The organism is Herbiconiux liangxiaofengii, assembly GCF_041927335.1.
GTDB classification, from domain to species: domain Bacteria; phylum Actinomycetota; class Actinomycetes; order Actinomycetales; family Microbacteriaceae; genus Herbiconiux; species Herbiconiux liangxiaofengii.
This window is the reverse complement of record NZ_JBHFHD010000011.1, coordinates 113,319-226,381: the sequence shown is the minus strand read 5'-3', so window position 1 is coordinate 226,381 and position 113,063 is coordinate 113,319. Positions and strand designations below refer to the sequence as shown.

Here is a 113,063-nt window from a genome sequence, read left to right as displayed (position 1 = left end):
CGCACGAACTGGCTGGCCCCGGCGAAGCCGGCCGGGGTGGGCAGATCGGCGTTCACCGACCAGCCGCCGCCGAACCAGCGGAACTGCTCGTGCGCCTTCTCGATGGCCGCCTGCTTGTCGCGACCCCAGCAGATCGGGATCTGCCCGATCGAGCGCGACGGCTTGCCGGCCGCCTCGGTCCAGCCCTGCACGAGCGAGGCATCCGGGTCGGTCGCCACCAGGTGGTCGCCGAGCGGGGCGAACCGGGCGATCGACTTCTCCCCCGAGACGGCCAGGGCGAGCGGCACGCCGCCTTCCGGCACATCCCAGATGCGGGCCGAGTCGACCCGGAAGTAGTCTCCCTCCCACGTGGTCAGTTCACCGGTGTGCAGTTCCCGGATGATGTGGATCGCCTCCTCGAGCATGTCCTGCCTCACCGACACCGCCGGCCATCCCTCGCCCACCACGTGCTCGTTCAGGTTCTCGCCCGAACCGAGCCCGAGGATGAAGCGGTCGTCGGAGAGCAGCTGCAGCGTCGCCGCCTTCTGTGCCACCACGGCGGGGTGGTACCGGATGGTGGGGCAGGTGACGTAGGTGGCCAGTTCCACCCGGGAGGTGGCCTGGGCCACGGCGCCCAGCACCGTCCAGGCGTACGGGGCGTGTCCCTGCTCGGTGAGCCAGGGCGAGTAGTGATCGCTGGAGACCTCGAAGTCGAAGCCCACCTCTTCGGCGGCGACCGCATATCGCACGAGGTCTTTCGGGCCGCTCTGCTCGGTCATCAGCGTGTAGCCGAAGCGCACCATGTCGTGTCTCCTGTTCAGCGGGGTCGGCGGGGTCGACGAATTGCTTCCACGCTGCCACCACCCGGCAGAACCCGCACCGGCCCCGTGGGGCCGATCACACGAGCGTGGGCTGCCAGCCGACGGATGCGCGGGTACGCAGCACGGCCGGCCCGAGCCGCAGCACGCCGCCCGTCAGCGGCTCGGCGCGCACCCCGCCGCGGCCGCGCAGCGCCTTGTGCGCGCCCTCGGCCAGCACCACGTTCATCCAGCCGCAGGGGCTCGCGGCCCGGTGGCCGAGGAACTGCACCGGCCCGTCGCCGGAGTCGAGGGTGAACTCCTGGCCCGTGAGCGCGTCGACGTCGACGCCCCGCAGCAGGATGTTGCGCCGGGGAGCCGCGAGCGGGAACGGTTCGGCCTCGCCGAGCACCTCCTGCACGTGGTCGAGCGACTCGGCCGCCATCACCGTCACGGCCGAGGTGCGGTGGGCGACCCGGCCGAAGAAGCGGTCGCCCACCACACCGAGTCCGGCCCGCAGCTCGATCCACTCCCGCGATTCGGGCTCGGCCGGCGCCGGCACCGGGCCGTCGCTCGGGCGCCCCTCGTAGCGATGCATCGGTGAGGCGAGCAGATGCACGATCTGCACCTCGTAGGCGGGCTCGTTCTCCATCGCGCCAGGTTACCGGCGACCGGCCTGCTCCCCGCGCCCGGAGCCTCAGTGCTGGCTGTCCGACTCCGCGTGCCGGATCGCCCGATCGACGCCCGCGGCGTCGAGTCCGGCGCCCAGGTCGGCCGAGAGATACTCCTCCGAATGCGGCAGCAGGATGCTCACCCCGAAGTACGTCTCCAGCGACAGTTCCCCCGTGGCTCCCTCGAGCCCCAGCACGTGGCCGCCCACCCGCCCCTCGTCGTCGACGAAGTGCAGGTGCGGCCCCGCCACCCCGATGCCCTGGAAGAACGGCGGCGTGACGAACCCCACGATCGTGCCCCGCGCATCCGTCGCCGTGGTCTCGCGCTGGGTGTGCACGGCCTCGGCCAGCGGCCGGTAGGGCTTGGTCTGCCGCACGGCCTCCCGCAGGGTGATGCTGTCGAAGCGGCCCCGGAACCGCACGGCGTGGAACAGGTTCTCACTCGCCACCCTGGCCCGCACCTCCGCCACCAGCTCGGCGAGTCCGGCCACCGCCTCGAGCGGCTCCGACAGCTCGGGCGCGAACGGCACCACCTGTGCGAAGGCCAGCGTCTCGTCGGGCTCCAGGACCGTCACCGAGCCGTCACCGTGGAACAGGCGGCACACACCGTCCAGCAGCACCAGCTCGCCGTCCATGTGATCGCCGCAGCCGAGGCCGAAGTCGCCGGCGTGCACCACCTCCGACACCGGGAACTCCCCGTCGAAGAGACCGGCGACCAGCGCATCGACCACGGAGAACTGCTGGACCTTCTTGGGGGCATGAGATCGGCGCACGAGGTGCATTCTCCGGCACGAGCGGGCCGTTGTGCGAGCTTCTGAGCCGAACTCGCCGCGTACTCGCCCGCATCCCAGCCGGACGCGCCAGAGTAGAACCATGCCCACACGTCTCGAGCGCAACATCGACCGTCTGCTGAGTGTCCACCGGCCGGTCGTGCTCGCCCACCTCCGCAGCATCCGTCGTCAGCACCCCCAGGCCTCGCCCGAGCAGCTGCTCGCCATCCTCGAGCGCCGCTACGTGGGCGCCGTCACGAGCGGAGGCGCCGCCGTGGGTGCGAGCGCCATGTTCCCCTTCGTCGGCACCGCCGTGTCACTCGGACTGAGCGCCGTGGAGACCGCGGGCTTCCTCGAGACCACGGCCCTCTTCGCCCAGTCGGTCACCGAGGTGCACGGCATCGCCACCGACGACCCCGATCGCGCTCGTGCCCTCGTGATGACCATGATGATGGGCAAGGCCGGCACCGACCTGCTGCGCCAGATCGCCGGCCAGGCCACCGGCGGGGTGGGCCGAAACGCCTACTGGGGCCAGGTGGTGACCTCCGGCCTCCCGCAGTTCGTCGTGGGGCCGGTGGCCGACCAGCTGAAGAAGACGTTCCTGAAGCGCTTCGCCATCGGGCAGGGCACCAACGCGGTGGGCCGGGCCATTCCGTTCGGGGTCGGGGCGGCCATCGGCGGCGTGGGCAACCTCATGCTCGGCCGCACCGTCATCCAGTCGGCCCGCACCGCCTTCGGGGCTCCGCCGGCGACGTTCCCGGAATCGCTGGCCATCGTGATGAAGGCGCCGAAGGAACCCAAAGCCGTCGAGCCCCGCCGATCCACGCGAGACGACCCGGATGCGCCCGGCACCCGGAAGAGCGCGAAAACGGGCGGGCGCCGTCTGCTGCCCGGCCGTCGGCAGGCGCGCATCGAGGCTCCGGGCCCGCGCGGCGGCGCCTCCGCGGACGACACCGGAATTCCCGACATCCGCATCTGAATCCCTGTGTCTGGCCTGGCAGTGGTAGCGTTGGAGGCGATTCAGGGTATATAAGCCGAAATCGTCGGGTGTAGAAGCCTGGTGTACAAGCCCGGCGAAGACGTATCGGGCCGCGAGGGAACACAAGGGAAGGGGGCTGAACATGAAGTACCGCATCACCGCTGTCGTGCTCGCCACCATCGCCTTCCTCGGCATCGGTTCCGCAGCTGCCCTCGGCCAGGTCGAACACGAGAGCGACGCCCCGCCGGTGCTCGCCCAGACGGGTTACGACTTCACGCCGATGCTCGTCACGGCCGCCGTGTTCCTGCTCATCGCGGGCGTCACCGTGGTGGTGGCGAAGTACTTCGTCGTGCGCTCGAGCCACTGAGTTTCCGCGGGCGCTGAGCTACCACGGCCACTGAGCCACCACGGCCACTGAGCTACCACGGCCAGTGAGCTACCGGCCACCGCCGGCCTTCTAGTCGTCCTCGGCCGGCCCCGTGTGCAGCGCCACCTGCTCGTCGCGCGCGTGCAGCGCCGCGTTCCGGTTCCACTCCCCCAACAGGTGCTCGACGGCCGCGTGGAACCTCGTCGTGGCCGCACCCGGCCGGGTGTCGCCGAAGTAGTGCTGCACCCACCGCCCCAGCCGCAGCCTGGCCGCGGAGTCGTGCGACACCTCCTCGATGCGGGTCAGAACCCGCGGCGCCTCGTCGGCCGTGAGCCACTCGCAGTCGGAGAGGTAGCCGCCCGTGTCGATCTGCGCCTCGGCCGACACCGGGCGGGTGATCAGCAACGGTTTACCCGTGGCGAGCCGGTCGTACACCATCGCCGACACGTCGACCACCGCCACGTCGGCCGCCGCGAGCTGCCAGCCGAGCTCGGCGCCGGTGTCGTGCACGTGCTGCGCCGAGGGGTCGGCACGGTTCGCCGCCGCGATCGCCTGGATGATGCTGCGGTTGGCCGCCGCGTAGGCCGGGTCGAGCACACCGCTGCGCGGATGCGGCCGGTAGATCAGCCGGTGCGCCGGTGAGGCCAGCACGTCGCGCACGAGGCTCACGCCGTGCGTGGCGATCGAGCCGTAGGCGGCCGCAGCCCGGTCACCCTCCCAGGTGGGGGCGTAGAGCACCACGGTGCGCCCGTCGGACTCGAACGGGGTGCGGCCCGAGTAGTGGTCGGCCTGGGGGCGCCCGATCGGGATGGCGCGCTTGTCGAAATCGAAGTCCCACAGCACGCGTTGCAGTCGGGCGATCGCTGCATCACCGGCCACGAGGCTGTAGTCGTAGGCCTTGAACTGGTTCGTGACCATGTACATCTTGTCGCTCTCACCGTGATTGATGAACACGTGCCACCGGCGGCCGTAGCGCATCATCTGGAAGTTGCGAGCGTTCTGGTTCACGTAGAGCACGATCTTGAGATCGTGCTCGCCCAAGAAGTCTTCGAGGTCGCTCACCTTGCGCACGTAGGCGACCGGAACCGGCGACTCCTCCAGCAGCGCGCTCGTTCCGGCCGGATTGCGGCTCAGGATGACCACGGGATGCGTCGCGCTCAGCTCGGCGAGCGGTGCGTACCACTGCCTGATCTGGTACAGGTTCACGGCCGAGTCGGCGAAGTACACGCCGATCTCGAAGCGGCGGGTGGGCAGCGGCGGCCGGGCGGCCAACTGAACGGCGAGCCGGCGCCGCACGGAGCGCGCCCGCACGAGATCTCGCACAGCCGCGAATCCGAGTCTTGCGTCGTTCAGCACTCCCACTCGTCAAGGCTAACGAGGCCCTCCGGCGCCCCCCGCCGGATCGCCCTCGCCTGAGCCGTTCTTTCTCGAATCGTGACCTTGCCCGCCGGGCCCGGGGTCAGACGAGGGGCGGACGCCCGGCCCGGGTCATCCGCCACACGGTGCGCCACGAGAGCGGGCGACGCTCGCCCGCATCCGTTCGCCAGCCCTCCACCCACCCGGCGAACCAGGCACGCAGGGCTGCCGGCCGGCGAGCCCAGCGCAGCAGCTGGATGCCCGTCCAGCTGCCCACGTACAGCGGCACGAGCACGGCGGGCAGGTTGCGCTTCGCCAGCCACACGCGGTTGCGCGCGTTGAGGCGGTAGTAGTACGCGTGCCGGGTGGGCTCGATGGCCGGGTGGTGCGCGACGAGCTGCCCGTCGTACCAGGTGCGCAGCCCCTGATCCCACACCCGCCAGGCCAGCTCGATGCCCTCGTGGGCGTAGAAGAACGGCGCCGCCCAGCCGCCGGTGCGGTCGAAGACCGGCCGCGGCAGCAGGGTCGCGCCCTCCCACACCGAGAACACCGGCCCCGACTGCTCGGGCGAGCCCTTGCGGATGCGGGGCACCCAGCGCCGCGGGTTCTCGCGCCCGTCGGGGTCGACCACGCGCGGCTGCAGCAGCCCGATCGAGGGGTCACTCCGGATGCGCGCGATCGCCTCGGCCAGGAACCGCGGCGACGGCAGGCTCGCGTCGTCGTCGAGGAAGAAGATCCACTCCCCGCCCACGACCGCGGCCCCCGCGTTGCGACCGGCGGGGATGCCGACGTTCTCGGGCAGAGCCAGCGTGCGCACCGCATCCGGGAGCTGCACCGGCCGCCAGCCGTTGCCCACGCAGACGATGTCGAGCGCCACTCCCTGCTGAGCCAGCAGCGACTCGGCGGCCCGGCGCAGCTCGGCCGGGCGGGTGCCCTGCGTGAGCAGCACCACACCGACGGCCGGCGTCGTGGCGGCCGGCATCGTGGCGCCCGTTGGTGCCCCGGCGGAACTCAGGACCGCACCCGCTTCGACGCCATGATGGCCACGAAGTGCCCCACCAGGGCGAGCAGCGACAGCGGCACCAGGGCCACCAGCAGGATGCGGTCGGCCAGCACGCCACCGATGAACAGGCCCACGACGGCGAACGCGAACACCAGCATGGTGAGCTCGACCGAATGGTAGAGGCGGTGGAACGGCACGAATCGCGCCGCCCGCCGGAGCCGGGCCACGAGCGCCTGCGAGGGCTCGGACTCGCCCTTCTTGTCGGCCAGCTTGTCGAGCCCGGCGTTGGCACGCGCCACGTGCACCATGTCGTTCAGCGCCTTGTTCAACACGATCACGAGAGCGAGCAGGAGGCCGAGCGTGGTCCAGAGAAAGTCCTCCGGCGCGTCGAACGGGAGGCCCGCCGCCCGCAGGCCCAGGGCGATGGGGATGAGCGACTCGGTCGTGTAGTGCCCCACCTTGTCGAGGAAGACCCCGGCCGGCGACGAGGTGCGGCGCCATCGGGCCACCTCCCCGTCGCAGCAGTCGATCAGCATCTGCAGCTGGCCGAGCACGAGGGCGAGGGCGGCTCCGCCGATGCCCGGGATGAGCAGCGCCGCGGCCGTGGCCCAGCCGGTGAGGATCATCAGGCCGGTGACGCCGTTCGCCGAGATCGACGTCTTCAGCAGCATCCAGGTGAGGTACGGCGAGAGGCGGCGCAGGTACAGCGATGCGGTCCAGTGCTCGGCGTTACGGCGGCCGCGCACCTCGGGGGGCTGCGCGACGGCCTTGAGCTCGGCGATCGACGACGGCCGGCCGGAGGGGGCGTGGGGCACGGTCACCTTCCCGTGTGCGCGGTGATGTTCGAGGTGAGCTTGAGGAATCCGAGGATGAAGCCGAGCCCCCAGCTGAAATGGATGCTCGGCAAGACTACGAGAAACCACGCACCGGTGCGAACGCCGCCGGCCCGTGCCGCACCGATCGCGGCGACGGCCACGAACAGCAGGTAGACCACCGGAACGGCGAAGCCCAGCAGGAGACCCGTGCCCGCCACGCGCCCGGCACCGGGCGGATCGGTGGCGAGGGTGATCAGCCCCGCGACCCCGGCGACGAAACCGAGCACCGCCAGTGTCACCATCACGGGCGGCACGAAGTACTTCAGCGCGTTGGCGGTGAAGAAGCGCCTGGCGAGCTCTCCGCGCCAGAGACCGGTGGAGAAGAACTGGCGGGCGAGCCGCTCGAGGGAGGGCCGCGGCCGGTAGGTGACCACCAGCTTCGGGGTGAACCACACCGTGCCGCCCGCTTCGCGCAGGCGTCGGTTGAGCTCCCAGTCCTGCCCGCGGCGGATGTCTTCGTTGAACAGGCCCACGCGGGTGAGCCAGGTGCGCTGGAAGACGCCGAGGTACACGGTCTCGGCCGGCCCCTCCTCGCCGCCCAGGTGGTGGGCGCCGCCGCCCAGGCCTGCCTTGGAGCCGTAGGCGTGGGCGACCGCCCGCTCGAACGCGGTGGTGCCCTCGGCCTTCATGATGCCGCCCACGTTCGCGGCGTCGGTGCGGAGCAGTGCCTCGACCGCCACCGAGGTGTAGTCCCGCGGCAGCAGCGAGTGGGCGTCGACCCGCACGACCACCGGGTGCACCGACTCCGCGATGGCCACGTTCAGGCCACTCGGCGTCGAACCCGTGGGGTTGTCGATCACGCGGATGCGGGGGTCGACCACCGAGAGCCGTTCCACCAGCTCGGTGGTGCCGTCGATGGAGGGGCCGAGCGCCACGATCACGTCGAACGGGCCGGTGTAGTCCTGATCGAGCAGACTCGCGATGGCGGCCTCGACGTGCGTGACCTCGTTGAGCACCGGCATCACGTACGACACCCCCGGCAGGGCGGCCGGCGACGCGGGGAGCGCCGGCTCGACGTTCTCATGGGGGTCGGTCATCGGCATCCGCCCGAGCCTACCAGCCGCGCCTCCCCGGACCCCAGACGCCGGCCACCCCCGCGACTCGTCCCGAACTGGGGCGACACGCCGTGTCGCGCTCCGATTCGGGGCGAGTCGCGGGGGTGCGCGAGGCTCGTGGGCCGGTGCTAGCCGGCGAGCTGGCCGAGCGTCACGTCGGCGGTCTGTGACTTGCCGTCGCGCACGTAGGTGAGCGTGGCCTCGCCGCCGGCGGGCAGGGTGCGCACCAGGGCGGTCAGGTCGATCGAGTCGGTGACCGGCTGGTCGTTCAGCGCCGTGACGATGTCACCGGCCTTGAGGCCCGCCTTCTCGGCCGCACCACCCGAGGTGACGGAGTCGATGTAGGCGCCGCCCTGCGTGCTGTTGGGCTGAGCGGCCGCGTCGGCCACCGTGGCGCCCAGCAGCCCGTGCGTGGCCGAGCCGTTCTTGATGATCTCGTCGGTCACGCGCTTGACGAGGTTGGCCGGAATCGAGAAGCCCACTCCGATGTTGCCCGACTGGGTGCTGCTGTCTCCGCTGCTGCCGGCGCTCGCGATCGCCACGTTGATGCCGATCAGCTGTCCCTCGGAGTTGAGCAGGGCACCGCCCGAGTTGCCCGGGTTGATGGCCGCGTCGGTCTGGATGACCGAGAGCGAGATGGACGACTGCTGGGTGGACTGCTGCTGTTGCTGCTGCTGGCCGTCCTGGCCGGGCAGGTCGAAGTTCCAGAAGTCGTACGGGCCCTGCGAGCCCTCGTCGGGGCTCGGGTTGGTCTCGGTGTCCTTCGGTGCAGCCGAGGAGGCGACCGTGATGCTGCGGTTCAGCGCGCTCACGATGCCGTCGGTGACGGTGCCGTTCAGGCCGAGCGGCGAGCCGATGGCCACCGTCTGGTCGCCCACGTTGAGCTTCGACGAGTCGGCGAACTCGATCGGGGTGAGTCCCTTGGCATCGGTGAGCTTGATCACGGCGAGGTCGGCCACGGGGTCGGTGCCCACGACGGTGGCGTCGTAGATGCGGCCGTCGTTGGTCTGCGCCTTGATCTCGGCGTTGCCGGTGGCTCCGTCGAGCGTCACCACATGGGTGTTGGTGACGATGTAGCCGTCGGCAGTCAGCACGACGCCCGATCCGGTGCCGGCGGCGTTGTCGCCCGAGGCCGAGATGGTGACCACCGAGGGCGAGGCCTTGGCCGCGACCGCGGTCACGAGGTTGGCGTCGTCGGGGTTGTTCACCGTGATGCTGGTGGGGCTCGAGGCCGAGTTCGACGAACCGCCGCCGCTCTGGTTCACCACGAGCGCGGTGACGCCGGCTCCGGATGCGCCGCCGATGAGTGCACCGATCGCGAGCGCGGCGATCAGCGCCACCCCGCCGCGGCGCTTCTTCGGGGCCTTGGCGGCGGTGTTCTGGTCGGTGTAAGCGCCGGAGGCGGCGTACATCGCCGAGTTGAACGAGGGGTCGGGGGTCGCGCCGTAGGCGGAGGGGCCGCTCGGCGGAGTGCCGAAGGAGCCGTTGCCGTAGTGGGCGGTGTTCACGGGCTGTCCCTGCGGAGCCGGGTACGCCGCGGTCGTCTGGTTCGGCTGCGATGCCGGGTACTGCTGCGCGGGCTGCTGCTCCGCCGCGGTCGTCTGGTTCGGCTGCGGTTCCGGGTACTGCTGCGTGGGCTGCTGCTGTGCCGAGGGGGCGGGGTACGGTGTGGTCGGCTGCGTGCCGGCCGCGTTCGTGGGGTAGCTGGGCTGCGACGGCACCACGGGCGGAATCACCGCGGTGGTGTCGGTGCGGTCGACGGGCGCCGACTCCGGGACCGGGCGCTGCAGCTGGCCGTCGTGCTCGTGGCCGTTGCTGTCGGCCGGAATGCCCTCGGGGTTCTCGGTGCTCTCTGACATGTGGTGCTCCTTCCAAGCACGTGCAAGCATCCTCACCCAAACTGGGCGTTCTCTATGACCAGGCTGTGTACAGACTGCCGTGTGCTTATGACGACCCTTGGAGCGCGACGCGCCCTCACTCGAGCCTCCCCCTCGCGGCAGGCCGCGGCACCCCGGCGCGCTAGGTTTTAAGGATGGACATCACCGGCTCCTGGCAGCGCACCGCCCGAGGTGCCGGGCTGCTGGCCCCCGACGGGCGCATCGCCTCCACCATCTTCGCCGAGATGAGTTCGCTGGCGCAGGCCACCGGAGCCATCAACCTCGGCCAGGGCTTCCCCGACGAAGACGGGCCGGCCGAGGTGCTCGAGGCCGCGCGCCGCGCCATCGCCGACGGTGTGAACCAGTACCCGCCGGGCCGCGGCCTGCCGGTGCTGCGCGAGGCCATCGCGGCCCACCAGGAGCGCTTCTACGGTCTGCCGGTCGACCCCGAGCGGGAAGTACTGGTCACCGCGGGAGCCACCGAGGCACTCGCGGCGACCATCCTGGCCCTGGTCGACGACGGTGACGAGGTGGTGACGTTCGAGCCGTTCTACGACGCCTACGGCGGGCTGATCTCGCTCGCCCGCGGTCGGCACGTCACCGTGCCGCTGCGTGGACACGACTTCCTGCCCGACCACGACGAGCTGAGGGCGGCCGTCACCGACCGCACCCGGGTCATCCTGATCAACAACCCGCACAATCCCACGGGAACCGTTCTGCCGCGGGAGACCCTCGAGCTGATCGTCGAGCTCGCCCACCGGCACGACGCCGTGATCGTCACCGACGAGGTGTACGAGCACCTCGTCTTCGACACGCCACACATCCCGGTGGCCACCCTGCCGGGCGCGCGCGAGCGCACCGTCACCATCTCCTCGGCCGGCAAGACCTTCAGCGTCACCGGCTGGAAGGTGGGCTGGCTGGTGTCGACGCCCGAGCTGGTCACCGCAGTTCTGGCCGTGAAGCAGTTCCTCACCTACGTCAACGGTGCACCGTTCCAGCCCGCCGTGGCCCTCGGCCTCGGGCTCGGCGACGACTTCTACACCGGGGTCGCCGCCACGCTGAAGGCCAAGCGCGACCTGCTCTCCGGCGGGCTCGTCGCCGCGGGCTTCGACGTGTCGTCGCCGCGCGGAACGTACTTCGTGGTGGCCGACGCGGCACCGCTCGGCTTCGACGACGCGCGCACCCTCTGCCGCGAGCTGCCGGCCCTCGCCGGGGTGGTGGGCGTGCCGATCAGCGCCTTCTGCCACCCGGAGCTCGCGGGCGAGTACGCCTCGCTCGTGCGGTTCGCGTTCTGCAAGAAGACAGAGGTGCTCGAACGCGCCTCGGCCCAGCTCGCGCGACTGGGGCACCGGAGCTGATGGAACGCCCGGGCTCCTAGCCCTCCAGCGGCGCCGTCGTGAAGCGGCGCAGCGCGAGAGCGGGGTTCACCCGGCGCACCTCGTCGATGCGCTGCGGCTCCACCCAGGCCACCGCGACGTCTTCGCGCTCGCCGAGCGACGCGATCGTGACGCCCATCGGGTCGACCACGAGGCTCGCGCCCACCCCGACGGGCGGCGTCTGGTCGGCCGCGGCGACGTAGATCGTGTTCTCCAGGGCCCTCGCCACCACGAGGCTCCGCCAGTGGTGCTCCTTGAGCGGCCCGCGCACCCACTCCGCCGGCACCAGCACGAGGTCGGCTCCCGCGTCGACGAGCCGCCGCGTCACCTCGGGGAAGCGGATGTCGTAGCAGGTCTGCAGGCCCACCGTCACGCCCTCGATCGAGAAGGTCTGCGGCGGCTCGATCGTGCCCGCCTGCACCCAGTCGCTCTCGCGCGAGCCGAACGCGTCGTACAGGTGGAGCTTGCGGTAGGTGGCCACGAGCCCGTCGACCGGGTCGACGGCCACGAGCTCGTTGGCGAAGCGGCCCGGATGCGCGGAGGTGGCCACGAGGCCGGCCACGAGGTGCACGTCGAGTTCGCCGGCGATGCGGGCCAGGGCCGTCACGAACGCACCGTCCAGGGGCTCGGCGGCCGCGAGCATCCGTTCACCGAGCGGGTCGTGGAAGAACGAGGAGTACTCGGGGAAGACCACGAGCGAGGCGCCGCGGTCGACCGCACGACGTGCCAGGCGCTCGATGGCGGCCAGGTTGGCGGCCTTGTCGTCACCCGGCGCGAACTGCGCCACGGCGACGCCGAAGCCCAGGGCCTCGCTCGAGCCGGAGAGCGGGTTCGCGCCGGAGGTGAGGTTCGGGTCTGTCGTCAGGTCGGACATGCGGCGAGCCTACCGTCCGGGGCGACAGGGTCAGTCGCGCCGGAGGGTGAGGGTGCGGTAGCCGGGGATGAGGGCGCCGCGCTGGGCACGCCGCGACGTGATCGCCAGGGGCGCCTGGTCGGCGGCGTCGAGCACGGCGCCGATCGTGCGCTGGATCTGGGCCATCGCGAGCGGCGCTCCGAGGCAGAAGTGGGCTCCGGCTCCGAACCAGAGCTGCTTCAGCGACGTGGCCGGGTTGCCCACCGGATCGAACCTCCCGGCGGCGCGGTCGGCGAGGAACGTGGCGAGCACGAGCCGGTCGCCGGGATGCACCGACACCTCCCCCACGGTCGCCTCGGCCTCGACGCTGCGCAGCATCACCGGAGACGGCGTGGTGACGCGCAGCCCTTCGCCGATGGCCGCATCCAGCAGCGTGCGATCGCGGGCGAGCACGCCGAGCCAGCCGGTGTCGGCCAGGATGGCCACCAGTCGGGGCAGGTACGACACGAGGGTCTCGGTGCCGGTGAGCACGAAGGCGCCGACCGCACCCATGGCCTCGTCCTCCGACAGGCCGAGGCCCCGCATGCGGCCGGGGAGGGTCTCGTGGCTACCGGCTCCGTCGCCAGGCGTGCCCGGAGCCGCCTCGCGATACGCGCGCCGGGCGTGCCGGGTGAGCTCGTCGAGCACCTCCTTCGCCTGCCCGATCTGCGCCGGCGTGAATCGCGGCCTGGCGAGCGTGACGAACCCCGTCACCGCCGACACCCGGGCGAAGAGCTCGGCCCCGAGCACCTGCTCGTCGAGCCCCACGAGCCGGCTGATCACCCGGCCGGCGAACTCCCGCACCACCGCCACCAGGTCGACGGACTCCCCCGCCACGAGCCGCCTCGTGAGATCGTCGGCTCCGGCCCCGATGGTCTGTTCGGTGAGCGCGCCCACGAACCCGGGCGCGAACAGCGGGGCGAGCCGGCGGCGGAGCGCGAGGTGGTCGGCACCCTCCATGTTCAGCAGCACGGACGGCCCGAGCACGGGCGTCCAGAGCTCGGCCGACGAACCGGGGCCGGTCTTGGTGAAGCTGGTGGTGTCCAGGAGCACCCCGCGCAGCAGCGCCGCATCCGTCACGATCACGCCCACCCGCGGCACTCTCAGCACCGGGCGTCGGATGCGCGCCAGCAGCGGGTAGGCGAGCGGATGCGCGGTGCGCTGCACCCGCTCCTCCCAGGCCCGTTCGGCGCCGGGAACGACCCCGATCGGGTCGGGCGCGGCGGTCAGGCCGGTCATGCCGGCTCCCGCACGATGCGGCGCAGCTTCACCGACGGATCGGTCGGGAGCCAGTCGTCGTGCACCACGGCGGAGCGGGCACCGGCCGCGGTGAAGACGGCCTCGAGGGCCCGGTCGACGTGTTCGGCCGCATCCGGAGCAGCATCGGCGAGCGCCACGTGCACGTCGAGGCCGCGCTGCCGGATGCGCCAGTCGGCGAAACGGGCCGATTCGAGGGCCATCGCGCGGCGGAGCACGTCGGGGAACACCTCGACGGTGCGCCGGCCGTCGATCGACGGCAGTGCGAGCACGGAGTCGGCGCGTCCGTCGACGCCCGCCAGCACGGTGGTGACTCGGCCGCAGGCGCAGCGCTCCGGCGCGGCCGGGTCGATGCGCAGCACGTCGTCGAGCCGGTAGCGCGCGATGATCTGCGTGCGGCGTTCGAAGTCGGTGACCACGGGCACGAAGCGGGTGCGCTCGGCGTCGAGCCATTCGCGGTCGAACCAGACCGTCTCCTCGTTCAGGTGCAGCGCGCCGGCGTCGCAGGGCAGCGCGAGCAGCCCCTCGGTGGCCTGGTACACCTGCCGCGGCAGCACTCCCCACACCTCGGTCACGAGGGCGGCGGTGTCGGGTTCGAGCACCTCGGCCACCGAGACCACGAGACCCGGGCGGGGCAGGGCCGCGGTGCGTGCCCGTTCGGCGAGGGCGCGCAGAACGGATGCCGGAGCCACCAGCACGTCGACTCGCTCCCCGGCTTCGGCCATCCGCGCGAGGGCCTCCACCTGCGCGTCGAGGTTCTCGGTGAGGTCGAAGAACCGGAACCGCACGCGCGAGCTGGCCACCGACTCGTAGAGGTTGCCGCCCGCCCGCAGGAAGAACGCGATGGTGAGCGGAGCCGCCCAGGGCCGCAGCAGCCGGCCAACGGCCTCGGCGTCGAGCACGCGGGCGAGCACGGTGCCGGCCCAGAGCATCCGTTCGCGCGGACTGACGAGGAAGGCCCCGCGGCGGCCCGAGGTGCCGCTGGACAATCCCACGGTGAGGTCGCCCGCGACCGTGGGGGCGAAGTCGCGCGACCGCTCCGCCTCGAGTCCGGCGGAGAGCGCGTCGGCGAAGAGCACTCCCCGGGTGTTCAAGCCGTCGAAGTGGTGCAGCATCGTGGTCTTGTCGGTGACCGGGAAGTCCTTCGCCCGGCGCTCGGCGTAGAACGGAGCGCGCCGCGCGAGCCGGAGGTACGCGCGCAGCCGCCGCCGCTGCCAGGCCTCGAGCCGTTTGCGGCTGCTGAACCGGTACCCCCAGCGCGCCCGCACGAACCGCGCCAGGAGCACGGCGGTCAACGCCGCCCGACCCGGCCGGCGCCCCGCCTCCCGCGTTCCACCCATCCCGCCAGACTACGCACTCGCAGGCTCTCTGCCCGGCGGCGGCCCTACCAGCGCGCTCAGTGGAAGTCGCGGAGGAACCGCTCGAACTCGCTCCGGCCGGCAGCGCCCGGCCCCGACACATCCGAGATGCGCAGCACGGTCAACCCGCTGTATGGCGCCGGAGTGCCGGTGAAGGCATCCCGGATGTGCGACCACCCTACGGTCGACGGGCTGCCCGCCGACGCGAGATTGCCGGCGAGCGCGTTCTCGCCCTTCAGCGTCACGCCCGCCCGGTGGGCGGCACCGGCCACCCATGACACCAGGGACGCCGCGTCGGAGTAGGCGTGGTCGGAGCCGTCCCATTCCCGCCCGTCGGGCATCTCGAGGGCCGTGAAGTGCAGCACGATGGGGTGCGTCGGGGTCGAGGTGCCGTCGCCGACCGTCTCGAGGTCGTGGACGAGGTTCATCAGGGGGTCGTAGCCGTTGCCCGTCGCCGCCGAGTTGTAGGCCTGATCGGTGTGCACCAGGCCCGCCGCGATCTCGGGCACCCGGCGCATCGGGCTCGACGCCATGGTCTGCCAGTGCACCCCGGGCACCTTGAAGCCGAGCGGAACAGCGGCGAAGGCGCCGTCGAACGCGTCGATCGCCTGCACCATCACGTCATGGCCGTGCTCGAGCAGGCTCTCGCTGTACCAGCGCGTGAAGTCTTTTCCGTACCGCAGCGACGCGTACGACCCCGAGGTGATGAAGCGATCGTGGTCGGTGGGCGGGCTGATGGCGGCGTAGGTGAGCCCGGGGATGCCCCAGGCCGCGGCCACGCCGGCCACCGACCCGTACCGCGCCACCGACCAGTCGGCGAAGTCGCGCACGGCCGAATCGGTGTAGCTCTGGAACGTGCCGCGGTTCGGGTAGGCGGCCGGGCTGCCCGCCGCCGCATCGTCGTGATGGGCGTACGACGGGTAGCGCAGTTCGCCGGCCGGCCCGGTGCCGATCGTGATCTCCTGGATGCGACCGCGGTAGTCGGTGGCCCCCGCGCTGTAGTGGTCTTCGAAGGCGTTCATGAAATCGCGCATGTCGGCCAGAGCCCGGTCGACCCCGACACCCCAGGGCGCGACGGCCTCCCGGTTCACGTTGCCGTACTCGCTGCGGAAGTAGTCGTCGACCGGCCCGCCCAGGCATCCGGCGATGCCGCACACCTCGTACGGCTCCCACACCCACGGCGGCACCGGGATGGTGGTGCAGGCGTCTCCGACGTTGCCGCCGCACTGGTGGAACGACATCATCGGCACCAGGTCGAGACCCGCCCGGGTGACCGCCCCGAACAGCTTGTCGTAGTACGCCCAGTCGAACGTGCCCCGCGCGGGCTCGGTCTTGCCCCACCACACGTCGACGGCCACGGCATCGACGCCCTGGGCGTCGGCCACCGCGAGCGAGGCGGTGAAGGCCCGCCAGTCGGGCCCATCGCTCGCCCAGTCCTCGATCCAGAGCGGCGCCATCACGTTGACGGTGGCGGCCGCGCCTCGAACGGGCGACGGAGCGGGAGCGGAATCGGCGAGCGCCGGAGGTGCCGGTGCCGTGGTGACGCCCACCGCCGTGAACGAGCCGGCGAGAAGGGCGGCGGCCGTGAGAGCCAGACCGAGACGGGAGATAAGACGAGGTGCCATTCCCCCACGGTAGGTTCGCCGGGCCGCCGCCCTTCGTGAGTACTTTCTCCCTACCCTCTAGCGGTTCGCCGCCCGACGCCGCAGAGCCGTCAGCACGATGCCCGCGCCCAGCACGAGCACCGCGAGCGGCACGGCCGCAAGAGCGCCCTCGGTGTCGGCACCGGTGGCCGCGAGCGCACCGCGCCCGTCGCCGGCCGGCGGTGCGGTCACCGGGAGGCCGGGACCCGACGGGCTGGGAACCGGCGCCGGGACAGGGGTGGGCGCCGGAGTGGGCGCCGCCACTCCGTTGATGGCGAACGTGTCGTTCGCCAGCGATCCGGTCACCGACGCGATCGCGCCCAGCATGATTCCGAGCGACTCCGTGCTGATGTTCTCGAGCCGGTCGCCGGCGCTGTGGTAGTTCGGGTCGAGGTCGACACCCTCGGTGCCGCCGAACTTCTGCACCTGCGCGGCCGTCTTGATCGCATCCGCCCCGGTGAACAGCCCCGACGCGGGCACGCCGTTGTCGATGAACGCCTGGTAGTCGCTGCGGCCGTCGAACTCCGTGCCCTCGTACACCTGGCCGACACTGTCGAAGTAGGCGTTGAACGCCGCCTCGGTTGCGATCGACCCCTCAGGGATCGACACCGACGGGTCGGCGGGGATGTCGGACTGATCGGCGTCGTAGACCCCGATGATGTAGTTCGGCGATGCCACCATGTCGAAGTTGAGGTAGGTCGCGATCTTCGCCAGCTCGGCCTCTTCGAGGCTGTAGACGTACTCGGTCGAACCCACCAGCCCCACCTCCTCGGCGCCCCACCACGCGAAACGCACCGCGTTGTTCAGCTCACCCGACTGCGCCAGCTGCACGGCGGTCTCCAGGATGGCCGCCGAGCCGCTGCCGTTGTCGTTGATCCCAGGCCCTGCCGGCACCGAGTCCAGGTGTGCCCCGAGCATCACCACGTTGTCGGTGCGCCCCGTGGGGGTCTGGGCGATGATGTTGAAGGTGTCGACGACGGTGGTGGTCTGCTCGATCGTGAGATCGACCGTCACGGGCCCGTCGGCGAGTGCCTCCAGCGCGGCCTGCCCCTCGGCCTGGGTGAGCCCCACTCCGGGGATCAGCCCGTCGGTCGGTGCGCCGTAGGTGCCGCTCAGGGCACCCTCCTCGCTGTTGTAGACCAGGATGGCGACCGCGCCGGCCGCGCCGGCCGCGATGGCCTTGTCGGAGAAGGCGCAGGTGCCGCGGCTGACCAGGGCGACCGAACCCTCGACGTCGACCCCGTTCCAGGCATCGGCGTCGCAGCCGAGCGGAGTCGCGGGGGCGACCAGCTCGGCGTCGACGATGCCGCCGACGCCCGTGCTGGGCGTGAACTCCATCGGAATCCGCTCCGGCGTGGCCGGCTGCAGCTCGCCCTCGGCGTCGTTGGTGCTGGTGATGCCGAGGAGGCTAATCGAGAAGGCGTCGATGGTCTGGCTCGTGGCCTGGAAGTCCTGCCGTACGGGGTCGTACCCCGCCTCGCGCAGCACCGACTCCACGTACTGGCCGCTCAGCTCGTAGCCCTCGGTGCCGATCGCGCGGCTGCCGCCGTTGGAGTCGGAGATGGACTGCAGCGCCTGCAGATGCCCGACCACGGCGTCGACGGTCACCCGGTCCTCGAGTTCGGCGGGATCGACCGCGTAGACCGCCGTCGAACCGAACCCGGCCACTCCCGCGATCATCACCCCCGTCCCGATCCCGATGGCTGCGAGTCTGCGTCGACGTCTCATCACGTGGTTCCCCCTGCGTTGGCTGAATCGTTTCGGGAAGGCTACCCCCGTGCAGGGGACATCGAGCAAGGGGTAACCTGATCGAAACATCGACGCCGGAATCCGCTACGGAGCCCCCTCCCGGCGCGGGAAAGCCGACGAACGGCGCAGGAAGCCGACCAACGGCCCAGGAAGTAGCAATCGATGGACGACGATCCCACCCGCATCGGCAATCAGCCCTCGCTCACCACCGCCACGGGCACCATGTGGCTCGTGGTCGGCGGCGTCATGGCCGCCATCTCGGTGGTGCTGCTGCTCGCGCTGCAGCAGGTGGACTCGTCCGGCATCGCACTGCTCGGTGTCGTGATCATCGTGATCGCCTACCTCGTCATGGTCGAGACGAGACTGCTGGTGCGCACGCTCCGGCTGAGGTTGATCGTGCTGGCCGTGTTCTTCGGCGTCATCGCGGCCACGGCCCTCGTGTTCGTCATCCTGATCGGCATCTCCGCCGCCAGCTGAGCACGAACGCGCCGATCCCCCGGCGCACTCGCCCATCCTGGGCGGATTGTGTAACAATCGACCATGCCTGCCTACCTGGCCGTCCTCCTGGCCGCCGTCTGCTTCGGCACCACGGGCACCGCCCAGGCCTTCGCCCCCGCCGGAGCCGAGCCGGTGTCGATCGGTGCCGCACGCATCCTGGTGGGTGGTGCGCTGCTGGCTCTGCTGGCGGCCGTGCTGCGCCAGAGAGCCGGGCGTGACGGGCGGCGTTCTCTCGCGGCATCCGGAGCCCTGGCGCACCGCATGCCGTCGTGGGCTCTCGTGTTCGTCGGCGCCCTCGGCGTGGTGGCCTACCAGCCCGCCTTCTTCGCGGGCACCGGCAGCAACGGTGTCGCCATCGGCACGGTGGTCGCGCTGGGCTCGGCACCGGTCATCACCGGGCTCCTCTCCTGGCCGCTGACGCGCCGGGCACCCACCCGGCGCTGGCTGCTCGCGACGGCGGTGGCTCTTTTCGGGGTCGTGCTCATCAGCGGGGTGCTCGTGCCGCAGACCAGCGGTGCGGATGGCGCGCAGCCCGCGGGGCTGGCTGCGTCGCTCGGCGCCGGCGCGTCGTACGCGGTGTACACGCTCGCCAGCAAGGCACTGCTGGATCGGGGATTCTCGACCCAGGGCACCATGGGCTCGGTGTTCGGGCTGGCGGCCGTGCTCAGCCTGCCGCTCGTCGTCGTGCCGGTGCTGAGCGGAGAGGCCGCCTGGCTGGCCACACCGGCGGGACTCGCGCTCGCCCTCTACCTCGGCGTGGTCACCACCGCGGTGGCCTACGTGCTCTTCGGCTGGGGGCTCGGCCGCCTGCCGGCCGCCACGGTCTCCACCCTCACGCTCGCCGAGCCGCTCACCGCCGCCCTGCTCGGCACCCTGGTGCTCGGCGAGGTGCTCCCGCCAGCCGCGCTCGTGGGTCTCGTGGTGCTCGCCGCGGGCCTCGCCCTGCTCACGCTGCCGGGCCGCAGCCAACGGTCGACCCAGGCGTACTCATAGAGGCGATGCCGCTCTGGCTTCGATCCCAGGGACGCGCGGGATGATCAGTCCGACGTGAGCGCGTGCTCCAGCGCCACCCAGGGCAGCATGGCGCACTTGATGCGGGTGACGTAGCGGGAGACCCCGCCGAGCACCACGGCGTCGCCGAGCAGTTCCTCGTCGCCCTCGATCGCACCCTTGGACTGCATCAGTTCGCGGAACGCGGCGATCACCCGGGTGAGCTCGTCGGCCGGCACGTCGTGCACGAGGTCGTTCAGCAGCGAGGCCGAGGCGGTCGAGATCGAGCAGCCCTGCCCCTCCCAGCTGATCGACTCGATGTCGCCACCGGCCGTGCGGTGCACGTTCAGCGTCACCTCGTCGCCGCAGGTGGGGTTGATCTGGTGCGAGGTGCCGGTGGCGCCCTCGCGCAGGCCGTAGCCGTGCTTCTCCTTGGAGTGGTCGAGGATGACCTGCTGGTACATGCTCTCCAGTTCGCGCGACACCATCACGCCACCCGGAAGAATCGGCGCGAGTCGGCGACGGCCTCCACGGCCGCGTCGATCTCGTCGGAGGTCGTGTAGAGATACGCACTGGCACGGGTCGTGGCCGTCACGCCGAACCGGCGGTGCACCGGCTGGGCGCAGTGGTGACCCACGCGCACCGCGATGCCACGGTCGTCGAGGAACTGACCCACGTCGTGCGCGTGAATGCCCTCTACGTCGAAGCTCGCGAGCCCCACCCGGTCGGCACCGGCGTCGGGACCGAGCACGCGCACACCCGGGATGGCGCGAAGGCCTTCCGCGAGGCGCTTGCCGAGCCGCTCCTCGTGAGCGGCGATGCGGTCGAGCCCGAGGGCGTCGAGGTACTCGACGGCGCTCGCGAGGGCGATGACCTGCGAGACGCGCTGGGTGCCGGCCTCGAAGCGCATGGGAGCCGGGAGGTACTGCGACTCCGTGAGCCCGACCGTCGTGATCATCGATCCCCCGGTGAGAAAGGGCGGCAGAGCGTTCAGCAGTTCGGAGCGGCCGTAGAGCACCCCGATACCGGTGGGCGCGAGCATCTTGTGACCCGAGAACACGGCGAAATCGACCCCGAGGGCCGAGACGTCGAGCGGCAGGTGCGGCGCCGACTGGCAGGCGTCGAGCACCGTCAGGGCGCCGTGCTCTGCCGCGAGGGCGACGAGCTCGCGCACCGGGTTGATGCCACCCAGAACGTTCGACACGTGGCTGAACGCCACCAGCTTGGTGCGCGGACCGATCAGCGCGGCCGCCTCGTCGAGGTTCAGCGCTCCGTCGTCGTCGAGGCCGATCACGCGCAGGGTGGCACCGGTGCGGAACGCCAGCTCCTGCCACGGCACGAGGTTGGCGTGATGCTCCATCTCGGTGGCCACGATCTCGTCGCCGGGAACGAGCCGGAACCGCGCCGACTCCGCTCCCCCGCGCCCGAGCGAGGCGTTCGAGATGCCGTAGGCGATGAGGTTGAGGCCCTCGGTGGCGTTCGACGTCCAGACGATCTCGTCGTCGCCGGCGTTCACGAAGCGCGCCACCCGTGCCCGCGCATCCTCGAAGAGCTCGGTGGCCTCACCCGCGAGCGTGTGGGCACCGCGGTGCACGGCGGCGTTGCTCTGCTGGTAGTACTCGGTCTCGGCGTCGATGACCACCTGCGGCTTCTGCGAGGTGGCCCCCGAGTCGAGGTAGGCCAGCGGATGCCCGTTCACCGTTCTCGACAGAATCGGGAAGTCGCCGCGGATGGCCTGCACCTCCGCCTCGCTGAACGCGGTGCCGGCGCCGGTCGGGGCCGACACATCGACCGTCGTGCTCACATCGATCGTCACGGGATCCTCCGATGCTGGTGGTGCGGAAAACAGAAGAGGCCCGGTCTGCCGACCAGGCCTCTTCGTCGTGTTGCGGAACAGGGAATCTGCCTGCGACCTCGGGATACGAGCCCGGACATGCCCTGTCCCTCAGAGATTCCAGCATACCTCGGCGTCGCAGAAGGCCGCCCTGCCCTGCCTGATCAGAAGGGTGGGGTGTCGGGGAGGGGTCGGCTGGGTCTCGGGATGCGCGTGGGTGGGTGTTTGGGTGGCGTGGTGGTGTGTCGGGCGCCCGAGGGCGACGTCCAGTGCAGCGCGCGGCCCTCCCCGCCGGTGACCTGCCAGTCGGTTTGGTGTTTCAGCGTGTGATGCCTTCGACACAGTGCGGCGAGGTTGTCCAAACTGGTGTGACCGCCATGGGCCCAATCGGTGGTGTGGTCCAGGTCGCAGCGGGCGGCGTCTCGGGTGCAGCCCGGGAACCGGCAGGTCTGGTCATCCATGATCACCGCGGTGCGGAGGTCGGCCGGGACTTTGTAGCGTTCTCGGCCGACCGTGAATCGGGTGCCGGTGGCCGGGTCGGTCAGGATCCGCAGAACCGACGGCGCCCCCGCGACCAGGCGGCGGGCGGTGTCGGTATCGATCGGCCCATAACCCGCCAGTACCCCCGCCTCAACGTCGTGACCCAGCAGCGTCATCACGGGAACGGTGACGGCGATGTTCGCTGTGACGCCTTTCGCGCGGGTGGCGGTGTCGCCGTCCCGGTCTAGGAGGAGGTCGGTGAGGCTGTCGGCGCGGAGTTGCGCGTGAGTGCGAGCTTCGTCGGGTCCGCGAAGCGACCGGGCCAGCTGATCGAGTGTGTCGTCGATCGCCAAAGCTGAAACCGCCGGCAAGTGACACACCAGCGTGGCCATGCCGTCGAGTTCCTTCTCCACCCACACGCCCCGCTCGTCTCGGGCTTCGCGGTGGCGGGCATCGATCGAGTCGGGGTGCATCCGCTCCCGAACGTTCCGGGCATGCGTGGACAACTGGGTCGGCGTCTGGGACTCCGCGTTCACCAGGGCAATCGTTTCGAACTCGGCGCGAGCCTCTTCGGGGAGGGTGCGGGCCTGCCGCACCACCGCCTGCGCATGCCGATACGTGATCTCACCCCGCTCGAGGGCCTCCAGGGTCAGCGGGAGGAAGTCGCACAGCATCTCCGCGTCATCGATCCGCTGCGCCGCCGTCCGTTCCGGAATGCGCAACGTGGTTGCGATCTCCGCGACCAACGACCGACGCGCATGCTGCAACGACCCACCCGGCAGCCCGGCGACCCAGTTCGCTTTCCGCGCCGCCGCCGCCAATCGAACCACCGCCCGCGCATCCAACATCGCCTGCTCGCGTTGGATGATCGCGACCTCGTCCGCATCCGCCCCGATGCCGCGCAGCATCGACTCCCGAGTCCCACCAGCGGTGGGATCGGACGGAACGGGGGTGAAAGCAACAGACTGGTTCATGAGCGTGCCTCAATTGTATCGCGGCGGCACCCGAGAATCAATCAAAATACCAGATCAAACCACGATTCTCCGTCGTTCCCGCGCTACCACAACCGGCCGACATCCGCCCGACCCAGCCACGGTCATCGAGGGCAAGCGCGAAGCGCGCGGCAGCACCCACATCCGGAACACCAGGCTCCCGAGACCCGACCGGGACTGCCGCGCGCTCCGCGCTTGCCCGAAATGGATGTGGTTGCGTTCTCGAAGTCACCGCTGACGGATGCGAACGGGAGCGATCGACAGGAGAGAGGTGGGGAACTGAGCGAGGCAGAGCCTCAGCTCGTTAGGCGGAAGGGTTTCTAGACTGACGACGACGGATGGTGGTGCCTATCACCACGCCGGTCAGCCCCACCACGACCGGGATGACGATTCCGAAGACGATCACCACGGTCAGCGTGAGCACGAAGGTCGGCATGAACGCGCCACCGAGCAGGTAGAGCGCGAGCAGCGGGAGAAACACCAGCAGAGTCAGCCAGACGATTTCGGGTTGCCGCGAGACCGCGAGGATGCCCCCTGCCAGCCACGCGGCCGAGCCCCACAGCACGATACCGAGGGTCAGCCGCCACGACTCGTAGGCCTGGAACGGAAGCAACCGCGGTCCGGGCGCCGCCAGGTCAGGATTACCGGACACCAGCAGCACGGAGAACAGCAAGCCGACTACGGCGAGGATGAACGCCATCACACCAAAGACACGCACAGTACCCCCCAGGTAACTTCACCGTGAACTTCGCATCATACGCAGAAGGCCCCGGATCATACGATCCGGGGCCTTCTTCTTGTTGCGGGGACAGGATTTGAACCTGCGACCTCTGGGTTATGAGCCCAGCGAGCTACCGAACTGCTCCACCCCGCGGCACAAGAAGAAACTCTATCACGGGTTGGAAGCGAGTCAAATCGGCGGCGCTATTCGGAGGCGGCGATGGCGCGGGCCACCGCATCCTTCAGGCGCTGGTCGGCCTCACCGTAGGCGGTCCAGTCGGCGGCCTTGAGCGCCGCGTCGCGGTCGTTCAGGGCCTGCTGAGCGTCGGCCAGGGCCTGCTCGAGCGGGGTGCCGGTGGTTCCCGTGCCGGTGGTGGGCGCGGGAGTCGGGGTGGGCGTGCTGGTGCCCGTACCTGTTCCGTCGCCGTCGCTGGGGATCTCGGAGGTGCCGCCCCCACCCGTGTCCGTCGAGGGCACCACACCCGTATCGCCGGCCGTCGCACCGGAGTCTCCGCCGAACAGTGAGTCGAGCGCGCCGTCGAGCGTGTTCTCGAAGGCGATCTTGTTGCCGAACGACACCAGCACCTTCTGCAGCAACGGGAAGCTGGTCTCACCGCGCGACTGCACGTACACCGGCTGCACATAGAGCAGACCGCCACCCACCGGGAGCGTCAGCAGGTTTCCGCTGATCACCTGGCTCTCGCCCTGCCGCAGCAGGTTCAACGCCGACGAGACCGCCGGATCGGAGGAGAAGCTGTTCTGCACCTGGCCCGGGCCGGGGATCGTGTCGTCCTTCGGCAGCGTCAGGAGCCTCAGCTTGCCGTAGTCGGCAGACTTCTCCCCTTGGGTGTCACCGGCGTTCGCATCCACCGCGAGATAGCCCGTGAGCACGTTTCGCGACGACTCGGCCGACTGCTGGGTGGCCGGGATGAACGTCGAGTAGAGCGAGTACGACGGATCGTCCTGCGTCGGCATCTGAAGCGTCAGGTAGTACGGAGGCTGCAGAGTGGGGTTCGTGGATGCGGAGGTCGGGTCGTTCGGCGTCGTCCAGGCGTCTTCCTGCGAGTAGAACGAGCCCGCATCCGTCACGTGGTACTGGCCGAGGATTGACCGCTGCACCTTGAACAGGTCGGCCGGATAGCGCACGTGGCTCATCAGGTCGCCGCTCATCTCGCTGATGGGCTTGACCGTGGCCGGGTAGATCTTCTCCCAGGTCTGCAGCAGCGGATCCTGGTCGTCCCAGGCGTACAGGGTGACCTTGCCGTCGTAGGCGTCGACCGTGGCCTTCACCGAGTTGCGGATGTAGTTGATGTCGTCGACCGGGTAGGCCGGCGTCGGCGTGTAGGTGTCGGCGATCGACTGGCTCAGCGACTGCACCCGCGAGTACGGGTAGTTCGACGAGGTGGTGTAGCCGTCGACCACCCAGACCACCTTGCCGTCGACCACCGAGGGGTACGGGTCGGAGTCGATGGTGAGGTACGGCGCCACCTTCGACACACGCTCGGCCGGGTCGCGGTCGTAGAGGATCTGCGAGTCGTCGTTCACCGCATCCGAGAGGAAGATCTGCTCCGACTGGAACTTCAGCGCGTAGACCAGGCGCTTGAACACGTTGTCGAGCTTCGGCCCGCCGTCGCCCTCGAACGTGGTGTAGGTCTGCGAGGCCCCGTCTTCACCCGACGGGTAGTCGAGCTCGATCTTGTCCGACCCTTCCGGGCCACCCACGATCGAGTACGGCGGCGAGTTCTCACCGAAGTAGATGCGGGGCTCGAAGTCGCCCAGGTCTCCCACCGAGGGGATGCCCGACTCGATGAACACGGGCTGGCCGTCGGCCGAGCGCTGGTTGCCCGAGGCCGCCACCACGCCGTAGCCGTGCGTGTAGACGACGGTCTGGTTGTACCAGGTGGCAGACGAACCGAGCGCGTTGATGTCGATGTCGCGCACGGTGACCACCGCATCCTGAACCTGGCCGTCGATGTTGTAGCGGTCGACGTCGAGGTGGTCGGGGAACTGGTAGTACTGCCGGAACTGCTGGAGCTGCTGGAACGACTTGGTCACGAGGGCCGGGTCGAGGATGCGGATGTTCGCCGTGGTCGCCGCATCGTTGCGGAGTGCGCCCGGCTCGGCCGTGGTGGTGGCGTCGTACGGCGTCTCCTCGACGTCGGCCACGTCGTAGGCGTCGCGCGTCATGTCGATGTTGCGCTGGATGTACTCCTGCTCGAGCGTGCGCTCGCTCGGATCGACCTGGAAACGCTGCACCACCCAGGGCGCCAGCGAGCCCAGGATGAGTGCGCTGACGATCAGCAGGGCGGTACCGATCACCGGCAGCCGCCAGCGGCCGATCACAGCCGTGACGATGAAGAGCACGGCCACCAGGGCGGCGATGCCCGCGAGGATCTGCAGGCCCGGGATGGTGGCGTTCACGTCGGCGTACGAGGCCCCCGTGATGAGGCCAGAACTGTTCGAGAGGGTGGCGTACTGGTCGAGCCAGATGCTCACCGCCTGCAGCAGCAGGTACAGGGTGGCGGTGACGGCCATCTGGATGCGCGCGATCTTCGAGATGCGCACTTCCCGCTGCGAGAACCGGATGGCCCCGTACAGGTAGCTGGTGGCGATGGCGGCGAGGCCCGCCACGATCACGACGGCCGAGGCGAAGCCCACGGCTCCCCGCCAGAACGGCAGGTCGTAGATGTAGAACGAGATGTCGAGGCCGAACTGCGGGTCGGTCTGGCCGAACGCGGTGCGGTTGAGGTACTGCAGGGTGAGCTGCCAGCGTGAAGCGGTGGCGACACCCGCGAAGAGACCGAGAACCGCGGGAACACCGAAGGTGGCGAGCCGACGCAGGGGCTCGATGACCTGCTGGTAGCGGTCGAGCTGCGAGTTGAGCTTCGCGTAGACCGGCCGCCAGCGGAAGGCGATCTCGATCGAGGCCCAGACGGGCACGGCCATGGCCACGAACCCGATCACGAACATCACGGCACCGGCGAGCCACTGCGTGGTGAGCACGCTCAGGAAGCCCAGCTGGTCGTACCAGAGGATCTCGGTGTACAGGGTGGAGAAGACGAAGAAGAGTATGGCCAGCACGACCACGATCGCGATGGCGATCGCGAGAGTCACTCTCGAACGTCGTGCGGGCTTCTCTGCTGTTTGGGAAGTCACGTATGCCTCTGGCTCGCTGTGCGGTGTCTATCGATTCTAGACAATCGAATCGTAGACAGGGCTGGCTGGAGATCAGCCGGAGGTCGGACGGCGGGCGAGGCCTTTCAGCTGCAGGTCGGCAGTGAGGAGGTGTCTCCTCCAGCGGAGATGACCTTCAGCGCCGCCAGCGAGTCGTCCAGGGTCGAGACCGAGAACACCTGGATGCCGTCGGGGACGTGACCGACCACCTCGTCGCAGTTCGAGGCCGGAGCGAGGAAGTACGTGGCCCCGGCGTCGCGCGCTCCCACCATTTTCTGGCGGATGCCGCCGATCGGCCCCACTTCGCCGGCCGCGTCGATCGTGCCGGTGCCGGCCACGTTCTGGCCGCCGTTGAGTTCGCCCGGCGTGAGCTTGTCGATGATGCCGAGCGCGAACATCATGCCGGCGCTCGGGCCGCCCACGTCGTCGAGCTTGATCTCGACGTCGAAGGGGAAGTCGAACTGGTAGCCGGCCGAGATGCCCAGGGCCGGGGCACCGGTCTGCTCCGAGATGGTGGGGGTGACCTGCACCTCGCTCTCGGTGCCGTCGGAGTGCCGCACGGTGAGGGTGACGGGCACATCCGCCCCGCTCTCGGCGAGCGCCGCCCGCAGGGTGTCGACGTCGGGTACGGGGGTCTTGTCGACCGCGAGGATGACGTCGCCCGCCACCAGGAGACCGGCGGCCGGACCGTCGGGGTCGAGCGCCGCCACGGAGACGGCGGAGGTGTAGGCGATGCCGAGGTTCGTGAGGGCTGCGGCGACGGCCTCCTGCTGGCTGTCGACCATGAGCGCGGCGTTCTGCTCGTCGCGCTGCTCGGTGGTGACGGTTGGCGGGTAGACCTGGTCGATCGGGATGACGGCCTTCGAGGAGTCGAACCACGCGCTCACGATCTCGGCCCACGACGGGCGCTGCTCGCGGGTGCCCCGCACCGAGACGGTGAGCATGTCGAGCGTGCCGGCCGTGGGGTACGTGTCGGCGCCCTCGATCGAGATGAGGGGCTCGTCGCCGCCATCCTGTTGCTGCTGCGTGCCGAGGGTGTCGAAGACCGGGCCCGGCTCCTCGATCACGTAGGGCGCGGGCAGGAAGCTCATGACGAGACCGAGCACCAGGGCGATGAGGAGCAGGGTCCATCCGGTGCGGGCTCGGCGGGTGGGTTGCGCGCGTGCGTCATCGGGTTCGAACAGGGTCACGGCATCCTCTCGCTGTTCGCCACGGGCGCACGTGACAGCGGTCAAGCTTATGGGAAAACCCAGCCTCGGCGGTGGGCCACCGGTTAGCGTAGGAGCACTATCTGACAGCCCGCATGGAGGACACCGTGAGCGACGAGAACCGCGACCAGCCGGAGGACGAGTTCCGCGACATGCTTCGTCAGTTCCTCTCGGGAAACTCCGACATCGACCCCTCGAAGCTCGCCGGCGCGGCCGGTCTGCCGTCCGATCCCGCGGCGGTGTCGCAGCTCATGGCGCAGCTGCAGAATGCCATGCAGGCCTCGGCCGACGGCGTCGACTGGGGTGTCGCCACGAAGCAGGCGGAGGAGATCGCGAGCGCCGGCAGCCTCGCCGTCACCGACCAGTCGCGGGCGCAGCTCGAGCAGGCCCTGCACATCGCGTCGCTCTGGCTCGACGAGGTCACCGGGCTCTCCGACTCCGCCGTCGCTCCCCACCTCTACACGCGCTCGGAGTGGGCGACGGCGACCGTTCCGGTGTGGACGGAGCTGGCTCTCCCGGTGGCCGAGTCGATCTCGGATGCGCTGACCGACGTGCTGCAGAACCAGGCGCCCGAGGAGATGGCCGGCATGCTCGCCGGTGCCAGCCAGCTCATGCGCAACCTCGGCGGCACACTGTTCGCCATGCAGCTCGGCCAGATCGTGGGGCAGCTGTCGAAGGAGGTCGTCTCCGGCGGCGACGTCGGCATCCCGCTGTTGGAGGAAGGTCAGGCGGCCCTGCTGCCGCAGAACATCGCGGAGTTCGGCGACGGTCTCGACATCCCGGTCGACGAGGTGCAGCTGTACCTCGCCATCCGTGAGCTCGCGCACGCCCGGTTGTTCCGCCATGCCCGCTGGCTGCGCCTGCACGTCATCTCGTCGATCACCGAGTTCGCCAAGGGCATCTCCATCGACACCAGCCGGCTCGAGGAGCTGGCCGGGAGCTTCGATCCGTCCAACCCCGAGGAGCTCAAGCAGGCCATGGCGAGCGGTGCCCTCATCCCGCCGAAGACCGAGCAGCAGCAGCACGCCCTCGCCCGGCTGGAGACCACGCTCGCGCTGATCGAGGGCTGGGTCGACACCGTCACCGCGCAGGCCTCGGTGCGGCTGCCGCGCTGGAACTCCATCGCCGAGACGGTGCGCCGACGCCGCGCCACCGGGGGTCCGGCCGAGTCGGCCTTCGGTGCGTTGATCGGCCTGGAGCTTCGCCCCCGGCGCCTCCGCGACGCGGCCGCCCTCTGGCAGCAGGTGACGGATGCGGTGGGCCAGGAGCAGCGAGACGCCCTGTGGTCGCACCCCGACCTGGTGCCCACGGGCGACGACCTCGACGACCCGGCTGCGCTGATCGCGCGGCTCACCTCGCCGGCACCCGAACCCGACGAGATGGATCAGGCCCTGGAGGATCTGCTGCGCGAGGAGCACGATCGGGACGAGCAGGGGCGGGACGCCGGCGACCAGCCGCCGGTGGTCTGAGCTACTCCAGGTCTGAGCTGCTCCAGGTCTGAGCTGCTCCAGGTCTGAGCTGCTCCAGGTCTGAGCTGCGGCGTCCTCTCCGGCGCGCCGGTGGGGAGAAGTCGGATCGCCGCCGGCCGTTGTGGATAAGCCGATCCAGGCGTGGGCGACGCACCAGGATGTCGGCATGGCACTCCAGCTCTCCCCCGGTCATCCCCTCGTCTGGCGCACACCCCATGAGGTGCAACTCGGCGTCGAGCAGCCCGTCCTGAGACTCGGGGCGGTCGACGCCGACCGGGAGTTCCTGCTCCAGGTGCTCCGCAAGGGTGTCTCCCTGCCGGTACTGGTCACGCTCGCGGCCGGCCGCGGCATCAGCGCGGTCGACGTGGAGCGCCTGGTGCACGAGGTTCAGCCGGCGCTCGGCCCGGGCTCGGCGGGTGGCGCCGGCGGTGCGGGTGGTGCCGGCTGTGTGGGTGGGTCGAGTGGGCCGTCCGGGCTGGTCGGTGCCGTCGTCGGCGTCGAGGGGCGGGGAGCTGCCGTTCCGCAGCTGCTGCAGGTGGTGCAGCGGGCCGGAGCCCGCGTGCAGCAGCGTCTCGAGCGCTGCGACGTCGGAGTGCTCGTGTCGCACTTCGCCACCGCGCCGCGGCGGGCGGCCCCGTGGCTCCGTGCCGACATCCCGCACCTGCTCGTGGAGTTCGGCGACCGGTCGATCCGCATCGGTCCGGTGGTGGTTCCGGGCGAGACGGCGTGCGCCGAGTGCCTCGAACTCCGGCGCAAAGACGAAGACGCCTGCTGGCCGGCACTGGCCTCGCAGCTCGCCGTTCGCATCGCGCCCACGGCCGACGCGCTCGGCGTTCCGCTGGCAGCGGCGTTGGCAGCCGGGGCACTCGGCGAGCACCTCGCGGCGAAGGCCAGGGGTGAGCCGAGCCGTTGGCAGTCGGCGGCGCTCCGGGTGCGGCCGGGCGGCCTCGCGGCACCGGCCGCCTTCGCGATCGAACCGGTCAGTCCGCATCCTCGGTGCGGATGCCGCTCTCTGCCAGAAAACGAGACGGAGCGCGATCCGCCCCACGACGGATGCCCGTGACCGCCCACGACAGCGCGAGCCGCTCCCGGGCGCGGGTGATGCCCACGTAGAGCAGGCGGCGCTCCTCGTCGATGCCGTCGAGGCCGGTGGCGTAGCTGATCGGCAGGAGACCCTCCGACACCCCGACGATGAACACGGCCGGCCACTCCAAGCCCTTGGCGGAGTGCAGGGTGGCGAGGGTGACGGCGCGCACGGTGGGTTCGTGCTGCGAGGCCTGGCGCTCCATCAGCTCGTCGGTGAACTGCCGGAAGGTGGTGCCGGGGGGCATGCTCTCCGCCAGCCCCATCAGGGCGTTCAGCGCCTCCCAGCGATCGCGCACGGCGCCGACGCCCTCGGGCGCGTCCTGGCTCCAACCCCGGGTGCGCAGCACGTCGCTCACCGACTTGAACAGCGGCTCGTCGACGATCGACACCGATGCGGCGCGCAGCTCCATCACGGCCCGCTTGACATCGGGCTGGTCGAAGAACCGGGCGGCCCCGCGCAGCTGGTAGGCGACCCCGGCGACGGCGAGGGCCTGTTCGAGGGCCGCCGACTGCGCGTTGAGGCGGTAGAGCACCGCGATGTCCTGCGGAGGGGTACCGGCGTCGATCAGGGCGGCGATGCGGCCGGCCACGCCGGCGGCCTCGTCGAGATCGTGCCGGTAGGCGGTGACGGTGGGCTCGACGGCCGGGGTGGGCTGGGAAGCGGGCGTGGGCTGGGGGGCGGGCTCGGCGCTCTCGTCGGCGACGGCGGCGTGCAGGGTGAGCGCACCAGGACGGCCGCGCATCAGCCGGTTCGCCGCGGCGACGATCGGCGGGGTCGAGCGGTAGTTCTGCTCGAGCGTCACCACGGTTCCGTTCACGTGCCGGCGGGGGAAGCCGAGCAGGAACTCGGCACTCGCCCCGGCGAAGGAGTAGATGGTCTGGCTCGCGTCGCCCACCACGCACAGGTCACGGCGATCGCCGAGCCACAGTTGCAGCAGGTGCTGCTGCAACGGCGAGACGTCCTGGTATTCGTCGACCACGAAGAACCGGTACTGCTCGCGCACCTGGATGGCCACCGAGGGCTCGGTCTCGATCATGCCGGCCGTCACCAGCAGAACGTCCTCGAAGTCGAGCTGGCGACGCTCATCCTTCAGCTGCTCGTAGCGGTCGTGCAGCTCGAGCATCTGCTCCACCGAGATGGTCGAGGGCATCGTGCGCACGGTGCGGGCCTTGAGCTCGTACTCGGCGAGCCCGAGGTTCGCCACCTTGCGCCACTCGATCTCGGCGGCCACGTCGCGCAGGGTGGCGGTGTCGACGCGCAGGCGCAGCAGTTCGGCGGCCTGGGCGATGGCGCGGGCCTTGTTCTCGATGATGCGCGGCGCTTCGCCGCCGATCACCTGCGGCCAGAAGTAGTTCAACTGCGCCAGCGCCGCGGAGTGGAAGGTGCGGGCCGAGACCCCGCCGGCGCCCAGCGGCCGCAGCCGCGAGCGCAGTTCGGCCGCCGCCCTCGACGTGAACGTGAGCGCCATCACCCGGTTGGGCGAGTAGACGCCGGTGGCCACGCCGTATGCGATGCGGTGGGTGATGGCGCGGGTCTTGCCCGTCCCGGCACCCGCGAGGATGCAGACCGGACCGAGCAGCGACCGCGCCGCCACCCGCTGCTGCGGATCGAGGGCCTCGAGCAGCTCGTCGGCGGAGGTGCCCGTCATCCGTTCGCCGCGAGCGGCTCGAGAGGCCCGCCGTACCAGCGCTCGATGATGGCGCGCGCGATCGACGACGCACCGGGCAGCAGGATGCCGCTGGCCGGATCGACGATCTGCTCACGGGTGAACCAGCGCAGGTCGAGGATCTCGTCGCCGTCGGGCCGGAACTCCCCCTCATGCCCCTCGGCCACCCGCGCCATGAACCCCACCATCAACGAGGCGGGAAAGGGCCACGGCTGGGAGCCCACGTATTCCGGGTCGGCGATGGTGACGCCCGACTCCTCACCCACCTCGCGGATGGCGGCCGCCTCGAGCGACTCACCCGGTTCCACGAAGCCCGCGAGCAGCGAGTAGCGGTTGTTCTCCCAGAGCGCGTTGGAACCGAGCAGCAGGCGGTCGTCGGCGTCGACGATTCCCACGATCACGGCCGCGTCGGTGCGCGGGAAGAGCTCGACGCCCTCCACCGTGCACCGCCGCACCCATCCGGCGCTCTCGACCGCGGTGGCGGCGCCGCAGCGCGGGCAGTGGCTGTTCACGGCATGCCAGTTCGCCATGGCCAGCGCCTCGGTGAAGACTCCGGCCGCGGCGTCGTCGAGCTCGGTGGCGACCAGCCGCAGGTTCACCCAGGCCGCGCCCGGATGCCGGGTCAGGAGGGCGTCGGCCTCGGCATCCGTCACCGTCTGGGCGAAGACGGCGGGGCCGTTCGGCTGGTCGTCGGCGTCGAGCAGCACCCCGAGGTACAGGCGCACCGGGGTGGGCTCCGCGGTGCCGGCCCCCGCACGAACGGGCAGCTCAACGGTCTCGGCGCCCGGCAGCTCGGCCGGGCTCAGCAGGGCCAGCTCGGTGCGCTCCCCGGCCGGCTTCTCGCCGAAGCCGTCCCAGCGCCGGGTGTCGGAGGCGGTCGACGCGAGCGCGAGGCCGCGGTGCAGCACGAGAACCCGCGCATCCGTCGACTCCCACCGCTGCCGGAGCAGGTCTGGGCTACGCCGGGTGTCGTGGTCCCGGTCGATGCGGTGCCGCGAGAGGGGCAGCGAAGACGGGAAAGCGCGAGACATGGTTGACCAATCGTGCGTGGCGAAAGCCGGTGCGGGAGGCTGCCCGTCCTACCCTGGAGGGCATGGCGAGATCCCACTTCACTTTAGCCGCGCTCGCGACCTCGGCCGTCGCCGGAGCCGACGTCGTCGCCGCCCGTCCGCTCAGCACCGGTGGCGCCGGCCGGTTCGACTCCGCGATCGTCACGCTGCGCTCGGGAGACGAGTACGTGGTGCGGGTCCCGCGAGATGACGACGCCGGCTCCGAGCAGTCGCGCGACCTCGTGGCGCTGAACGCCCTCACCCCAGGTGTGCGCTCGCGACTGCTCTTCCACGTTCCCGCCTTCCTCGGCCAGACGCCCGTCGACGACACCCGGGCCGTGGTCTACGACTACATCCCCGGCCGTCCGGGCTCGCTCGCCGATGTCGGCGGCGAGGAGAGCGCCTCCGACTCGATCGGGCGCGCCATCGCGGGCATCCATTCGCTGCCCACATCGGTGGTGTCGGATGCGGGCCTGCCGTCGAACTCGGCCGGGCAGATCGCCGCCACCTCCCGCAAGCTCACCGACCGCGCCGCCGCCTCCGGCCGGGTGCCGAAGGAGCTGCTGACCCGCTGGTCGCTGGCGCTGGAGGACAGCGCACTCTGGCAGTTCCAGCCCAGGGTGGTGAACGGTGCCCTGGCGCCCGAGTCGTTCCTGATCGCGGCCGACCAGGTCACCGGCATCCTGGGCTGGCACAACCTGCGGGTCGGCGACCCGGCGCTCGACCTGTTCTGGCTCAACTCGGCCGCCCACGCCGAGAGTGCCGACCGGGTCTACGCCGCCTACCTCAAGGCCGTCACGAAGCCGGCCGACCACCAGCTGCGCAAGCGCGCCCGGCTCTATGCCGAGCTCGAGATCGCCCGCTGGCTGCTGCACGGGGTCGACAGCCGCGACGAGGCCATCATCGCCGACGCGGAGTCGATGCTCGGCGGGCTGCGCGCCACGGTGCAGAACGACCTGCTCAACCCGCTCTCGACCGACACCGGTCAGATCATGGGGCTCGAAGACGTCGAGGCGCTGCTGGACCGCACCCCGGTCTCAGGTGCCGCGGCCGGCGCCGCCGCGCGCCCGCGTCCGGGGTCGGGCCTCGGGCCGATCAGCACCGATCACGCCAACCGCATCGCGGAGGACTGACCCGCTGCACCGGGCCGGTCGCGGTGCCGTCGCTCACAGCGCCGCGTCGCGCAGCAGCTCCTCGAGCTCCCGCTCGGAGTAGAGGCGTTCGGGCCGGATGACCTCGTCGTCGGCCACGAAGTAGAACGACGCGTCGACCAGATCGACGTCGATGCCCTTCCAGCGGGCATACGCGAGCCGGTACAGCGCCAGCTGCAGCTGCTTCAGCTGCAGGTCGGCGGCGTCCACCGGTGCGCGACCGGTCTTCCAGTCCACCACCTCGAAACGCCCGCCCTCGGCGAAGATCGCGTCGATCTTGCACACGATGATGCGGCCGTCGAGCACCAGATGGATCTCGACCTCCACCTCCTCCGGCCGTCGCGCCGCGAACGGGGATCGCTGGAAGGTCTCGATCAGCTGCTCGAAGCGCTCGTCCTCGGTCGACGGCGTCGCTTCGGCGTCGACGGACAGCTCGCCCGGCGCTCCGGACGGCCACGTCTCGAAGCCTGCCATCCCGTCACCGTCGATCTCGTCGTCGAGGTACAGGTCGATGTCGCCCTCGCCCAGCGCGAGGGCCGGCGCATCCACCAGCGCCTCGGCTCCGTCGCGCCGGAACATCTCCTCCACCCAGCTGTGGAACCGGGTGCCCAGCCTGGTCTGCCGGTAGGGCCGCTCGGGCATCGGCCGCTGCAACGCCCGAACCACCGCCTGCGGGTCTGAGACGTAGTCCTTGAAGCGCGAGGCCGGGATGCGCACGGGCACGTCGAGCATCCGTTCCCCGCGCAACCGGTCGCGCTCGGCCATCAGCAGCTCGATGTCGTGATCCCAGGGGGTGCTCTGCCCCGGGTCGGCGGCGAGCACCGCGGCAGCCGCCTGCTCGACGCGACTGCGCCGGCCGCCCAGCGGATCGCGCGGCCAGACCACCCAGTTCTCCGATTCACCGAGCGGGTTCTCGTCGTGCTCCGGCGCCTCGGGCAGCACCCCGGGTTCGATCAGCCCGGCGGCCTCGAGCTCGCGCAGGTACCGGCCGGGCCCGCGCGGGCGCTTGACCCCGGTGGTCCAGAACGACCCGGTGAGCAGCAGCATCTCCCGTGCCCGGGTGACGGCCACGTAGATCAAGCGGCGCTGTTCGGCCGCGTACTGATCCGCGTTCGCCCCGAGGAAGGCGTCGAGCGCGGGCTTGAACTCCTTCTGCACGTCGATGCCCTGCCACGCCAGTCGAGGCAGCTCGGCGCTGTCTCCCCGGAAGTCGAAGGGCAGCTCGCCGAAACTCAGCCAGCCCCGATTCGACCGGGGATCGCCCGGCAGCTCGCCCTCGACCATGCGCGGAATGGCCACCACGTCCCACTCGAGGCCCTTGGCGCCGTGGATGGTGAGGATCTGCACCGTGCCCGGTTCGGGCTCCTCGGTGCGCGGCTCGAGCCGGTCGCGCTTCTCGGCCTCCTCGAGCCAGGAGAGGAAATCGCCGAGCCCCGCCGTGGGGTCGAGCGTGAGGAACGACGTGAGCTGCTCCGAGAACGCGTCCAGGCTCGCTCGCCCGGCGGCGGCATGGGGGCTGGCGAGCACCTCGATGTCCAGCAGCAGTTCCTGCTGCACGAGATCGACGAAGTCGACGAGACCGAGCCCGGCCCGCGTGCGCAGGTGCGCGAGCTGCACCGCGACCTGGCGCAGCCGTTCGAGGCCCACCGGGCTGAACGCCTCCAGGGCGCGGTGCTCGGGAGCGGCCGTCGCGATGAAGTCGAGGGCGTCGACGATCGACCTATCCTCGTCGTCGACCACCGAGCCGCGCAGGCGCCCCGAGACCTCAGACTCGAGCTTCTGGAACCGGTGGTCGCGTTCGGCGATCCACGACGCCAGGGCGCGCAGCGCCGAGAGGTCTTTGGTGCCGATGCGCCAGCGCGCACCGGCCAGCACGCGCAGCAGGTCGGAGCCGGCCGTGGGGTAATAGAGCACCCGCAGGGTCGACACCAGATCGGCCACCGCGGGCTGACCGAGCAGCCCGCCGATGCCGAGCACGTGATACCGGATGCCGCGGGCCTCGAGAGCGGCCGTGAACGGCTCGATCTTCTTCACCGAGCGGCACAGCAGCGCCGCCGAGGGCCGGGACCCGTCGGCGCGCGCCTCGAGCCGGCGGCCGAGCCACGCCGCCACCTGAGCGGCCTCCTCGTGCACGGTCTCGGCGAACGACACGTCGAGCACGCCCGTGGTGACGCCGGGCCGCGGCCCCAACTGCTCCACCGGGATGCCCGAGGTGGCTGAGAGCGGCTGCACCAGGGTGTTCGCCGCGTCGAGCACGAGACGGGGGTTGCGCCAGCTGGTCGAGAGGGCGAACGGGGTCGCGGACGAAGGGACCGCCGTATCCACCCCGTCGGCCTCCGCCGTGCCGCCGGCGTTCCGGGTGCCGCCGGCCTTCCGGGAGTCGCCGAAGTCGGCCCGGAACCGCGCCAGGTTCGCCGCGCTGGCGCCCCGCCAGCCGTAGATCGACTGATGCGGATCGCCCACCGCCATCACCGCGTGCTCCCGGAACAGCCGCGAGAGCAGTCGCGTCTGCACAACACTCGTGTCTTGATACTCGTCCAGCAGAACCACCCGGAAGCGGTCGCGGTACTCGGCCACCACCCGAGGGGTGCTCTCGACGATGGCGAGGGCGAGGGCGATCTGGTCGGAGAACTCCACGTACCCGCGGCGCACCTTCTCGGCGGAGTACTCGTCGGCCAGATCGAGCAGCAGCGGCAGCGCCGACACCGGCGTGATGGCGTTCTGCAGGTAGCCGAGCACCGCGCCCGCACCCGACGAGGTGCCCTTGGGCAGCGACGCCAGCGCCTGGAACCGTTCGGCGTAGCGCGCCACCGGCCCCGAGTCGGTCACGTTCTCGGAGAGTGCGCGGCTGAGGCCCAGCACCGCCGAGGTCACCACGTCGACCGAGCGGTCGACCTCGCGCAGGCGCTCGTCGTCGGACCCCACCACCACTGAGCGCGCGAGCTGCCACGAGGAGGCCTCGCTCAGCACCGCCGCCTCGCCCTCTCGGCCGATCACGACGGCGTTCTCGCGGAAGATGCTGTTCGCGAAGGCGTTGTAGGTGGCGATCTCGGGCGAGTCGAACGGGTCGAACTCCAGTTCCGTCACCCGCGCGGCCACCAGCTGCGCAAGCCGGCTCCGGATGCGCTCCGCCAGTTCACCCGCCGCCTTGCGCGTGAAGGTGAGGCCGAGCACCTCCGGCACCCGCACCAGGTCGTTGGCGACGAGCCAGACCACCCGGTTCGCCATGGTCTCGGTCTTGCCGCTGCCGGCGCCGGCCACCACGATCCGCGGGTCCAGCGGCGCCTCGATCACGGCGCGCTGCTGCTCGGTGGGGCGCGGCAGGCCCAGGCGGTCGGCGATCTCGACGGCCGGGATGAGACCGTCGCGGCCGCGCACCGGCTCGACACGGACATCCGGAGCCGAGGTGGGGGTGGGCGCGACGAACGACTCGGGGCGCTCGAGATCGGCCAGCTCGAACAGGGCGTCGCTCATTCGCTCACCGCCTTGATGAGCTGGATGCGGTACTCGTACCGGTTCTGGGTGTCGCGCTCCTCGGGTGCGGCGACCCCGGGGAAGACGGAGGCCGACATGCCCTCGGCCACGCTCTCGATGCGGCGGGCGATCTCTCTGAGGCCCTCGTCGTCGAGCGGGTCCTGCACGCGCAGGGTGAACCGCAGCGCACGGTCGCCCTTGGCGACGTAGAGCAGAGCGGCACCGCGGTGCACCGGCGGCGTGCTCCCGGCGCCGGCGGTGTCACCGACCTGCGCGGCGGCATCCGGAGCCGGTGCAGCCAGACCGTCGACCGACTGCCGCAAGAGCGCCAACTGGTAGGCGGCCATCTGCGCGTGCGTCGGCATCTCGCCGGCGCTCACCGGGTACTTGCCCGTCTTGAGATCGATCACCCGCAGCGCGCCGTCGGCATCCCGTTCGACCCGGTCGATCGAGCCGTTCACCTGCGCCCGCCCCTCCCGGAACGAGAACGCGGCCTCGGCGCCGACCAGCTCGTGGCCGTCGAGCCGGTCGAAGTGCTGCAGGTAGGCCGCGAGGCCGTCGAGCTTGGTGTGCAGCGCGCGCTTCTCCCGCTCCTCGATCCAGGGCGCCTCGAAGCGGAGCTCCTTCCAGCGCTCCTCCGACACGTGCTGGAGCGCCTCGATGGTGGGTTCGGCGTCGGGATCGGTCGACACCGCTTCCATCGCCGCGTGCACGATGGTGCCGATGCCGGCGGCCAGGCTCTTCGAGCCGCCGGCCACCTGATCGACGTACCAGACCAGCGGCGACGCCTCGAAGGCCTCGATGCGGGAGGGCGACACCCGCACCACGGCCTCGGGGTCGGCCGGATCGACGACCGGCTCGTCGGTGGAGGGCGGCAGCAGGCCGTACCAGTCGGCAGGATGGGCACCGGCAGCACCCTCGCGGGCCAGCCGGGCGAGTGCTGCCGCCGCGCGCTGGTCGCCGTCCTCCGCGACGCGGCGCCGCAGGTAGCCCGTGAGTCCGCGCAGGGTGAGCGGATGCCGCGCCTGGGCCAGCGGCTCGGCGTCGGGCGCGAAGCCGAAGAAGGCCGAGGGCTGCTCGTCGTCGTTGGCCACGCAGCTGAGCACGGTGAGCTCGGTCGACCGCGACACCGCGAGCGCGAACATGCGCAGCTCGTCGGCGAGCACGTCGGAGCGGCTCTGCGCCCCGAGCTGGTCGGCGGTGCTCTGGTCGGCGGTGCTCTGGCCGGCAGTGCTCTGGCCGGCAGTCACGGACGCACGGTCTTCGGGGCCGGCCTGCGTCGCGGTGAGCTCTCCCGCTTCGGCGAGCGCACTCAACCGTTGGGCGTGCAGGAGCGATCCGCGCAGCCGCAGGTTCGGCCACACCGACTCCTGCAGGCCCGCCACGACCACCACGTCGACCTCCACACCCACCGCGCCCGTGGGCGTGGTGACGAGCACCGCGTCGCTGCGCGACCGCGGCGACAGTGTGTCCTCCGGCACCTCGGCGGTGAGGAACTCGTCGAGGAAGAGCTCGGCCGGCCGCTCGGGCTCACGCTCCACCGAACGCCGGGCGGCGGTGAACAGGGCGACCGCCCCGTCGAGGTTGCGATCGGCCTCGTCGGCCACGATGCCGCTGCCCGAGGCCAGGTCTCCCCAGCGTTTGGCGAGGCCCGTGCGCTGCCAGAGTTCCCAGAGCAGTTCCTCGATGCTGGCGCCGCGCGCCCAGCTCGCGCGAACGGCCTGGAGGGTGGTGCCGAGGGCGGCCACCCGGCGAGCCGGTGCGGAGTCGATGGTGGCCAGCACGCCCGGTACCCGCACGGCCTCCTCGAGCAGTTCGTCGGAGTGCCGGGTGCCGCCCGCCGCGAGCTCCTCGTGGCGGAGGGCCAGCCGCAGCCGGCGCAGCCCCACCGCGTCGACGCCGCAGAGCGGCCCGAGGATGGCCGAGGTCACGGCGGCCGGCGTGAGCTCGAGCCGGCCGATGGCGAGCGCCACCCCCTCGGCGAGGTGCCGCGCGGCATAGTCGTCGCGGAGTGCCTGCACCGCCGACAGCGTGCGGGTGGGCACCTCGGCGAGGCCGAGACCGCGGGCCATGGCCGGCACGAGTGATCCGGATCGCACGATCACCGCCATGCGCGACCACTCGATGCCGTGCAGCAGATAGCGCTCCCGCAACTCGCGGGCGATCGTGGAGATCTCCCCCGCGCGGGTGTCGGCCTCGATACGCAGCACCCGCGGTTCGCCCCCGGCTCCGCTGTGCCGGCCCCCCTCGGGATGAGCCGCCTCGACCGTCGCGCGCTGGCGACCGGCCGCCGCCGTGCCGATGCGCTCCGTGACCCGGCGCGTCAGCGCCCGCAGCGCCCCCGCCTGCCGGTGCGACGTGCGGAGCACCACGGGCTCGAGCACCGGAACGCCCAGCGCGCGACCCAGCTGACCGAGCGCCCGCACGTCTGAGCCGCGGAAGCCGGTGGTGGCGGCATCCGGATCGCCGAACGCGACCACGGCGGCCCCTTGCCGCGCGAACTCCCGCACGAGGTTCACCGCGCCGATGGGCAGGTCGTGGAAGTCGTCGACCGCCACCAGCCGGAGCCCCGCCGGCAGCCCGCCGTCGCGCACCACGCGCCTCGCCTCGGCCAGCAGTTCGGCGGAGTCGAGGTGCGCCACGTCGAACGCCTCGAGCGTGCTCTGGTACTGGGCCATGAAGGAGGCCGCCGCGCCCCATTCGGGCAGCCCGTACCGCGTGCCGAGTCGGGCGAGCGCCCGGGGTGCCACGCCGTTCTCGGTGCACCGCATCATCAGTTCGCGGAGCTCGGTGCGGAACTCCTTCAGCCGCCGCACCTCGGGCGGCAGCGTCTCCGGCCACGAGAACGCCGCGCGGCCCTCCTGCTCGTCGTCGACGCCGCCCTGCAGCAGTTCGGCGATGATCCTGTCCTGCTCGGCACCGGTGAGCAGCGCCATCGGTCGCCCTGCCATGGGAGAGCCACCGGATGCGGGGGCCGAACCGGATGCGGACGCCGCCGACCGCACGAGTTCGAAGGCGGCCGAGCTCGGTGTGCGCGCCAGCGGCCCGCTGCTCGGCACACCCAGTCGCAGGGCCACCCGGTCTCGGAGCCGGGTGGCGCTCTGCCGGGTAGGGGCGAGCACGAGCACGCTCTCGGGCGCGAAGCCGAGCCGCCGCACCCGATCGGCCACCAGCTCGACGAGCGCCGTGGTCTTGCCGCTGCCCGGAGCGCCGATGACAGCGAACGACGCGTCATCCGGGCGCTCGAGCACCTCGCGCTGGGAGTCGTCGACGACGACCGGACCGAGCGGTTCGGCGGTGGTGGGGAGCGGGGTGTTCGTCACGGCCACCACGGTACCGGCCGGGCCCGACATCCCGCCCCGCCCGGTTGTTCGCTCTCGGCAGCTGCCGGGTGAGGGCTGAGGGTCGGGTGGTGCGCAGGTGGTGCCGTAACCTGAGCAGGTGGCCGGTCAAGCGGCCCCGTGACGTGAAAGGCACATCCTGATGGACATCCGAATCGGCATCGCCAACTCGCCCCGTGAGCTCAACTTCGAGTCGAGCCAGACTCCCGCCGAGATCGAGTCGGTCATCTCCGAGGCGCTCTCCGGCAACGGCACCCATGTCTCGCTGAAGGACGACAAGGGCAAGCTGTACCTGGTTCCCGTCGCCGCGCTCACCTACGTCGAGATCGGCAGCGAAGAGTCGCGCCGCGTCGGCTTCGTCGCCTGATCCCGAAGCCGGGCCCGCGCTCATGGAACTTCTCTTCATCACCGTCGGCGGAGTCATCCTCGGCCTGATCGCCCACTACGCGCTGCCGAACCGCGAGCGGCACGGCGTTGTGCTGGTGCCGGCGATCGGCGCCGCCACCGCAGCCATCGTCTGGGTGGCCCTCACCTGGCTGGGCCTGGAATGGGACGGCGGGTGGATCTGGGTGATCAGCCTCGTCGTGACGACTCTCACCGTCGTGGCCGTCGACATCCTGATCGGCCGTTCGCGCAAGACGCACGACGAAGAGCGGCTGAAGTCGCTGCTGTCGGGGCGCGCCGCGGTGAACTGAGCCGAGCCGGCGCCGGTCTCCGCCAGGAAGCGGGTCTCGCCCGGCCGGCGTGGCCTCGGGCCTAGGCCGTGAGGCCGAGCCGGTCCATCCGGCGGGTGTGCGAGGCGATCATCTCGGTGAACACCGGTTCGATGCGCTGCTCGTCCGACTCCGGGTTGCCGGTGAGATGGATGGCGGAGCGCGCCACGAGGAGCGTGTCGCCCACCACCCGGCGGCCCCACATGGCGAGCCTCGGGCCGAGCACCGGGTCGAGGGCGATCGCGTCGGCCAGCAGGTCGGCGATGGCCCGGCGCCCGGTCTCGGCGTCGAGGATGGCCACGCACCGGGGCGCGATGTCGCCCGGCAGGCCCGCGGCCAGCAGTCTGAAGAAGTCGTCCAGGATGCCGGCGGTGAGGTACACGCTCGCCAGCTGCTCGAACCAGTCGCCGCCGTGCACGAGGGTGCGGTACCGGTCGATGCCCGCGGTGAAGGGCTCGATCACCTCCGACGGCACGTCCACCCGGCGCCGGATCTCGGCCACGAGCCGCTCGTGCTTGTCGAGCGCCTGGCTCGCGGCCGGGGCCAGCACCTGCTTGGCTGCGACCGTGGGAGCCGCGGCGATCGCATCCGACACCTCTTCGAACACCGCCAGCTGCACGTACGCGGCCTGACCGAGGTAGGGCAGCACTTCGGGCGTGAGCTCGGCGAGATTGACCTTCGGGTAGCTCGCCTGATCGTCCCGGGGTTTCAGCCGCGGGATGTCGATGCGCACCTTCGGGCGGCGGAGAAAACCGAACACGACGCCAATCCTAACGGGGCCGCCGCGCCCCCTCTGACTCGCCGCCGGCCGGCCTCCCGCCCGGCCGACACGCCGGTCGACTAAACTCGACCCGGGCCCTGACGAAAATCGGGGCAATCCGCCGCCGCCCGGCGCCATCGCCGGTCATCGCTCGCACGAGCCGAGCACCGTTCCTCACTACGGCGGCACCGCTTCCACGACAGGTATCCACACGTGACTTCGAACATCGAAACGTTCTCCGATCTCAAGATCGACCAGGACATGGTCGACGCCCTCGCGGCGAAGGGCATCCTCGCCCCCTTCCCCATCCAGGAGCAGACCATCCCCCTCGCCCTCGACGGGCAGGACATCATCGGCCAGGCCAAGACCGGCACCGGCAAGACCTTCGGCTTCGGCCTCCCCCTCATCCAGCGTCTCGGTCTCGACCCCGAGCCCGGCGTGAAGGCCCTCGTGGTCGTGCCCACGCGCGAGCTGTGCGTGCAGGTCACCGAAGACCTCGAGATCGCCGCGGGCAACCGCCCCACCAAGATCGTGTCGATCTACGGCGGCAAGGCCTACGAGGGCCAGATCGAGCAGATCAAGGCCGGCGCGCAGATCGTGGTGGGCACCCCGGGGCGCCTGCTCGACCTCGCCGGGCAGCGCCTGCTGAACCTCGGCGCCGTGCAGGAGATGGTGCTCGACGAGGCCGACAAGATGCTCGACCTCGGCTTCCTCGCCGACATCGAGAAGCTCTTCGCCCAGACCCCGGCGAACCGCCACACCATGCTGTTCTCGGCCACCATGCCCGGCCCGATCGTGGCGCTCGCGCGCCGATTCATGAACCGGCCCATCCACATCCGCGCCACCGACCCCGACGAGGGGCTCACGCAGGCCAACATCAAGCACCTCGTGTACCGCGCTCACAACATGGACAAGGACGAGGTGATCGCGCGCATCCTGCAGGCCGAGGGCCGTGGCAAGACCGTCGTGTTCACCCGCACCAAGCGCGCCGCCGCCAAGCTCGTCGAAGAGCTGAACGACCGCGGTTTCAACGCCGCCGCCGTGCACGGCGACCTCAACCAGGAGCAGCGCGAGCGGGCGATGGCCGCGTTCAAGGCCGGCAAGAAAGACATCCTGATCGCCACGGATGTCGCGGCCCGCGGCATCGACGTCGACGACGTCACGCACGTGATCAACCACACCATCCCGGAGGACGACAAGACGTACCTGCACCGCGCCGGCCGCACCGGCCGCGCGGGCAAGACCGGCATCGCCGTGACGTTCGTGGACTGGGACGACCTGCACAAGTGGGCCCTGATCAACCGAGCATTGGAGTTCGGGCAGCCGGAGCCGACCGAGACGTACTCGTCGTCGCCGCACCTGTTCAGCGACCTGAACATCCCCGAGGGCACCCGAGGTCGCCTGAAGAGCGCCGGGCCGAAGATCGAGGCGCCCCGGGTGGATCGCAGCGGTGAGCGCGGGGCTTCGCGCTCGGGCGGGCGCGGCGAGAGCCGTGGCGGCGAGCGTTCGGGGCGCGGCCCTGCGCGATCGGCGTCGGGCCCGGCAGGTTCGGCCCAGGGAGGTTCGGGCCAGGGCGGCTCGGAGCAGGGCGCTTCGGGCCAGGCGCCGACGCGTCGGTCGGCCTCGAGCGAGGCGCCGGCGGGCGACTCGGGTTCGCGCTCCGGGTCGGGCTCCGGCTCGGGCACCGGCTCGGGCTCGCGTTCGCGCGGCCGCTCGCGCTCGGGAGGCTACGACTCCCCCGCCCGCGACACCGACACCTCCCGCCGACTGGCGCCGGGTTCGCTCGCGCCGGCGGCATCCGGATCGGCCCCGGCGGGCTCGGCTCCCGCGGCCGCGGCCTCGTCCGAGCCCGCTCAGGTCTCGCACGCCTCGCACGCCTCGGCCACCGAGTCGACCTCGGCCGGTTCGGGCAGCGAGCACCACGACGGCAACAGCGCCCCGCGCCGCCGCAGCCGCTCGCGCCGCCGCAGCCCCCGCCCCGCCGGCGAGTAACCGCCGCCCTAGCCCACCAGCCCCAAGGCACCCCCGCGACTCGTCCCGAACCAGCCCCTCACCCGGCGTGTCGCCCCGATGCGGGACGAGTCGCGGGGGTGCGACGGGCATCCGGTGGTCTGGGTCGGCGGGCAATGACCGGGTGAGGGGGCCTACGCGTAGACGGGCGACGTGCCCGTGGCCCGCGCGATCAGCGCGTCGAGCACCTCGGGCGCCGTGGTGTTCTCGCCCAGCCGGTTCGGTTTGCCCGAACCGTGGTAGTCGCTCGAGCCGGTGAGCGCGAGCCCGTAGCGCGCCGCGAGTCGCAGCAGGCGCTCCCGGCCCTCCGGGGTGTTCTCGCGGTGGTCGATCTCGAGGCCGAAGAGACCGGCGTCGACGAGGTCGCCCATCCGGTCGTCCAACGCCACGTCGGCTCGGCTGAGCGTGGCCGGATGCGCGATCACCGGCACTCCCCCGGCCGCCACCACGAGCTGCACCGCACGCAGGGGATCGGGCGCGTAATGCGGCTGGTAGTACCCGGCCCGCCAGTGCAGGATGCCTGCGAACGCCTCGCTCCGCGTTCCGGCCAGCCCCCGCGCCACGAGCGCGTCGGCGATGTGCGGGCGGCCGACCGTGGCGCCCGGCGTGGTCTGCGCGAGCACGTCGTCCCAGCCCACGTCGTAGTCCTCGCCGATGCGGGCCACCATCTGCTCGGCCCGGTGCAGGCGGGCTTCCCGGATGCGCGCCGTCTCCGCCACGACGCCCGCATCGAGCGGGTCGAACAGGTAGGCGAGCATGTGCACGCTCGACCACTCCACCCTGGTGCTCAGTTCCATGCCCGGGATGAGGGTGACACCGTTCTCCACGGCCGCCACCGAAGCCTCGGCCCACCCCGCGGTGGAGTCGTGGTCGGTGAGGGCCACCGTGCCGAGCCCCGCGGCCGCAGCGGCGCGCACGAGGATGGCGGGCGACTCCGTGCCGTCGGAGACCCGGCTGTGGGTGTGCAGGTCGATCGGCGCGCGGAAGAGCCGATCAGAAGACATCCCACAATGCTAACCACTCGTGAATCCCTCCACAGACATGCCGGACACCGGGACGGCCCGCCCCCGCGGGTGGAGAATGGAGGCATGGCAGACACCACCGCACCCACCACGGCCGACTCCTCGGTCACCGAGGCCCCCACGCCGCGTGCCACCAGCAACCGGTCGACGACTCCGTCCTCCGACGCCTTCCGCGACTACATCGGCAGCAACTGGGCCGAACGAGACGAGGTGCTGCCGCCCGCCCGCGAGCAGGCACCGTTCGCGGCCGAGCGCCGCCGTCACCTCTCCGAGGCCTACCCGGGCAAGCGGCTCGTGGTCGCGTCCGGTGCCGCCAAGCAGCGCTCCAACGACACCGACTACCCCTACCGCGCGCACTCCACGTTCTCCTACCTCACCGGCTGGGGCTCCGACGCCGAGCCGGGGTCCTTCCTCGTCTTCGAGCCCGTCGACGGCGGCGCCGGGCACGAGGTCACCCTCTACTTCCGCGAGCGCGCGGGCCGCGACTCCGACGAGTTCTACGCCAACTCCGAGATCGGCGAGTTCTGGATCGGTCCGCGCCCCTCGCTCGCCCAGGTGGCGAGCGACCTGGGTGTGGCCACCCGGGGCATCGCCGGGTTCGAGTCGGTCGTCTTCGACGGCGACACGCTGTCGGTGCGCGAGTCGGCACCCGAGCTCCCGGCCGGGGCGGGCGAGGAGGCTGACGCCGACTTCATGCGCTTCCTCTCCGAGATGCGACTCGTCAAAGACGAGTACGAGATCGAGCAGATGCGGCTCGCCGTGGCCGCCACCGCGCGCGGCTTCGACGACGTGATCGCCGATTTCCCGCGCAGCTCACAGCACGAACGCGGCGAGCGACTGGTCGAGGGCGTCTTCAACACCCGCGCCCGGCTCGACGGCAACACCGTGGGCTATGACACCATCGCCGCCTCGGGTCCGCATGCCTGCATCCTGCACTGGACCAGGAACGACGGGCCCGTGGTGCCCGGCGACCTCATCCTGCTCGACGCCGGGGTCGAGCTCGACAGCTACTACACGGCCGACATCACGCGCACCATCCCGGTCGACGGGCGTTATACCGAGGTGCAGCGGCGGGTCTACGAGGCGGTGCGCGAGGCGGCGGATGCGGCCTTCGCCATCGTGCGGCCCGGCATCCGGTTCCGTGAGATCCACCAGACGGCGATGGCGGTCATCGCGAAGCGCACCGCGGAATGGGGTCTCCTGCCGGTGACGGCCGAAGAGGCCCTCGAGGCCGACAACCAGCACCACCGCCGCTACATGGTCCACGGCACGAGCCACCATCTCGGCATCGACGTGCACGACTGCGCGAAGGCCCGCCGGGAGATGTACCTCGACGGCGTGCTCGAACCCGGCATGGTGTTCACCATCGAGCCGGGGCTCTACTTCCAGCCCGACGACCTGTCGGTGCCCGCCGAGTACCGCGGCATCGGTGTGCGCATCGAGGACGACATCCTGGTCACGGCCGACGGCGCCGAGAACCTCTCCGTCGGCATCCCCCGCACGGCCGACGAGGTCGAGGCCTGGTTCGCCCGGCAGAACCCCGTCGCCGAGTAGCCGGGCCAGGCCACGTGCTCAGGGCTGGGGCGGCGTGCCGGTGGGCGCGTCGCCCTGACCGGCCGGCGAAACGTCGCGACCCTCGAGCACGTTGCGCGCGCGGTTCGCGAGCTCAGGACTGGTCAGCACCGAATACGACGTCGCCACCACCTGCATCACCGAGGTGAAGTCCCGGCGGCGGCGGTTCAGGCTGTACACGGCGATGTTGAAGAACATGCCGAACCCCGCGCCGATCAGCGCGGCGGCGCCGATGAACAGCACGGTCGACGCGGTGGGTGAGAGCAGGGTGAGCAGCAGCCCGAAGAACAGTCCGATCCAGAGGCCGGAGAGGGCTCCCGCCCCGGCCGCGCGGCCGTAGCTGAGGGTTCCCGTCACCCGTTCGACGCTCGTGAGGTCGTTGCCGATGATCGACACCTCCTTCACCGGGAACTCGGCGTGCCCGAGCCGGTCGACGGCCTTCTGAGCGTCGTCGTAGCTCTCGAAGGTGGCCACGGTCTCTCCGCGGGGAATCGAGGGGAAGCGGGGCATCCCGCGGCGGGAGACAGGCGTTCGGTCGGTCACGCCGCCATTCTCCCACGCGCTCCTCCGCGCCCGCCGTGCGCCCCGGGGGCGCACGCATCCGAGGGGTCTAAGTTAGTAGTCGTGAGTGCCACCAGAGTCTTCGTCGCCCGATTGGCGGGGTGCACCGTCTTCGACCCCGCCGGCGACCGGCTCGGCAAGGTGCGCGACGTCCTCGTGGTGTACCGCAAGAGCGACCCGCCCCGCGTCGTGGGCCTGATCGTCGAGATCCCCGGCCGTCGCCACGTGTTCGTGTCGATCGGCCGCGTCACGAGTATCTCGAGCGGCCAGATCATCACCACGGGCCTGATCAACGTACGCCGGTTCGAGCAGCGCGGCGGTGAGGTGCGCGTGATCGCCGAGATGCTCGGCCGCACCGTGGTCTTCACCGACGGCTCGGGTCAGGCCACCATCGAAGACGTCTCCATCCAGGAGCACGGGCCGGGTGAGTGGGCGATCGCGCAGCTGTTCGTGCGCCGCCCGAAGTCGAGCCCCTCCCCCTTCGCCAAGGGCGCCACGGTGTTCGCCGCGTGGCGAGACGTGCGCGAGAAGACCGCGCTCGGCCAGGCCCAGTCGGCCGAGCAGCTCATCGCCACCTACAGCGAGCTCAAGCCCGCCGACCTCGCGAGCACCCTGCTCGACCTGCCGCAGGCGCGCATGCTCGAGGTCGCCGAGGAGCTGCCGGACGACCGGCTCGCCGACGTGCTCGAGGAGATGCCCGAGAGCGAGCAGGTCGAGATCCTCGCCCAGCTCGACGACGACCGGGCCGCCGACGTGCTCGACCAGATGCAGCCCGACGACGCGGCCGACCTCATCGCGCAGCTCTCCGAGGAGCGCGGCGAGCACCTCCTCGAGCTCATGCAGCCCGAAGAGGCCGACGACGTGCGCATGCTCCTCGCGTACGCCCCCGACACCGCGGGTGGCCTGATGACCACCGAGCCCATCATCGTGAGCGCCGACGCCACGGTGGCCGAGGGTCTCGCCCTGATCCGCCGGCACGAGCTCGCGCCGGCACTCGGCGCGGCCATCTGCGTCACCCTGCCTCCGTACGAGCCTCCCACCGGGCGATTCCTCGGCGTCGTGCACTTCCAGCGCATGCTGCGCTACCCGCCGCACGAGCGCCTCGGCACGATCCTCGACCAGGGGCTCGAGCCGGTCACGGCCGACACGAGCGCCGCCGTGGTCTCCCGCATCCTGGCCAGCTACAACCTGGTCTCGGTGCCGGTCGTCGACGACAACCACCGCCTGGTCGGGGTGGTGACCATTGACGATGTCCTCGACTACCTCTTGCCCGACGACTGGCGAAGTAACGACAGCGATGACGACACCCCTCGGGTGACGGATCGCACGTTCTCGCGAGCGCAGGCCGGACCGCCGCGCTCGACCACCCGCGGAAGGAGGAACAGTCATGGCCGGTCGTAACACCAAGCCCACGAACCCCCTCGACGCGCCCAAGGGCCGTCGAAGCAGTGTGATCCCCCGTCGGCCCGTGGCCTCCCGCGACCGCTTCGGGCGGGCCACCGAGGCCATCGCCCGCGCCATGGGCACGCCCTTCTTCCTCATCGGGCTGACCCTGTTCTGCGTGGTCTGGATGCTCTTCAACACCCTGGGGCCCGAGAGCCTCCGCTTCGACTCCGCCGCCATCGGCTTCACGGCGCTCACCCTCATCCTGTCGCTGCAGGCGTCGTACGCGGCCCCGCTCATCCTGCTCGCGCAGAACCGTCAGGACGACCGCGACCGGGTGCAGTTCGAGCAGGACCGGCAGCGCTCCGAGCGCAACCTCGCCGACACCGAGTACCTCGCCCGCGAGGTGGTGGCGCTGCGACTCGCCATGCAGGACATGGCGAGCAAGGAGTTCATCCGCGCCGAGCTCCGGTCGTTGCTCGATGAGCTCGACAAACCGGAGCGCGACGACCGGGACCGGGAACGGGAGCGCGGCCGCGACCGTGCCGGCGACCGGACGCACGACCGCCGCACGACCACGGCGACCGCGACCGGCTCCACCCCGGTCATCCGCCCGTGACCGTCGATACCGGGCCCGAGAGCGTCGCGACGGGCGCTCTCGAAACCTCGGTGCGGCGCGCCCTCGACCGGGTGATCGACCCTGAGATCCGCAAGCCCATCACCGAGCTGGGCATGGTGGGCGACATCCTCACCGGGCCGGGCGGCGCCGTCGAGGTGTCGCTCAAGCTCACCATCGTGGGCTGCCCGGCGGCCACTACCATCGAGCGTGACGTCCGCGAGGCCACCTCGAATGTTCCCGGTGTCGCCGCCGTCGACGTGGCCGTGTCGGTGATGACCCCCGCCGAGCGGAGCGCGCTCACCGAACGCCTGCGGGGCCCGGGCCGCCGCGCAATGCCCTTCGGCCCGGGATCCCTCACCCGCGTCTACGCCGTCACCAGCGGCAAGGGCGGCGTGGGCAAATCGACGCTCACCGCCAATCTCGCCGTGGCCCTGGCCGCGCGGGGGCTCGCCGTGGGTCTCGTCGACGCCGACGTGTACGGGTTCTCGATCCCCGGCATCCTGGGCCTGGTCGATGCGAACGGCGTGGCGGCGCGGCCCACCCGGGTCGACGACATGATCCTGCCGCCGGTGGCGCACGGCGTGAAGGTCATCTCCATCGGCATGTTCATCGATCCGGAGCAGGCCTCGGCCACGGGCGGCGCGGTCGCCTGGCGCGGACCCATGCTGCATCGCACGATCACCCAGTTCCTCACCGACGTGTACTTCGGCGACCTCGACGTGCTGCTGCTCGACCTCCCGCCCGGCACCGGCGACGTGGCCATCTCGATCGGCCAGCTGCTGCCCAACGCCGAGGTGATCGTGCTCACCACCCCGCAGGCGGCGGCCGCCGACGTGGCCGAGCGCTCGGGCCTCGTCGCCATGCAGACCGGCCAGCACGTCTACGGCGTGATCGAGAACATGGCCGGCTACGTCGCCCCCGACGGCACGCTCGTCGACATCTTCGGCTCGGGCGGCGGGGCCGAGGTGGCCCGGCGGCTCTCGGCGCGCCAGAGCGCTGCCGTCTCCGGCACGTCGGCTCCGGATGAGCGCGACTCCGCGCCCGGCGAGGTTCCCCTGCTGGCCTCGGTTCCCCTCAGCGTGGCACTCCGCACCGGCGGCGACTCCGGTGCACCGGTGGTGCTGGCCCAGCCCGACGACCCGGCCGCCGTCGCCATCGCGGCGGTCGCCGACCGCATCGCCCGGCGGGGCCGCGGGCTGGCCGGCCGCAAGCTCGGGCTCGCACCGGCATGAACCTCGGGCGGGCTGCAGGCATCGGGGCGGCGGCCCTGTTGGCGCTGCTCGTGGTCTCCGGATGCACGGGCCGGCCGACGGCCGCCCCGTCGGCGACTCCCGTGGCCACCCCGGCGCCCGGCGCCACCCCCGCCGGCGACCTCCAGCTCACCAGAGTGGTCGACGGACTCGGGCTGGCCGTCGTGCAGAACCGCCCCGACTACGGCGACCGCCGTCTGCAGCTGTCGATCACGAACGAGGGCACGGAGACCATCACGGTCGCGTCGGCCGTGTTCTCGTCGGCCCAGTTCGCCGCTGAGGCCAGATCGTCGACGGGAACCGACGTGCCGCCCGGCCTCACCCGCTTCCTGCCGGTCGACCTGCCCGATGCCGTCTGCCCTGTTCCGTCGGCCGAACCCCGGCTCTCGGTCACGCTCACGGCCGCTGACGGCTCTGAGCGCGAAGTCGCCGGGCAGCCGGCCGACCCCTTCGGCGTGCTCCCCCGCATCGCCCTCGAGGACTGCCTCGAGGTCTCGGTGGCGTCGGTGGCCGCCATCCGCCTCGCCGACGACCTCTCGGTCACGGGCACCGGGCCTGACGCCGTGGCCCACGTGAGCCTCGTCGTCGAACCCCGCGCGGCAGCGACCGGCGGCGACCTCTCGCTCGACCTCGCCGAGGTGCGCTCGACCATCCTGCTGCAGCCCGCCGAGGGCGACGTCTGGCCCGTCGGGAGGACGGTGCAGCCGGGCGACGAACCCTTCACCGTCGACCTCGCCGCGGTACCGGCCCGCTGCGACCCGCACGCCGTCGCGGAGGACAAGCGGGGTACGTTCTTCCCGCTCACCCTCGAGCTCTCCGACCCCGCCGAACCCGATTCCACGACGCAGTCCGCACCGGCCACCCTCGACGTCCCTTCGAGCGAGTCGCTCAAACGCGCCCTCTACGCCTACCTCGCCGCCACCTGCGGCTTCACCCTCCCGTAGCCACGCGGGGTGAGGTCAGGTGGCTTCGGTGTCGAAGGCTGCGGCGGGCCTGATGACGGATGCGCCGCCCGGCGCGGTCCCGGGCCCACCGGCGTCGGCGGCCTCCCGCGCGGCCGGTTCTGCGCCGGCGGCGTCCGCCAGGGGCTCGGTGACGGCCACCGGGCCGCCGGCCGACTTCGCCTTGTGCTGCAGGTAGGCGGGTTCCGGCCGCGTGCGGGCCGCAGGTCGCACGGTGGCCGCAGCCGCCGCGGTGCCGGCGGCATCCGGCGACCCGTCGTCGAGCAGGGCCTCGCGGATGATGCGACGGGGGTCGTACTGGCGCGGGTCGAGCTTCTTCCAGTCGACGTCGTCGAAGTCGGGGCCCATCTCGTCGCGCATGCGGTCTTTGGCTCCGTTGGCCATGTCGCGTGCGGTGCGCACGAGCTGGGCGAGCTTGGCCGCGTACCCCGGCAGTCGCTCGGGGCCGAGCAGGAACACGGCGATGATGCCGATCAGCAGCAGCTTCTCGAACGTCAACCCGAACATTCCCGAATCATACCGCCGCGGGTTCCGCGTTGGCTGTGCCGGCGGCCTCCTCACCCGGTCGCCGCGTGGCACCCCGGCCCGCGCCCGCCCGTTGCCTAAGCTGTGAGCGGAGGCCATCAGTGACAAAAGAAGCCAGTTGGAAGCTCGCCGACGACATCGTCGTGGAGAGCCCGCAGATCGTCGCCGCGCGCACGCACGCGGCCGAGGTGGGCGTGGAGTCGATCGCCCCCGCGATCGGCAGCCAGCTGGCGGTCATCGCCGCGGCGACCCGGGCGCGCTCGATCGTCGAGATCGGTACCGGCCTCGGCGTCTCGGCACTCTGGATGCTGAAGGGCGCCCCCGAGGCCACCATCACCTCCATCGACACCGAGCTCGAACATCAGCAGGTCGCGCGCGCCGCCCTGCTGGACGCGAAGGTGCCGGCCAACCGCATCCGCCTGATCACGGGCACCGCGAAAGACGTTCTGCCGCGACTGAACGAGAGCTCGTACGACCTCGTGCTGGTCGACGCCGACCCCTCCTCGGTGATCGAGTACGTCGAACACGGACTGCGCCTCGTGCGCCAGGGCGGCACCGTGCTGGTGCCCCACGCCCTCTGGAAGGACAAGGTGGCCGACCCGGCCCAGCGCGGCGAGACGGTGGGCGACTTCCGCTCGCTCATCTCCGAGCTGTCGGGCTCGGAGGCCGTGCTGGTGGCACTCTCGCCCGCCGGCGACGGGCTGCTGCAGGTCACCAAGATCGTCGAGTAGCCCACGCGCCCGCGGGCGAAAAGCAGACGACCCCGGCGCCGGCTCCGAAGAGCCGTGCGCCGAGGTCGTCAGAAGCGAGAGCCTGCCGGCTAGGCGGGCTTGACCACCCCTGCCAGCGCATCGTGCAGCTCCTTCGCCTCCGCGTCGTTGACGGAGACGACGAGGCGACCCCCGCCTTCCAGCGGCACTCGCACGATGATGAGGCGTCCCTCTTTCACTGCCTCCATAGGCCCGTCTCCGGTCCTCGGTTTCATGGCGGCCATTCGGCTCCCCTTTCGTGGTGTCTGCTCCTATTATCCCCGATGAAGGACACGCGTCGAAATCGTGCCCCCGGATCGAGGGTCACGGCGGCGTCCAGTCACGCCCGTCGACCCCCCAGGCGATCGCCATCCAGCCCACCTGTCCGGCGACCGCGACGATCACCAGCAGCACGCGGTAGACCATCGACTTCGGCACCGCCAGAGCACCGAGCGCCGGGAACATCGGCATCAGCAGGCGGAAGATGCTCGACTGCGGGAAGAACACGGCCAGCAGGTACAGCGCGTAGCTCGCCAGCCACAGGCGCAGATCGACCCCGAGGCGCTTCACCGGCCCGAGGAACAGGAACGCGGCGAAGCCGAGGATCAGGAGCACTACGGCGATCGGACCCCACGGAGCCCCCAGCCACCACACGCCGCTCTCGAACCAGGCCGTGAACGGCACGAGTTCGCCGTAGCCGATGTACGAGGCCCGCCAGGCGAGCTCGGTGTCGGTGTAGGCCGAGGGTGACCCGGTGGCGATCCAGGCGATCACCACCCAGGCCAGGCCCATCAGCCCGCTGAACACGGCGAGCGCCGAAGCGATGATGCGCTGCCGCACGGGGAACGGGTCGCGACCGCGGATGATGAAGCGATGCACCACGTGCAGCACGAGGAACAACGAGAACGCGAGCCCCGATGGCCTGGTGAGCGCCATCACGGCCACGACGGGGAACACCCAGGCGTAGCGGCGCGTCACCACCAGGTACAGCGCGGTCACCAGCAGCAGCAGGCTCATGGACTCGGCGTACGCGAACTGCAGCAGCGGCGAGAGGGGCGCCACGCAGAACAGCACCACGCTGAATAGCGCCGATCCGGAGTCTTTCAGCACATGGTTCATCAGCCGGTAGAACACCAGGGTCGTGGCGGCGGCGCAGAGCACCGAGATCGTCACGGCCACGAGCTCCCAGGTGGCGCCGGTGGCGAAGCGCAGGGCCGACACGAGCAACGGATACGCGGGCATGAACGCCCAGGCGCTCTCGCCGATGTGGCCGTCTGCGGTCTGCGGCAGCACCGAGGGGTAGCCGTAGAAGGAGATGATCTTGTACCAGTTGCCGTCCCAGATGGCGGCGTAGCTCAGGTAGGGCGGGTTGGCGCCCGTCCACGGGTTCGTGCCCTGAGCGCGCGCGAACAGCAGCACGATGATCGTCGTGACGATGCGCGACAGCACGAAGACGCCGAGAACCCTCGCCCACCACGGGGCGCGTCGCACGAGCATCCGTTCAGCTGCCGTCGGTGAGCCAGGCGCGGAGCCCCGCCTCGCACGCCTCGATCTGCGACACGCGCACGCGCTCGTCGTCGGCGTGCGCCTTCAGCGGGTCGCCGGGGCCGTAGTTCACGGCGGGCACCCCCATGGCCGAGAACCGCGCCACGTCGGTCCAGCCGTACTTGGGCTTGGCCTCGCCGCCCACCGCCGCGAGGAAACGCTGGGCGAGCGGGGCGTCGAGGCCCGGCCGCGCGCCCACGGCGAGGTCGACGATCCTCACGTCATAGTCGCCGAAGAGCTCCCGGATGTGCGCGACCGCCTCGTCGCCGGAGCGGCTCGGGGCGAACCGGTAGTTCACGTGCACCATCACCTCGTCGGGGATGACGTTGCCGGCCACCCCGCCAGAGATGCCCACGGCGTTCAGGCCCTCGCGGTACACGAGGCCGTCGACCTCCACCTGGGGCGCCTCGTAGCCGTCGAGGATCGCGAGGATGTCGGCGGCCTTGTGGATGGCGTTGTCGCCCACCCAGCTGCGCGCCGAGTGCGCCCGCAGCCCGTACGCGCGGATCTCGGCCCGCAGGTTGCCGTTGCAGCCGCCTTCGATCTGCGAGTTGCTCGGCTCGCCGAGGATGGCGAAGTCGCCGGCGAACAGGTCGGGCCGGTTCGCGGCGAGGCGGGTGAGGCCGTTGAGCTCGTTGGAGACCTCTTCGTGGTCGTACCACATCCAGGTGATGTCGACCACCGGGTCGGTGAGCTCGGCGGCGAGCTTGAGCTGCACGGCGACTCCGGCCTTCATGTCGACGGTGCCACGGCCCCAGAGGTACTCCTCGCCGTCGATGGTCTCGTACCGGGTGGGCAGGTTGGCGTTCAGCGGCACCGTGTCGATGTGGCCGGCGATCACCACGCGCTGCGCGCGACCGAGGTGCGTGCGGGCGACGACGGTGTCGCCGTCGCGAATGATCTCGAGGTGCGACGCGCCGGCCAGTGAGGCCACGATCGCGTCGGCGAGCAGCGTCTCATCGCCCGAGACCGACTCCACGTCGCAGATCTGCTGGGTGAGTACGGTCGATGATTCCGAGAGGTCGAGAACCGGATGCGCGGGGTCGAAGCGAGGCATTGTCCAAGTTTAGGCTTCCCGGCCGAATACGCTTGGGACATGCCTGAGTATGCCTCCACCACCGCCGTCTCCCCCACCCACGCCTGGGGCCACGGACTCGCCACCGTCGCGGGCGACGGCACCGTGCTCGACACCTGGTACCCGGCGCCGCAGCTCGGGCAGCCCGCGTCGGTCACTCCGCCGGCCGAACTGGCTGCGCACGCGGTTCCGGATGCTCGCCGCAACGTCACGGCCGAGCTGGTCGACGAGGCCATCGAACTCGACGCCCCGCCCCGCTCCACCTCCGACGCATACCTCCGCCTGCACCTGCTCTCGCACCTGCTGGTGGCGCCGAACACCATCAACCTCGACGGCATCTTCGGCCACCTGCCCATCGTGGTGTGGACGAACGCGGGCCCCGTGCATCCCGACGACTTCGACCGGCTGCGGCCCGCGCTGCAGCGCGCCGGCATCCAGGCCTATGGCATCGACAAGTTCCCGCGCCTGCTCGACTACGTCACGCCCCCGAAGGTGCGCATCGCCGACGCCTCGCGGGTGCGGCTGGGCGCCCACCTCGCGCCCGGCACCACCGTGATGCACGAGGGCTTCGTGAACTTCAACGCCGGCACGGTCGGCACCTCGATGGTGGAGGGCCGCATCTCGCAGGGCGTGGTTGTGGGCGACGGCTCCGACATCGGCGGCGGCGCGTCGATCATGGGCACTCTCTCGGGCGGCGGCACCCAGCGCGTGGCGATCGGGCGCCGCGCCCTGCTCGGCGCGAACGCGGGCATCGGCATCTCGATCGGCGACGACACCGTGGTGGAGGCGGGGCTCTACGTCACCGCGGGCACCAAGGTGGTGCTGATCGAGGACGACGACGAGAACCGCATCGTGAAGGCCGTGGCCCTCAGCGGCGTGCCGAATCTGCTCTTCCGGCGCAACTCCCTCACGGGCGCAGTGGAGGCGGTCTCCCGCGCCGGCGCGGGCATCACCCTCAACCCCACCCTCCACGCCTGACCCCCCTCACACCCTCTCCTCTCCGCCGAGCCGTCGCAAACCGCCTATTGCGGCGGTGTTCCGGGCGGTTTGCGACGGATGGTCGACGTTTGGGCGCCAGCCGCGGGTCAGGAGGGCCCGCTCGGCGCGTGCGACGGTCGCCCGGGAACCGGTGCGCGGGGTCTCCTTGGTCTCACGGATCACGATCCACCCGGCACCGATGAGCGCCTCGCCTCGCTCCACGTCGCGGTAGTACTGTCGCGAGCTCGTGCGATGCTGCTCTCCGTCGTACTCCACGAGCACGGCGAACTCCGGATACACGAGGTCGCCGAAGGCGACAAACTCGCCGTCGGGGCCGAGAATCGGCACGTTCAGCGCAGGTTCGGGCAGGCCGTGACGGATGAGGGCGAGCCGCAACCGGGTCTCCTGCCGGGACTCGGCGCCATCCCGAACCGCACCGAGCGCCTGCCGGGCCGGCCTCGCACCCCGCTGACGGGACACCTCCAGGCGTGCCGCCAGGGCATCGAGGGTGGTGAACGGGCGCGGGCTGCCACGCCCCTGCTGCCGCGGGGTCAGAACCAGGTGATCGCCGGCGGCTACGAGGTCGTCGAAGGAGAGCATCGTGGCGAGCTGGAGCCAGCACGTAACGGGGTCGACCACGCGGAGCCCGTCACGATCGACGGCGCTCATCCCCGCGCCCTGGAACTCGTGGCCCACGACGCCTCTCCCTCGTGGGCGCTGGCCGCCACCCACGGCCGAGACGTGCAGCCGGGTATCGGCCTCCACGGAGCTCGGGAGGGGAACACCCCACAGGGAGGCCGCCGTGGTGTGGCTGAACACCTCGCTTGGGCGCATCCGCGTTGCATAGGCTCGACAGCGCGCGACGACGTCGTGCCCACCGCCCGCGGGCTGGCGGACGCCGTGGAAGGGCCGCTCGAGGTCTGGCCCGCGCATCCGCTTCTCGCTGACGCTCAGGTCGGCTCCGTGCGACACCCGGAAGGCGTCGTGACGAAGCGGCTGAGGAAGCAGTGTGTGTCTGGCCATACGGCCACGCTCCTCCACCTCCATGCCCCTCAGTGGCGCTCCCCCCACATCTGTGGATGCCACCCACCCACGTGTGGGAACCGAACCGTCGCAGATCGCCCTCCCGCGGCCCTGAGAGGGCGATTTGCGACGGTTCGGCGGCCGTGGCGAGGGTGGTGGTGGTGAGGGAGGGAGGGGTGGGAGGAATGGGTGGGGGGGGAAGTGTGGGGAGGGAGGGTGGTGGGGGGCTGGGCGTGGGTTACAGCGACCAGGCGCGGACGTGGTGGAGGACGGTGCGGGCGGGAGCCGCGGGCGCCACCTCGAAGAGGTCGAGCATCAGCTGCAGGGGGTAGTCGAGGCGCTGCGGGATGCGACGGACGAGCCTGCCCTCGCAGCCGATGAGCACGCCGTCGGCATCCCAGCGAACCGCCCAGGTGTGGGGGCGGTCGGCCCGCACGGCGACGTCGGCCTCGGCCATGTCGGTGGTGAGCCGCGGGTCGTGGTGGGCCTTGACCCCCGCACGCACGCGCACCGAGTCGGCACGCCCAGAAGAGGCGGCACCGATCGCCGAGCCGTCGATCTCGGCCACGCAGATCTCGCCGCTGTCGTCGGGCGAGTCGAGCTCCACGCCCACCAGCCACACCGCCGTCATGGTGCCCGGCGTGGTGGACGCCGACACCATGACCTCGACGTACCCGGATGACGGTGCCCACAGCACCCCCGGCTCGGCAGCGGGCGTGCGCACCACGAGCCCGTCGGGCCGGTGCCGATGTGTGCCCCGGGTCGAGCCGATCGGCCCCGAGAACACCGCCGTCTGCAGGTTCGACACGCGCAGCGGCGCATCCTCGGGCCGCCAGTCGGGCTGGTCGGCCTCGATGTGCAGCGACAGCCCACCGCCGGGCAGAAACGAGGTGCTGGCCCGTGAGCGGTCGGGCGTCGTCCACTGCGGCAGGTAGTGGTCGACCCACACCGAGGAGTCGAGCCGCGGCCCCACGAAGGCGTCGTCGACGTCGGGCGCCCACGGGGGCGGAACGGGCATCCGCTCAGCGTCACTCATCACGGCACGACCAGACCGCAGAACGCCCGGCGACTCAGCGCTGCGGCAGGTCGCGCGCCGCCGCACCCAGGTAAAGCTGCTGCGGGCGGCCGATCTTGGTCTGCGGGTCGGTGGCCATCTCGCGCCAGTGCGCGATCCAGCCGGGCAGCCGGCCGATGGCGAATAGCACCGTGAACATGCGCGTCGGGAAGCCCATGGCCTTGTAGATGACGCCCGTGTAGAAGTCGACGTTGGGGTAGAGGCGGCGCGAGATGAAGTACTCGTCGGAGAGGGCCACCTGTTCGAGCTCCTTCGCGATGTCCAGCAGCGGGTCCTGCACGCCCAGGGCGAGCAGCACCTCGTCGGCCGACTCCTTCACGAGCTTGGCGCGCGGGTCGTAGTTCTTGTAGACGCGGTGGCCGAAGCCCATCAGACGGATGCCGGCCTCCTTGTTCTTCACCCGCTCGACGAACTTCGCCACGCCCTCCCCCGAGTCGCGGATCTGCGCGAGCATGGTGAGCACCGCCTCGTTGGCACCGCCGTGCAGGGGGCCGAACAGCGCGTTGATGCCGGCCGAGATCGACGCGAACATGTTCGCCTCGGTCGAGCCCACGAGTCGCACCGTCGACGTCGACGCGTTCTGCTCGTGGTCTTCGTGCAGGATCAGCAGGCGCTCCAGCGCCTTCGACAGCACCGGGTTCACCTCGTACGGCTCCGCCATGGTGCCGAAGTTCAGGCGCAGGAAGTTGTCGACGAACGAGAGCGAGTTGTCGGGGTAGAGGAACGCCTGGCCGAGGCTCTTCTTGTGCGCGTACGCCGCCATCACGGGCAGCTTCGCCAGCAGACGGATGGTCGAGATCTCGACGTCCTCCGGCTTGTGCGGGTTCAGCGAGTCCTGGTAGTAGGTCGACAGCGCAGACACTCCCGACGACAGCACCGACATGGGATGCGCGTTGTGCGGCAGGGCGTCGAAGAAGCGCTTGAGGTCTTCGTGCAGCAGGGTGTGACGGCGGATGCGCTCGTCGAACGACGACAGCTCCGAGGCCGACGGCAGCTCACCGTAGATGAGCAGCCACGCCACCTCGAGGTAGGTCAGCTGCGTCGCGACCTGCTCGATGGGGTAGCCGCGATAGCGCAGGATGCCCTGATCGCCGTCGATGTAGGTGATGGCCGACTTGGTGGCCGCGGTGTTCACGAAGCCGTAGTCGACCGTGGTGAGGCCGGTCTGCTTGGTGAAGGTCGAGATGTCCACCGAGGATGCGCCGTCGACGCTCTTCAGGATCGGGAACTCGGCCGTGCCGCCGGGATAGGTCAGCGTGGCCTTCTGATCGACGTCCGTCACGGAGCCTCCTTGAGTGGTCCAGCCCCAGTGATCTCTGCGGCATGTTTCTGTGGCGGGACGCAGGCTGCATCTGTAGACCGTGACCGCGTTGACCCGTATACAGCCTAATGTCCGCCGGAGGCCGGTGTCGCACCGCCGCCGCCGAGAGGGGCAGAGGCCCGCAGTCGCGCGGCGGCCGCGGCGATGCGCTCGTCGCTCGCGGTGAGCGAGAACCGAACGTGCTCGGGGTAGTGCTCGCCGTAGAACGGCCCGGGCCCCGCCAGGATGCCGAGCTCCGCGAGCCCCGCGATGGTCTCCCAGGCGTCCCGCCCCGCGGTTGCCCAGAGATACAGGCCGGCGGTGCTCTCGTCGATGCGGAGGCCGGCGGCCTCCACGGCCGGCTTCAGCACCGCACGCCGGGCCCGGTAGAGCTCCTTCTGCGCGCGCACGTGGTCGTCGTCTCCGAGAGCCACCTGCATCGCGGCCTGCACCGGTGCGGGCGGGATCATGCCCGAGTGCTTCCGCACAGTGACGAGCCGGGCGATCAGCGCCGGGTCGCCGGCGGCGAAGGCGGCGCGGTAGCCCGCGAGGTTCGACTGCTTGCTCAGCGAATAGGCGGCGAGCACGCCCGTGACGTCTCCCCCGGTGACCCGCGGGTCGAGGATCGAGGGCACGGGCTCCGACTCCCACCGCCCCTCCCAGCCGAGTTCGGCGTAGCACTCGTCGCCCGCGATCACGGCGCCGAGCTCCCTGGCCCGCGCGACGGCCGCGGTGAGGGCGGCCACGTCGAGCACCCGGCCATCCGGGTTGCCGGGGCTGTTCAACCACACCAGCTTCGTCTTGGTGGGCCAGGATGCGGGGTCGTCGGCCGCGACGGCCGTCGCCCCGGCGATGCGCGCCCCCATCTCGTAGGTGGGGTACGCGGCGAGCGGATGCACCACCACGTCGCCCTCGCCCAGCCCGAGCATGAACGGCAGCCACGCCACGAACTCCTTGGAGCCGATGGTGGGCAGCACCATGTCCTCCGTGAGCCCTGGCACGCCGCGCCGACGCGCGAACCAGTCGACGATCGCCTGCCGCAGCGTCGGGGTGCCGGCCGTCTGCGGGTAGGCATGCGCATCCGTCGCCGCTTTCAGGGCCTCGGCCACCAGCGGCGGCGTAGGGTCGACGGGAGAGCCGATCGACAGGTCGACGATGCCGTCAGGATGCGACCGCGCGGTTCGCGCGAACGGGACCATGAGGTCCCACGGGTAGTCGGGCAGTGCACCGAGCGCCATGCGACGAACCGGTCAGTGGGCCTGCGGAGGAAGCGCGGCCACCACGGGGTGGTCGTACTTGATCACGCCCACCTTGGCGGCGCCGCCGGGCGAGCCGATCTCCTCGAAGAACTCGACGTTCGCCTTGTAGTAGTCGGCCCACTCTTCGGGCAGATCGTCTTCGTAGTAGATGGCCTCGACGGGGCACACGGGCTCGCAGGCGCCGCAGTCCACGCACTCGTCGGGGTGGATGTAGAGGGAGCGCTCGCCTTCGTAGATGCAGTCGACGGGGCATTCGTCGATGCACGCACGGTCTTTGACATCCACGCACGGCAGGGCGATGACATAGGTCACAGTGGTTCAGGTCCCTTCGGTTACCAGGTCGAGTCTACGGCGTCGGGGCGGGGCACCGGATGCGCGGGCGGGCGCGGGCCCAGGCGAGGCCAGGCGACCACCACCACGACCACCAGGGTCGAGCCGAACAGCCACACCAGCCCGATCGGGCTGGCCGGGATGAGCACCGAGCCGCCCGGACTCTCCAGGGCGAACAGCGCCACCGTGGCCACCGCGCCGAGACCGGCGAGGCTCGGCCACAGCCGGCTGGGCGAGGTGAGCCGGAGGCCCGTCATCATCAGCGCGAGTGCGACGAGGGCGATGACGAGGCCCACCGGCAGATCAACGGCGCCGAACGCGCTGAATTCGATCTGGTGCGCCACGGTGCCGAGGCCGGCGAACAGAGCGCCGAGCAGCACGGCGACGACGGGGCCCAGGATCTTCACCTGCACAGCCTACGGCCGCCACCCTGAACGTCGTCCCGGTACGACACCCGTCGAGCATCCGGAACGGATTGGACAACTCCGTCGCCACCATTTACGCTCCGTATTCGGTAAGGCTAGGCTTACCCAAGTAAGGCAGTCCACACCATCTGGCGCACTGCATCCCCATCCCTTCACCCGAAGACAGGTGCCCGTGCTCGCGAACTATCTGATCGGCCTGCGCGAAGGCCTCGAGGCCGCGCTGGTCGTGAGCATCCTCATCGCCTACGTCACCAAGATCGGCCGGCGCGACGTGCTGGCCAGGCTCTGGGTGGGCGTGGCCCTCGCCGTGCTGGTGGCGCTCGCCCTCGGCGCCGTGCTCACCTTCGGGGCGTACGGCCTCAGCTTCGAGGCCCAGGAGGCGATCGGCGGCTCGCTCTCGATCATCGCCACCGGCTTCGTCACCTGGATGGTGTTCTGGATGCTGCGCACGTCGCAGAATCTCAAGGGCACCCTGCAGAGCGACGTCGACAAGGCGCTGATCGGCGCCGGCTGGGGCCTGGTCTTCGTGGCGTTCCTCGCGGTGGGGCGCGAGGGCATCGAGACGGCCCTGTTCATCTGGGCCGCGGCCCAGGCGACCGGCGAGGGCACGTTCCCTCTTCTCGGCGCCCTGCTCGGCATCCTCACGGCGGTGGTGCTCGGGTACCTCATCTCCAAGGGCCTGGTGCGCATCAACCTCGCGACGTTCTTCGCCTGGTCGGGCGGGTTCCTCATCCTGGTGGCCGCGGGCGTGCTCTCCTACGGCGTGCACGACCTTCAGGAGGCCGGCATCCTGCCCGGGCTGAACAGCCTCGCCTTCGACGTGAGCGGCGTCATCCCGCCCGACAGCTGGCTCGGCACCCTGCTGAAGGGCACCGTCAACTTCTCCCCCGCCACCACCTGGCTCGAGCTCGCGGTGTGGCTGGCGTACTTCGTGCCCACCATGGTGCTGTTCCTCCGTGCGGTACGCCGTGGCCGTTCGCAGAAGCGCGCCCGAGCGGCCTCGCCGGCCGTGGCCGCCGCATCCTGATCCTTCCCCTCCCCTCCCCTTTCGTTTCAAGGAGCCCCTTCGTGAAGAAACAGTCCCTTCTCGCCGCCGCCGGCGCGGCCGTGACCCTGATCGCCCTCACCGGGTGCGTGCCCAACAGCAGCGCCGGGTCGACGGATGCGGCGGGAGCGATCACGGTCGACTCCAGCTCCGACGACTGCGCGGTGAGCGCCAGCACGGCCACCAGCGGCACGCTCACCTTCTCGGTGACGAACTCGGGCGACCAGGTGACGGAGTTCTACCTGCTCGCCGACGACGGACTGCGCATCGTGGGCGAGGTCGAGAACGTGGGCCCCGGCATCTCGCGCGACCTCGTGGTTCAGGCCCAGCCCGGAGACTACTTCACGGTGTGCAAGCCCGGCATGGTGGGCGACGGCATCGGCCGCTCGGCCTTCACCGTCACCGGCGACAAGGTGCAGCTCGCCGGAGACCAGCAGGAGCAGGTGGACCAGGCCGCGGTGAACTACGTGGCGTACGTGAAGGACCAGGTGGGCCAGCTGGTGACGGGCACCGACACCTTCCTCGACGCCTACCTCGCCGGCGACGACCAGTCGGCCCGCGACCTCTACGCCACCACCCGCGCGAACTACGAGCGCATCGAGCCGGTGGCCGAGTCGTTCGGCGACCTCGACCCGAAGATCGACTTCCGCGAGGCCGACGTCGCCGAGGGCGACGAGTGGACCGGCTGGCACCGCATCGAGAAGGACCTCTTCCCGCCGACCGCGGCTGAGAACGGGGGCACCGAGTACGTGCCCCTCACCCCCGACGAGCGCACCTACTACGCCGACAAGCTGAAGGCCGACACCCAGTCGCTGCACGAGGCCGTCAACGCGAGCGACTACACGGTCTCCATCGACGCGATCTCCAACGGCGCGATCGGCCTGCTCGAAGAGGTCGCCAGCGGCAAGATCACGGGCGAGGAGGAGATCTGGTCGCACACCGACCTGTGGGACTTCCAGGCCAACCTCGAGGGCGCCCGGGTGGCGTACGAGGGCGTGCGCGACATCGTCGAGACGAAGGACCCCGACCTGGTGAAGACCATCGACGAGCGCTTCGACGCGCTGGAGAAGACCCTGGCCGCCTACGGCAGCCTCGACTCGGGCTTCGTGTACTACAACGAGCTCACCACCGACCAGGTGAAGCAGCTCGCCGACGGCGTGAGCGCCCTGAGCGAGCCGCTCAGCCAGCTCACGGCGACGCTGGTCGGCTGACACCTAGGCTGAATTCCATGACCGATCACGATCCGGCGCCGGCGCGCCGAGGCATCTCCCGCCGCGGGCTCCTCGGCCTCGCCGGGGCCGGCGTGCTCGGAGCGGGCGCCGGAGTCGCCGGCGGCATCGCCGTCGACCGGTTCGCCCTCACGCCCTCGGCCGCCGCGGCCCCGGGAGCGGCGGGCACCGTGTACCCGTTCTTCGGCGAGCACCAGTCGGGAATCATCACCCCCGCTCAAGACCGGCTGCACTTCGCCAGCTTCGACGTGGCCGACATCAGCCGCGACGAGCTGGTGGGCCTGCTGCAGGACTGGAGCGCCGCCGCCGCACTGATGACGGCCGGAACCCCGGTCGGCACCTACGGGGCGGTCAACGGCCCCTACACGGCTCCCCCCGACGACACCGGCGAGGCCCTGGGGCTCCCCGCCGCGGGCCTCACGATCACCTTCGGCTTCGGTCCGACGCTCTTCACCGATGCCGGCGGCGCCGATCGCTTCGGCATCGCCTCCCAGCGCCCGGCCGCCCTGGTCGACCTCCCGCACTTCCCGGCCGACATGCTCACCGAAGCCCTCACGGGTGGCGATCTCTGCATCCAGGCGTGCAGCGACGACCCCCAGGTCGCGGTGCACGCCATCCGGAACCTGTCCCGCATGGCCTTCGGCCGGGCGAGCCTGCGCTGGTCGCAGCTCGGCTTCGGCCGCACGAGCTCCACCACCACCGCCCAGGCCACCCCGCGCAACCTCTTCGGCTTCAAGGACGGCACCGCGAACATCAAGGCCGAGCAGGCCGACGTGGTCACCGACCAGGTGTGGGCGTCGGGCTCCGACGGCGCGGGCTGGATGGCCGGCGGCTCCTACCTCGTGGCCCGCAAGATCCGTATGACCATCGAGACGTGGGACCGCACCTCGCTGAAGGAGCAGGAGGCCATCGTCGGCCGCACGAAGGGCGAGGGAGCCCCGTTCTCGGGCGGAACCGAGTTCTCCGACCCCGATTTCGACGCGACCGGGCAGGGCGGCGCCCCGCTGATCGCGGCCGACTCGCACGTGCGCCTCGCGCATCCGACTCAGAACTCGGGTGCCCAGCTGCTTCGCCGAGGCTACAACTTCGTCGACGGCAACGACGAGCTGGGCCGACTGAACGCCGGGCTGTTCTTCATCGCGTACCAGCGCGACCCCCGGGCTCAGTTCATCCCCATTCAGATGAACCTGGCCAAGAACGACGCCATGAACGAGTACCTGCGCCATGTGGGCTCGGGCATCTTCGCTGTGCCGCCCGGCGCCTCCACCGGCGGCTACGTGGGCGAGACGCTGTTCGGCTGAGCCCGGTGCCACCCGCCGACGCCCGGCGCTACGAGGTGGTGCCGCCCACGATGTAGGTGGCGGTCTTCTCGCCCGACCCGTCGTCGGCCACGCTCACGATCACCGAGTACGAGGCGTCGCTGTAGGCACCGCTGCCCACCCCGTCGACGAACCCGGAGTAGCTGGCCTCGAAGCCCGCCGCCTTCAGCTGCTCGTCGATCGACTGGAAAGCCTGCTCGATGTCGTCGCCGACCTTCACGATCACGGTCCAGCCGCCGCCGCTGTCGACGGTTCCCGCGCCCATGCCGCCCACCACCTCGCCGTCGTAGAGCGGCACCTCATCGGCGGGGAACCCGTCGGGCAGCCCGCCGTCGGAGTTGAGGTCGACATCGCCGCCACCCGCCTGTTCGACGGCGCCCTCCACGATCTGCTCGACCGGGTTGGCGCATCCGCTCAGGCTCACGGGCAGGAGCACGGTCAGGGCGAGGGCGATCAGCAGGGCGCGAGGCTTCTTCGTCATGCCCACGATCATTCCAGAACCGGGCCGCTGCGACCAGATGCACGAACGGCCGGCCCTCACGATGAGGAGCCGGCCGTTCGGGGCCACGCGACTACTGGTTGGCGCGCTTGAGGTTCGCGGTGCGGCGGGCACGCGCGTTGGCGTCGAGCTCCACCTTGCGGATGCGCACGATCTCGGGGGTGACCTCGACGCACTCGTCTTCACGGGCGAACTCGAGGCACTCCTCGAGCGAGAGCTGACGCGACGGCGTCATCGACTCGAACGTGTCGGAGGTCGACTGACGCATGTTGGTCAGCTTCTTCTCCTTGGTGATGTTCACGTCCATGTCGTCGGCGCGCGAGTTCTCGCCGATCACCATGCCCTCGTAGACCTCTTCCGTGGGGTTCACGAAGAAGGTCATCCGCTCCTGCAGGGCGATGATCGCGAACGGGGTCACGACGCCGGAGCGGTCGGCCACGATGGAGCCGTTGTTGCGGGTGACGATCGAACCGGCCCACTCGCCGTAGCCGTGCGAGATCGCGTTCGCGATTCCGGTGCCGCGGGTGATGGTGAGGAACTCGGTGCGGAAGCCGATCAGGCCGCGCGAGGGAACGATGAACTCCATGCGCACCCAGCCGGTGCCGTGGTTCGCCATGTTCTCCATGCGGCCCTTGCGGGCGGCGAGCAGCTGCGTGATGGCGCCGAGGTACTCCTCGGGGGCGTCGATCGTGAGGTGCTCGTAGGGCTCGTGCGTCTTGCCGTCGATCTGGCGGGTGACCACCTGGGGCTTGCCGACGGTGAGCTCGTAGCCCTCGCGGCGCATGTTCTCGACCAGGATGGCCAGAGCGAGCTCGCCACGGCCCTGGACCTCCCAGGCGGCGGGGTTTCCGATGTCGACCACGCGGAGCGAGACGTTACCGATCAGCTCGCGGTCGAGGCGGTCCTTCACCATGCGGGCGGTGAGCTTGTGGCCCTTCACCTTGCCCACGAGGGGCGAGGTGTTGGTGCCGATGGTCATCGAGATGGCCGGGTCGTCGACCGTGATGGCCGGCAGCGGCCGTACGTCGTCGGGGTCGGCGATCGTCTCGCCGATCGTGATGTCCTCGATGCCGGCGATGGCCACGATGTCGCCGGGGCCGGCCGACTCGGTCGGGAAGCGGGTGAGCGCCACCGTCTTCAGCAGCTCGCTGATGCGCTGGTTGGTGACGGTGCCGTCGTGCTTGACCCAGGCGACCTGCTGGCCCTTCTTGATGGTGCCGTTGAAGACACGCAGCAGGGCGAGACGGCCGAGGAACGGCGAGGAGTCGAGGTTGGTGACGTGGGCCTGCAGCGGCGCCTCGTCGTCATAGGTCGGGGCCGGGATGTGCTCCATGATGGCACCGAACAGCGGCTCGAGGTCGTCGTTGTCGGGCAGGGTGCCATTCTCGGGCTTGTTCAGGCTGGCGGCGCCGTTGCGGCCCGAGGCATACACGACGGGAACGTCGAGGATGGCGTCGAGGTCGAGGTCGGGCACGTCGTCGGCCATGTCGCTGGCGAGGCCGAGCAGGAGGTCTTGCGACTCCCCCACGACCTCGTCGATGCGCGCATCCGGGCGGTCGGTCTTGTTGACCAGCAGGATGACGGGAAGCTTGGCCTCGAGGGCCTTGCGCAGCACGAAGCGGGTCTGCGGCAGCGGACCCTCGGAGGCGTCGACGAGGAGCACCACGCCGTCGACCATCGACAGGCCGCGCTCGACCTCGCCGCCGAAGTCGGCGTGTCCGGGGGTGTCGATGACGTTGATGGTGACGGGCTTGCCGCCGGAGTGCAGGCCGCTGTACGAGATCGCCGTGTTCTTGGCGAGGATCGTGATGCCCTTCTCACGCTCCAGGTCGTTGGAGTCCATCATCCGGTCGTCGGCGTCGAAGTGCGCGTCGAAGGAGTTGGTCTGCGTGAGCATGGCGTCGACCAGGGTGGTCTTGCCGTGGTCGACGTGGGCGACGATCGCCACATTGCGTAGGTCATCGCGGGTGGCTTGTGCCATGGGAAGTCCTCAGGTTTCATGAACCCGGAACTGGTGGCGACAAGCCACCCGCGGGCTCTAAAGAGTGCGGTCGGTGGGCGACGTGGCCCGGATCCGCTAAACGCCCAGGGTGATTCCAGCGCCCGGAATAGCGTTCAGCAACTCCCTAGTGTACTGCTCCTTGGGGTTGTCGAAGACGCTGTCCGTCGTCGCGGCCTCCACGATGCGTCCCTGCTGCATCACGCAGACGTTGTCGGCGATCACACGGACCACCGCCAGGTCGTGCGTGATGAACAGGTAGGTCAGCTCGAGCTCGGACTGCAGATCGGCCAGGAGCTTCAGGATCTGGGCCTGAACCAGCACGTCCAGCGCCGAGACCGCCTCGTCGAGCACGACGATGTCGGGCTTCAGCGCGAGGGCCCGGGCGATCGCCACACGCTGGCGCTGGCCGCCCGAGAGCTCGTTCGGGTAGCGCGTGATCAGCGTCTGGGGCAGCGAGACCTGGTCGAGCAGCTCCAGCACCCGCTCGCGACGGGCGGTGCGGTCGCCCACGTTGTGCACCTGCAGCGGCTCGGCGATGGTGTTGCCGATGTTGCGGAGCGGGTCGAGCGAGCCGTACGGGTCCTGGAAGACCGGCTGCAGCCGGCGGCGCAGGCCCAGCAGCTCCTTGCCCTTCATCGGAGCCACATCGGTGCCGTCGATCATGATCGAGCCCGAGGTGGGGTTCTCCAGGCGCAGGATCATCTTCGCCACCGTCGACTTGCCGGAGCCCGACTCGCCCACGAGAGCCGTGGTGGTGCCCTTCTCCACGGCGAACGAGACCTTGTCGGCCGCGATGACCTCGCCCGAGGCGCCCTTGCCCTGACCACGGATCTTGTAGACCTTCGTGAGGTCCTTCACCACGATCGCGTCGGGGCGGCGCGCGGCGGCCTGGTGCTCGATCCGCTCCTCGGCGGCGGCGATCAGGTCGAGCCCTTCGGTCACCTTCGTGGGCGCGTAGTCGAGGTCGCTCAGCGCGTGCGACTCCGACACCTGGGTGGCCGACTGGATGCGCCGCGAGGCGAGGCTGGGAGCCGCGGCCACGAGGCGCTGCGTGTACGGGTGCACCGGGTTCTGCAGGATCTCCTTCGAGGGTCCCGCCTCCACGATGCGGCCCTTGTACATCACCACGAGCTGCTCGGCGCGCTCGGCGGCGAGGCCGAGGTCGTGGGTGATGAACAGCACGGCGGTGCCGATGTCGCGGGTGAGCGTCTCGAGGTGATCGAGGATGCGGCGCTGCACGGTCACGTCCAGCGCCGAGGTGGGCTCGTCGGCGATGAGCAGCTTGGGCCTGGACGACAGGCCGATGCCGATCAGTACGCGCTGGCGCATACCGCCAGAGAACTGGTGCGGGAACTGCTTGAGCCGCTTGTCCGCATCCGAGAGCCCGGCCTCTTTCAGCACCTGGATGGCGTGGGCACGCACCTCTTTGCGGCCCGAGGCGATGCCGTTGGCGCGGATGGTCTCCTCGACCTGGAAGCCGACGCTCCACACCGGGTTCAGGTTCGACATCGGGTCCTGCGGAACGAAGCCGATCTCGCGGCCGCGCACCTGCTCCATCTGCCGCTCGGAGTAGGAGCTGAGCTCCTTGCCGTCGAACATGATGGTGCCGCCGGTGATGCGGCCGGCTCCGGGCAGCAGGTTGATGATGGCGTGCGCCGTGGTCGACTTGCCCGAGCCGGACTCGCCCACGATGGCCAGGGTCTGGCCGGGCATGAGCGTGAGGTCGACGCCGCGCACGGCCGGCACGATGCCGTCGGTCGACTGGAAGCCCACCTCGAGGTTCTTGATCTCCAGCAGCGGGGTGGTGCCGGCGGTACGGGGGGTGGGGTCGCTCATCGCTGGGCCCTCGCCTTCGGATCGAGCGCATCCCGGATGACTTCGCCCATCATGATGAAGGCGAGCACGGTGATCGAGAGCGCGAGTGAGGGGTAGATCAGGGTCTGCGGGGCGTTGCGCAGGTCGACCTGCGCGGCACTGATGTCGTTACCCCACGACATGGTCGAGTTCGGCAGTCCGACACCGAGGAACGACAGGGTCGCCTCGGCCACGATGGCCGCTCCGAGGGAGATCGTGGTGACCACGATCACGGGGGCGATCGAGTTCGGCAGCACGTGCCGAAGCAGGATCTTGAAGTTCGACACCCCGACGGCCTGCGCGGCCATCACGTAGTCGCTCTGCTTCACCCGCAGGATCTCGGCTCTCAGCACACGGGCCGTCGAGGGCCACGCGAAGATGCCGATCGCGAGCGAGATCACGAACACGTTCCGGTAGGCCGAGAACACCGACATGATGACCACGGCGGCCAGGATGTAGGGGATCGAGAAGAAGATGTCGCCGGCGCGCGAGAGCACCGCGTCGAGCCATCCGCCGTAGAAGCCCGCGAAGGCGCCGAAGACGATGCCGAGCACGGTGGTGAGGATGGTGACGATGATGCCCACCGACAGCGAGGTCGACGTGCCGTGCACGATGCGCGAGAACACGTCGCAGCCCTGCTTGGTGAAGCCGAGGATGTGCTCGCCGGTGGGACCGCCGTTGCTGTCGGAGAGGTTGCAGTCGTTGTTCGGCGGCACCTGCGTGAACAGCGTCGGGAAGAAGGCCACCACGATCACCAGCAGGATGATCACGGCCGAGATCCAGAACATCGGCCGGCGGCGCATGTCGCGCCAGGCGTCGATCCAGAGGTTGCTCTTGCGTTCGCCGACGTTCACGGCATCGATCGCGACGAGAGGGGTCTCCTCCAGGGGCGCGACGAAGTGCGTCGGGGAGAGTGGCTTATTTGACATAGCGGATCCTCGGGTCGAGAAGGCCGTAGAGGAGGTCGACCACGAGGTTGACCACCAGGTAGATGAGCACCATGACGGTCACGAAGGAGACCACGGTGGGGCCCTCTCCGCGGATGATCGCCTGGTAGAGCGTGCGGCCGACGCCGGGCACGTTGAAGATTCCCTCGGTCACGGTCGCACCCACGAGCAGCACGCCGAAGTCGGTGGCCGCGTAGGTCACGACGGGGATGAGCGAGTTGCGCAGGATGTGCACCGGGATGATGCGGCGCCGGCTGAGACCTTTGCCGTACGCGGTGCGCACGAAGTCCAGTCCCGCGGTCTCGATCACCGATGCGCGGGTGAGCCGGATGAGCTGAGCCAACGAGATGCTCGCCAGCACGAAGGCCGGCAGGATCAGGTCCTGGATCGGAGCACCGCTGGACACCGTCGTCCTGGCCCAGCCGAGTTGGATGCCGAACACGTACTGCCCCACGAACGCGATCACGAAGATCGGCAGCGAGATGAAGATCAGGCTGAGCACGAGGGCCGAGGCGTCGAACAGCTTGCCCTTGCGAAGGCCCGAGATGAGGCCGATCAGCACGCCGCCGACGAACTCGATGATGAGCGCGAGGATGGCGAGCCGGATGGTCACCGGGAAGGTGCGGGCCAGGATGTCGGACACCGCTTCCCCGGAGAACGAGGTGCCGAAGTCACCGCGGAAGATGCCGCCGAGGTACAGGAAGTACTGCACGATGAACGGCTGGTCGAGGTTGTACTCCTGGCGGAGCCGCTCGAGCAGCGCCGGGTTGGGCGTCTTGTCGCCGAACAGGGCGAGCAAGGGGTCTCCGGGCATTGCGAAGACCATGAAGTAGATGAGGAACGTCGTACCCAGCAGGACGGGAATCGCCTGGAGTAGACGCCTGAGGATGTAACCGGCCACGAATCAGACCGAACCAATCGAAACTAAGGGGCGAGAGCCGCCGCGCGAATCACAGACAACATGATACGGGGGCGGCAGCCACAGCTGCCGCCCCCGTATGTGCGGGAACTAGCTCTTGGTGATCTCGTAGTAGAGCGGCACCGAGTTCCAGCCGAACTGCACGTTCTGCACGGTCTCGCCGTAGCCACCGACCACGTTCGAGTACCACAGCGGAATCGCCGGCAGGTCCTTCAGGAGGATCTCCTGGGCCTTCTGGAAGTCCGTGTTGGCTTCGGCGGAGTCAGCGGTCGACGAACCCTCCTGGAGCAGCGCGTCGAACTCGGGGTTCGAGTAGTCGCCGTCGTTCGAGGATGCGTTGGTCGCGTACAGCGGGCCGAGGAAGTTGAACAGACCGGGGTAGTCGGCCTGCCATCCGGTGCGGAACGCGGTCTGGATGCTGCGGTCGGTGATCGCGGTGCGCGCCTCGGCGAACGTCGGGTACGGAGCGCCCGACGCGTCGATGCCCAGCGTGTTCTTGATGCTGTTGGACACGGCGTCGACCCAGTCGGCGTGGCCGCCGTCTGCGTTGTACGCGATCTGGAAGGTGCCCGACCAGGGCGAGATGGCGTCGGCCTGGGCCCACAGCTTCTTGGCCTCGTCGGCGTTGAAGGTCAGCACGTCGGCGCCCTCGAGCGAGTCGCTCCAGCCGTCGATCACCGGGGAGGTGAAGTCGGAGGCGGGGGTACGGGTGCCCGAGAAGATCACGTCGGTGATCTCGTCGCGGTTGATGGCCATCGAGATGGCCTGGCGGCGGAGCTTGCCCTCTTCGTCGTTGCCGAAGTGCGCGAGGCGCTCCGGGATGGTGAACGACTGGAAGATGGCGGCCGGCTGGTTGACCGCACGGTCACCCAGGTCGGACTCGTAGTTGCCGAACGCGCTCGAGGGAACGGCGTCGAGCACGTCGAGGTTGCCACCCAGGAGGTCGGCGTAGGCCGCGTCCTCAGAGGCGTAGAAGACGATGGTCAGGCCACCGTTCTGCGCCTTGCGGCCACCGGTGTACGACTCGTTCGGAACGAGGTCGATCTTCTCGTTGTGAGCCCACGCGGTGTCGCTGGCCAGCTTGTACGGGCCGTTGCCGACGGGGTTCTGGCCGAAGGCCTCCATGTCGTCGAACGCCGACTTGGGCAGCGGGTAGAACGCCGAGTAGCCCAGGCGCAGGGGGAAGTCGGAACGCGCTTCCTTCAGGGTCACGGTGAAGGTCAGGTCGTCGACCTTCTTCAGACCGGTGAGGGGGCTGTCCTCGTCGTAGCTGAAGCCTTCGATGTCCTCGAAGAAGTAGCTGTTGAGCTGCTCGTTCGAGAGGAGGGCGCCGTACTGCCACGCGTTGATGAAGCTGTCGGCGTCGACCGGGTCGCCGTTGCTGAAGGTCTGGTCGGCCTTGACCTTGATGGTGAAGGTGGTCGAGTCGTCGGTGTCGATCGACTCGGCCATGTCGAGCTGCGGCGCACCGGTGGCGTCGTAGTACTCCAGGCCCGCGAAGATCGAGTCGAGGATCTTTCCGCCACCGGTCTCGTTGGTGTTGGTGGGGATCAGCGGGTTCTGGGGCTCCGAGCCGTTCGCCGTGATGACCGCCGTGCTGTCGGCGGACGAGCTCGTGTCCGTGGTGCTGCTGGTGGCGCAGCCGGACAGTGCGAGCGCGCTCGCAGCGATCAGCGCGATAGCGCCGACGCCATACCGTCTCTTCTTCAATTTTCCTCCTGTGCAAAATAGGGGCAGGTCACGGCTCCCTTGTGAGGGGCCAGACCTAAGGAAGTACCCTAAGTGGGGGCCCAGACCAGAGCAAATGCGGGCCGGAAAAGTTACATACACGAAACTATCCCTGCAGATTAGTTGTGTATGGTCGACAGCCGGCGTTGAAAAGCGTCGCCCGGCGCAAGAAAGCGAAGCATGACCCGAGCACTGGACTGGTCACACCGGCGCCGACGGCGGTTGTCCACCGAGATCGCGATCGTGCTCGGCCTGTCGCTCGGCGCCTCGGCGGTGTACTCGGTCGTCAGCCTGCTCGCCAAAGCCACCTCGGGCACCGCCCTCGCCGACCAGACGGCCACCATCAACGGGTCGCTGAGCGATCGCGAGTGGCTCGACCTCACCTACCAGCTGCTCGCGGTCTTCTTCGACCTGGTTCCGGTGGCCCTGGTGCTCTACCTGCTCGCCATCTCGGGCGGCAACCCGTTCCGGCGGATCGGCTTCGACCTCGCGCGGCCGGCTCAGGATGCGCGGCGGGGCCTGCTGCTGGTGCTGGTGGTCGGCGTGCCCGGCATCGCCCTCTACGTGGCGTGGCGGCTGCTCGGCTTCAGCGCCGCCGTGGTGGCCGCCCCGCTGGACGGGCACTGGTACACCGTGCCCGTGCTCGTGCTCGCCGCGCTCCGGGCCGGCCTACAGGAGGAGGTGATCGTGGTGGGCTACCTGTTCACCCGGTTGCGTCAGCTGGCCTGGCCGAAGTGGCGCGTCATCCTGGTCGCCGCCGCGCTGCGGGGCAGCTACCACCTCTACCAGGGCCCAGGGCCGTTCGTGGGCAACGTGGCGATGGGCGTGATCTTCGGCTGGTGCTACTGGCGCTGGGGCCGGGTGATGCCCCTGGTGGTGGCGCACTGGGTGATCGACATCATCTCGTTCGTCGGGTACCCGCTGGCCTTCAGTCTGGTTCCCGGCCTCTTCGGTTAGACACCACGAAGGCGGCGATCCCACCGGCCACGAGCAGCGCTCCCCCGATGAAGCCGCCGATCATCAGCCAGTTGGGCGTCTCGGCGGCGGCCGCGGGTGCTGCGGCGCTCGACTCCACGGGAGCCGGGGTGAACAGCGGTGTCGCCGTGGGGGTCGCGGTGGCCGAGGCCGTGATGTTCACGGTCATGCGCGCCGTGGCGGTTCCGGCGAACGAACTCGACAGCGAGCACAGGATGGTTGAGGTGCCGATCGGGAAGGCCTGCCCCGATTCGATGGGGGTTCCCACGATGGAGCAGCCGTCGAGCGTCAGACCCGCCGGCGTCTTCGGTTCGATCGGCACGAGGGCCGTGCCCGAGGCGTCGGCGGTGAGATCGACCTGGGCGGGCAGGATGCTCGAGCCCGTGAAGTCGGCGCCCACGATGCGCGTGCCCGAGAAGTCGGCGCCGTCGAGGTTCGCGCCGTCGAACACCGCGCCCTGCACGTCTCCCCCGGCGAACGACGCCGAGACGAGGTTCGCGCCGCGGAAGTCGGCTTCGCCGAAGCGGGTTCCGCTCAGGTCGACGCCGCTGCACTGGGCGCCGCCCGGGCCGCCCTCCGTGACCCGGTAGACGACGCAGTCGCCCTCCGAGTACACCGGATCGGCCATCGCCGGCGACGCGGCCGCACCGGCCATCGCCGCCCCGAGAAGCACTCCGACGGTCATCCTGAGACGCAGATTCGAGCGCATGCCCCCGACCATACCCCATCGGGCATGCACCGTCGCAGGTGCATGCCCGGCGCGGGCTGCTAGGGTCGTGCTTCCCCGGAGGAGGCCTCCCGTGAGGCGAACGCCTCGGGCGGCGGGCAGGCGCACACGAGGTTGCGGTCGCCGTACGCCTGGTCGATGCGTCGCACCGGCGGCCAGTACTTGCCGCGGATCAGCGAGGCCACGGGATACACGGCGCGCTCCCGGTCGTAGGGGTGGCTCCACTCCCCCTCGATCACCGACTGCGCGGTGTGGGGCGCGTTGCGGAGCGGGTTGTCCTCGACCGGCCACTCGCCCGCGGCCACCGCGTCGATCTCCTTCTTGATCTCGATCATCGCGTCGATGAAGCGGTCGATCTCGGCGAGGTCCTCGCTCTCCGTCGGCTCGACCATGAGCGTGCCCGCCACCGGGAAGCTCATGGTGGGCGCGTGGAACCCGTAGTCGACCAGGCGCTTGGCCACGTCGTCGACCGACACCCCTGAGGCAGCGGTGATGCCCCGCAGGTCGAGGATGCACTCGTGCGCCACCAGACCGTTGTCGCCGGTGTAGAGCACCGGGAAATGGGGCGCGAGACGTGCGGCCACGTAGTTCGCCGCGAGCACCGCCGAGGCCGTGGCATCGGCGAGACCCTCGAGCCCCATCATGCGCACGTACGCCCAGCTGATGGGCAGGATGCTGGGGCTGCCGTACGGGGCGGCCGACACCGGGCCGCCGCCGTGCACCACCGGAGTGCCGTCGACCTGCAGGTGCTCCTGCTGCTGCGCGAACGCATGCCCCGGAAGGAATGGAGCGAGATGCGCCTTCGCGGCCACGGGCCCGACGCCCGGTCCGCCGCCGCCGTGCGGGATGCAGAAGGTCTTGTGCAAGTTCAGGTGCGACACGTCTCCGCCGAAGTCGCCGAACCGGGCGAAGCCCAGCAGCGCGTTCAGGTTGGCGCCGTCGACGTACACCTGTCCCCCGGCCTCGTGCACGAACCGGCAGATCTCGGCCACCTCGTGCTCGTACACACCGTGGGTGGAGGGATACGTGATCATCAGCGCCGCGAGATCGTCGGCGTGCTGCTCGATCTTGGCCCGCAGGTCGTCGAGGTCGACGTTGCCGAGCTCGTCGCAGGCGACCACCACCACCTTCATACCGGCCAGCACGGCCGAGGCGGCGTTCGTGCCGTGCGCACTCGACGGGATCAGGCACACGGTGCGGTCGAGGTCTCCCCGCGAGCGGTGGTAGCCGCGGATGGCCAGGAGTCCGGCGAGCTCACCCTGGCTACCGGCGTTCGGCTGCAGCGACACCGAGTCGTAGCCGGTCACGTCGGCGAGCCAGCGCTCGAGCTGGCCGATCAGCTCGAGGTACCCGCCCACGTCCGACGCCGGAGCGAACGGGTGGATCCCCGCGAACTCGCGCCAGGTCACCGCCTCCATCTCGCTGGCGGCGTTGAGCTTCATCGTGCACGAGCCGAGCGGGATCATGCCCCGGTCGAGGGCGTAGTCCTGGTCGGCGAGGCGCTTGAGGTAGCGCATCATGCTCGTCTCGGAGCGATGCGTGTTGAAGACCGGATGCTCGAGGTAGGTGGATCGACGCTCGAGGCCCTCGGGGATGCTGGGCGCGTGGTCGACTGCGGCCGAGGGAACGGCTCCGCGGTCGTGCCGCTGCGCGTCGAACACGACGGCCAGCTCCAGCAGCTCGGCGTCACGCGTGGTCTCGTCGACCGCGATGCCGAGCGTGTCGTCGTCGACCACGTGCAGCAGGATGCCGGCCGAGTGGGCGTGCTCCGCGAGCCCGCGGGCGCGCCCCGGCACCCGCACCTGAATGGTGTCGAAGAAGTCGCCGTGCACGATCTCGTAGCCGGCCGAACCGAGGGCTCCGGCCAGGGCGCGGGCGCTCCGGTTCACACGCTCCGCGATCGCGCGGAGGCCCTCCGGGCCGTGGTAGACCGCGTACATGCCCGCCATCACGGCCAGCAGCACCTGGGCGGTGCAGATGTTCGAGGTGGCCTTCTCTCGGCGGATGTGCTGTTCGCGGGCCTGCAGGCTGAGGCGATAGGCCGAGTGGCCGGCAGCATCCACGCTCACCCCCACCAGACGACCGGGGAGCTGACGCTCGAGGCCCGCGCGAACGGCCATGTAGCCCGCGTGCGGCCCGCCGAAGCCCATCGGCACGCCGAACCGCTGGCTGGTGCCCACGGCCACGTCGGCCCCGAGCTCGCCCGGTGAGGTCACCAGGGTGAGGGCGAGGAGGTCGGCCGCCACCACCGCGATACCGCCGGCGGAGTGCACCCGCTCGATGACGTCGCTCGGGTTCCACAGCCGGCCCGAGGCGCCCGGGTACTGCACGAAGGCGCCGAAGACGCCCTGCTCGGCGAGGTCGGCGAGCGGATGCGAGGGGTGGTCGATGGAGTCGAGCACGGTCTCGACGACCTCGATCCCGACGGCCTCGGCGCGCGCCCGCAGCAGCGCCTTGGTCTGCGGGAAGGCGTCGGCGTCCACGATGAAGCGCGACGAAGGCGACTTCGACGCCCGGCGGGCGAGCAACATGCCCTCCACCGCCGCGGTCGACTCGTCGAGCATCGAGGCGTTCGCCGTGGCGAGCCCCGTGAGGTCGGAGACCATGGTCTGGAAGTTGATCAGGGCCTCCAGCCGGCCCTGCGAGATCTCGGGCTGGTAGGGCGTGTACGCGGTGTACCAGCTCGGGTTCTCGAGCACGTTGCGGGTGATCACGGCGGGCGTGATGGTGTCGTAGTAACCGAGCCCGAGGTACGAGGTCGACACGCGATTGCGGCTCGCGAGGGCGCGCAGCTCGTCGACGGCCTCGCGCTCGGTGGCGGCCGGGGGCACGAGCGAGTCGGCCAGCGAGCGGTCGAACTGGATGGCCGTGGGCACGGCCGCGGCCATGAGCTCGGCCACGCTGGAGTACCCGACCGCCTCGAGCATGCGGGCCTGGGCGGTGGCATCGGTGCCGATGTGGCGGGCCGAGAAGAGTCCGGATGCGGCGGCCCGGTCGGTGCGGGGCGCGGCGGGCGCGGCTGCGCCGGCGTCGAGAAGATCGGTCATCTGGTTCAGCCCTCGATCAGTGCGGAGTACTCGTCGAACGTCAGCAGTGCCGGTAGCTCGGTGAACTCCACCTTGAGCAGCCAGCCCTCGCCCAGCGGGTCGCTGTTGACCAGCTCGGGCGAGCTCTCCACGGCCTCGTTCTTCTCCACGACGGTGCCGTCGACGGGGGCGAAGAGTTCGCCCACCGACTTCGTCGACTCGATCTCACCCACGATGCTGCCGCCCGCCACCTCGGTGCCGGCATCCGGGAGGTCGAGGTAGACGATGTCGCCCAGCTGCGCTGCGGCGTAGGCCGTGATGCCGATGGTGGCCACCGAGCCCTCGACGAGCACCCATTCGTGCTCGGCGGTGTACTTCAGATCGTTCTGGTCGGTCATGGTTTCAGCCTTTCGTGCGGCGGTAGAACGGCAGGGTCGTGGTGGTGAACGCGAGGCGCTTGCCCCGGATGTCGACGCTCACCTCGGTGCCCGGCGCGGCGAATCGCGGGTCGAGATAGGCGAGGGCGATCGGATGGCCGAGCGTGGGCGAGAGGGCACCGCTCGTGACGAGGCCGATCGGCTCGGTCGAGCGTTCGTCGGCGAACAGCTCGTAGCCGGCGCGGGCGGCGCGGCGGCCCTCGGCCATGAGGCCCACGAGCACGGGCGCCTCATCCCCCGCACCCGCCACCAGGGCGTCGCGACCCACGAACGACTTCTTGCCGAGCGCGGCGACGCGGCCGAGGCCGGCCTGCTCGGGCAGCACCTCGAGCGAGAGCTCGTGCCCGTAGAGCGGCATGCCGGCCTCGAGCCGGAGAGTGTCGCGGCTCGCCAGTCCGGCGGGAACGAGCCCCAGCGGCTCGCCGGCCGCCGTCAGCGCCACCCACAGCGCCTCGGCGTGCTCGGGAGACACGTACAGCTCGAAGCCGTCCTCACCGGTGTAGCCGGTGCGCGCCAGCAGCATCGGCTCGCCGTGGAACCGAGCGGATGCCGACCGGTAGTAGCGCAGCTCGTCGATACCCGGGGTCTCGAGGCCGCCGGTCTGCTCGAGGATCTCCCGCGATCGCGGCCCCTGAACGGCGATGAGCGCGAACGCGTCGCTGCGGTCGGCGACCTCCACGGCGAAGTCGCCGACACGGGCTGCGAGGGCCTCGGCCACCGGCACGCGGTTCGAAGCATTGGCCACCACCAGGAACTCCTGCTCGCCGAGCCGGTACACCACGACGTCGTCGATCACGCCGCCGGTCTCGGCGAGCAGCAGAGAGTACTTCGCCTGGCCCACCGTGGTCGCCGAGAGCAGCCCGGCGAGAGCCTCGTCGAGATACCTGGCCGCGTCGGGCCCGGAGACGGCGAATTCGGCCATGTGCGAGAGGTCGAACAACCCGGCGGCTCCCCGCACCGCGTGGTGCTCGGCGAGGTCGCTGGAGTAGCGCACCGGCATCTGCCAGCCGGCGAAGTCGGTGAAGGATGCGCCGGCGGCGCGGTGCACGGCATCCAGCGGCGAGAAGCGCGCCGCGTCGGGCGCTGCCGGTGATGCGGTGGAGGGTGCGTCGGTCACGAGTGGAGTTCTCCGTTCGAACGGAGCCGGGGCTCCGCGGTGTCGAGGGCGCTGACGCGCCCATGAGAACTCCCCCTCTGTCATCGTGCCTGAGAGTTTCACACCACCGGTCTGACGCGATCCGCACGGATCGACCGGGGTGCTTTCACCGTGGGCGAGCCGCCGTCGATGCCGCGGACTGCTTTCCAGAGTGGCCAGTTCGACGCGGTACGAGGACCTGAGAGATTATCGGGGAGGATTGCTCCTTCGGTGCCCGCCGGAACACCGGCCGGGCTCTCCCGCGTCGGCCTGATGGCCAGCGGTATTCAGTTGAAGTGGTGCGTGTCGAGCATAGCGCCCGGTCAGCTGCTGCCGAAGCCCCCGCCGCCGAAGCCCCCACCGCGGGAGCGCCGAAGGGTGAGCACCACGATCGCGGCGATCACCCCGAGCCCCACGAGCACGAGCAGCACCACGAAGGGCCAGGGCAGGGAGTCTCCGGCCTGCTGCAGCTCGCCGCCGGCCGGGCCGGCGGTCTCGGTGGCTGTGAAGGTCTCGGTGACCGCGGTGCCGGCTGCATCCGTCGTCGCCGCAGCGGGCGTGTCAGCGGGGGACGGGGTGGCCGTGGCGGGTTCGTCGGGTTCTCCCGCCCAGGCCTCGCCACAGACGGCCGCCTGGGTGAGCCCGTCATGGGCGCCGGTGAGATCGGTCGGCTCGTAGTCGAAGCCGTACTGGCCGGAGGTCGGGTGTCCGTCGCTGGACACAACCTGCCAGATCACCTGGTAGCCGCCCGCGTCACCGAGGGCGATGGGAGCCGAGACCGTCGCGTCGGTGATCGTGACGCAGCCCGACTCGTGGTGCAGGCCCTCGCTGTCGACCACCTGCACGGCGAAGCCATCCGTCGTGCCACCCACCGTGAGCAGGGACTCGCTGAAGGTGAGCACCACCGAACCCGGATCGACCGTGACCGACTCGCCGTCGCCCGGGGTGGAGCCGGAGAGGGAGTCGTGAGCCGACGCCGGGGCCGCCGTGAACAGGGCCGAGCCCGCGAGGGCTGCGGCGACGAACAGGGTCAGCGCGATACGTGCGGTTCTCACACCGTCAACGATAACGGCGGCTCAGTTGCGGCGGAGCCGGTACTGGTTCACCAGCGGGCAGTCGAACGGGTCGGGGGCCGAGAGCCCCACCTTGTTCATGTAGCCCACGACCGCCTTGTGCGCGGCCAGCAACGACACCTGGGTGTAGGGGATGTTGTGGGTCTGGCAGTACTCCTGCACGATGGGGCGGGCTTTCACGAGGTTCGGGCGGGCCATGTTCGGGAACAGGTGGTGCTCGGTCTGCAGGTCGAGGCCACCCATGCCGATGGTCATCGGCCAGCCGCCCGCGATGTTGCGGGAGGAGAGAACCTGCTTCGACAGGAAGTCGACACGTGAGCCCTCGGGGAAGAGGGTCATGCCGATGTGGTTCGGTGCGAAGGAGGCTCCCATGTAGAAGCCGAACACGGCCAGCTGCACGCCCATGAAGGCGAACGCCATGCCGAGCGGCAGGAAGGTGAAGACCACGGCGATCAGCAGACCGAGGCGGAGCCCGATGAGGGTGAGCTCGAAGGCGCGGCCCTCGACCGGCTTCTTGCCGAACAGGGTCTTGAACGAGTGGAAGTGCAGGTTGAAGCCCTCGAGCAGCAGCAGCGGGTACAGCATGAAGCCCTGCTTGCGGGTCAGCAGAGCCGAGAGACCCTTCGTGGCCGCGGCGTCGCTTTCGACGAACGACACGACGTCACGGTCGATGTCGGGGTCGCGGCCGACCATGTTCGGGTTGCCGTGGTGACGGGTGTGCTTCGACATCCACCAGGCATAGCTCATGCCCACGAAACCGGTAGCGAGGATGCGCCCGGCGCGGTCGTTGGCCTTGTTCGAGGAGAACACCTGACGGTGCGAGGCCTCGTGCGCCAGAAAGGCGAACTGCGTGAAGATGATGCCGAGCGCGCCCGCGATGAGCAGCTGGAACCAGGAATCGCCGAGCAGCACGAAACCGGTGGCAGAGCCGCCGAGAGCCAGCACGAGCACGGAGAACATGGCGATGTAGAAGCCGCGGCGCTTGCGCAGCAGGCCCATGTCGCGGACGGTCGAGAGGAGTTCGGAGTAGGCGGCAGTGGGGTGGGCTGCGCCGGCCTTACGGGGTTTGGTGGAACGGAGGGATGAAGTGGGTGTGATGGTCACACGGGCCTCGTCACAATTTCGGGTCGGCTTCCCAGCCGCGGTGTTCGAGCAGATGCCCTGTAGATGGTCTCAAACCTATGGCGAAAACCTGCAAGATCACCTGAAGAACGAAAAAGAACCCGCGCCCTTGCGGACGCGGGTTCTCTGTGCAATGCAGCTGGTGCATCGGAGGCTGGAATCAGCCCGAGGGTCTTAGCCCAGGGGGGTGATGTTCTCAGCCTGCAGGCCCTTGCGGCCCTGCGTCACGTCGAACTCGACGCGCTGGTTCTCTTCGAGGTTCTTGTAGCCGGAGCCGTTGATGCCCGAGTGGTGAGCGAACACGTCTTCTCCACCGTCATCGGGGGAGATGAAGCCGAAGCCCTTTTCGGAGTTGAACCATTTCACGGTGCCTTGAGCCATTATTTTTCTCTTTTCGAGGTAGACGGTTCCGCTTGTCGGAACCTACCGTCGCGGTGCACTTTGTTCCGCTCCTCAGAAAAGCAAGTCCAGCCCCGCATTTCTGCGGTGAAGGACCCTATTCAAGATTCATGGGTAACACAACAACTGACTACAGCTTAGCGGCTTACCGGGCCCGACGGCTACAGAGTTCTGTTTCTGGCGGCGCGAAGCTTTAGAATTCAGCGTGCCTTCTCTCAGCCCGCTCAGCATTCCCAGCCCGCCACTGGACCTCGCGCAGTTCCAGGTCGGCCCGCTGACGATCCATATCTATGCACTGTTCATCCTCGCCGGCATCGTGGCGGCCATGTTCATGGTCAACCACCGCCTCACCAAGCGGGGAGGCGAGCCCGGGGTCGTCATCGACATCGTGCTGTGGGCGGTGCCGTTCGGAATCGTGGGAGCCCGCATCTACCACGTGCTCACTCACGGCAGCGATTACTTCTACGAGGGCGCAGACCTGGTGCGGGTCGTGCAGATCTGGGACGGCGGCAACGCCCTCTACGGCTCGCTGATCGGCGGCGCGATCGGTGCCTGGATCGGCTGCCGGTTCGCGGGCATCCGTCTCTGGTCGTTCGCCGACACGCTCGCACCCGCGATGCTGCTGGCGCAGGCCATCGGGCGAATCGGCAACTACTTCAACCACGAGCTGTTCGGCCTGCCCACCACTCTTCCGTGGGGCCTGGAGATCGAGCAGTCGAACGGGGCGTTCCCCGTCGGGCTGCCCGAAGGCACCCTCTTCCACCCGCTGTTCCTCTACGAGATCATCTGGAACCTGGTCGGCGTGGCTCTCCTGCTGGTGCTGGAGCGCAAGTTCCGGCTGCGCTGGGGCAAGCTCTTCGCGCTCTACCTCGTCTGGTACGGCCTCGGCCGCAGCTGGCTCGAGTCCATCCGCATCGACCCGTCCAGCGACGGCTTCTTCGGCATCCCGGTGAACGTGTGGGCGTCGTTCGCGGCCGTGCTGCTCGGCGTCATCCTGTTCGTGGTGCAGAGCCGCCGTCACCCCGGGGTGGAGATCTCGGTGTACCGCGCCGGCCGCGGGCCGCGCCCGGTGGTCGTCAAGAAGAAGAAGGGTGCCGACGACACCTCGCTCGAGGGCTCGGCGGCCTCGGCAGACCCTGACTCCGAATCAGCGTCGGAGCAGGGCGTCGACGGCGAGCGCTGGACCGACGAGGAACTGAAGAGCCCCTCCCGCTGACGCGGCCGGCGTCAGGCCAGTGCCGCCCGCACCTCGGGGGGCAGCAGCTCGAGCCGACGACGGTCCCGGATGGCGACGACTCCCACACAGGTCACCCAGACCAGCCACGGGAACGTCGCGAGCATGGCGGTGGCCGCTCCCCCGGCGGCGAAGAAGCTGTCGGGGCTGGTGCCGCCGAACATGGTCGGCACCGACAGCAGGTTGAGTGCGGCCACCGCGAGGGCGACGTAACCGGTCCACCTCGGCAGGGCACCCGAGGCGAGGGTGACGTACCCGGCGGCAGCCGCGACGAGGGCGTTCAGCGTGCATCCGATCGTGCCGAACATCAGCGTGTGCCCCACCGTGAGGGCACGGAGCGACGAGGGGTCGGCGGTGAGGTCGGTGGTGTCGAGGGCCGTGGCCCCCTCGAGGCCGTCGCCCACGAGGGTCACCGCGATGAAGAGCAGCCCCGCGCCGTAGGCGATGTTCGCGATCCACTGCAGGTCGGGCCTGGTGTGCGTGATGAGCTGCCGGAAGCCCGAGAGGAACACCAGCAGCGCCGACATCAGGAAGGTGTCGATGAGGATGGTGACGAGCGTCCAGGTGCCGGTGCGGGTCATGAACACGGCGAGTGCCTCTGGGTCGTCGAGCGCCGGCCGGGCACCCACGAGCAGCACCTGCACCAGGAACTCCGTGGCGGTGAGCACGGCCACGCTGAGGGCGGCGATGCCCGTCCAGAGCCGCACGTCGGGATTGAGCTTGCCGTCTTTGACGACGGTCATCATGTGCAGATGCGTGTGCACGTGCATGGCATCGGTTCCCGGTGTCTTCACCCCGCTGACGCTAGCGGTTCCCGGCGTTCCTGGGAAAGCCCCCTGGGTGCCCCCGGCCGGGCGTGGCACGGCAAGGCCGTTGCCGGTGAGCCGAACCGGTTCTAGGTTGTGCCCGACGCAGCCGACCGGCCGCACCGAAGGAGCCAAGCCATGACCGACGACGCCGCATCCGATCGCCCCGACGAGCACCCCGAGCTCGCCGCAGGAACAGAGGTTCCCGAGCAGCTCACCGAGGCGCCCACGATCACGCCACCGGTGGGGGCGCCCGGAGACCCGAGCGGGTCGGGCGCCGAGGACTGAAGCGGGCCCGGGCTCGGCTCAGCTCGGTTTAGCTCAGCTCAGCTCGGCTCAGCTCAGCCGATCTTCTCGAAGACCATCGTCGCCTGGATGCGGTCTCCGCCGCCGAGGCCCTTGCTGCCCGACACGGCGGTGGAGATCGTGTGCAGTCGGTAGCCGAGCGCGGCCTGAGCGTTGATGGCGCGCTCGAGCTCGGTGAGGTTGCCCGAGCCGGTGCCCCAGACCTTCTCTTTGAGGATCACCTGGAGCACGACGTAGCTCATCCCCGCGGGAGCCGGTCGTGGGCGGCCGCCGGCGACGGCCTCGGCACCGATCCGGTCGATCATGCCGCCGATCCCGGGCGCTGCGGGCGGCGGCGGCTGGATCCGATCGGTCCAGACCGCGCCGTCCCACCACCGCATGGCTCCCGACCCGTCGTCGTACCAGCCCGCTTGCGCCTCGCCTGCCATGACCCGCCCCTCGTCGCTTCCGCCTGCCAGCAGCCTGCCGCACTGCGGCCCGGCCGGGTGCCACCCCCGAGGGGTGTGTCCGGGTGTGCGAGGGCGGGTCAGTTGTTGAAGCGGAACTCGACGACGTCGCCGTCCTGCATGACGTAGTCCTTGCCCTCGATGCGGGCCTTGCCCTTCGCGCGCGCCTCGGCGATGGAGCCGGTCTCGACGAGGTCGTCGAAGGAGATGACCTCTGCCTTGATGAAGCCCTTCTGGAAGTCGGTGTGGATGACGCCGGCCGCCTGGGGCGCCGTCCAGCCCTTGCCGATCGTCCACGCGCGCGACTCCTTCGGGCCCGCCGTGAGGTAGGTCTGCAGCCCGAGCGTGTCGAAGCCGATCCGGGCGAGCTGGTCGAGACCGCTCTCGGCCTGGCCGGTGGACTCCAGCAACTCTGCCGCGTCGGCCGGGTCGAGGTCGATCAGCTCCGACTCGAGCTTGGCGTCGAGGAAGATCGCCTGCGCCGGTGCCACCAGGGCGGCCAGCGCCTCGGTGCGGGCCTGGTCGTTCAGGATCTCCTCGTCGACGTTGAACACGTAGATGAAGGGCTTCGCGGTCAGCAGCCCCAGCTCCTTGATGGGCTCGAGGTCGATCGACGACGACGACAGCGGCTTGCCGGTGTCGAGGTAGGCCCGGGCGGCCTGGGCCGCGGCGAGCACGGCGGGCTCGAGCTTCTTGCCCTTGACCTCCTTCTCGTACCGCGCCTCGGCCTTCTCGAGGGTCTGCAGGTCGGCCAGAACGAGCTCGGTGTTGATCGTCTCCATGTCGCTGGCCGCATCGACCTTGCCGTCGACGTGGATGACGTCCGAGTCGGTGAATCCGCGGATGACCTGGGCGATCGCATCCGCTTCTCGGATGTTGGCGAGGAACTTGTTGCCGAGGCCCTCGCCCTCGCTCGCGCCCTTCACGATGCCCGCGATGTCGACGAACGACACCGGCGCCGGCAGGATGCGCTCACTGCCGAAGATCTCGGCGAGCGTGTTCAGCCGCGGATCGGGCAGGTTCACGACCCCCACGTTCGGCTCGATGGTGGCGAACGGGTAGTTCGCCGCCAGAACCTGGTTCTTGGTGAGGGCATTGAACAGGGTGGACTTGCCCACGTTGGGGAGTCCGACGATCGCGATAGTAAGAGCCACGGGGGTCAATCCTAGCTTCCGGATGCGCGGGGCACTCCGCCCGCACGCTCACCCGCCCCGAAAACCAGATCCGTCACTTTCGGCCCGAAAACCGCGCGGGTAGGGCCGAAAGTGACGGATCTGGTGTGAAGGGGGTCAGTTCTGGGGGAAACCCAGGTTGATGCCGCCGTGCGAGGGATCGAGCCAACGCGAGGTGATGGCCTTCTCCTGGGTGAAGAACCGGAAGCCCGCGAGCCCGTACGCCTTGCTGTCGCCGAAGATCGAATCCTTGACACCACCGAACGAGTGGTAGGCCACCGGCACGGGGATGGGCACGTTGATGCCGATCATGCCCACCTCGACCTCGTTCTGGAAGCGGCGGGCCGCTCCCCCGTCGTTGGTGAAGATGGCCGTGCCGTTGCCGTAGGCGCCGTTGTTGATGAGGTCGACGCCCTCTTCGTAGGAGTGCACGCGCACCACCGAGAGCACCGGGCCGAAGATCTCGTCGAGGTAGACCTTCGAGGTGGTGGGCACGTTGTCGATCAGGGTGGGGCCGAGCCAGAAGCCGTCGGCCTCGCCGTCGACCTCGATGCCGCGACCGTCGACCACGACCGTGGCCCCGTCGTCGTTCGCCACGTCGATGTAGGAGGCCACCTTGTCGCGGTGCACCTCGGTGATCAGGGGCCCCATGTCGCAGCTGCGGCGGCCGTCACCGGTCTTCAGGCCCGCCATCCGCTGCTGGATCTTGGCGACGAGCTCGTCGGCGATCGGCTCCACGGCCACGAGCACCGAGATGGCCATGCAGCGCTCGCCCGCCGAGCCGAAGCCGGCGTTGATGGCGGCGTCGGCGGCCAGGTCGAGGTCGGCGTCGGGGAGCACCAGCATATGGTTCTTCGCCCCACCCAGGGCCTGCACGCGCTTGCCGTTGCGAGCCGCGGTCTCGTAGATGTAGTGGGCGATGGGGGTGGATCCGACGAACGAGATGCTCTTGACGTCTTTGTGTTCGAGCAGGCCGTCGACGGCCTCCTTGTCACCGTGCAGCACGTTGAACACACCGTCGGGCAGGCCGGCCTCGCTGAACAGGGCGGCGAGCCAGTTGGCGGCCGACGGGTCTTTCTCGCTCGGCTTCAGCACCACGGTGTTGCCCGCCGCGATGGCGATCGGGAAGAACCACATCGGCACCATCGCCGGGAAGTTGAACGGGCTGATGATGCCCACCACGCCGAGCGGCTGCTTGGTGGAGTAGACGTCGACGCCGGTGGAGACGTTCTCGGAGTACTCGCCCTTCAGCAGGTGCGGGAACCCGGTGGCGAGCTCGACCACCTCGAGCCCGCGCGTGATCTCGCCCAGCGCATCCGAGAGCACCTTGCCGTGCTCGGCGGTGAGGATCTCGGCGAGCTCGCCCTTGCGCGCGTTCAGCAGCTCTCGGAAGGAGAACAGCACCTGCTGGCGCTTCGTGATCGAGGTGTCGCGCCAGCCCGGGAAGGCGGCCTTCGCGGCGGCGACGGCGGCGTCGATCTCCGCGGCGTTCGCGAGCGCGACGCTCTTCGTCTGGCGCCCGAGGGCCGGGTCGAACACGGGAGCGGTGCGGCCGCTCGTGGAGACGAGTTCGGCGCCGTCGACCCAGTGGTTCACGACGGGCCGATTCGCGGTGGTGTGGTCGTCTGACATGATTCCTGACTTCGTTGTGGGAGGAGCTGTTCGCACCAGACTAGAGCTTCGGCGCCCGCCCGCGACGTGGCGGCCCGCCGATGTCGGCGGCCGGTGACACACTGAGGGCATGGACGCACTCCTCCCCCTCCTGATCGGGCTCGCGATCGGTCTGCTGCTCGGCGTGGCCGGCGGCTGGCTGCTGGCCCGCAGCCGGCGAACGGATGCCGCGGCTTCTGCCGACCCTGGTCTGCAGGCGGCGCTGGCTGAGCGCACCGCCGACCTCGGCGAGGTGCGCGGGCGGGTGGAGCTGCTGGTCGACGAGCGGGCGGTGCTGCAGAGCCGCCTCGCGGCCGTCGAGGCGACCGCGTCGGCCCTCCGTGAACAGGTCGACATCGCCACGCTCGCCCATCGCGAGCAGGCCGAGGCCGCAACCAGGGCCCACCGCGAGCAGTCGGCAGCGGCGCGCGAGCAGTTCGAGGCCCAACTCGCATTCGCCACGGAGCAGGGCCGGGAGCGCCTCGCGCAGCAAGACGAGCAGTACCGCGCGCAGATCGGCACGCTGCACGAGCGCATCGCCGACCTGCAGGGCCAGCTCACCGCCGTCGCCGAGGCCGAGAAGACGCGCAAGCGCGAGGACAGCCAGGTTCTCGTGGCGCTCAGCCCCGTGCAGCAGAGCCTCAAGGAGATGCAGGCCAAGGTCGTCGAGCTCGAGACGCAGCGCCAGCAGCAGCACGGCGAGCTCTCGCAGCAGCTCAAATCGGCCACCGAGTCAGAAGAGCGGCTGCGATCCACCGCCGAGACCCTCGCCTCGGCGCTGCGGTCCAACAGCACCCGTGGCGTGTGGGGCGAGACGCAGCTCCGCAGCGTGGTGGAGGCAGCCGGGCTCATCGAGCACGTCGACTTCGACGTGCAGACCTCGGTGGTCAGCGACACGGGCGCCGGGCGCCCCGACATGGTGGTTCATCTACCGGGCGGCAAGAACATCGCAGTCGACGCGAAGGTGCCGTTCGGAGCCTACCTCGAGGCGTCGGCGATCCCGGTTTCCGCCACCGGTGCCGAGGGCGACCGGCGCGAGCAGCTGATGAAGAAGCACGTCGCCGCCCTCAAGGCGCACATCGTGGCGCTGGGGGCGAAGGGGTACTGGAACGGCCTGGAATCCTCGCCCGAGCTGGTGATCGCCTTCATCCCGAGCGAATCGCTCGTCTCGGGTGCGATGGAAGCAGACCCCACCATCATGGACTTCGCCTTCTCGCGCAAGGTCGCCCTCGCGTCACCCGTCACGCTGTGGTCGATCCTCAAGAGCGTCGCGCTCAGCTGGCAGCAGGAAGTCCTCACGGAAGACGCCCGCAAGCTCTTCGACCTGAGCAAAGAGCTGTACACCCGCCTCGGCACCACGGCGCAGCACATCGACAAGCTCGGCAACACGATCGAGCGCTCCGTCAAGGATTACAACGCCTTCATCGGCTCACTCGAACGGAAGGTGTACCCCACCGCACGCAAGCTCGCGTCGCTGAACAGCGAGAACCTCTTCCCCGAGCGCGCGGCGATCGAGGAGGCTCCGCGGGAGATCACCGGGCGGGAGCTGCTCGCCGAGCTCGAGGCCGCCGAGAAGTCCGAGATCGCCCAGACGCCTGAGACCGCCCAGAAGCCTGAGACCACGGAGAAGCACGAGCTCGCCGAGGCGCCCGACAGGCAGGCCGCGGAGCCCGTTCCCGAAGCCGGGGAGGCTCCGGAAGACGGCGCCTCTGTGCGGCGCCAGCCCAACGACGAGTTCAGCGCCCTGGGCGACTCCAGTGGCGAGCGCGACTCCGCCTTCCTCGAGCAGGAGGCGAACGCGACCGAGCTCGAGTTCGACTTCGACGCCACGGGCACCGGCTCGCGCTGACCGCGCAGGCGCGCGCCGCCGACTGCTGAGCGGGAAGGCGGAGGCCGCGGCCTCCGCTAGAGCCAGCGTGCCGCGAGGTGGTCGGCCTCGATGCGGCGGATGGTGCCCGAGTGCGAGCGCAGCACGATCGACTCGGTGCGGATGATCGGGCCGAGCCGCTTCACGCCCGCCACGAGCCCGCCGTCGGTGACGCCCGTGGCCACGAAGAACGTGTTGTCGCTCTTAACCAGATCGTCGGCCCCGTAGATCATGTCGAGGTCGAGTCCGGCGTCGATGCCCTTCTGACGCTCCGCGTCGTCTTTCGGGGCGAGCCGGGTCTGGATGAAGCCGCCGAGCGCCTTGATCGCGCACGCCGTGGCCACGCCCTCGGGGCTGCCGCCGATGCCCACGCACATGTCGATGCGGGTGCCGTACCGGGCGGCGTTGATGCCGCCGGCCACGTCGCCGTCGAGCAGCATTCGTGTGCCGGCTCCGGTGGCCCGGATGTCCTCCACCAGCTGGGTGTGCCGCGGCCGGTCGAGCACGGCCACGCGGATGTCGCCGACATCCTTGCCCTTGGCCTTCGCCAGGGCGCGGATGTTCTCGCCGATCGGGCGGTCGATGTCGATCACGCCGAAGCCGTCCGCATCCGTCACGATCTTGTTCATGTAGAACACGCTCGAGGCGTCCAGCATGCTGCCGCGATCGGCGGCAGCCAGCATCGAGATGGCGTTCTGCCGGCCGGCGGCCGTGAGCGAGGTGCCGTCGATCGGGTCGACCGCGATGTCGACGGCCGGCCCGCGGCCCGTGCCGACGTGCTCGCCGTTGAACAGCATCGGGGCTTCGTCTTTCTCGCCCTCGCCGATCACGATCACGCCGTCGAAGTCGACGGTGCCGAGGAACTTGCGCATCGCGTCGACAGCGGCTCCGTCGGCGGCGTTCTTGTCGCCCTTCCCGATGAAGGGCTGAGCGCGGATGGCGGCGGCCTCGGTCGCTCTCACCAGCTCCATGGCCAGGTTGCGGTCGGGGTTCTCGTACAGGGGTGCGCTGTCGTTCATCGACGTTCCTTCCAGGGTCGCCATCCAGCCTAACCGGGTGCACCCTGGCCGGGGCCGGCTGCCCGGCCCCGGCCGCTGCCGGCCGCCCGGCCGGAACCCGCACCGACTGCCTGACCGCGACAGCTTGCCTGGCTAGACTCGTCGAAGACACGGCATCGGCTGGAGCGCTCGACACACCTCGCCGACCGTTCTGCCCACCAAAGGAGATGACATGCCCATTGCAACCCCCGATCAGTACGCCGAGATGCTCGACAAGGCGAAGGCCGGCGCGTTCGCCTACCCCGCCGTCAACGTCTCGTCGTCCCAGACGCTGAACGCGGTGCTGCAGGGCCTCACCGAGGCCGGATCGGACGGCATCATCCAGGTCACCACGGGCGGCGCCGACTACTTCGCCGGCCAGACCGTGAAGGCCAGGGCCACCGGCGCTCTCGCCTTCGCGGCGTTCGCGCACGAGGTCGCGAAGAATTACCCCATCACGGTGGCGCTGCACACCGACCACTGCCCTGAGCCGGCCCTGGCCGACTTCGTGCTGCCCCTGATCGCCGCCTCCGAGGAGGAGGTGAAGGCGGGCCGCAACCCCATCTTCCAGTCGCACATGTGGGACGGCTCGGCCATCCCGCTCGGTGACAACCTGCGCATCGCGGAGGACATGCTCAAGCGCACCGCCGCCATCCACGCCATCCTCGAGGTCGAGATCGGCGTCGTCGGCGGCGAAGAAGACGGTGTGAGCCACGACATCAACGAGCACCTCTACACCACGCTGGATGACGCCATCCAGACCGTCGAAGCCCTCGGGCTCGGCGAGAAGGGCCGCTACATGGCCGCCCTCACCTTCGGCAACGTGCACGGCGTGTACAAGCCGGGCAACGTGAAGCTCAAGCCCGAGCTGCTCAAGCAGATCCAGGACGGCCTGACCGAGAAGTACGGTCACGGCCCGAAGCCCCTCGACCTCGTCTTCCACGGCGGGTCGGGTTCGACGGATGACGAGATCCACGAGGCGGTCGCCAACGGCGTCGTGAAGATGAACATCGACACCGACACGCAGTACGCCTTCACGCGGTCGATCGCCGACACGATGTTCAAGAACTACGACAGCGTGCTCAAGGTCGACGGCGAGGTGGGCAACAAGAAGGTCTACGACCCCCGCGCCTGGGGCAAGATCGCCGAGACCGCGATGGCGGCCCGTGTGGTGGAAGCCACGCAGCAGCTCGGCTCGGCCGGCCACTCGGGCAAGTAGCCACTCGACCGATCGACCACTCGGGCGGGCGGGTCATCCGCTCGCCCGATCACCCGCCCGGGCGAGCCGGTGCGCCGCTCGCCCGGGCGCACATCGCACCATGACATCAGCAGGAGACGCGTGACCGACGACCGACCGAAGCCGAAGTACGGAGAACTGGCCCCCGAGGGCTGGGTCTGGCAGCCCCCGAAGGAGGCCGAGCCCGACCCCGGTGTCGAAGCGGCTCCGGATGCGTCGTCGAAGCGGTCTGCCGTGTCCCCCGCGGCGCCGTCCGCTCCGGCCGGTCCGGCATCACCGTCGACGGATGCCCGTTCAGGAGGCCCGGCGAACGCCGACCCCGCCGGCATCCCGGCGCCCGCCCCGGCCCGTAAACGCGCCGTCGACGTGAACATCACGATCGTGCTGCTCGTGCTCGGCGTGCTCTCGGTGGGCTCGAGCGTGGCGACGCTGCTCGATCTCAACGGCTACATGACCACCGCCGGGGCCACCTTCGGCCTCGGCGCCTACCCGGCCAACGAGGTCACCCGCATCACCGGCGTCACCGGCGCGGTGCTGCACGTGCTGCTGCTGGCGGCCACCGTGTGGTGGTCGATCCGTCGCATCCGGTCGCAGAAGCTGGCGTTCTTCGTGCCGATCATCGGCGCGGTGGTGTCGTTCCTGCTCACCTGCGTGTGCGTGGCGATCGCGTTCTCGCAGGCGCCCGAGCTGCTCGACGCACTCTCGACGTTCCCGACGCCCACGCCGTAGCGGGGTGTGCCCGGGCCGTGGCCGCTAGGAGCGGTGGCGGCCACCCAGGGCGCGCTCGTCGCGCTTGCCCGCGGTGTCGCGGCGGAGCTCCTTCGGCAGTGAGAAGACCAGGTCCTCCTCGGCCGTCTGCACGGTCTCGATGTCGCCGTAGCCGGCACCCGCCAGCTCGTCGAGCAGCTCCTGCACGAGCACCTCGGGAACCGAGGCGCCTGAGGTGACCCCGACCGTCTCGACGCCGTCGAGCCACTCCTGCTTCACCTCGTGGGCGTAGTCGACCCGGTAGGCGGCCTTCGCGCCGTACTCGAGCGCGACCTCCACCAGGCGAACCGAGTTGGATGAGTTGGCCGAGCCCACCACGATCACGAGATCGGCGTTCTGCGCCACCTTCTTGATGGCCACCTGGCGGTTCTGGGTGGCGTAGCAGATGTCGTCCGACGGCGGATCCTGCAGGTTCGGGAACTTCTCGCGCAGCCTGCGCACCGTCTCCATGGTCTCGTCGACCGAGAGGGTGGTCTGCGAGAGCCACACCACCTTGTCGGGGTCCTTGACCTCGATGTCGGCCACCGCATCCGGGCTGCCGACCAGCGTGATGTGCTCGGGGGCCTCACCGGCGGTGCCCTCGACCTCCTCGTGGCCCTCGTGGCCGATGAGGAGGATCTCGAAATCGTCACGGGCGAACCGGACGGCCTCGCGGTGCACCTTGGTGACCAGCGGGCAGGTGGCATCGATGGCCTGGAGGCCACGATCGCTCGCGCCCTGCACCACGGCCGGGGACACCCCGTGCGCCGAGAACACCACGTGGGCCCCCTCGGGCACCTCGTCGATCTCCTCCACGAAGATGGCGCCGCGCTTCTCCAGCGTCGAGACGACGTGCTTGTTGTGCACGATCTGCTTGCGCACGTACACGGGCGAGCCGAAGTTCTCGAGAGCCTTCTCCACAGCCACCACCGCGCGGTCTACTCCTGCACAGTACCCTCGAGGGGCGGCGAGCAGGACGCGCTTGTGACCGGTCACGGGGTTATCCTCTAGCCTGTTGCGTAGGCCGGGAATCCTCGGCATCGGCAGGCTGATGGTCGTCGCATTGCTCACCCTGCGAGTCTACGCGGGCAGAACTGTACGAAGGCCTGAAGGAGAGAACCGCACGTGTCAGACTCTTCGGCCCCGGCGTTCACCTCCGGCCCGCCGACGCTCGAGAACCCGTGGCCCGTGGGCGAGCTCGCCCAGAAGATCAAGGGCTACATCGAGCGACTCGGCACGGCGTGGGTCGAGGGCGAGATCACCCAGTGGGGCGTCTCGGGCGGCAACGTCTACGGCAAGCTCAAAGATCTCACCGGAGACGCCACCGTGGGGTTCACCATCTGGTCGTCGGTGAAGTCGAAGCTGCCCGCCGACCTCAAGCAGGGCGACCGGGTGATCGCCCTCATCAAGCCGAGCTACTGGCTGCGCGGCGGCACCCTGTCGATGCAGGTGTTCGAGATGCGGCACGTCGGCCTCGGCGATCTGCTCGAGCGCCTGGAGCGGCTCCGCGTTCAGCTCGCCGCCGAAGGCCTGTTCGATCGTGACCGCAAGAAGCCGCTGCCGTTCCTGCCGGGCACCATCGGGCTGATCACCGGCAAAGACAGCGATGCCGAGAAAGACGTGCTGCGCAACGCGCAGCTGCGGTGGCCCTCGGTGAGGTTCCGGGTGGTGCACGCCGCGGTGCAGGGCGATCGCACCGCCCGTGAGGTGGTGGCCGCCCTGCAGCAGCTCGACGCCGACCCCGAGGTCGACGTCATCATCGTGGCCCGCGGTGGCGGCGACTTCCAGAACCTGCTCGGCTTCAGCGACGAAGCGGTCGTCCGGGCCGCCGCCGCCGCAAGCACCCCCGTCGTGAGCGCCATCGGGCACGAGGCCGACAGCCCTTTGCTCGATCTCGTGGCCGACCTGCGTGCGTCGACGCCGACGGATGCCGCGAAGCGCGTCGTTCCCGACGTCACGGAGGAGCTGACCCGGGTCGACCAGGCCCGCACGCGCATCCGAGGCCGCGTCGCCCACCTGGTGTCGGTCGAGGTCGACCGGCTCGGCCAGATCAGGTCGCGCCCGGTGATGGCGAACCCGGCGTGGATGATCGACACCCGCTCCGAAGACCTCACCCGATTCGTGGCCCGCGGCGAAGAACTCGTCGGCCGCGTGATCGAGCGCGAGACCGACCGGGTGCGCGAACTCGTCGCCCACGTGCGGGCGCTCTCGCCGCAGCGCACCCTCGACCGCGGCTACGCCATCGTGCAATCCGTCACCGGCCCGAACAGCGGTCACATCGTGCGCGCGGCGACGGATGCGCCGGCCGGCACCGCGCTCACCGTCACCGTGGCCGAGGGCGCGCTCGACGCCGTCTCGTCGGGCCCCGCCGCCGGGGGATGACGCCTCAGGCGGGCCGTCCCGGCCACCGCCTCCCAGGCTCTCCCCGCACCCCAGATCGATAGGATTGACCCATGGCAACCACGCCCTCCCCCGACGTCCAGGCCCTCAGTTACGAGCAGGCGCGCGACGAGCTCATCCGCGTGGTCGGCGAACTCGAGCAGGGCTCGGCCACGCTCGAGCAGTCGCTCGCCCTGTGGGAGCGCGGCGAGGCACTGGCGGCCCGCTGCGAGCAGTGGCTGATCGGTGCCCGAGAGCGGCTCGACGCCGCCCGCAGCGGCACGGCGGGCGAGTAGCCGCGTGGCCAAGAGCACCGAACCCCGCGAGGTGGCCGAACTCGGCCGCCCCGAGACGCCCGAGGAGACCGCCGCCCGCAAGGCGGAGCAGTCGCGCCTCTACCGCGACCGCAAGACCCTGCGCAACCTCCTCTACGCCCTGCTCGTCTCGGTGGGTCTCGTGGCGGCCATCATCATCGTGGTGCCGCGGCCCGAGCAGTCGATGCTCGCCGACGTCGACTACCGGCAGGTCGCCGTGAGCGCCCAGGCGTCCATGCCCGTGCCGCTCGCGGTTCCCGACCTGCCCGCCGAGTGGACGTCGAACGCGGCCGAGCTGCGCTCCGGCACGGCCGACGGCGTGGTCTCCTGGTACATCGGGCTGATCTCCCCCACCGACCAGTACGTGGGGCTCAGCCAGGCGATCGACGCGAACCCCACCTGGCTGGCCGATCAGGTGGCCAGGGGTCTCGCATCCGGAGTCGTCACCCTCGACGGTGTGGAGTGGACGGTGTACGACAACCGCGCCCGCACGACCGATGAGGTGGGCAACGCCGAGTACGCCCTCACCGCGGAGTCGGGCGCCAGCACCTACGTCGTGTTCGGCTCGGCCGATCCCGACGAGATCGAACAGGTGGCCACGGCCATCGCAGCCAATGTTCTCGAGCAGCCTGAGGAGGCCAGCCGGTGACCGATCCCTCGAACAGTCCTTCTGCACCCGCCCGCGTGTGGGCCACCATGACGCGTGGCAACGAGCGCTTCGTGGCCGGCACCCCGAAGCACCCGCGCCAAGACGTGGAGACCCGCGCCGAGCTCGCCCATCTGCAGACCCCGCGCGCCGCCCTCTTCGGCTGCAGCGACTCGCGCCTCGCCGCCGAGATCATCTTCGACCTCGGCCTCGGCGACCTGTTCGTGGTGCGCAACGCCGGCCAGGTGATCTCGGAGTCGGTGCTGGGCAGCCTGGAGTACGCCGTCGAGGTGCTCGGGGTGTCGCTGATCGTGGTGCTCGGGCACGACGAGTGCGGTGCGGTGCGCGCCGCCATCGACTCCCAGCTGCCGGATGCGGCGCCGTTGCCCCGGCACATCCAGTCGCTGGTGTCGCAGATCGTGCCGGCCATCGACGAGGTGCCCACCGAGCGCGCCGACGACGGTTCGCTGCTGTCGGCACCGGATGCGGGGCTGGTGGGCAAGGCCCATCTCCGCGACACCGTGCGCCAGTTGATCGAGCAGTCGGAGATCATCTCCGCCGCGGTGGCGGACGGTAGATTGGCCGTGGTCGGGGCGAACTACCGCCTGGCCGAGGGCCGCGCCGTCGCCGATGTGACGATCGGCGAGATCTGAGCCCCGCTCGCCCCTTCTCTTCACGCTCTTCCTCTTCACACTTCGAACACCAACGACGCGGCACCCCGGTGCCTCCGTCACGACGAAAGGACGACCACACAGTGGTGGACAACGCTCCCGAGACCAAGACCGACGCCGGTGCCGGTACCGAGTACCGCATCGAGCACGACACGATGGGCGAGGTGCGGGTGCCCGTGTCGGCGCTCTACGGTGCGCAGACCCAGCGTGCGGTCGAGAATTTCCCGGTGTCGGGCGCGGGGCTCGAGCCGGCGCAGATCGCGGCCCTCGCCCGCATCAAGAAGGCCGCCGCCATCGCCAACGCGCGCCTCGGCGTGCTCGACGAGTCGATCGCCGGTGCCATCGCGGCCGCGGCCGACCGGGTCGCCGCCGGTGAGTTCGACGGCGACTTCCCGATCGACGTCTACCAGACGGGTTCCGGCACGTCGTCGAACATGAACATGAACGAGGTGCTCGCCTCGCTCGCCACCACAGCGCTCGGCTCGAAGGTGCACCCGAACGACCACGTCAACGCGTCGCAGTCGTCGAACGACGTGTTCCCCACCTCGGTGCACGTCGCCGTGACCGGTGCACTGATCGAGCAGCTCATCCCCGCGCTCGAACACCTCGCCGAGGCGCTCGAGGAGAAGGCGGTGCTCTGGGCCACCGCCGTGAAGTCCGGGCGCACGCACCTGATGGACGCCACGCCCGTGACCCTCGGGCAGGAGTTCGGCGGCTACGCCATGCAGATCCGGCTCGGCATCGAGCGGGTGCAGAGCGCCCTCCCCCGGGTGGCCGAGGTACCCCTCGGCGGCACGGCCGTCGGCACCGGCATCAACACGCCCGCCGGGTTCCCGCAGCTCGTGATCTCGCTGCTCGCCGACGAGACCGGACTGCCCATCACCGAGGCCCGCGACCACTTCGAGGCGCAGGGTGCGCGCGATTCGCTGGTCGAGGCATCCGGAGCGCTCCGCGTGCTCGCCGTCTCGCTCACGAAGATCTGCAACGACCTGCGCTGGATGGGCTCGGGCCCGAACACGGGCATCGGCGAGCTGCACATCCCCGACCTGCAGCCCGGATCGTCGATCATGCCCGGCAAGGTCAACCCCGTCATCCCCGAGGCGGTGCTGATGGTGTGCTCCCGCGTGATCGGCAACGACGCCTCGATCGCCTGGTCGGGCGCCTCGGGGGCGTTCGAGCTGAACGTCGCCATCCCGGTGATGGGAACCGCGCTGCTGGAGTCGATCCGGCTGCTGTCGAACTCCGCCGTGCTGCTGGCCGACAAGACGGTCGCGGGGCTCGAGGCCAACCTCGAGCGGGCGCGCGCGCTGGCCGAGTCGTCGCCGTCGATCGTGACTCCGCTGAACCGCGTGATCGGGTACGAGGCGGCCGCCAAGATCGCCAAGCACTCGGTGGCGCGCGGCATCACCGTGCGCGAGGCCGTCATCGATCTCGGCTTCGTGGAGCGCGGCGAGGTCACCCTCGAGCAGCTCGACACGGCGCTCGACGTGCTCTCGATGACGGCGCCGCCCACCGCGAAGTAGCCCGGCCGCCCCCGGCCCGCCCCGGGCCCGCCCCGGTAACGACGGAGTCTCGCGCCGCAAACGGTGCCAGGCTCCGTCGTTCTCGGTATGCCGCCCTGATCTCCGTCGTTCGCGCGGGCGACTGCCCGGGCCGGGGGTGGTCAGGGCAGGAGGAGGCGGGCGGTGGCGGCCCAGAACGCCGCTAGGGCGGGCGGGCCCAGTGGGATGCGCGACGCGGCCGTCGGCCCGCCGGTGCCGAGTGCGGTCACGACGAGGGCCGTCGCCACCACCGCTCCGGCGGCGGCACCCTGGGCCAGCGCGTCGGGGCGGGTCGACATGCCCAGCATCCCTGCCACGCCGCCCAGCCAGACACCGAGCTTCACGTCGCCCATGCCCACCAGGCCGGCGGCCCACCCCGCGCCGAGCACGGCGGCGACCGCAGCCGCCCCGCCGAGCCCCGCCATCGCATCCGTCGCCCGGCCCGCCCCCGGCCAGCCGAGACCCGCCCCCGCGCTCGCGCCCGGCCACCAATCGCCGGGCCCCGCCGGCGCGTCCGAGGGCGGCCCGGCCAGAAGTGCACCCACGAGGGCCCACGCGGTGAGCAGCAGCCCCGGAACGACGACGGTGTTCGGCAGGCGGAGGGTGCGGGCATCCGTCACCGCCAGCGGCAGGCTGACCAGCGCGAGGTACCCCAGCGGCACGAGCACCCACCCCGAGCGGAGTGCGTTCATGCTGAAACGCTAGGGCCCGGGCAGAGCGAACGGGGTGGCGGTCGCACGACTGTGCGAAACCGCCACCCCACTCAGGATGTGCAGGAGTGGTTAGGCCAGTTCGTTCGACTCCAGCATCTCGGTGACGAGGGCGGCGATGGCCGAGCGCTCCGAGCGTGTGAGCGTGATGTGCCCGAACAACGAGTGCCCCTTCAGCGTCTCGATCACCGAGGCGACACCGTCGTGCCGGCCCACCCGGAGGTTGTCGCGCTGAGCCACGTCGTGCGTGAGCACCACGCGCGAGTTCTGGCCGATGCGCGAGAGCACCGTGAGCAGCACGTTGCGCTCGAGCGACTGCGCCTCGTCGACGATCACGAAGGCGTCGTGCAGCGAGCGACCGCGGATGTGCGTGAGCGGCAGCACTTCGAGCATGCCCCGGTCGATCACCTCGTCGAGCACGTTCTGCGACACCAGCGAGCCGAGGGTGTCGAACACGGCCTGGGCCCACGGGTTCATCTTCTCGGCCGCGTCGCCCGGCAGGAAGCCGAGCTCCTGGCCGCCCACCGCGTACAGCGGCCGGAACACCATGATCTTCTTGTGCTGCTGCTTCTCGAGCACGGCCTCGAGGCCGGCGCAGAGGGCCAGAGCCGACTTTCCCGTTCCGGCTCGACCTCCCAGCGACACGATTCCCACCTCGGGGTCGAGCAGCATGTCGATGGCCACCCGCTGCTCGGCCGAGCGACCGTGCAGGCCGAACACGTCGCGGTCGCCGCGCACGAGCTGGAAGCTCCCCCGCCCGGTGACCCGGCCGAGAGCCGAACCGCGGTCGGAGTGGATGACGAGCCCCGTGTTCACGGGCATCTCCCGCACCAGGGGCGTCGAGAGCCGTTCGTCTTCGTAGAGCGTGGCCATCTCGTCGGAGCCGAGCGTGATCTCGTCGAGACCGGTCCAGCCCGAGTCGACCGCGAGCTCGGCGCGGTACTCCTCGGCGGCCAAGCCGATCGACGCGGCCTTGACGCGCAGGGGCAGGTCTTTCGACACCACCGTGACGTTCAGCCCGTCGTTGGCCAGGTTCTGGGCCACCGCCAGGATGCGCGTGTCGTTGTCGCCCAGCTGCAGACCCGACGGCAGCACCGAGGTGTTGGAGTGGTTGAGCTCGACACGGAGGCTTCCCCCCTCCGTGCCGACGGCGATGGGGAAGTCGAGACGTTCGTGCTTGACGCGCAGCTCGTCGAGATTGCGCAGCGCCTGCCGGGCGAAGTACCCGATCTCGGGGTCGTTGCGCTTGGACTCCAGTTCGGTGATGACGATCACCGGCAGAACCACGGCGTGCTCGGCGAACCGGAACACGGCCTTCGGATCAGACAGAAGAACCGAGGTGTCCAGTACGTAGGTCACCTCGGCCGTGTGCGTCGAACTCGTGCTGCGGGTGGTGCTTCGTGCGTCCTTCCCGGTGCTGGTTTCGCTGGACTTGTGAGTCATGGGCTCGGCCACATCCACTCCAACCCCGAGCGCGAGGCGCTCGGTTCAGTAGGCGATCAGGCCACAGTCCGAGTGTCGAAACGTACTTATGTGGCCGTCTCGATCAGGCGCCATGCCTGATGAATCCGAAGCTACGCCCGATCCGGCGGGCGCAGGTTACGACACGCATCACAGAAGATTAACGTCGTGTTACACGGGTGTAATTCGGCCACCGGCATCCTGCCCGATGGGCTCGGCGCGGGTCAGGAGCCGAAGCGGCGCTGGCGGCGCGAGTAGTCGCGCAGGGCGCGGAGGAAGTCGACCTCGCGCACGTCGGGGCCGAGGGCCTCCATGAAGTAGAACTCGCTGTGCGCCGACTGCCAGAGCATGAAGTCGCTCAGCCGCTGCTCTCCCGAGGTGCGGATGACCAGGTCGGGATCGGGCTGGCCGCCCGTGTAGAGGTGCTCGGCGATGATCTCCTGGTCGATCGACGCCTCGAGTTCGTCGAGACCGTGACCGAGCCCGCGGTGCTTCTGGATGATGCTGCGGATCGCATCCGCGATCTCGGAGCGCCCGCCGTACCCCACCGCGAGGTTCACGTGCAGGCCTTCATGGCCAACGGTGCGCTCCTCCGCGCCGTCGAGCGCGGCGATCAGGGGCTCGGGCAGCCCCGCGTTGGTGCCCACGTGCTTCACCCGCCAGTCGCGGAAGCGCGAGATGTCGTCGGCGAGGTCGGCGATGATCTCGATCAGCTCGGTGAGCTCCCGGCCCGAGCGGTTGGTGAGGTTGTCGGTGGAGAGCAGGTAGAGCGTCACCACCTCGATGCCGAGGTCGTCGCACCACACCAGGAACTCGCGGATCTTCGCCGCCCCCGCCCGGTGCCCGTGCGCCGCCGTCTCGAGCGACCGCTGCTTGGCCCAGCGCCGGTTGCCGTCGAGGATCATGGCCACGTGCTTGGGCAGCACCGACCCGTCGAGGTGCCGGCGGATGCGCCGCTGATAGAGACGGTAGAGCAGTCCCTTGGCGACCCGCTTCTGTCCATTCGGCACACGCATACGTTACCCGCTCCCGGAGACCCCCGTCTGACCCCCGCGCATCCGGTCGGTCCAGTGTCGAGGCGTAATGTGGGAGCCATGGCCGCGCCCGAATCACCCTCCCCCGCCGGCACGCCCCGAGACACCGCCGACGGTGGCCCTGACCTGCCGAACATCCCGCTGCTCGACGATGCCATCGAGCACCCGGCCGAGCGCCTGTCGGTCGACCAGAAGCCCACCTGGCGCGGCTGGATCCACGCCGCGACGTTCCCGTTCACCGTGGTCGCCGGCATCGTGCTGATCAGCCTGGCGCAGGGCGCGCCGGCCAAGTGGTCGAGCGTCGTGTTCACGCTCACCTCGATGCTGCTGTTCGGCAACTCGGCGCTCTACCATCGCATCGACTGGAAGCCGAAGACGAAGCTGCTGTTCAAGCGCATCGACCACGCCAACATCTTCCTGCTGATCGCCGGCACCTACACCCCCATCGCGGTGCTGGCGCTGCCGCCCGCACAGGGCACGCTGCTGCTCGTGGTGGTGTGGGCGGGTGCCGTTCTGGGCATCGGCTTCCGGGTGTTCTGGATCGGGGCGCCGCGCTGGCTCTACGTGGTGCTCTACCTCGCGCTCGGCTGGGCCGCCGTGGCCTACCTGGGCGCGATCTTCGAGGCGAATCCGGTGACCATGGTGCTCGTGGCAGCGGGCGGTCTCGCCTACACGCTCGGCGCGCTCGCCTACGCCCTCAAGCGGCCGAACCCGGTGCCCGGCCACTTCGGCTTCCATGAGATCTTCCACACGCTCACCGTGGTGGCCTTCCTCTGCCACTGGACCGCCATCCTGCTGCTCGCGGTGGCACCGCCCTTCAACGGATAGCCGGGCAACCGGCATGGCGACCACGAACCTCGATCTCGAGGAGCTCCGCCGCCTCCGCCGTGCCCGCGACCGGATGGACCGCGAGTTCGCCCAGCCGCTCGACGTGGCCGCCCTCGCCCGCACCGCCCTCATGTCGACCGCGCACTTCAGCCGGCGCTTCCGCGACGTCTACGGCGAGACGCCATACTCGCACCTCATGACCCGGCGCATCGAACGCGCCAAGGCCCTGCTCCGCCAGGGCGAGCTCAGCGTCACCGACGTGTGCGTGGCGGTGGGTTGCACGAGTCTGGGCTCCTTCAGCGCGCGGTTCACCGAGATCGTGGGCGAGACCCCGAGCGCCTACCGGGCCCGTGAGCACCACGAGATCGCGGTGGTTCCCGGATGCGCGGCCATGGTGCTCGGTCGTCCGCGCCGCGAGCCGGCATCGAGCAGGATCTGAGAAGCAACCGGCACCGTCAACCGCTAGCGTCGTGGCCATGACAGTCTCACTCAGCCACGTGCACGTGTTCGCCGACGATCCCGACGCCGCCCTCGCCTTCTACCGCGACACCTTAGGACTCGAGGTGCGCAGCGAGGTGGCCAACGACGGCTACCGCTGGATCACCCTGGTCACCGAATCGCAGCCCGACATCGAGATCGTGATCTCGGAGCCCGGAGCGGGCCGCTCGGCGGAGGACGGCGCGACCCTGGCAGCATTGCTGGCCAAGGGCGAACTGCCGGGCATCCTGTTCCGCACCGACGACCTCGACGCCACCTTCGAGAGGGTGCGGGCGGCCGGCAACGCCGAGATCGTGCAGGAGCCGACCGATCAGTTCTGGGGCGTGAAGGATGCGGCGTTCCGTGACCCGGCCGGCAACATGGTGCGCATCAGCCAGGCCTGACCGTGGCCGCACGGAGCCGTGCGGGCCTCACACCCCGCAGGGCTCAGGCTCGGGGCGGTGCGTCCTCGCCCGGGCGGTCGCCGGAGGGAGCGACTGGGCCCTCGCCGGCGGCCTCCTTGGCGGCGAGCTCGGCCTCGAGCTCCTCGCGCACCTGCGCGCGGTAGTTCACGCGGCGCACCCGGCGCACCATGTCGATGACCAGCAGCAGGGTCGCGACCGCGATCAGGAACGTGACGATGAAGCCGACGATTCCGGGTGTGACGCTGTCGGGGTCGGGCGTCTGCTCGTCTGCCAGAACGGCGAGGCCGTGAAGGCCCGACAGGATGCTCGCGGTGGTCATTCGGTGTCCTCGATCCCGTCGAACAGGTCGGTCTCCGCATGCGGAACGCTCACCCGCGCCTCGATCAGCTGGAAGTCCTCATACGGCCAGGCCCGGCGCTGCAGGTCGTTCGGCCAGAAGAAGAAGGGGTGGTCGGGAGCGACCTGGCTGGCATGGGCCCGCAGCGCGCGGTCGCGCACGTCGAAGAAGTCGCCGGCCGGGATCTGGACGACCGGGTAACTCGGCCGGTCTTTCATGCGCTCCCGCATCTCGGCGACCTGGGCGAGGAAAGGATGCTCGGGCTCCTCCTCCTCGAGCGCCTTGGCGACGGCCTCGAACTTGTCGGGGTTCATGATGCGGTCGTAGTAGAGCTTGGAGACCTGCCAGGCCGGGCCGGCGTCGGGGTAGGCAGTGGGGTCGCCCGCGGTCTGCCAGGCGCGCATCGAGATCTCGTGGCAGCGGATGTGGTCGGCGTGCGGATAGCCGCCGATCTCGTCGTAGGTGATGAGCACGTGCGGGCGGAACTCGCGCACCGCCTTCACCAGCGGCGCCGCCGACGTCTCCACGGGGATGACCCCGAACGAGTTCACCGGCAGGGCGTCGCCCGAACCGGGCTCGACGTAGCCGGAGTCGGCGTAGCCGAGCCAGCGGTGCTCGAAGCCCACCGCATCCTGCGCCGCCGCCATCTCGAGACGGCGTAGACCCGCCATGTCGCGTTCGGCCCGGATGCGGGGCTCGAGGCCCTCGTTCAGCACCGAGCCGCGCTCGCCGCCCGTGCAGCTCACCACCATCACCTCGACACCGCGGTCGAGGTAGTAGGCGTAGGTGGCGGCGCCCTTGCTCGACTCGTCGTCGGGATGCGCGTGCACGGCCATGAGGCGAAGCGTCAGTGGTCTCAACTCCTCGTCGATTGCGATTAGCCTTGTTTCAGGCCGTATCAAGACTAATCGTTCCGCCAGGGAGATCACCGCGTGAGCACCGACGCCAGTACCGACGAGGAGCTGGAGGACGGCCGCGCCCCGCGGCCCGCGCCCGCCGCCGCCGAGTCGCCGCTGATCGCGGAGCGCTACGGCCGCACCGCCCGCCGTCGCCTCGGCGGCCGGCTGCTGGCCTGGGTGGCCGGCGCCGGGGTGGGCGTCGTGGTGCTGGTGTGGGTGATCTGGGCAGGGCTCGACGGCACGAGCGCGTCGATCGGCACGCAGGACACGGCGCACGAGGTGCTCGACGACCGGAGCGTGCGGGTGGAGTTCGACGTCACCATCCCCACCGGCTCGACCGGCAGCTGCGTGGTGCAGGCGCTGAACGACAGGTTCGCGGTGGTGGGGTGGAAGGTGATCGACCTTCCCGCGTCCGAGACGCCAACCCGCTCGTTCAGCGAGATCGTGCGCACCAGCGAACTGGCCTCGACGGGTTTGATTTCCAGCTGCTGGCTCACATAGTCTTTCCTGATCGTCCGGGCCGGGTGGCTCGGGCGTATGCATGTTCGAGGGAGAAATCCGATGGCTGAAGACACGCAGATCACCTGGCTCACCCAGGAGGCCTTCGACCGGCTCACGAACGAGCTCGAGGAGCTCAGCGGCCCGGGGCGCATCGAGATCGCCAAGCGCATCGAGATGGCCCGCGAGGAGGGCGACCTCAAGGAGAACGGCGGCTACCACGCGGCCAAGGACGAGCAGGGCAAGATGGAGGCCCGCATCCGTCAGCTCACTCAGCTGCTGCGCACCGCCCAGGTGGGCGAGAAGCGCGAGAGCCACGGCGAGGTCGAGCCCGGCGTGATCGTGACGGCGCTCGTCGCGGGCGGCGAGGAGCGGTTCCTGCTCGGCAGCCGCGAGATCGCGGGCAACGCCGACCTCGACGTCTACAGCGAGCAGAGCCCGCTCGGCACGGCCATCATGGGGCTCAAGATCGGCGAGTCGACCACGTACACGGCGCCCAACGGCCGCCCCATCCCGGTCGAGATCACCAACGTCGAGACCTTCAACGGCTGACCCTCCGGCCCGCGAAACGACCCCGGCGTGATCGCTTGATCAAGCCGGGCTCTTCGGTGTTGAGAGTTGCGCGCCGAACATAGATGGAGGTTTGCGCAGCTGCTGCGCACCGCCCGGATGGTCGAGAAACGCTGACGTCTCGGCGCGGGATGTGTGGGTGTGCCCGGACACGCCCTCTACTCGCAGATGATGACGTAGTCTCGGGTGTAACACGTCTGAACGGGATCAGTCCCCCACGACCCGCCCACACCGTTGCCGTTGGGGCCATTCTGGCAGCCACCATAGGGCGATTCGACGCAGGCTGGAGGATCGGTCATCTCGGCATGTGCCGCCGCCGGTAATGCGACTGCGCTAAGGAGTGCGAGGGCGGGAAGAGAAAGCATGGCAAAGCGCCGCGTCAGAGATTTCATGGTGCAATTTTGACCAGAAGACTCTGGCCTGGTGTGAGGAGTAGTTTCTACTCCTCGAAGCCGGAGTCGTGGAGCTCGGCCACGACCTGGTCGCGTGCGCAAGCCGGCTGGTACCTCCGACCAACCGGTCCGCAACGTGTCTACCGGCCGGGCCACCCCGATCGAGGTCAACGATGGTCTCTGTAGCAGCTGACGGGCGGGGCGGCAGAAGTCGCGTTGTCGCCATCGCTGACTCAGATGGTGCGGCCGTCCCGCTCGGCACAGCGATGACCGTCGAGACCTTCAACGGCCGGCTCGCTCGTTCCTTCGGGAGGGGAATCGCGCCTTTGAGGCGTATATAGCCTCGAAGGCCCGATTCTCCTCCGCTAGGTGAGATGGACGACTTGGTGTGGCCCACCGTCGTGGGGTGGGTTGTCCTAAAGGCAAATCACACTGCCCATGAGTTCCCCGCAGGAATTGAAGTTGTAGGTGTACTTCAACAGCACGGCGTCTGAGTGGGTCATCGGAATTCCGTCGCGCCGATCGAAGAACCACGCGGTCAGGCCGTTCGCGGTCTGTTGGGAAACCGAGTAGAAGTCGAGGGGGCCGCCGGGGACCCACGGGCCCCAGCCGGAACCTCCCGTGCCGTTGCCGAGCGGGCCGGACTGACAGCCTCCGTACGGAGATTCGACACAGGCGGGAGGATCGGTCATCTCGGCGTGGGCCGCAGCCGGGACTGCGACCGTGGCGACGGTTGCCAGAGCTGAAAGGAACAGGATCGCGAGGCGTCGCTTGAGGGTTGACATACGACCATCCCACCGGCCACACGGGCGACGGCGTGAGGAGTAATTTCTACTCCTCGACGCGCACCTCGAAGCCCGCGTCACGGAGCTTCGCCAAGACCTGGTCGCGGTGCTCGGGGCCACGGGTCTCGATGTGCAGTTCGAGCTTCACCTGGCTGATCTGCAGACCCTTTCCGTCGTCTTCAGAAGCAGATGACACCGTCACCTGGCAGTCGCGAGCAGAAGTCGAAGTTGTAGGTGTATTTGAGCAGCACCGCATCTGAATCAGCCATCGCTATCCCGTCGCGCCGGTCGAAGAACCACGCGGTGAAGCCGTTCGCTGTCTGCTGCGAGACCGAATAGAAGTCCAGGGGGCCACCGGGACCCCACGGGCCCCAGCCGCCTCCTCCCGTGCCGTTGCCGAGCGGGCCGGACTGGCAGCCTCCGTACGGAGATTCGACACAGATGGGAGGATCGGTCATCTCGGCGTGGGCTGCGGCCGGGACCGCGACCGTGGCGACGGTTGCCAGGGCTGACAGGGACAGGATGGCGAGGCGTCGCTTCAGGGTTGTCATGCGACCATCCCACCGCCCGCGCGCGCGAGGGTGTGAGGAGTAGTTCCTACTCCTCGACGCGCACCTCGAAGCCGGCGTCGCGGAGCTTGGCCACGACCTGGTCGCGGTGCTCGGGGCCGCGGGTCTCGATGTGCAGTTCGAGCTCCACCTGGCTGATCTGCAGGCCCTTGCCATGGCGGGTGTGCTGCACCTCCACCACGTTCGCGTTCGCCTCGGCCACGAGTTCGGCGGTGCGCGCCAGCTGGCCCGGGCGGTCGGGCAGCATGATGCGCAGCTTGAGGTAGCGGTCGCTCGCCGCCAGCCCGTGACTGATGACACGCTGCATGAGCAGCGGGTCGATGTTGCCGCCCGAGAGCACCGTGACCGTGGTGCCCGCGTTCGTCACCTTGCCCGCCAGCATGGCCGCCACGCCCACGGCGCCGGCCGGCTCCACGACCTGCTTCGCGCGCTCGAGCAGCAGCAGCAGCGCGCGGGCGGTGTCGGCCTCGGAGACCGTCACCACCTCGTCGACCAGCTCGCTGATGATCGAGAAGTTCAGGATGCCGGGCTTGGCCACGTGGATGCCGTCGGCGATGGTGGGCGTCGTCACGATGGCGAGCGGCTCCCCCGCCGCGAGGGAGGGCGGGTAGGCGGCGGCGTTCTCGGCCTGCACCCCCACGATGCGGATGGGTCGCCCGAGCTGCTCGGCCCGCTGCTTCACCGCGCTCGCGATGCCGGCGATGAGACCGCCGCCGCCGATTGGCACGACGAGGGTGTCGACATCCGGAACCTGGTCGAGGATCTCGAGCCCGAGCGTGGCCTGGCCCATCACCACGTCGATGTGGTCGAACGGCGGGATGACCACGGCACCGGTGGCCTGCGAGAACTCGGCGGCGGCGCGCAGGGCCTCCTCGACCGAGTGGCCGCGCAGCACCACGTCGGCTCCGTAGTTGCGGGTGGCCTGGAGCTTGGGCAGCGGCACACCGATGGGCATGAAGATGGTGGCCTTGATGCCGAGCTCGCGCGCGGCGAAGGCGACGCCCTGGGCGTGGTTGCCCGCGGAGGCGGCCACCACACCGCGCTGCTTCTCGTCGTCGGAGAGTGCCGAGATGCGGTTGTAGGCGCCGCGGATCTTGTAGGAGCCGGTGCGCTGGAGGTTCTCGCACTTGAGGTACACGGGCGACCCGATCACCTCGGCGAGGAAGCGCGAGCTCTCCATGGGCGTGACCTGGGCGACCTTCGACACGCGGACGCGGGCCCGCTCGATGTCGGCGAGCGAGGGGTACGCGAGCTGCGTGGTGGAATCAGTCATCGGTATCGGGATCCTTCGGGTGGGGCGCGGAGTCGGCCGCGGCCGGAGAGGAGGGGGCCGGAGAGGAGGCGGCCGGAGTAGACGAGGGCAGCGGCGACCCCGCGCCCGCGGGCACGAGGGCCGCGCCGTCTCGCCACGTGCCCCCGGCGACGTAGTTCACCATCACGTTCAGCGTCGCCACCACGGGCACCGCGAAGAAGGCGCCGGCGATGCCCGCCACCATCGACCCTCCGGCCACGGCCATCACCACGGCGAGCGGATGCACGCGCACCGCGGTTCCCATGATGAACGGCTGCAGCACGTGTCCCTCGACCTGCTGCACGAGCAGCACGATGCCCAGCATGATCAGCGCGACCACCCAGCCGTTGTAGACCAAGGCGATGAACACGGCGACCGCTCCGGTGAGCACCGCGCCGATGATCGGGATGAACGACCCCAGGAACACCAGCACCGCGATGGGGATGGCCAGCGGCAGCTGCAGGATGGCGGCTCCGATGCCGATGCCGAGGGCGTCGATGGACGCCACCAGGATCTGCACCTTGACGAAGTTCTGCAGGGTCTGCCAGCCGGTGCGACCGGCGCCGTCGGTGGCCGCACGGGCCCGCCGCGGGAACAGGCGCACGACCCAGGCCCAGATGCCCTTGCCGTCGATGAGGATGAACAGCGTGGCGAACAGGGTGAGCAGCACGCCGGCCAGCACGTGGCCGATGCCCGACCCGACGGCCGCCGCCCCCGAGACGAGCACCTGGCCGTCTTGCTGCACGGCCTCCCAGATCTGCGACACGTAGCCGTTGAAGTCGGACTCGGAGATCTTCAGCGGGCCGTCGGCCAGGAAGGTCTTGAGCTCCTGGTAGGAGTTCATCGACTGGCTGCGCAGGTCGGCGAAGCCCGAGGAGACCTGCGTGGCCACCAGGAAGATCAGCCCCGCCACCACGAGCAGGGTGCCGAGCTCGGCGGTCGTGACCGCCAGCCAGGTGGGCCAGCGATGCCGCACCAGGAAGTTCTTGAACGGCACCAGCAGCGCCGAGAGCACCACCGCGAGCATCAGCGGGATGACGAGCAGCCGCAGCTGGATGATGAGGAACACCAGCACCGCCAGCACCCCGAGCACCACCAGCACGCGCCACGACCAGGCACCCGCGATCTGCATGCCGAGCGGCACGGAGTCGAGCGGATCGCGCCGGGTTCTGCCCGGTTCTCTGTCGGCCATACGGGTCAGTCTAAGAGCGGTTGTATGCGCGCGCCCGCATGCGCCGGGATGCGCTCAGCGGGAGACGGCGACCGCCACCCGCTCGAACGACAGCAGCACGCGCCCGTCGACCTCGGGCACCTCGCCCGCGGGATGCTGCACGGTGAGCACGGTGCCGTCCTCCAGTGCGACGACCGTTCGGCGGAACGAGCCGAGGAAGCTCGAGGAGACGACCTCCGCCGGGACTCCCGCGGCAAGGTCTCCGGTGGCGAAGCTGATGTGCTCCGGCCGCACGAAGGCCACGGCGTCTCCCCCGGGCTGCGCGGTGTCGACCAGCGGCAGTCGCACCACGCCGAGGTCGATCTCGCCGTTCGTGACGGTGCCGCGCATCCGGTTGCTCGACCCCACGAACTCGGCCACGAAGGGTGTGGCCGCGTGCGAGTAGATCTCGTTCGGCGCACCGATCTGCTCGATGTCGCCCGCGCGCATCACGGCCACGCGGTCGGCGGCCGCGAGGGCCTCTTCCTGGTCGTGGGTGACGAACACGGTGGTGATGCCGAAATCCTGCTGGATGCGGCGGATCTCGTCGCGCAGCTGCACCCGCACCCGGGCGTCGAGCGCGGAGAGCGGCTCGTCGAGCAGCAGCACGCGCGGCTCGGTGACGAGGGCGCGCGCCAGGGCGACGCGCTGCTGCTGGCCGCCGGAGAGCTCGTGCGCGTAGCGCCCGCCGTAGCCGCCGAGCCCCACCATCTCGAGGGCATCGCCGGCACGCAGGCGGCGTTCGTCGGCGCCGACCTTCTGCATCCGGAGCCCGAACTCGACGTTGGCGGCCGCGGTCATGTGCGGGAAGAGCGAGTACGACTGGAAGACCATGCCGATGTCGCGGGAGCGAGCCGGCAGGCACGAGACGTCTTTGTCGTCGATGAGCACGGTGCCCTCGGTGGCGGTCTCGAGGCCCGCCAGAACGCGGAGGGCGGTGGTCTTGCCGCAGCCCGACGGGCCGAGCAGCGCCACGAGCTCCCCCGGTTCGATCACGAGGTCGATGCCGTCGAGCGCGCGGGCCCCGCCCGGGAACTCCTTCACGATGCCGCGGAGTTCGACGCGCGAGCCGGTTCGGCGGGCGGGTGCGGGTGCACCGCTCCCGGTGGCGGTGCGTGCGGGTGAGAGGGTCATCGGACTGCTTTCTGTGACGGGGTGCGGCGAGGTTTCGGAGCGGCACGGGTGCGGCCGCCCGTGGGCGCGCCGCCGATCCGGCCGATCACCAGCAGCAGGAGGAACGCGAACAGCAACGCGATCAGCGCGATGATCACGGCGATGTACGGGTCGGCCTTCGAGACGACCACGAGCGCCGTCTGCAGGTTCACCCGGTTCAGCAGCGCCGCGATCGTGAACTCGCCGAGCACCACGGCCACCGAGATGAACGCGGCGGCCAGGAGCCCGCGACGCAGGTTCGGCACCACCACGCGGAAGAGGATGGTGGCCCACCCCGCGCCGAGCGACCGCGCCGCCTCGCTCAGCGTCACCACGTCGATCGCGGCCAGGTTCGCCTGGATGGCGCGGTAGGCGTACGGCAGCACGATCACGCCGTAGGCGAAGCCCAGCGTCCACACCCCGCTGCCGAACAGTCGGGCGATCACCGAGTAGACCGGCGCCAGCCCCACCACGAGCACGATCGCGGGAATGGTGATGGGCAGCAGGCACACGAACTCCAGCACCCGCTGCAGAGCCGGGAACCGGATGCGCACGAGCACCATGGTCGGAACGAGCAGCACCAGCATGACCGCCACGGTCACCACGGCCAGCAGCAGGGAGTTGCCGAGACCGGTGACGATGGGCTTGTACTCGCCCGTGAGCCCACCGTCGGCACCGAACAGCTTCGCCCAGCGGTCGAGCGTGTAGCCGCCCGCGAGTCCGCCGCGCAGGGTGAACTCGAGCATCGAGGCGATGGGGATGAGGAAGACCAGGGAGATCACGCCCACGATCACCCAGCGCACCAGCCGCGAGGGCCCGGGGTGCACGCCCGGAACGACGGAGCCGCCGCTCATCGCACCCACCTCGCGGCACGGCGCATGAGCAGGGAGTAGAGGGTCATCACGACCACCATCACCACGATCATCCCGAGGGCGAGCGCCCCGGCGAGGTTCTCGTGGCCGAGCACGGTCTCGCTGGTGAGGGCGCTGCGGATCTGCAGCGGCACGATCTGCGACCCCTGGCTGGTGAGCGCGGCGGCGGTCGCGAACGATGAGAACGCGTTCGCGAACAACAGCAGCAGACTGCCGAGGAACGAGGGCAGCAGCACCGGGATGCCGATGTGCCGCCAGTAGCTGCCGATGCTCCCCCCGAGCATGGCGGTGGCCTCGGCCCACTGGGGTTTGAGGCTCTCCAGAGCGGGAGCGAAGGTGATGATCATCAGCGGAACCTGGAAGTAGATGTACGGCAGGATGAGCCCGGGCACGTCGTAGAGCCACACGCCGTTCGCGAAGATGTCGACTCCGAGCCGGTCGCGCAGCAGCACGGTGACCGTGCCCTGGATGCCGATGGTGGCCACGAAGGCGAACGCGAGCATCACGCCGCCGAACTGGGCGAGCACACCGCTCGCGGAGTCGACGATGGAGCGCAACGCGCCCGTGGGCTTCGCGCCGATCAGGGCGTAGCAGAACAGGGCGCCGAGGAGCGCGCCGATCACGGCCGTGAGCGCCGAGAGCCAGAGCGAGTTGCCGAAGGTGTTCAGGATGACCGGGTCGCCGAGGGCGGCCAGGTTGTCGAGGGTGAAGGCGCCGTCACCGTCGAAGAGGCCGGTACCCACCGCGATCACGGTCGGCAGGGCGAGGAATAGCACGATGTAGGCCGTAAA

The 113,063-nt window shown here is 70.1% G+C and carries 105 protein-coding genes, 1 tRNA gene and 2 riboswitches (2 of these 108 cut by a window edge); of the genes, 37 read left to right on the top strand and 69 right to left on the bottom strand.

Annotated features, from left to right (window positions below):
- The 3 genes from ACEXOR_RS13120 to budA form a co-directional block, all read right to left on the bottom strand.
- Positions 1-782: the 5' portion of an LLM class F420-dependent oxidoreductase gene (locus tag ACEXOR_RS13120; protein WP_374850112.1), read on the bottom strand. The gene continues 184 nt to the left of window position 1, outside the view; only the first 782 of its 966 coding nucleotides appear in the window; the start codon lies at positions 780-782; its stop codon lies beyond the left edge, outside the window.
- A gap of 94 nt (positions 783-876) precedes the next feature.
- On the bottom strand, positions 877-1,428 hold the full coding sequence (locus ACEXOR_RS13115; protein WP_374850111.1) for an MOSC domain-containing protein: 552 nt from the start codon (positions 1,426-1,428) through the stop codon (positions 877-879).
- Positions 1,429-1,473: 45 nt separating this feature from the next.
- On the bottom strand, positions 1,474-2,220 hold the full coding sequence (gene budA / locus ACEXOR_RS13110; RefSeq protein WP_374850110.1) for an acetolactate decarboxylase: 747 nt from the start codon (positions 2,218-2,220) through the stop codon (positions 1,474-1,476).
- A gap of 100 nt (positions 2,221-2,320) precedes the next feature.
- Here budA and ACEXOR_RS13105 point away from each other — a divergent pair, with 100 nt between their 5' ends.
- Complete coding sequence (locus tag ACEXOR_RS13105) at positions 2,321-3,196, top strand: hypothetical protein (protein WP_374850109.1); 876 nt, start codon at positions 2,321-2,323, stop codon at positions 3,194-3,196.
- Positions 3,197-3,338: 142 nt separating this feature from the next.
- Complete coding sequence (locus ACEXOR_RS13100; protein ID WP_374850108.1) at positions 3,339-3,563, top strand: hypothetical protein; 225 nt, start codon at positions 3,339-3,341, stop codon at positions 3,561-3,563.
- Positions 3,564-3,653: 90 nt separating this feature from the next.
- Here ACEXOR_RS13100 and ACEXOR_RS13095 read toward each other — a convergent pair whose 3' ends face one another.
- The 5 genes from ACEXOR_RS13095 to ACEXOR_RS13075 form a co-directional block, all read right to left on the bottom strand.
- A complete protein-coding gene (locus ACEXOR_RS13095) occupies positions 3,654-4,925 on the bottom strand; it encodes a CDP-glycerol glycerophosphotransferase family protein (protein WP_374850107.1) in 1,272 nt (423 codons plus the stop codon).
- A 97-nt stretch (positions 4,926-5,022) separates the two neighbouring features.
- Positions 5,023-5,901: a glycosyltransferase family 2 protein gene (locus ACEXOR_RS13090; RefSeq protein ID WP_374850106.1), complete on the bottom strand. Its 879-nt coding sequence runs from the start codon at positions 5,899-5,901 to the stop codon at positions 5,023-5,025.
- A gap of 29 nt (positions 5,902-5,930) precedes the next feature.
- Entirely contained in the window at positions 5,931-6,737 is an 807-nt protein-coding gene (locus ACEXOR_RS13085) for a CDP-alcohol phosphatidyltransferase family protein (RefSeq protein ID WP_374850105.1), read from the bottom strand.
- 2 nt (positions 6,738-6,739) lie between these two features.
- Positions 6,740-7,834, bottom strand: a complete 1,095-nt coding sequence (locus ACEXOR_RS13080) for a glycosyltransferase family 2 protein (RefSeq protein WP_374850104.1) — start codon at positions 7,832-7,834, stop codon at positions 6,740-6,742.
- Positions 7,835-7,980: 146 nt separating this feature from the next.
- On the bottom strand, positions 7,981-9,711 hold the full coding sequence (locus ACEXOR_RS13075) for a S1C family serine protease (protein ID WP_374850103.1): 1,731 nt from the start codon (positions 9,709-9,711) through the stop codon (positions 7,981-7,983).
- Positions 9,712-9,884: 173 nt separating this feature from the next.
- Here ACEXOR_RS13075 and ACEXOR_RS13070 point away from each other — a divergent pair, with 173 nt between their 5' ends.
- A complete protein-coding gene (locus tag ACEXOR_RS13070) occupies positions 9,885-11,087 on the top strand; it encodes an aminotransferase class I/II-fold pyridoxal phosphate-dependent enzyme (RefSeq protein ID WP_374850102.1) in 1,203 nt (400 codons plus the stop codon).
- Positions 11,088-11,103: 16 nt separating this feature from the next.
- On the opposite strand, the gene ACEXOR_RS13065 is transcribed toward ACEXOR_RS13070, so the two are convergent.
- From ACEXOR_RS13065 to ACEXOR_RS13045, 5 genes are read right to left on the bottom strand one after another with little or no spacing between them, the layout of a single operon-like run.
- Positions 11,104-11,979: a carbon-nitrogen hydrolase family protein gene (locus ACEXOR_RS13065; RefSeq protein WP_374850101.1), complete on the bottom strand. Its 876-nt coding sequence runs from the start codon at positions 11,977-11,979 to the stop codon at positions 11,104-11,106.
- 30 nt (positions 11,980-12,009) lie between these two features.
- Entirely contained in the window at positions 12,010-13,236 is a 1,227-nt protein-coding gene (locus ACEXOR_RS13060; RefSeq protein WP_374850100.1) for a cytochrome P450, read from the bottom strand.
- On the bottom strand, positions 13,233-14,594 hold the full coding sequence (locus ACEXOR_RS13055; RefSeq protein ID WP_374850099.1) for a F390 synthetase-related protein: 1,362 nt from the start codon (positions 14,592-14,594) through the stop codon (positions 13,233-13,235). Before ACEXOR_RS13055 ends, ACEXOR_RS13060 begins: the two co-directional genes overlap by 4 nt.
- A gap of 56 nt (positions 14,595-14,650) precedes the next feature.
- Positions 14,651-16,237: a family 14 glycosylhydrolase gene (locus tag ACEXOR_RS13050; protein WP_374850098.1), complete on the bottom strand. Its 1,587-nt coding sequence runs from the start codon at positions 16,235-16,237 to the stop codon at positions 14,651-14,653.
- A 57-nt stretch (positions 16,238-16,294) separates the two neighbouring features.
- The gene (locus ACEXOR_RS13045) at positions 16,295-17,935 is read right to left on the bottom strand and encodes a M28 family peptidase (RefSeq protein WP_374850097.1); all 1,641 of its coding nucleotides are present in this window, start codon (positions 17,933-17,935) and stop codon (positions 16,295-16,297) included.
- A 231-nt stretch (positions 17,936-18,166) separates the two neighbouring features.
- On the opposite strand from ACEXOR_RS13045, the gene ACEXOR_RS13040 reads away from it, so the two are divergent.
- Both ACEXOR_RS13040 and ACEXOR_RS13035 read left to right on the top strand, forming a co-directional pair.
- Positions 18,167-18,481, top strand: coding sequence for a hypothetical protein (locus ACEXOR_RS13040; RefSeq protein ID WP_374850096.1), 315 nt, complete (start codon positions 18,167-18,169; stop codon positions 18,479-18,481).
- 63 nt (positions 18,482-18,544) lie between these two features.
- Positions 18,545-19,495: a DMT family transporter gene (locus ACEXOR_RS13035; protein ID WP_374850095.1), complete on the top strand. Its 951-nt coding sequence runs from the start codon at positions 18,545-18,547 to the stop codon at positions 19,493-19,495.
- A gap of 44 nt (positions 19,496-19,539) precedes the next feature.
- On the opposite strand, the gene sufU is transcribed toward ACEXOR_RS13035, so the two are convergent.
- The 7 genes from sufU to ACEXOR_RS13000 all read right to left on the bottom strand — a co-directional run bounded on the left by sufU (position 19,540) and on the right by ACEXOR_RS13000 (position 27,882).
- Entirely contained in the window at positions 19,540-19,980 is a 441-nt protein-coding gene (sufU, locus tag ACEXOR_RS13030) for a Fe-S cluster assembly sulfur transfer protein SufU (RefSeq protein ID WP_374850094.1), read from the bottom strand.
- On the bottom strand, positions 19,980-21,278 hold the full coding sequence (locus ACEXOR_RS13025) for a cysteine desulfurase (RefSeq protein WP_374850196.1): 1,299 nt from the start codon (positions 21,276-21,278) through the stop codon (positions 19,980-19,982). The genes sufU and ACEXOR_RS13025 overlap by 1 nt, the downstream gene beginning before the upstream one ends.
- A gap of 212 nt (positions 21,279-21,490) precedes the next feature.
- Entirely contained in the window at positions 21,491-22,780 is a 1,290-nt protein-coding gene (locus ACEXOR_RS13020; RefSeq protein ID WP_374850093.1) for an HNH endonuclease signature motif containing protein, read from the bottom strand.
- Positions 22,781-23,102: 322 nt separating this feature from the next.
- Positions 23,103-23,498 (bottom strand): hypothetical protein, encoded by a 396-nt coding sequence (locus ACEXOR_RS13015; RefSeq protein ID WP_374850092.1) that lies wholly within the window; start codon positions 23,496-23,498, stop codon positions 23,103-23,105.
- Positions 23,499-23,598: 100 nt separating this feature from the next.
- Positions 23,599-23,672, bottom strand: a tRNA-Met gene (locus ACEXOR_RS13010).
- A 50-nt stretch (positions 23,673-23,722) separates the two neighbouring features.
- Positions 23,723-26,632, bottom strand: coding sequence for a UPF0182 family membrane protein (locus ACEXOR_RS13005; protein ID WP_374850091.1), 2,910 nt, complete (start codon positions 26,630-26,632; stop codon positions 23,723-23,725).
- Positions 26,633-26,778: 146 nt separating this feature from the next.
- Positions 26,779-27,882 (bottom strand): YlbL family protein, encoded by a 1,104-nt coding sequence (locus ACEXOR_RS13000; RefSeq protein ID WP_374850090.1) that lies wholly within the window; start codon positions 27,880-27,882, stop codon positions 26,779-26,781.
- Positions 27,883-28,007: 125 nt separating this feature from the next.
- On the opposite strand from ACEXOR_RS13000, the gene ACEXOR_RS12995 reads away from it, so the two are divergent.
- Together ACEXOR_RS12995 and ACEXOR_RS12990 are read left to right on the top strand one after the other, a co-directional pair.
- Positions 28,008-29,369 carry a zinc-dependent metalloprotease gene (locus ACEXOR_RS12995; protein WP_374850089.1) on the top strand — a complete coding sequence of 454 codons (1,362 nt, stop codon included), beginning with the start codon at positions 28,008-28,010 and terminating at the stop codon, positions 29,367-29,369.
- Between the two features lie 166 nt (positions 29,370-29,535).
- Positions 29,536-30,432, top strand: a complete 897-nt coding sequence (locus tag ACEXOR_RS12990) for a TOMM precursor leader peptide-binding protein (RefSeq protein WP_374850088.1) — start codon at positions 29,536-29,538, stop codon at positions 30,430-30,432.
- Here ACEXOR_RS12990 and ACEXOR_RS12985 read toward each other — a convergent pair.
- Together ACEXOR_RS12985 and nudC are read right to left on the bottom strand one after the other, a co-directional pair.
- Complete coding sequence (locus tag ACEXOR_RS12985; RefSeq protein WP_374850087.1) at positions 30,350-32,104, bottom strand: ATP-dependent helicase; 1,755 nt, start codon at positions 32,102-32,104, stop codon at positions 30,350-30,352. The two genes, ACEXOR_RS12990 and ACEXOR_RS12985, sit on opposite strands and share 83 nt — an antisense overlap.
- Entirely contained in the window at positions 32,101-33,153 is a 1,053-nt protein-coding gene (gene nudC, locus ACEXOR_RS12980) for an NAD(+) diphosphatase (protein WP_374850086.1), read from the bottom strand. The genes ACEXOR_RS12985 and nudC overlap by 4 nt, the downstream gene beginning before the upstream one ends.
- A gap of 62 nt (positions 33,154-33,215) precedes the next feature.
- On the opposite strand from nudC, the gene ACEXOR_RS12975 reads away from it, so the two are divergent.
- Positions 33,216-34,304 (top strand): phosphotransferase, encoded by a 1,089-nt coding sequence (locus tag ACEXOR_RS12975; RefSeq protein ID WP_374850085.1) that lies wholly within the window; start codon positions 33,216-33,218, stop codon positions 34,302-34,304.
- Positions 34,305-34,337: 33 nt separating this feature from the next.
- Here the strand turns inward: ACEXOR_RS12975 and ACEXOR_RS12970 are convergent, their stop codons facing one another.
- Complete coding sequence (locus ACEXOR_RS12970) at positions 34,338-37,796, bottom strand: ATP-dependent helicase (RefSeq protein ID WP_374850084.1); 3,459 nt, start codon at positions 37,794-37,796, stop codon at positions 34,338-34,340.
- On the bottom strand, positions 37,793-41,119 hold the full coding sequence (locus ACEXOR_RS12965) for a PD-(D/E)XK nuclease family protein (RefSeq protein ID WP_374850082.1): 3,327 nt from the start codon (positions 41,117-41,119) through the stop codon (positions 37,793-37,795). The genes ACEXOR_RS12970 and ACEXOR_RS12965 overlap by 4 nt, the downstream gene beginning before the upstream one ends.
- Before the next feature lie 160 nt (positions 41,120-41,279).
- On the opposite strand from ACEXOR_RS12965, the gene ACEXOR_RS12960 reads away from it, so the two are divergent.
- Positions 41,280-41,504, top strand: coding sequence for a DUF3107 domain-containing protein (locus ACEXOR_RS12960; RefSeq protein WP_374850081.1), 225 nt, complete (start codon positions 41,280-41,282; stop codon positions 41,502-41,504).
- 22 nt (positions 41,505-41,526) lie between these two features.
- A complete protein-coding gene (locus ACEXOR_RS12955) occupies positions 41,527-41,832 on the top strand; it encodes a hypothetical protein (protein ID WP_374850080.1) in 306 nt (101 codons plus the stop codon).
- Positions 41,833-41,893: 61 nt separating this feature from the next.
- Here ACEXOR_RS12955 and ACEXOR_RS12950 read toward each other — a convergent pair whose 3' ends face one another.
- On the bottom strand, positions 41,894-42,610 hold the full coding sequence (locus tag ACEXOR_RS12950) for a ferritin-like fold-containing protein (protein ID WP_374850079.1): 717 nt from the start codon (positions 42,608-42,610) through the stop codon (positions 41,894-41,896).
- 261 nt (positions 42,611-42,871) lie between these two features.
- On the opposite strand from ACEXOR_RS12950, the gene ACEXOR_RS12945 reads away from it, so the two are divergent.
- Positions 42,872-44,602, top strand: a complete 1,731-nt coding sequence (locus ACEXOR_RS12945) for a DEAD/DEAH box helicase (RefSeq protein ID WP_374850194.1) — start codon at positions 42,872-42,874, stop codon at positions 44,600-44,602.
- Positions 44,603-44,754: 152 nt separating this feature from the next.
- On the opposite strand, the gene ACEXOR_RS12940 is transcribed toward ACEXOR_RS12945, so the two are convergent.
- A complete protein-coding gene (locus tag ACEXOR_RS12940) occupies positions 44,755-45,624 on the bottom strand; it encodes a PHP domain-containing protein (RefSeq protein WP_374850078.1) in 870 nt (289 codons plus the stop codon).
- An 84-nt stretch (positions 45,625-45,708) separates the two neighbouring features.
- Between ACEXOR_RS12940 and ACEXOR_RS12935 the strand changes: the two genes are divergently transcribed.
- Positions 45,709-47,196, top strand: coding sequence for an aminopeptidase P family protein (locus tag ACEXOR_RS12935; protein ID WP_374850077.1), 1,488 nt, complete (start codon positions 45,709-45,711; stop codon positions 47,194-47,196).
- An 18-nt stretch (positions 47,197-47,214) separates the two neighbouring features.
- Here the strand turns inward: ACEXOR_RS12935 and ACEXOR_RS12930 are convergent, their stop codons facing one another.
- The gene (locus tag ACEXOR_RS12930; protein WP_374850076.1) at positions 47,215-47,757 is read right to left on the bottom strand and encodes a YflT domain-containing protein; all 543 of its coding nucleotides are present in this window, start codon (positions 47,755-47,757) and stop codon (positions 47,215-47,217) included.
- 81 nt (positions 47,758-47,838) lie between these two features.
- Between ACEXOR_RS12930 and ACEXOR_RS12925 the strand changes: the two genes are divergently transcribed.
- From ACEXOR_RS12925 to ACEXOR_RS12910, 4 genes are read left to right on the top strand one after another with little or no spacing between them, the layout of a single operon-like run.
- Positions 47,839-49,176, top strand: a complete 1,338-nt coding sequence (locus ACEXOR_RS12925; protein ID WP_374850075.1) for a magnesium transporter MgtE N-terminal domain-containing protein — start codon at positions 47,839-47,841, stop codon at positions 49,174-49,176.
- Positions 49,163-49,777, top strand: a complete 615-nt coding sequence (locus tag ACEXOR_RS12920) for a DUF1003 domain-containing protein (protein WP_374850073.1) — start codon at positions 49,163-49,165, stop codon at positions 49,775-49,777. Before ACEXOR_RS12925 ends, ACEXOR_RS12920 begins: the two co-directional genes overlap by 14 nt.
- Positions 49,774-51,009, top strand: a complete 1,236-nt coding sequence (locus ACEXOR_RS12915) for a P-loop NTPase (RefSeq protein ID WP_374850072.1) — start codon at positions 49,774-49,776, stop codon at positions 51,007-51,009. The genes ACEXOR_RS12920 and ACEXOR_RS12915 overlap by 4 nt, the downstream gene beginning before the upstream one ends.
- A complete protein-coding gene (locus tag ACEXOR_RS12910) occupies positions 51,006-51,971 on the top strand; it encodes a hypothetical protein (RefSeq protein WP_374850071.1) in 966 nt (321 codons plus the stop codon). Before ACEXOR_RS12915 ends, ACEXOR_RS12910 begins: the two co-directional genes overlap by 4 nt.
- A gap of 15 nt (positions 51,972-51,986) precedes the next feature.
- On the opposite strand, the gene ACEXOR_RS12905 is transcribed toward ACEXOR_RS12910, so the two are convergent.
- On the bottom strand, positions 51,987-52,496 hold the full coding sequence (locus ACEXOR_RS12905; protein WP_374850070.1) for a twin-arginine translocase TatA/TatE family subunit: 510 nt from the start codon (positions 52,494-52,496) through the stop codon (positions 51,987-51,989).
- Between the two features lie 119 nt (positions 52,497-52,615).
- Between ACEXOR_RS12905 and ACEXOR_RS12900 the strand changes: the two genes are divergently transcribed.
- Complete coding sequence (locus tag ACEXOR_RS12900; RefSeq protein ID WP_374850069.1) at positions 52,616-53,245, top strand: O-methyltransferase; 630 nt, start codon at positions 52,616-52,618, stop codon at positions 53,243-53,245.
- An 89-nt stretch (positions 53,246-53,334) separates the two neighbouring features.
- On the opposite strand, the gene ACEXOR_RS12895 is transcribed toward ACEXOR_RS12900, so the two are convergent.
- The 3 genes from ACEXOR_RS12895 to dapE form a co-directional block, all read right to left on the bottom strand.
- Positions 53,335-53,508 carry a DUF3117 domain-containing protein gene (locus ACEXOR_RS12895; protein ID WP_194681669.1) on the bottom strand — a complete coding sequence of 58 codons (174 nt, stop codon included), beginning with the start codon at positions 53,506-53,508 and terminating at the stop codon, positions 53,335-53,337.
- A gap of 79 nt (positions 53,509-53,587) precedes the next feature.
- Positions 53,588-54,760 carry a mannosyltransferase family protein gene (locus ACEXOR_RS12890; RefSeq protein ID WP_374850068.1) on the bottom strand — a complete coding sequence of 391 codons (1,173 nt, stop codon included), beginning with the start codon at positions 54,758-54,760 and terminating at the stop codon, positions 53,588-53,590.
- A gap of 4 nt (positions 54,761-54,764) precedes the next feature.
- Entirely contained in the window at positions 54,765-55,865 is a 1,101-nt protein-coding gene (gene dapE / locus ACEXOR_RS12885; RefSeq protein ID WP_374850067.1) for a succinyl-diaminopimelate desuccinylase, read from the bottom strand.
- 39 nt (positions 55,866-55,904) lie between these two features.
- On the opposite strand from dapE, the gene dapD reads away from it, so the two are divergent.
- Positions 55,905-56,861, top strand: a complete 957-nt coding sequence (gene dapD / locus ACEXOR_RS12880) for a 2,3,4,5-tetrahydropyridine-2,6-dicarboxylate N-succinyltransferase (protein ID WP_374850065.1) — start codon at positions 55,905-55,907, stop codon at positions 56,859-56,861.
- A gap of 6 nt (positions 56,862-56,867) precedes the next feature.
- On the opposite strand, the gene ACEXOR_RS12875 is transcribed toward dapD, so the two are convergent.
- The 6 genes from ACEXOR_RS12875 to ACEXOR_RS12850 form a co-directional block, all read right to left on the bottom strand.
- Positions 56,868-57,884, bottom strand: a complete 1,017-nt coding sequence (locus tag ACEXOR_RS12875; RefSeq protein WP_374850064.1) for a putative endonuclease domain-containing protein — start codon at positions 57,882-57,884, stop codon at positions 56,868-56,870.
- 238 nt (positions 57,885-58,122) lie between these two features.
- Positions 58,123-58,902 (bottom strand): glycoside hydrolase family 16 protein, encoded by a 780-nt coding sequence (locus ACEXOR_RS12870; RefSeq protein WP_374850063.1) that lies wholly within the window; start codon positions 58,900-58,902, stop codon positions 58,123-58,125.
- 52 nt (positions 58,903-58,954) lie between these two features.
- Positions 58,955-60,241: a citrate synthase gene (locus ACEXOR_RS12865; protein WP_374850062.1), complete on the bottom strand. Its 1,287-nt coding sequence runs from the start codon at positions 60,239-60,241 to the stop codon at positions 58,955-58,957.
- A 104-nt stretch (positions 60,242-60,345) separates the two neighbouring features.
- Positions 60,346-61,497 carry a succinyldiaminopimelate transaminase gene (dapC, locus tag ACEXOR_RS12860; RefSeq protein WP_374850061.1) on the bottom strand — a complete coding sequence of 384 codons (1,152 nt, stop codon included), beginning with the start codon at positions 61,495-61,497 and terminating at the stop codon, positions 60,346-60,348.
- Between the two features lie 12 nt (positions 61,498-61,509).
- Positions 61,510-61,830 (bottom strand): ferredoxin, encoded by a 321-nt coding sequence (fdxA, locus tag ACEXOR_RS12855; RefSeq protein ID WP_374850060.1) that lies wholly within the window; start codon positions 61,828-61,830, stop codon positions 61,510-61,512.
- A gap of 20 nt (positions 61,831-61,850) precedes the next feature.
- On the bottom strand, positions 61,851-62,255 hold the full coding sequence (locus ACEXOR_RS12850; RefSeq protein ID WP_374850059.1) for a hypothetical protein: 405 nt from the start codon (positions 62,253-62,255) through the stop codon (positions 61,851-61,853).
- Positions 62,256-62,445: 190 nt separating this feature from the next.
- Between ACEXOR_RS12850 and efeU the strand changes: the two genes are divergently transcribed.
- From efeU to efeB, 3 genes are read left to right on the top strand one after another with little or no spacing between them, the layout of a single operon-like run.
- Complete coding sequence (gene efeU / locus ACEXOR_RS12845; RefSeq protein WP_374850058.1) at positions 62,446-63,300, top strand: iron uptake transporter permease EfeU; 855 nt, start codon at positions 62,446-62,448, stop codon at positions 63,298-63,300.
- 41 nt (positions 63,301-63,341) lie between these two features.
- The gene (gene efeO / locus ACEXOR_RS12840) at positions 63,342-64,529 is read left to right on the top strand and encodes an iron uptake system protein EfeO (protein ID WP_374850057.1); all 1,188 of its coding nucleotides are present in this window, start codon (positions 63,342-63,344) and stop codon (positions 64,527-64,529) included.
- Between the two features lie 17 nt (positions 64,530-64,546).
- Entirely contained in the window at positions 64,547-65,848 is a 1,302-nt protein-coding gene (gene efeB / locus ACEXOR_RS12835) for an iron uptake transporter deferrochelatase/peroxidase subunit (protein ID WP_374850056.1), read from the top strand.
- A gap of 28 nt (positions 65,849-65,876) precedes the next feature.
- Here the strand turns inward: efeB and ACEXOR_RS12830 are convergent, their stop codons facing one another.
- The 6 genes from ACEXOR_RS12830 to ACEXOR_RS12805 form a co-directional block, all read right to left on the bottom strand.
- A complete protein-coding gene (locus ACEXOR_RS12830; RefSeq protein ID WP_374850055.1) occupies positions 65,877-66,347 on the bottom strand; it encodes a hypothetical protein in 471 nt (156 codons plus the stop codon).
- 91 nt (positions 66,348-66,438) lie between these two features.
- Positions 66,439-68,346, bottom strand: coding sequence for a translational GTPase TypA (gene typA / locus ACEXOR_RS12825; RefSeq protein WP_374850054.1), 1,908 nt, complete (start codon positions 68,344-68,346; stop codon positions 66,439-66,441).
- A gap of 96 nt (positions 68,347-68,442) precedes the next feature.
- Positions 68,443-70,203: a dipeptide ABC transporter ATP-binding protein gene (locus tag ACEXOR_RS12820; RefSeq protein ID WP_374850053.1), complete on the bottom strand. Its 1,761-nt coding sequence runs from the start codon at positions 70,201-70,203 to the stop codon at positions 68,443-68,445.
- Complete coding sequence (locus tag ACEXOR_RS12815) at positions 70,200-71,150, bottom strand: ABC transporter permease (protein WP_374850052.1); 951 nt, start codon at positions 71,148-71,150, stop codon at positions 70,200-70,202. Before ACEXOR_RS12815 ends, ACEXOR_RS12820 begins: the two co-directional genes overlap by 4 nt.
- Positions 71,140-72,069 (bottom strand): ABC transporter permease, encoded by a 930-nt coding sequence (locus tag ACEXOR_RS12810; RefSeq protein ID WP_374850051.1) that lies wholly within the window; start codon positions 72,067-72,069, stop codon positions 71,140-71,142. Before ACEXOR_RS12810 ends, ACEXOR_RS12815 begins: the two co-directional genes overlap by 11 nt.
- Positions 72,070-72,177: 108 nt before the next feature.
- Positions 72,178-73,797 carry a peptide ABC transporter substrate-binding protein gene (locus ACEXOR_RS12805; RefSeq protein ID WP_374850050.1) on the bottom strand — a complete coding sequence of 540 codons (1,620 nt, stop codon included), beginning with the start codon at positions 73,795-73,797 and terminating at the stop codon, positions 72,178-72,180.
- Between the two features lie 198 nt (positions 73,798-73,995).
- Here ACEXOR_RS12805 and ACEXOR_RS12800 point away from each other — a divergent pair, with 198 nt between their 5' ends.
- Positions 73,996-74,772, top strand: coding sequence for a CPBP family intramembrane glutamic endopeptidase (locus tag ACEXOR_RS12800; RefSeq protein ID WP_374850049.1), 777 nt, complete (start codon positions 73,996-73,998; stop codon positions 74,770-74,772).
- On the opposite strand, the gene ACEXOR_RS12795 is transcribed toward ACEXOR_RS12800, so the two are convergent.
- From ACEXOR_RS12795 to ACEXOR_RS12765, 7 genes are all read right to left on the bottom strand, one after another.
- On the bottom strand, positions 74,744-75,499 hold the full coding sequence (locus tag ACEXOR_RS12795; RefSeq protein WP_374850048.1) for a pentapeptide repeat-containing protein: 756 nt from the start codon (positions 75,497-75,499) through the stop codon (positions 74,744-74,746). The genes ACEXOR_RS12800 and ACEXOR_RS12795 overlap by 29 nt on opposite strands.
- A 59-nt stretch (positions 75,500-75,558) precedes the next feature.
- Positions 75,559-78,564: an aminomethyl-transferring glycine dehydrogenase gene (gcvP, locus tag ACEXOR_RS12790; RefSeq protein ID WP_374850047.1), complete on the bottom strand. Its 3,006-nt coding sequence runs from the start codon at positions 78,562-78,564 to the stop codon at positions 75,559-75,561.
- A gap of 5 nt (positions 78,565-78,569) precedes the next feature.
- Positions 78,570-78,941, bottom strand: coding sequence for a glycine cleavage system protein GcvH (gene gcvH / locus ACEXOR_RS12785; RefSeq protein WP_374850046.1), 372 nt, complete (start codon positions 78,939-78,941; stop codon positions 78,570-78,572).
- A 4-nt stretch (positions 78,942-78,945) separates the two neighbouring features.
- Positions 78,946-80,097, bottom strand: coding sequence for a glycine cleavage system aminomethyltransferase GcvT (gene gcvT, locus ACEXOR_RS12780; protein WP_374850045.1), 1,152 nt, complete (start codon positions 80,095-80,097; stop codon positions 78,946-78,948).
- 70 nt (positions 80,098-80,167) lie between these two features.
- Positions 80,168-80,291: riboswitch (glycine riboswitch) on the bottom strand.
- 1 nt (position 80,292) lies between these two features.
- Positions 80,293-80,388, bottom strand: a riboswitch (glycine riboswitch).
- Between the two features lie 50 nt (positions 80,389-80,438).
- On the bottom strand, positions 80,439-81,170 hold the full coding sequence (locus ACEXOR_RS12775; RefSeq protein WP_374850044.1) for a copper resistance CopC family protein: 732 nt from the start codon (positions 81,168-81,170) through the stop codon (positions 80,439-80,441).
- Positions 81,171-81,191: 21 nt separating this feature from the next.
- The gene (locus tag ACEXOR_RS12770) at positions 81,192-82,292 is read right to left on the bottom strand and encodes a fatty acid desaturase family protein (protein WP_374850043.1); all 1,101 of its coding nucleotides are present in this window, start codon (positions 82,290-82,292) and stop codon (positions 81,192-81,194) included.
- Positions 82,293-82,484: 192 nt separating this feature from the next.
- Positions 82,485-82,691: a cold-shock protein gene (locus ACEXOR_RS12765; RefSeq protein ID WP_173181437.1), complete on the bottom strand. Its 207-nt coding sequence runs from the start codon at positions 82,689-82,691 to the stop codon at positions 82,485-82,487.
- Positions 82,692-82,914: 223 nt separating this feature from the next.
- Between ACEXOR_RS12765 and lgt the strand changes: the two genes are divergently transcribed.
- Positions 82,915-83,925 carry a prolipoprotein diacylglyceryl transferase gene (gene lgt, locus ACEXOR_RS12760; protein WP_374850042.1) on the top strand — a complete coding sequence of 337 codons (1,011 nt, stop codon included), beginning with the start codon at positions 82,915-82,917 and terminating at the stop codon, positions 83,923-83,925.
- A gap of 11 nt (positions 83,926-83,936) precedes the next feature.
- Here lgt and ACEXOR_RS12755 read toward each other — a convergent pair whose 3' ends face one another.
- A complete protein-coding gene (locus tag ACEXOR_RS12755; protein ID WP_374850041.1) occupies positions 83,937-84,737 on the bottom strand; it encodes a hypothetical protein in 801 nt (266 codons plus the stop codon).
- A 150-nt stretch (positions 84,738-84,887) separates the two neighbouring features.
- Between ACEXOR_RS12755 and ACEXOR_RS12750 the strand changes: the two genes are divergently transcribed.
- Positions 84,888-85,037, top strand: coding sequence for a hypothetical protein (locus ACEXOR_RS12750; RefSeq protein WP_374850040.1), 150 nt, complete (start codon positions 84,888-84,890; stop codon positions 85,035-85,037).
- A gap of 53 nt (positions 85,038-85,090) precedes the next feature.
- Here ACEXOR_RS12750 and ACEXOR_RS12745 read toward each other — a convergent pair whose 3' ends face one another.
- From ACEXOR_RS12745 to ACEXOR_RS12735, 3 genes are all read right to left on the bottom strand, one after another.
- Positions 85,091-85,483: a DUF2510 domain-containing protein gene (locus ACEXOR_RS12745; RefSeq protein ID WP_374850039.1), complete on the bottom strand. Its 393-nt coding sequence runs from the start codon at positions 85,481-85,483 to the stop codon at positions 85,091-85,093.
- Positions 85,484-85,581: 98 nt separating this feature from the next.
- The gene (ychF, locus tag ACEXOR_RS12740) at positions 85,582-86,655 is read right to left on the bottom strand and encodes a redox-regulated ATPase YchF (RefSeq protein ID WP_374850038.1); all 1,074 of its coding nucleotides are present in this window, start codon (positions 86,653-86,655) and stop codon (positions 85,582-85,584) included.
- Positions 86,656-86,790: 135 nt separating this feature from the next.
- Positions 86,791-88,305, bottom strand: a complete 1,515-nt coding sequence (locus tag ACEXOR_RS12735; protein ID WP_374850037.1) for a CoA-acylating methylmalonate-semialdehyde dehydrogenase — start codon at positions 88,303-88,305, stop codon at positions 86,791-86,793.
- Between the two features lie 109 nt (positions 88,306-88,414).
- Here ACEXOR_RS12735 and ACEXOR_RS12730 point away from each other — a divergent pair, with 109 nt between their 5' ends.
- Positions 88,415-90,172, top strand: coding sequence for a DNA recombination protein RmuC (locus ACEXOR_RS12730; protein WP_374850036.1), 1,758 nt, complete (start codon positions 88,415-88,417; stop codon positions 90,170-90,172).
- A gap of 56 nt (positions 90,173-90,228) precedes the next feature.
- Here the strand turns inward: ACEXOR_RS12730 and glpX are convergent, their stop codons facing one another.
- The gene (gene glpX, locus ACEXOR_RS12725) at positions 90,229-91,209 is read right to left on the bottom strand and encodes a class II fructose-bisphosphatase (RefSeq protein ID WP_374850035.1); all 981 of its coding nucleotides are present in this window, start codon (positions 91,207-91,209) and stop codon (positions 90,229-90,231) included.
- Positions 91,210-91,420: 211 nt separating this feature from the next.
- Here glpX and fbaA point away from each other — a divergent pair, with 211 nt between their 5' ends.
- Positions 91,421-92,446, top strand: a complete 1,026-nt coding sequence (fbaA, locus tag ACEXOR_RS12720) for a class II fructose-bisphosphate aldolase (protein ID WP_374850034.1) — start codon at positions 91,421-91,423, stop codon at positions 92,444-92,446.
- Between the two features lie 120 nt (positions 92,447-92,566).
- Entirely contained in the window at positions 92,567-93,193 is a 627-nt protein-coding gene (locus ACEXOR_RS12715; RefSeq protein WP_374850033.1) for a DUF6264 family protein, read from the top strand.
- Between the two features lie 24 nt (positions 93,194-93,217).
- Here the strand turns inward: ACEXOR_RS12715 and ACEXOR_RS12710 are convergent, their stop codons facing one another.
- The gene (locus ACEXOR_RS12710) at positions 93,218-94,252 is read right to left on the bottom strand and encodes a 4-hydroxy-3-methylbut-2-enyl diphosphate reductase (protein ID WP_374850193.1); all 1,035 of its coding nucleotides are present in this window, start codon (positions 94,250-94,252) and stop codon (positions 93,218-93,220) included.
- An 84-nt stretch (positions 94,253-94,336) separates the two neighbouring features.
- On the opposite strand from ACEXOR_RS12710, the gene xseA reads away from it, so the two are divergent.
- The 5 genes from xseA to ACEXOR_RS12685 all read left to right on the top strand — a co-directional run bounded on the left by xseA (position 94,337) and on the right by ACEXOR_RS12685 (position 98,744).
- Entirely contained in the window at positions 94,337-95,593 is a 1,257-nt protein-coding gene (gene xseA / locus ACEXOR_RS12705; RefSeq protein WP_374850032.1) for an exodeoxyribonuclease VII large subunit, read from the top strand.
- A 71-nt stretch (positions 95,594-95,664) separates the two neighbouring features.
- A complete protein-coding gene (locus ACEXOR_RS12700) occupies positions 95,665-95,886 on the top strand; it encodes an exodeoxyribonuclease VII small subunit (protein ID WP_374850031.1) in 222 nt (73 codons plus the stop codon).
- A gap of 4 nt (positions 95,887-95,890) precedes the next feature.
- Entirely contained in the window at positions 95,891-96,553 is a 663-nt protein-coding gene (locus ACEXOR_RS12695) for a DUF4245 domain-containing protein (RefSeq protein WP_374850030.1), read from the top strand.
- A 47-nt stretch (positions 96,554-96,600) separates the two neighbouring features.
- Positions 96,601-97,203: a carbonic anhydrase gene (locus ACEXOR_RS12690; RefSeq protein ID WP_374850191.1), complete on the top strand. Its 603-nt coding sequence runs from the start codon at positions 96,601-96,603 to the stop codon at positions 97,201-97,203.
- Positions 97,204-97,304: 101 nt separating this feature from the next.
- A complete protein-coding gene (locus ACEXOR_RS12685; RefSeq protein WP_374850029.1) occupies positions 97,305-98,744 on the top strand; it encodes a class II fumarate hydratase in 1,440 nt (479 codons plus the stop codon).
- A gap of 140 nt (positions 98,745-98,884) precedes the next feature.
- Here ACEXOR_RS12685 and ACEXOR_RS12680 read toward each other — a convergent pair whose 3' ends face one another.
- From ACEXOR_RS12680 to ACEXOR_RS12670, 3 genes are all read right to left on the bottom strand, one after another.
- Positions 98,885-99,454: a hypothetical protein gene (locus ACEXOR_RS12680; RefSeq protein WP_374850028.1), complete on the bottom strand. Its 570-nt coding sequence runs from the start codon at positions 99,452-99,454 to the stop codon at positions 98,885-98,887.
- Positions 99,455-99,544: 90 nt separating this feature from the next.
- Positions 99,545-100,915: an RNA 5'-3' helicase PhoH2 gene (gene phoH2, locus ACEXOR_RS12675; protein WP_374850027.1), complete on the bottom strand. Its 1,371-nt coding sequence runs from the start codon at positions 100,913-100,915 to the stop codon at positions 99,545-99,547.
- A gap of 242 nt (positions 100,916-101,157) precedes the next feature.
- Complete coding sequence (locus ACEXOR_RS12670; RefSeq protein WP_374850026.1) at positions 101,158-101,949, bottom strand: isoprenyl transferase; 792 nt, start codon at positions 101,947-101,949, stop codon at positions 101,158-101,160.
- Positions 101,950-102,027: 78 nt separating this feature from the next.
- Between ACEXOR_RS12670 and trhA the strand changes: the two genes are divergently transcribed.
- From trhA to ACEXOR_RS12655, 3 genes are read left to right on the top strand one after another with little or no spacing between them, the layout of a single operon-like run.
- Positions 102,028-102,795 carry a PAQR family membrane homeostasis protein TrhA gene (gene trhA / locus ACEXOR_RS12665; protein ID WP_374850025.1) on the top strand — a complete coding sequence of 256 codons (768 nt, stop codon included), beginning with the start codon at positions 102,028-102,030 and terminating at the stop codon, positions 102,793-102,795.
- Between the two features lie 13 nt (positions 102,796-102,808).
- A complete protein-coding gene (locus ACEXOR_RS12660) occupies positions 102,809-103,234 on the top strand; it encodes a helix-turn-helix transcriptional regulator (RefSeq protein ID WP_374850024.1) in 426 nt (141 codons plus the stop codon).
- A gap of 37 nt (positions 103,235-103,271) precedes the next feature.
- A complete protein-coding gene (locus tag ACEXOR_RS12655) occupies positions 103,272-103,676 on the top strand; it encodes a VOC family protein (RefSeq protein WP_374850023.1) in 405 nt (134 codons plus the stop codon).
- Between the two features lie 43 nt (positions 103,677-103,719).
- On the opposite strand, the gene ACEXOR_RS12650 is transcribed toward ACEXOR_RS12655, so the two are convergent.
- Together ACEXOR_RS12650 and mca are read right to left on the bottom strand one after the other, a co-directional pair.
- Positions 103,720-104,016, bottom strand: a complete 297-nt coding sequence (locus tag ACEXOR_RS12650) for a hypothetical protein (protein WP_374850022.1) — start codon at positions 104,014-104,016, stop codon at positions 103,720-103,722.
- Entirely contained in the window at positions 104,013-104,870 is an 858-nt protein-coding gene (gene mca / locus ACEXOR_RS12645) for a mycothiol conjugate amidase Mca (RefSeq protein ID WP_374850021.1), read from the bottom strand. Before mca ends, ACEXOR_RS12650 begins: the two co-directional genes overlap by 4 nt.
- Before the next feature lie 96 nt (positions 104,871-104,966).
- On the opposite strand from mca, the gene ACEXOR_RS12640 reads away from it, so the two are divergent.
- Both ACEXOR_RS12640 and greA read left to right on the top strand, forming a co-directional pair.
- Positions 104,967-105,434, top strand: coding sequence for a DUF4307 domain-containing protein (locus ACEXOR_RS12640; protein WP_374850020.1), 468 nt, complete (start codon positions 104,967-104,969; stop codon positions 105,432-105,434).
- A 60-nt stretch (positions 105,435-105,494) separates the two neighbouring features.
- Entirely contained in the window at positions 105,495-105,983 is a 489-nt protein-coding gene (gene greA / locus ACEXOR_RS12635; RefSeq protein WP_374850019.1) for a transcription elongation factor GreA, read from the top strand.
- 826 nt (positions 105,984-106,809) lie between these two features.
- On the opposite strand, the gene ACEXOR_RS12630 is transcribed toward greA, so the two are convergent.
- The 8 genes in view from ACEXOR_RS12630 to ACEXOR_RS12595 are tightly spaced (at most 54 nt apart) and all read right to left on the bottom strand, a layout consistent with a single transcriptional unit that may run on beyond the window.
- Positions 106,810-107,178 carry a hypothetical protein gene (locus ACEXOR_RS12630; RefSeq protein WP_374850018.1) on the bottom strand — a complete coding sequence of 123 codons (369 nt, stop codon included), beginning with the start codon at positions 107,176-107,178 and terminating at the stop codon, positions 106,810-106,812.
- 46 nt (positions 107,179-107,224) lie between these two features.
- Positions 107,225-107,380, bottom strand: coding sequence for an ACT domain-containing protein (locus tag ACEXOR_RS12625; protein WP_374850017.1), 156 nt, complete (start codon positions 107,378-107,380; stop codon positions 107,225-107,227).
- Positions 107,358-107,729 (bottom strand): hypothetical protein, encoded by a 372-nt coding sequence (locus ACEXOR_RS12620; RefSeq protein WP_374850016.1) that lies wholly within the window; start codon positions 107,727-107,729, stop codon positions 107,358-107,360. The genes ACEXOR_RS12625 and ACEXOR_RS12620 overlap by 23 nt, the downstream gene beginning before the upstream one ends.
- A 46-nt stretch (positions 107,730-107,775) precedes the next feature.
- Positions 107,776-109,020 (bottom strand): threonine ammonia-lyase, encoded by a 1,245-nt coding sequence (ilvA, locus tag ACEXOR_RS12615; RefSeq protein WP_374850015.1) that lies wholly within the window; start codon positions 109,018-109,020, stop codon positions 107,776-107,778.
- Complete coding sequence (locus tag ACEXOR_RS12610) at positions 109,013-110,230, bottom strand: AI-2E family transporter (RefSeq protein ID WP_374850014.1); 1,218 nt, start codon at positions 110,228-110,230, stop codon at positions 109,013-109,015. The genes ilvA and ACEXOR_RS12610 overlap by 8 nt, the downstream gene beginning before the upstream one ends.
- Before the next feature lie 54 nt (positions 110,231-110,284).
- Positions 110,285-111,382 (bottom strand): ABC transporter ATP-binding protein, encoded by a 1,098-nt coding sequence (locus ACEXOR_RS12605; protein ID WP_374850013.1) that lies wholly within the window; start codon positions 111,380-111,382, stop codon positions 110,285-110,287.
- Entirely contained in the window at positions 111,379-112,254 is an 876-nt protein-coding gene (locus tag ACEXOR_RS12600) for an ABC transporter permease (protein WP_374850012.1), read from the bottom strand. Before ACEXOR_RS12600 ends, ACEXOR_RS12605 begins: the two co-directional genes overlap by 4 nt.
- Positions 112,251-113,063, bottom strand: partial view of an ABC transporter permease gene (locus tag ACEXOR_RS12595; RefSeq protein WP_374850011.1) — the 3' portion only. The gene runs 135 nt beyond the window's last position; only the last 813 of its 948 coding nucleotides appear in the window; the start codon falls outside the window, past its right edge; it ends in the stop codon at positions 112,251-112,253. The genes ACEXOR_RS12600 and ACEXOR_RS12595 overlap by 4 nt, the downstream gene beginning before the upstream one ends.

Bases quoted from the DNA above. Each gene is read 5' to 3' on its own strand.
- fbaA (WP_374850034.1), top strand. From the start codon at position 91,421: ATGCCCATTGCAACCCCCGATCAGTACGCCGAGATGCTCGACAAGGCG.
- ACEXOR_RS13090 (WP_374850106.1), bottom strand. From the start codon at position 5,901: ATGCCGGCCGCCACGACGCCGGCCGTCGGTGTGGTGCTGCTCACGCAG.
- dapC (WP_374850061.1), bottom strand. From the start codon at position 61,497: ATGGCGCTCGGTGCACTGCCCGACTACCCGTGGGACCTCATGGTCCCG.
- ACEXOR_RS12765 (WP_173181437.1), bottom strand. From the start codon at position 82,691: ATGGCTCAAGGCACCGTGAAATGGTTCAACTCCGAAAAGGGCTTCGGC.
- mca (WP_374850021.1), bottom strand. From the start codon at position 104,870: ATGGCCGTGCACGCGCATCCCGACGACGAGTCGAGCAAGGGCGCCGCC.
- gcvH (WP_374850046.1), bottom strand. From the start codon at position 78,941: ATGACCGACCAGAACGATCTGAAGTACACCGCCGAGCACGAATGGGTG.
- ACEXOR_RS12730 (WP_374850036.1), top strand. From the start codon at position 88,415: ATGGACGCACTCCTCCCCCTCCTGATCGGGCTCGCGATCGGTCTGCTG.
- dapE (WP_374850067.1), bottom strand. From the start codon at position 55,865: ATGCCTCGCTTCGACCCCGCGCATCCGGTTCTCGACCTCTCGGAATCA.
- ACEXOR_RS12895 (WP_194681669.1), bottom strand. From the start codon at position 53,508: ATGGCCGCCATGAAACCGAGGACCGGAGACGGGCCTATGGAGGCAGTG.
- ACEXOR_RS12985 (WP_374850087.1), bottom strand. From the start codon at position 32,104: ATGACGGGCACCTCCGCCGACGAGCTGCTCGAGGCCCTCGATCCGCAG.
- ACEXOR_RS13105 (WP_374850109.1), top strand. From the start codon at position 2,321: ATGCCCACACGTCTCGAGCGCAACATCGACCGTCTGCTGAGTGTCCAC.
- ACEXOR_RS13035 (WP_374850095.1), top strand. From the start codon at position 18,545: ATGCCTGCCTACCTGGCCGTCCTCCTGGCCGCCGTCTGCTTCGGCACC.
- ACEXOR_RS12690 (WP_374850191.1), top strand. From the start codon at position 96,601: ATGACGCGTGGCAACGAGCGCTTCGTGGCCGGCACCCCGAAGCACCCG.
- ACEXOR_RS12875 (WP_374850064.1), bottom strand. From the start codon at position 57,884: ATGGCCAGACACACACTGCTTCCTCAGCCGCTTCGTCACGACGCCTTC.
- ACEXOR_RS12820 (WP_374850053.1), bottom strand. From the start codon at position 70,203: ATGAGCGACCCCACCCCCCGTACCGCCGGCACCACCCCGCTGCTGGAG.
- ilvA (WP_374850015.1), bottom strand. From the start codon at position 109,020: ATGACTGATTCCACCACGCAGCTCGCGTACCCCTCGCTCGCCGACATC.
- ACEXOR_RS12990 (WP_374850088.1), top strand. From the start codon at position 29,536: ATGGCACTCCAGCTCTCCCCCGGTCATCCCCTCGTCTGGCGCACACCC.
- ACEXOR_RS13065 (WP_374850101.1), bottom strand. From the start codon at position 11,979: ATGTCCGACCTGACGACAGACCCGAACCTCACCTCCGGCGCGAACCCG.
- ACEXOR_RS12830 (WP_374850055.1), bottom strand. From the start codon at position 66,347: ATGACGAAGAAGCCTCGCGCCCTGCTGATCGCCCTCGCCCTGACCGTG.
- ACEXOR_RS12620 (WP_374850016.1), bottom strand. From the start codon at position 107,729: ATGACAACCCTGAAGCGACGCCTCGCCATCCTGTCCCTGTCAGCCCTG.
- ACEXOR_RS12710 (WP_374850193.1), bottom strand. From the start codon at position 94,252: ATGCCGAGGATTCCCGGCCTACGCAACAGGCTAGAGGATAACCCCGTG.
- ACEXOR_RS12605 (WP_374850013.1), bottom strand. From the start codon at position 111,382: ATGACCCTCTCACCCGCACGCACCGCCACCGGGAGCGGTGCACCCGCA.
- ACEXOR_RS12670 (WP_374850026.1), bottom strand. From the start codon at position 101,949: ATGCGTGTGCCGAATGGACAGAAGCGGGTCGCCAAGGGACTGCTCTAC.
- ACEXOR_RS12745 (WP_374850039.1), bottom strand. From the start codon at position 85,483: ATGGCAGGCGAGGCGCAAGCGGGCTGGTACGACGACGGGTCGGGAGCC.
- ACEXOR_RS12735 (WP_374850037.1), bottom strand. From the start codon at position 88,305: ATGTCAGACGACCACACCACCGCGAATCGGCCCGTCGTGAACCACTGG.
- ACEXOR_RS12650 (WP_374850022.1), bottom strand. From the start codon at position 104,016: ATGACCACCGCGAGCATCCTGTCGGGCCTTCACGGCCTCGCCGTTCTG.
- gcvP (WP_374850047.1), bottom strand. From the start codon at position 78,564: ATGACCGATCTTCTCGACGCCGGCGCAGCCGCGCCCGCCGCGCCCCGC.
- ACEXOR_RS12920 (WP_374850073.1), top strand. From the start codon at position 49,163: ATGGCCGGTCGTAACACCAAGCCCACGAACCCCCTCGACGCGCCCAAG.
- ACEXOR_RS12945 (WP_374850194.1), top strand. From the start codon at position 42,872: ATGGTCGACGCCCTCGCGGCGAAGGGCATCCTCGCCCCCTTCCCCATC.
- ACEXOR_RS12600 (WP_374850012.1), bottom strand. From the start codon at position 112,254: ATGAGCGGCGGCTCCGTCGTTCCGGGCGTGCACCCCGGGCCCTCGCGG.
- efeB (WP_374850056.1), top strand. From the start codon at position 64,547: ATGACCGATCACGATCCGGCGCCGGCGCGCCGAGGCATCTCCCGCCGC.
- ACEXOR_RS12800 (WP_374850049.1), top strand. From the start codon at position 73,996: ATGACCCGAGCACTGGACTGGTCACACCGGCGCCGACGGCGGTTGTCC.
- trhA (WP_374850025.1), top strand. From the start codon at position 102,028: ATGGCCGCGCCCGAATCACCCTCCCCCGCCGGCACGCCCCGAGACACC.
- glpX (WP_374850035.1), bottom strand. From the start codon at position 91,209: ATGAACGACAGCGCACCCCTGTACGAGAACCCCGACCGCAACCTGGCC.
- phoH2 (WP_374850027.1), bottom strand. From the start codon at position 100,915: ATGACTCACAAGTCCAGCGAAACCAGCACCGGGAAGGACGCACGAAGC.
- ACEXOR_RS12660 (WP_374850024.1), top strand. From the start codon at position 102,809: ATGGCGACCACGAACCTCGATCTCGAGGAGCTCCGCCGCCTCCGCCGT.
- ACEXOR_RS12960 (WP_374850081.1), top strand. From the start codon at position 41,280: ATGGACATCCGAATCGGCATCGCCAACTCGCCCCGTGAGCTCAACTTC.
- dapD (WP_374850065.1), top strand. From the start codon at position 55,905: ATGCCTGAGTATGCCTCCACCACCGCCGTCTCCCCCACCCACGCCTGG.
- ACEXOR_RS12680 (WP_374850028.1), bottom strand. From the start codon at position 99,454: ATGAACGCACTCCGCTCGGGGTGGGTGCTCGTGCCGCTGGGGTACCTC.
- ACEXOR_RS12610 (WP_374850014.1), bottom strand. From the start codon at position 110,230: ATGGCCGACAGAGAACCGGGCAGAACCCGGCGCGATCCGCTCGACTCC.
- ACEXOR_RS13015 (WP_374850092.1), bottom strand. From the start codon at position 23,498: ATGGCGTTCATCCTCGCCGTAGTCGGCTTGCTGTTCTCCGTGCTGCTG.
- ACEXOR_RS12905 (WP_374850070.1), bottom strand. From the start codon at position 52,496: ATGTTCGGGTTGACGTTCGAGAAGCTGCTGCTGATCGGCATCATCGCC.
- greA (WP_374850019.1), top strand. From the start codon at position 105,495: ATGGCTGAAGACACGCAGATCACCTGGCTCACCCAGGAGGCCTTCGAC.
- ACEXOR_RS12870 (WP_374850063.1), bottom strand. From the start codon at position 58,902: ATGCCCGTTCCGCCCCCGTGGGCGCCCGACGTCGACGACGCCTTCGTG.
- ACEXOR_RS13080 (WP_374850104.1), bottom strand. From the start codon at position 7,834: ATGACCGACCCCCATGAGAACGTCGAGCCGGCGCTCCCCGCGTCGCCG.
- typA (WP_374850054.1), bottom strand. From the start codon at position 68,346: ATGGCACAAGCCACCCGCGATGACCTACGCAATGTGGCGATCGTCGCC.
- ACEXOR_RS12795 (WP_374850048.1), bottom strand. From the start codon at position 75,499: ATGCGCTCGAATCTGCGTCTCAGGATGACCGTCGGAGTGCTTCTCGGG.
- ACEXOR_RS12935 (WP_374850077.1), top strand. From the start codon at position 45,709: ATGGCAGACACCACCGCACCCACCACGGCCGACTCCTCGGTCACCGAG.
- ACEXOR_RS12750 (WP_374850040.1), top strand. From the start codon at position 84,888: ATGACCGACGACGCCGCATCCGATCGCCCCGACGAGCACCCCGAGCTC.
- ACEXOR_RS12975 (WP_374850085.1), top strand. From the start codon at position 33,216: ATGGCGAGATCCCACTTCACTTTAGCCGCGCTCGCGACCTCGGCCGTC.
- ACEXOR_RS12955 (WP_374850080.1), top strand. From the start codon at position 41,527: ATGGAACTTCTCTTCATCACCGTCGGCGGAGTCATCCTCGGCCTGATC.
- ACEXOR_RS13045 (WP_374850097.1), bottom strand. From the start codon at position 17,935: ATGATCGCGGGAGTGGCCGGGTTCGGTTCGACGGCGGTCTACGCGGTC.
- ACEXOR_RS13050 (WP_374850098.1), bottom strand. From the start codon at position 16,237: ATGGCACCTCGTCTTATCTCCCGTCTCGGTCTGGCTCTCACGGCCGCC.
- ACEXOR_RS13070 (WP_374850102.1), top strand. From the start codon at position 9,885: ATGGACATCACCGGCTCCTGGCAGCGCACCGCCCGAGGTGCCGGGCTG.
- ACEXOR_RS12815 (WP_374850052.1), bottom strand. From the start codon at position 71,150: ATGTCAAATAAGCCACTCTCCCCGACGCACTTCGTCGCGCCCCTGGAG.
- ACEXOR_RS13040 (WP_374850096.1), top strand. From the start codon at position 18,167: ATGGACGACGATCCCACCCGCATCGGCAATCAGCCCTCGCTCACCACC.
- ACEXOR_RS13100 (WP_374850108.1), top strand. From the start codon at position 3,339: ATGAAGTACCGCATCACCGCTGTCGTGCTCGCCACCATCGCCTTCCTC.
- ACEXOR_RS12890 (WP_374850068.1), bottom strand. From the start codon at position 54,760: ATGCTCGTGCGACGCGCCCCGTGGTGGGCGAGGGTTCTCGGCGTCTTC.
- ACEXOR_RS12630 (WP_374850018.1), bottom strand. From the start codon at position 107,178: ATGTCAACCCTCAAGCGACGCCTCGCGATCCTGTTCCTTTCAGCTCTG.
- ACEXOR_RS12970 (WP_374850084.1), bottom strand. From the start codon at position 37,796: ATGAGCGACGCCCTGTTCGAGCTGGCCGATCTCGAGCGCCCCGAGTCG.
- ACEXOR_RS12940 (WP_374850078.1), bottom strand. From the start codon at position 45,624: ATGTCTTCTGATCGGCTCTTCCGCGCGCCGATCGACCTGCACACCCAC.
- ACEXOR_RS13075 (WP_374850103.1), bottom strand. From the start codon at position 9,711: ATGTCAGAGAGCACCGAGAACCCCGAGGGCATTCCGGCCGACAGCAAC.
- ACEXOR_RS12655 (WP_374850023.1), top strand. From the start codon at position 103,272: ATGACAGTCTCACTCAGCCACGTGCACGTGTTCGCCGACGATCCCGAC.
- nudC (WP_374850086.1), bottom strand. From the start codon at position 33,153: ATGTCTCGCGCTTTCCCGTCTTCGCTGCCCCTCTCGCGGCACCGCATC.
- ACEXOR_RS13055 (WP_374850099.1), bottom strand. From the start codon at position 14,594: ATGGGTGGAACGCGGGAGGCGGGGCGCCGGCCGGGTCGGGCGGCGTTG.
- ACEXOR_RS13020 (WP_374850093.1), bottom strand. From the start codon at position 22,780: ATGAACCAGTCTGTTGCTTTCACCCCCGTTCCGTCCGATCCCACCGCT.
- ACEXOR_RS13060 (WP_374850100.1), bottom strand. From the start codon at position 13,236: ATGACCGGCCTGACCGCCGCGCCCGACCCGATCGGGGTCGTTCCCGGC.
- ACEXOR_RS12700 (WP_374850031.1), top strand. From the start codon at position 95,665: ATGGCAACCACGCCCTCCCCCGACGTCCAGGCCCTCAGTTACGAGCAG.
- sufU (WP_374850094.1), bottom strand. From the start codon at position 19,980: ATGGTGTCGCGCGAACTGGAGAGCATGTACCAGCAGGTCATCCTCGAC.
- ACEXOR_RS12910 (WP_374850071.1), top strand. From the start codon at position 51,006: ATGAACCTCGGGCGGGCTGCAGGCATCGGGGCGGCGGCCCTGTTGGCG.
- ACEXOR_RS13115 (WP_374850111.1), bottom strand. From the start codon at position 1,428: ATGGAGAACGAGCCCGCCTACGAGGTGCAGATCGTGCATCTGCTCGCC.